The following is a 113,709-nucleotide window of genomic DNA, read 5'->3' on the forward strand; positions in this document are numbered from 1 at the left end:
CCCATCTGCTTGGCGCTGAGGGCTGCGAACACGCCGCCGTCCTTCAGGTCGCACTGGATGTTGTACTTGGCGATGCGCTCGCGAATGATGCGGCCGCCTTCGAAAGCCATCTGACCAAGCAGTTGAGCCTGCTTGGCGCCAACGGTGCGTTCGATGACGTCGATGTCGCGGCTATAGCTGTTGACGATCTGGCCACCGTTGCGGCCCGAAGCGCCGAAGCCGACCTTGGCGGCCTCCAATACGGTGACCTTGAAGCCGTTTTCCAGCAGGAACAGCGCGGTGGACAGGCCGGTGTAGCCTGCACCGATCACGCAGACGTCGGTTTCCACCTCGCCCTGCAGTTCAGGGCGGGCCGGGACCGGGTTGGCCGAGGCTGCGTAATAGGAAGTGGGGTAGGGAGTGTGCGGCATAATGCACCTGTGTTTGTTATTTTTTACGAGATGTGAGGATGCTACCTGAGTCGAATCTGGCCGGCTAGTGCCCGTGCAAAATAATTTACGGACGGTCGAACATAAAAAAATTCACTTTTTCAGTGAGTTAGCGAAAAAAGTTCTTGACGCTCCAAAACGATCGCGTAGAATGCGCCCCACACGACAGGCACATAGCTCAGTTGGTTAGAGCACCACCTTGACATGGTGGGGGTCGTTGGTTCGAGTCCAATTGTGCCTACCAAACATAGCCGCTCCGGCGGCTGCAAAAAGGGTGATCCGAAAGGGTCGCCCTTTTTGTTTGTCCGCAGAAAAGTCGGTGCGCCTGTTATGGTGTCCTCTGGGGTGTGGTCGGAGGTGGTAATGAGCGGTCTACGATCCTGTTTGGTGCTTGGCGCGCTGCTGGCGCCGGTGCCGGCGCTGGCGGAGATGCAGGTGGTCTGGCCGGAGGGCTGGAGTGTCTCGCGCTCGCCGGAAGAGGTGGTGGCTGATGCTCCACTGATTCGCCAGCGTGGCGTGCGCCTGGCGGAGGATGGCTCCCAGGAGCTGATCATGGAGGTGACGCGCAGTCGCTTGGGTGCCGATGCCTCTATTAATGTGGAGAACGTCATCCTCGAGATGCGCAAGGCGCTGCAGAAGGACTTTCTCCGCCAGGGGCTCCAGGCCGCCTGTAGTAGGCCTCAGGCGGTGACGCTGGGTGGTCTGGAGGGATTGGAGGTGCGTTGCGGCATCAGTCGGAACGGCACTGAAGTGCTGAAGCAGACCCTGCAAGTGGCTCTGGGTGATGGTGCTGCCTACTCGCTGACCTACGCGGCGCAGGCGGAGCGCTATGCGGCGCTGGCGGGGGAAATCGAATCGGTTAAGGCGGGGATCAGTCTGCGCTGACGTTCATGCAGGTTGCTGCCTTTATATGGGTGGCAGAAAGCAAAAAGCCCCGCTTTGGCGGGGCTTTTCATTTTCAGGCTCAGGCGGCGAGGGTGGCTTGCACGCGCTCGATGACCGCTTGCAGTGGCGCTTCGGCCTGGTACTGCTGGGGGTACAGGCGCTCGGTGTGCTTGGCGATGCCATGCTCGTTCACCAGTGTGAAGCTGAAGCCGTGCTTGCGCTTGGCCTGGATGACGCAGTTCAGAGGGGCGAAGGCTACCGAAAGGGTGCGAATCGCCTCCTGGATATGCGGGGAGGTTTTCATTGTCTTGTCTTTCCAAATAGGTAACGGTCTTATGACCGTTGAAATCGTAAAAAGCTCCGGGTGCAATCTGAGGATGCAGAAAGCGTGTGACCGGAATATGGCAGCGAATGGAAACTTGAGGGTCGGTTCGCGTCAGTCTGCGGTGTTGGGTAAAGGCAGTTGAACTGACGTAGGCGCTATCGCTCGGGCAAACTTTCCTGGCGCGGCTTGACGTGCTCTGGAATCGATGCGGAGGGGGCGCTGGCCGTGGCCCTGTAGTGCCCAGCTTCAACCCTGGATCATGGTAGGGGAGTGCTGGGAGGGGCGACCTTGGGTTTGGTACTCGCGTTCGGAATTATATGGATTTCTGTCGGCAATAGCCAGTTGATGCTGTGCCGCTGGTCAGAATCATTGCGAGTCGGTAAAGAAAGCCGCAGGGCGGGAGCGCGCTGCGGCTTTTTTCTTACTTCTGCAGCCAGGATTCGACGGTTTCAGCGCCGAACTGTTGTTTCCAGGCTTTCAGGGTTTTGTGATTGCCACCCTTGGTCTCGATGACTTCGCCGGAGTTGGGGTTTTTGTAGACTTTCAGCTGGCGGCTGCGGCGCTGCTGGGTCGGTGCCGGTTCGCCGGTAGTCTGCGGGTCGAGAATGTTGATCACATTCCGCAGGTTCATGCCGTACTGGTCCATCAGGGCTTGCAGTTGGTCCTTGAACTCCAGTTCCTTTTTCAGGCTGCTGTCATTCTTGAGTTTTTCCAGCAGGGCGAGTTGTTCTTTGAGCTGGCGTTCGGCTTCACGGAACTCCGCAAGTTTGGACATCATATGCTCCCGTCGGCAGGGGTGAATTGTGGCGGCGATTTTCTGTTCTTGTCGTTATCGGCGTCAACTGTAGATATGAATTGTTGCGATTCGGAAAGTACAGCTTAAATCCATCGAGTGGTTATCCGGGGCGCGGATTAGTTGTTTCTTGAGGGATAATGCACGGAGTAAAGGGGGCGGCTCCTGCCAAGTCCCTCTGAATATTGTGTGCTTTATTGTGGTGCGTTGAGTGTGAGTGCTGGATGAATAGTGAGATTGTGCGGTATCGGGTCAATGATTATGAGCTTGCGTGCCAGGCGGCGGGGCAGGGGGTGCCGCTTGTGCTGGTTCATGGATCGCTCTGCGATTATCGCTATTGGCAGGGGCAGTTCGCCGCCTTGTCGGCTCACCACCATGTGGTGGCGCCCAGCCTGCGCCACTATTTTCCTGAGCAATGGGATGGCGAGGGTGCGGGATTCACGACGGAGCAACATGTGAGCGATCTGCTTGCGTTGCTGGATCAATTGCCCGGCCCTGCGCATCTGCTCGGTCATTCGCGTGGTGGCAATCTCTGTCTGCGAGTGGCATTGGCTGCGCCGCAGAAGTTGCGTTCCCTGATACTGGCCGATCCTGGCGGGGATTTTACGGAGGATGTATTCCGTATGGCGGGGTTGGTCTCGCCAGTATCCCCAGTTGAGCGCAATCAGTTTCGCCAGCAGGCACTGGCCATGATTCGTGCGGGACAGGTCGGCGAGGGATTGCAACTCTTCGTCGATACTGTGAGTGGTGTGGGGGTGTGGGAGCGTTCTTCCCGGCAATTCCGAGAAATGGCCACGGCCAATGCCATGACATTGGTGGGGCAGGTGGCGGATCATCCGCAGCCGATTTCCCATGCTCAACTCGAGCAACTACATTTGCCGGTTATGTTGATCGGTGGGGCGAAGAGTCCGGAGCCTTTCCCACGCATTATCCAGGCGCTGCAGGCGGCGTTGGCGGATGTGCGAACTTCGATGATCCCTGGTGCATCCCACGGCATGAATGTGATCCGTCCGGCGTCCTTCAATCGCACTGTGCTGGAGTTTGTCGAGCAATACTGAGCGAAGTCAGGGTGGTCGCTCGTCAGTTAGCCAAAGTTGCAGTAACATCGCACGCCTTGCCCGCTATCGATTGCGGGCGGGTTTTATCCGATTTCTTCCAGTGATCTCCGTCCGCGCGCGAAAGCGCAGGGTGCCGACAAGGCGCCTGCCACTGTGAGGCAGGCAGACCCGGCGGGCGACGCTTACTGGCACATCCCAACCCATGTGGCCTTTCGTAGGGGTCACCACTAGGAGAGGAGGCGCCATGCCCATCATTACTCTTCCCGACGGTAGTCAGCGTTCCTTCGATCATCCGGTCAGCGTGACCGAGGTGGCGCAATCCATTGGCGCGGGCCTGGCGAAAGCCACCCTGGCCGGCAAGGTCAATGGTCGTCTGGTCGATGCCTGCGACATCATCGACAGCGACGCGACCCTGCAGATCATTACCCCGAAGGATGAGGACGGGCTGGAGATTATCCGCCACTCCTGCGCTCACCTGGTGGGTCATGCGGTCAAGCAGCTGTACCCGACTGCGAAGATGGTCATCGGCCCGGTGATCGACGAAGGCTTCTATTACGACATCGCGTTCGAGCGCCCCTTCACTCCTGAAGATATGGCTGCCATCGAAAAGCGCATGGCCGAGCTGATCGACAAGGACTACGACGTCGTCAAGAAGATGACTCCGCGTGCCGAAGTCATCGAGACCTTCAAGGCTCGTGGTGAGGAGTACAAGCTGCGCCTCATCGATGACATGCCAGACGAGAAGGCCATGGGCCTGTACTTCCATGAGGAGTACGTGGACATGTGCCGCGGCCCGCACGTGCCGAACACTCGTTTCCTGAAGGCCTTCAAGCTGACCAAGATTTCCGGCGCCTACTGGCGCGGCGACTCGAAGAACGAGCAGCTGCAGCGCGTCTACGGCACCGCCTGGGCGGACAAGAAGCAGCTGGCGGCCTACGTCCAGCGCATCGAGGAAGCCGAGAAGCGCGACCACCGCCGCATCGGCAAGCAGCTCGACCTCTTCCACCTCCAGGAGGAAGCGCCGGGCATGGTCTTCTGGCACCCGAACGGCTGGACCGTCTACCAGGTGCTCGAGCAGTACATGCGCAAGGTGCAGCGCGACCACGGCTATGTGGAAGTGCGTACCCCGCAGGTCGTCGACCGCATCCTCTGGGAGCGTTCCGGTCACTGGACCAACTACGCCGAGAACATGTTCACCACTTCGTCGGAAAGCCGCGATTTCGCGGTCAAGCCGATGAACTGCCCGTGCCACGTGCAGATATTCAACCAGGGTCTGAAGTCCTACCGCGACCTGCCGCTGCGCCTCGCCGAGTTCGGCGCTTGCCACCGCAACGAGCCGTCCGGCGCGCTGCACGGCATCATGCGCGTGCGTGGCTTCACCCAGGACGACGCCCACATCTTCTGCACCGAAGAACAGGTGAAGAAGGAAGCGGCCGACTTCATCAAGCTGACCCTGCAGGTCTATTCGGACTTCGGCTTCACTGACGTTTCCATGAAGCTGTCCACTCGTCCGGCCAAGCGCGTCGGTTCCGAAGAACTGTGGGATCGCGCCGAAAGTGCGCTGGCCGATGCTCTGAACGAGTCCGGCCTGGAGTGGGAATACCAGCCGGGTGAGGGCGCCTTCTACGGTCCGAAGATCGAGTTTACCCTCAAGGACTGCCTCGGCCGTAACTGGCAGTGCGGCACCCTGCAGTACGATCCGAACCTTCCGGAGCGTCTGGATGCCAGCTATATCGCCGAAGATAACAGCCGTACCCGTCCGGTCATGCTGCACCGCGCCATCCTCGGCTCCTTCGAGCGCTTCATCGGCATGCTGATCGAGCATTACGCCGGCCTGTTCCCGGCCTGGCTCGCGCCGACCCAGGCCGTGGTGATGAATATCACTGACAAGCAGGCCGAATGGGCTGAAGAAGTGGTGCGTCAGCTCGAGCAAAGCGGATTCCGTGCCAAGTCTGACTTGAGAAACGAGAAAATTGGCTTTAAAATCCGCGAGCATACTTTGCTCAAGGTTCCCTATCTGTTGGTTATCGGTGATAGGGAAGTTGAATCGCAGGCCGTCGCCGTACGTACGCGCGAAGGGGCAGATCTCGGCTCGATGCCGATCGCCCAGTTCGCTGAGCTGCTGGCTCAGGCGGTTTCCCGGCGTGGTCGCCAAGACTCGGAGTAATCATTATTAAGCGTGAAATGAGACAGGATAAGCGGGCTCTCCCGAAACCGCCGATCAACGAGAACATCACCGCCCGTGAGGTTCGTCTGATTGGTGCTGACGGTCAGCAGATTGGTGTGGTCTCCCTCGACGAGGCCCTCCGTCAAGCCGACGAGGCCAAGCTGGACCTGGTAGAAATTTCTGCTGATGCGGTGCCCCCTGTCTGCCGCATCATGGACTACGGCAAGCACCTCTTCGAGAAGAAGAAGCAGGCCGCTGCTGCGAAGAAAAACCAGCACCAGCAACAGATCAAAGAAATCAAGTTTCGTCCAGGGACGGAAGAAGGGGATTACCAGGTAAAACTACGCAACCTGGTACGTTTCCTTAATGAAGGGGACAAGGCCAAGGTATCGCTTCGGTTCCGTGGTCGTGAGATGGCCCACCAGGAGCTGGGCATGGAGCTGTTGAAGCGGGTCGAAAACGACCTCGCCGAATTCGGCACCGTGGAACAGCATCCCAAGCTGGAAGGACGCCAGCTGATGATGGTCATCGCTCCCAAGAAGCGTAAATAACCTCCCGGGCACTGGCAGGCCTGATGGTTATCAGTTGTTAACGAATGCGGAGTACTAAACATGCCAAAGATGAAAACCAAGAGTGGCGCCAAGAAGCGCTTCAAAGTGACTGCTGGTGGCATCAAGCACAAGCACGCTTTCAAGAGCCACATCCTGACCAAAATGACCACCAAGCGTAAGCGTCAGCTGCGCGGCACTTCGCTGCTCGCTGCTTCCGACGTTCGCCGTGTAGAACGCTCCCTGCGTCTGCGTTGATTTCTGGTAGAGGATAGATAAATGGCTCGTGTTAAGCGTGGCGTGATTGCCCGTCGTCGTCACAAGAAGATCCTGAAGCTCGCAAAAGGCTACTACGGCGCGCGTTCGCGCGTGTTCCGCGTTGCCAAGCAGGCGGTAATCAAGGCTGGCCAATACGCCTACCGTGACCGTCGTCAGCGCAAGCGTCAGTTCCGCGCCCTGTGGATCGCCCGTATCAACGCTGGTGCTCGTCAGAACGGTCTGTCCTACAGCCGTCTGATCGCTGGCCTGAAGAAGGCGGCCATCGAGATCGACCGTAAGGTACTGGCCGATCTGGCTGTGAACGAAAAAGCGGCGTTTACCGCGATTGTCGAGAAAGCGAAGGCCAGCCTGGCTTAAGCCCCACGACAGTTACCGGATCTCGGTCCGGACGTAACGTCACCGATAGGGGAAGAGCCTTACCGCTCTTCCCCTATTTTGTATCTGGAGTTGGTACATGGAAAACCTGGACGCGCTGGTTTCGCAGGCCCTGGACGCCGTGCGAAACACCGAAGACGTCAACGCCCTGGAGCAGATCCGGGTTCACTACCTCGGCAAGAAAGGCGAGCTGACCCAGGTCATGAAGACCCTGGGCGACCTGCCGGCCGAAGAGCGCCCCAAGGTCGGCGCGCTGATCAACGTCGCCAAGGAAAAGGTTCAGGATGTGCTGAACGCCCGCAAGGCCGAGCTGGAGGGCGCCGCCCTCGCCGCCAAGCTGGCTGCCGAGCGCATCGACGTGACCCTGCCAGGCCGTGGCCAGTCCTCCGGCGGCCTGCATCCAGTCACCCGCACCAAGGAACGCATCGAGCAGTGCTTCACCCGCATCGGCTATGAAGTGGCCGAGGGGCCGGAAGTCGAAGACGACTACCACAACTTCGAAGCGCTCAACATTCCGGGCCACCACCCGGCTCGTGCCATGCACGACACCTTCTACTTCAATGCGAACATGCTGCTGCGCACCCATACCTCGCCGGTACAGGTCCGCACCATGGAGAGCCAGAAGCCGCCGATTCGTATTGTCTGCCCGGGCCGCGTGTACCGCTGCGACTCCGACCTGACCCACTCGCCCATGTTCCACCAGGTCGAAGGTCTGCTGGTCGATGAAGACGTCAGCTTCGCCGACCTCAAGGGCACCATCGAAGAATTCCTCCGCGCCTTCTTCGAGAAAGAATTCTCCGTCCGCTTCCGTCCGTCCTTCTTCCCCTTCACCGAGCCTTCGGCGGAAGTCGACATCCAGTGCGTGCTCTGCAGCGGCAAGGGTTGCCGCGTCTGCAAGCAGACCGGCTGGCTGGAAGTCATGGGTTGCGGCATGGTCCACCCCGACGTACTGCGTATGTCCGGCATCGACCCTGAGAAGTACCAGGGCTTCGCCTTCGGCATGGGTATCGAGCGTCTGGCCATGCTGCGCTATGGCGTGAACGACTTGCGCCTGTTCTTCGACAACGATCTGCGGTTCCTCGGCCAGTTCCGCTAGCCCGCACGACCGTCAACGCATTTAGGAGAACAGGATGAAATTCAGTGAACAGTGGCTGCGGAGCTGGGTAAATCCGCAGGTTTCCCGTGACGAGCTGGTGGCTCGTCTGTCCATGGCGGGCCTCGAGGTTGACGCCGTGATCCCGGTCGCCGGCCAGTTCAGCGGCGTGGTCGTGGGCGAAGTGCTGTCGACCGAACAGCACCCGGACGCCGACAAGCTGCGCGTCTGCCAGGTCAGCAACGGTTCGGAGACCTTCCAGGTCGTCTGCGGCGCGCCCAACGTGCGCCCGGGCCTGAAGATCCCCTTCGCCATGATCGGCGCCGAACTGCCGGGCGACTTCAAGATCAAGAAGGCCAAGCTGCGCGGCGTTGAGTCCAACGGCATGCTCTGCTCGGCCAAAGAGCTGGAAATCAGCGAAGAGAACGCCGGCCTGATGGAGCTCGCCGCGGATGCGCCGGTGGGCGCCAATATCCGTGACTACCTCGAACTGGACGATGCCTCCATCGAGATCGGCCTGACCCCCAACCGTGGCGATTGCCTGTCTCTGACCGGTCTCGGTCGCGAAGTCGGCGCGTTGTACAGCGCCGAGGTCAAGCCGGTGGTGGTCAACGCCGTTGCCCCGCAGATCGACGAAGTGCGCAGCGTTGAGCTGCTGGCGCCCAAGTCTTGCCCGCGCTACCTCGGTCGCGTCGTTCGCAACGTCGATCTGAGCAAGCCGACTCCCCTGTGGATGGTCGAGCGCCTGCGCCGTTCCGACATCCGCAGCATCGACGCCGCCGTCGACATCACCAACTACGTGATGATCGAGCTGGGTCAGCCGATGCACGCCTTCGATCTCGACGAGATCAAGGGCGGCGTACGCGTGCGCATGGCGGAGGAGGGCGAGAAGCTCGTCCTGCTCGACGGCCAGGAAGTCACCCTGCGTGCCGACACCCTGGTGATCGCCGACCACGAACGCGCCCTGGCCATTGCCGGCGTGATGGGCGGCGAGCACAGCGGCGTCAGCGCCAAGACCCGCGACCTGTTCCTCGAAAGCGCCTTCTTCGACAATATTGCCGTCGCCGGCAAGGCCCGCTCCTACGGCCTGCACACCGATGCCTCGCACCGCTTCGAGCGTGGCGTGGACTCGCAGCTGGCTCGTCGCGCCATGGAGCGCGCCACCGAACTGCTGCTGCAGATCGTTGGCGGCGAAGCTGGCCCAATCGTGGAAGCAGTCAACGAAGCCGATCTGCCCAAGGTCGCTCCGGTCACCCTGCGCGCTGAGCGCGTCACCCAGATGCTGGGCATGACGCTGGAAAACGCCGAAATCGAGCGTCTGCTCACCGCCCTGGAATTCGATGTCCAGAAAGCCGGTGCTGATGCCTGGACCGTGGGGGTGCCGAGCCATCGCTTCGACGTGTCCATCGAAGTCGACCTGATCGAAGAGTTGGGCCGCCTGTACGGCTACAACCGTCTGCCGGTTCGCTACCCGCAGGCACGCCTGGCGCCGAACACCAAGTCCGAGTCCCAGGCGGAACTGCCGGCGCTGCGTCGTCTCCTGGTCGCCCGCGACTACCAGGAAGCCATCACCTATAGCTTCATCGATCCCAAGCTGTTCCAGCTGTTCCACCCCGGTGTCGAGCCGCTGATGCTGGCCAACCCGATCTCCGCCGACATGGCCGCGATGCGCGCCTCGCTCTGGCCGGGTCTGGTTAAGTCCCTGCAGCACAACCTCAACCGCCAGCAGAACCGCGTGCGCCTGTTCGAAAGCGGCCTGCGCTTTGTTGGTCAGCTGGAAGGGTTGGTTCAGGAAAACATGCTGGCCGGCGTCGTCTGCGGTGCTCGTCAGCCAGAAGGTTGGGCCAATGGCCGCGAGAGCGTCGACTTCTTCGACGTGAAAGCCGACGTCGAAGCGCTGCTGGGTAACGCCGGCGCCATCGATGCCTTCACCTTCTCCCCGGCAGAACACCCGGCGCTGCACCCGGGCCAGACCGCCAAGATCGAGCGCGACGGCGTGCTGGTCGGCTACCTGGGCGCCCTGCACCCGGAACTGGCCAAGGCGCTGGACCTGGATCGCCCGGTCTATGTCTTCGAACTAGTACTGGCCGAAGTGGCCAAGGGTCGCCTGCCGAAATTCAGCGAACTGTCGCGCTTCCCCGAAGTGCGCCGTGACCTGGCCCTGATCGTCGATCTGGATACTCCGGCCGAATTCGTGCTGGCAAATATCCGTGAAACGGCGGGCGAATGGCTGACGGATCTCAGGTTGTTTGACGTCTACCACGGTAAAGGCATTGATCCGCTTAGAAAAAGCTTGGCCGTTGGCTTGACCTGGCAGCATCCATCACGCACTCTTAACGATGACGAGGTGAACGCGACTACGCAGAATATCGTCGCCTCGCTGGAACAAAGGTTCAACGCCACGTTAAGGAAGTAGCGTATGGGGGCTCTGACGAAAGCTGAAATTGCTGAACGTCTGTACGAAGAGCTGGGCCTGAATAAGCGGGAAGCCAAGGAACTGGTGGAGCTCTTCTTCGAAGAGATCCGCCAGGCGCTGGAGCATAACGAACAGGTGAAGTTGTCGGGTTTCGGCAACTTCGACCTGCGCGACAAGCGCCAGCGTCCCGGACGCAACCCGAAGACGGGAGAGGAAATCCCGATCACAGCCCGGCGCGTCGTCACCTTTCGTCCAGGGCAGAAACTGAAGGCCAGGGTTGAGGCTTATGCTGGAACCAAGTCATAACGACGAACTGCCCCCCATTCCGGGCAAGCGCTACTTCACCATCGGTGAAGTGAGTGATCTTTGCGCGGTGAAGCCGCACGTGCTGCGGTACTGGGAACAGGAGTTCCCGCAACTCAACCCGGTCAAGCGAAGGGGCAACCGGCGCTACTACCAGCGCCAGGACGTGCTCATGATTCGCCAGATCCGCGCGCTGCTCTACGACCAGGGCTTCACCATCGGCGGCGCCCGTCAGCGCCTCACCGGTGACGAAGCACGCGAGGACGCCACTCAGTACAAGCAACTGATCCGGCAAATGATTGCCGAATTGGAGGACGTGCTGCACGTCCTGCGCAAGTAACTGAAAAAAATGAAAAAAGTACTTCTCCGAAGCAAACGCTTGGGGTATAGTGCGATCCGCTTCCAGGGTAACCTGGTCGCAACGTCGGGGCGTAGCGCAGCCTGGTAGCGCACTTGCATGGGGTGCAAGGGGTCGAGTGTTCGAATCACTCCGTCCCGACCAAATTTGAAAAGGCCGGTTCAGCAATGAACCGGCCTTTTTGCATTTCTCTTCCCGCAAAAAATACCTATATAGACCGCCAGCTCGGCGTATCCCTTGGTTCCCGGTCGTCCTGCGTCGTCAGAAATATCGGCTGGTCCCGTCAATCCAGATTTCGCCTTGCTATTTGATGACGCTGATGCATTGGTTGGCTCAGATCATGAAGGCGTGGCGGGGGTTGGTGTCTGGGACGTGCTGGGAGTCTTGGCGGGAGGGGAGGGCTTCGTCGCTGAGCCATTTGGTGATGCTGCGGTGTTCGGGGTGCCGGAAGCGGTAGAAGGCTTTGTAGGCGCCAGACTTGCTGATGACTTCCACTTCTTCGCCTGGCCACGGGATTGACCGCGACGATCGGAGGGGGCTTTCCGAGGAGGCAACCTGCAACGCTCGTAGGAATCTAGGGCGCGCATTGAAGTGCGAGGTCCTGGTGGGGCGTCTCTATATAGAAGAGGCAACTGAGAGGGGCACCGGCTTGGGGCTGTCCGCTGACGATGCTCGTGGCGGCGTGCGGTCGCAGGAAGGGTTTGCTTCTATTATATAGGAGAGGGAGGGGGCAGGTATTTGTCATCTTTCTGCAAAAAGTCGTTGACGGGTCTTTTTAAGTCCCTATAATGCGCACCACTCCCAGCGACGAAGCGCTGAAAGAGCTTGAAAATCAAGCACTTACAAAGATTCGAAGCTGAGAGTGGTGGTCCGGCAGGTGAATCACTTGCCACTGTTCATTCGCTGCTCCGGCAGTGAGTCGAAAAGAAGATCATCGAGGTGCTTGACAGTGAGTTTGATCACTGTAGAATGCGCCTCCCGCTGGTGAGAAGGTTTCCTTCTCCGAAGCGCAAGCGGTTGAGTAGAAAAGAAAATTTTCGAAAACAACGCTTGACAAGATGAGGTGCTGCTGTAGAATGCGCGCCTCGGTTGAGACGAAAGCCTTGACCAACTGCTCTTTAACAAGTCGAATCAAGCAATTCGTGTGGGTGCTTGTGATGTAAGACTGATGATCGACTGATTATCAGCAACGCAAGTAACACTCGTGAATTCGAGAGTTTTAGCTCTTTAAATAGAGCGTGCGATTGCTGAGCCAAGTTTAGGGTTTTCGCAAAACCCAAGCAGTATTGAACTGAAGAGTTTGATCATGGCTCAGATTGAACGCTGGCGGCAGGCCTAACACATGCAAGTCGAGCGGATGAGTGGAGCTTGCTCCATGATTCAGCGGCGGACGGGTGAGTAATGCCTAGGAATCTGCCTGGTAGTGGGGGACAACGTTTCGAAAGGAACGCTAATACCGCATACGTCCTACGGGAGAAAGCAGGGGACCTTCGGGCCTTGCGCTATCAGATGAGCCTAGGTCGGATTAGCTAGTTGGTGGGGTAAAGGCCTACCAAGGCGACGATCCGTAACTGGTCTGAGAGGATGATCAGTCACACTGGAACTGAGACACGGTCCAGACTCCTACGGGAGGCAGCAGTGGGGAATATTGGACAATGGGCGAAAGCCTGATCCAGCCATGCCGCGTGTGTGAAGAAGGTCTTCGGATTGTAAAGCACTTTAAGTTGGGAGGAAGGGCAGTAAGTTAATACCTTGCTGTTTTGACGTTACCAACAGAATAAGCACCGGCTAACTTCGTGCCAGCAGCCGCGGTAATACGAAGGGTGCAAGCGTTAATCGGAATTACTGGGCGTAAAGCGCGCGTAGGTGGTTTGGTAAGATGGATGTGAAATCCCCGGGCTCAACCTGGGAACTGCATCCATAACTGCCTGACTAGAGTACGGTAGAGGGTGGTGGAATTTCCTGTGTAGCGGTGAAATGCGTAGATATAGGAAGGAACACCAGTGGCGAAGGCGACCACCTGGACTGATACTGACACTGAGGTGCGAAAGCGTGGGGAGCAAACAGGATTAGATACCCTGGTAGTCCACGCCGTAAACGATGTCGACTAGCCGTTGGAATCCTTGAGATTTTAGTGGCGCAGCTAACGCGATAAGTCGACCGCCTGGGGAGTACGGCCGCAAGGTTAAAACTCAAATGAATTGACGGGGGCCCGCACAAGCGGTGGAGCATGTGGTTTAATTCGAAGCAACGCGAAGAACCTTACCTGGCCTTGACATGTCCGGAACCTTGCAGAGATGCGAGGGTGCCTTCGGGAATCGGAACACAGGTGCTGCATGGCTGTCGTCAGCTCGTGTCGTGAGATGTTGGGTTAAGTCCCGTAACGAGCGCAACCCTTGTCCTTAGTTACCAGCACCTCGGGTGGGCACTCTAAGGAGACTGCCGGTGACAAACCGGAGGAAGGTGGGGATGACGTCAAGTCATCATGGCCCTTACGGCCAGGGCTACACACGTGCTACAATGGTCGGTACAGAGGGTTGCCAAGCCGCGAGGTGGAGCTAATCCCACAAAACCGATCGTAGTCCGGATCGCAGTCTGCAACTCGACTGCGTGAAGTCGGAATCGCTAGTAATCGTGAATCAGAATGTCACGGTGAATACGTTCCCGGGCCTTGTACACACCGCCCGTCACACCATGGGAGTGGGTTGCTCCAGAAGTAGCTAGTCTAACCGCAAGGGGGACGGTTACCACGGAGTGATTCATGACTGGGGTGAAGTCGTAACAAGGTAGCCGTAGGGGAACCTGCGGCTGGATCACCTCCTTAATCGAAGATCGCAGCTTCTTCATAAGCTCCCACACGAATTGCTTGATTCACTGGTTAGACGATTGGGTCTGTAGCTCAGTTGGTTAGAGCGCACCCCTGATAAGGGTGAGGTCGGCAGTTCGAATCTGCCCAGACCCACCAATTGTTGTGGTGTGCTGCTGATCCGATGGGGCCATAGCTCAGCTGGGAGAGCGCCTGCTTTGCACGCAGGAGGTCAGGAGTTCGATCCTCCTTGGCTCCACCATCTCTAAATCGTCGAAAGCTCAGACAGGAATGTTCGGTGTAACGAACCTTGCTGTCTGGACTTTGTGCCAGAACTGTTCTTTAAAAATTTGGGTATGTGATAGAAGTAGACTGAATAATCTCTTTCACTGGTGATTATTCAAGTCAAGGTAAAATTTGCGAGTTCAAGCGCGAATTTTCGGCGAATGTCGTCTTCACGTTCGAGACAATAACCAGATTGCTTGGGGTTATATGGTCAAGTGAAGAAGCGCATACGGTGGATGCCTTGGCAGTCAGAGGCGATGAAAGACGTGGTAGCCTGCGATAAGCTTCGGGGAGTCGGCAAACAGACTTTGATCCGGAGATCTCTGAATGGGGGAACCCACCTAGGATAACCTAGGTATCTTGTACTGAATCCATAGGTGCAAGAGGCGAACCAGGGGAACTGAAACATCTAAGTACCCTGAGGAAAAGAAATCAACCGAGATTCCCTTAGTAGTGGCGAGCGAACGGGGACTAGCCCTTAAGCTTCTTTGAATCTAACAGAACGCTCTGGAAAGTGCGGCCATAGTGGGTGATAGCCCCGTATGTGAAAGGTTCTTTGAAGTGAAATCGAGTAGGACGGAGCACGAGAAACTTTGTCTGAATATGGGGGGACCATCCTCCAAGGCTAAATACTACTGACTGACCGATAGTGAACCAGTACCGTGAGGGAAAGGCGAAAAGAACCCCGGAGAGGGGAGTGAAATAGAACCTGAAACCGTATGCGTACAAGCAGTGGGAGCCTACTTTGTTAGGTGACTGCGTACCTTTTGTATAATGGGTCAGCGACTTATATTCAGTGGCGAGCTTAACCGTATAGGGAAGGCGTAGCGAAAGCGAGTCTTAATAGGGCGATTTAGTCGCTGGGTATAGACCCGAAACCGGGCGATCTATCCATGAGCAGGTTGAAGGTTAGGTAACACTGACTGGAGGACCGAACCCACTCCCGTTGAAAAGGTAGGGGATGACTTGTGGATCGGAGTGAAAGGCTAATCAAGCTCGGAGATAGCTGGTTCTCCTCGAAAGCTATTTAGGTAGCGCCTCACGTATCACTCCAGGGGGTAGAGCACTGTTTCGGCTAGGGGGTCATCCCGACTTACCAAACCGATGCAAACTCCGAATACCTGGAAGTGTCAGCGTGGGAGACACACGGCGGGTGCTAACGTCCGTCGTGAAAAGGGAAACAACCCAGACCGTCAGCTAAGGTCCCAAAGTTGTGGTTAAGTGGTAAACGATGTGGGAAGGCTTAGACAGCTAGGAGGTTGGCTTAGAAGCAGCCACCCTTTAAAGAAAGCGTAATAGCTCACTAGTCGAGTCGGCCTGCGCGGAAGATGTAACGGGGCTCAAACCACACACCGAAGCTACGGGTGCATCGCAAGATGCGCGGTAGAGGAGCGTTCTGTAAGCCTGTGAAGGTGAGTTGAGAAGCTTGCTGGAGGTATCAGAAGTGCGAATGCTGACATGAGTAACGACAATGGGTGTGAAAAACATCCACGCCGAAAGACCAAGGGTTCCTGCGCAACGTTAATCGACGCAGGGTTAGTCGGTCCCTAAGGCGAGGCTGAAGAGCGTAGTCGATGGGAAACAGGTTAATATTCCTGTACTTCTAGTTACTGCGATGGAGGGACGGAGAAGGCTAGGCCAGCTTGGCGTTGGTTGTCCAAGTTTAAGGTGGTAGGCCGAACACTTAGGCAAATCCGGGTGTTCAAGGCCGAGAGCTGATGACGAGTCGTCTTTTAGATGATGAAGTGGTTGATGCCATGCTTCCAGGAAAAGCTTCTAAGCTTCAGGTAACTAGGAACCGTACCCCAAACCGACACAGGTGGTCGGGTAGAGAATACCAAGGCGCTTGAGAGAACTCGGGTGAAGGAACTAGGCAAAATGGCACCGTAACTTCGGGAGAAGGTGCGCCGATGAGGGTGAAGCATTTACTGCGTAAGCCCATGTCGGTCGAAGATACCAGGCCGCTGCGACTGTTTATTAAAAACACAGCACTCTGCAAACACGAAAGTGGACGTATAGGGTGTGACGCCTGCCCGGTGCCGGAAGGTTAATTGATGGGGTTAGCGAAAGCGAAGCTCTTGATCGAAGCCCCGGTAAACGGCGGCCGTAACTATAACGGTCCTAAGGTAGCGAAATTCCTTGTCGGGTAAGTTCCGACCTGCACGAATGGCGTAACGATGGCGGCGCTGTCTCCACCCGAGACTCAGTGAAATTGAAATCGCTGTGAAGATGCAGTGTATCCGCGGCTAGACGGAAAGACCCCGTGAACCTTTACTGTAGCTTTGCACTGGACTTTGAGCCTGCTTGTGTAGGATAGGTGGGAGGCTTTGAAGCGTGGACGCCAGTCTGCGTGGAGCCAACCTTGAAATACCACCCTGGCATGCTTGAGGTTCTAACTCTGGTCCGTCATCCGGATCGAGGACAGTGTATGGTGGGCAGTTTGACTGGGGCGGTCTCCTCCTAAAGAGTAACGGAGGAGTACGAAGGTGCGCTCAGACCGGTCGGAAATCGGTCGCAGAGTATAAAGGCAAAAGCGCGCTTGACTGCGAGACAGACACGTCGAGCAGGTACGAAAGTAGGTCTTAGTGATCCGGTGGTTCTGTATGGAAGGGCCATCGCTCAACGGATAAAAGGTACTCCGGGGATAACAGGCTGATACCGCCCAAGAGTTCATATCGACGGCGGTGTTTGGCACCTCGATGTCGGCTCATCACATCCTGGGGCTGAAGCCGGTCCCAAGGGTATGGCTGTTCGCCATTTAAAGTGGTACGCGAGCTGGGTTTAGAACGTCGTGAGACAGTTCGGTCCCTATCTGCCGTGGACGTTTGAGATTTGAGAGGGGCTGCTCCTAGTACGAGAGGACCGGAGTGGACGAACCTCTGGTGTTCCGGTTGTCACGCCAGTGGCATTGCCGGGTAGCTATGTTCGGAATAGATAACCGCTGAAAGCATCTAAGCGGGAAACTAGCCTCAAGATGAGATCTCACTGGGAACTTGATTCCCCTGAAGGGCCGTCGAAGACTACGACGTTGATAGGTCGGGTGTGTAAGCGCTGTGAGGCGTTGAGCTAACCGATACTAATTGCCCGTGAGGCTTGACCATATAACACCCAAACAATTTGTGTGTTCGATGGTGAAGTCGACGAACCGAAAGTTCGTGTGAACCGCAAATGACTGTCACATACCCGAATCTGGATGAGCGTGTGCGAATGCCACGAGCGTCCTAAAGAATTGCTTGACGACCATAGAGCGTTGGAACCACCTGATCCCATCCCGAACTCAGCAGTGAAACGACGCATCGCCGATGGTAGTGTGGGGTTTCCCCATGTGAGAGTAGGTCATCGTCAAGCTCCTATCCCAAAGCCCCTGGTTAGCGAAAGCTGGCCGGGGGCTTTGCTTATTAGTGTAAGCAACCCGATTTCGGATGAGCGCCACGGCGAGCATCCCGCCGAATTGCTTGACGACCATAGAGCATTGGAACCACCTGATCCCATCCCGAACTCAGCAGTGAAACGATGCATCGCCGATGGTAGTGTGGGGTTTCCCCATGTGAGAGTAGGTCATCGTCAAGCTTCTAATTCCAAAGCCCCTGATCAGCGAGAGCTGGTCGGGGGCTTTGTTTTTTGGGGAGCAAAAAAGCTGCTGCACGGGCATTGGTGGTAACCGGAGATCCTGGCGTGCGCCGTGTGCAAGGCTTTCGCGGACAAGGTCCGCTCCTACGAGAGCTGTAAGCGGTCATGGCGGAGCGACGCGGTTCGCGAGCAAGCTCGCTCCTACAAGAGCATGAGTGACTTGGTCATGATGATCGTGCGTTCTTCTCCGTAGAGCTGTTCGCGTACGACGCTGTAGCCCAGGCGGGCGTAGAAGGATTGGGCGGTGAGGGAGGAGGGGATCAGCAAGGCCTCCACGCCACGCTCCAGTGCGGTTTCTTCGATTTGGGCCATCAGGGCCTGGCCGATGCCTTTGTTCTGCTGTCGCGGCGCTATGAAGAGGCTGCGCACGACGTTGCCGTCCAGGGCGCCTGTGCCGACGATCTCGTCGCCCAGCAGCGCGACGAAGACCAGACGCTGCTCCAGCAGCTCGATCAAACGTTCGGGCGAGAAGTTCGCCGCTACTGACTCGATGACATTCGCCGGGTAGTCCTGGTCATTGCTCTCCCTGACAGTCGTCACAATCACCTGGCTGATGGCTGCAGCATCTTCGCTGCGGGCCTTTCGAATCATCAGCGCCATCTGCATGCTCTCTGTTATCCAGCTTTCCCAATCCTGACCTGATTGGGGATGCGAGGCAAAGCTGAAGGGCAGGTGGCCAGGAACTGCAGGCAACAAAAAAGGCGCCCTGGGGCGCCTTTCTTGCCTGGATCACTGATCAGCCATTGTGGCGTTTCAGGACCAGGGTGGCGTTGGTGCCGCCGAAGCCGAAGCTGTTGCTCATGACGGTGTCGAGCTTCGCGTTCTCGCGAGTCTCGCGCAGGATCGGCATGTCGGCGACTTCCGGGTCCAGCTCGTCGATGTTGGCCGAGCCGGCGATGAAGTTGCCTTCCATCATCAGCAGGCAGTAGATGGCCTCGTGAACGCCGGCGGCGCCCAGGGAGTGGCCGGACAGGCTCTTGGTGGAGCTGATGGCCGGGGCGTTGGTGCCGAACACTTCGCGGATACCACGGATTTCAGCAACGTCGCCGACCGGGGTGGAGGTGCCGTGAGTGTTCAGGTAGTCGATCGGGGTGTTCACGGTCGACAGGGCCTGCTGCATGCAGCGGATGGCGCCTTCGCCGCTCGGGGCGACCATGTCGTAACCATCGGAGGTCGCGCCGTAGCCGACGATTTCGGCGTAGATCTTGGCGCCACGCTTCAGGGCGTGTTCCAGCTCTTCGACAACGACCATGCCGCCGCCGCCGGCGATGACGAAACCGTCACGCTTGGCGTCGTAGGCGCGGGAGGCCTTTTCCGGGGTCTCGTTGTACTGGGTGGAGAGGGCGCCCATGGCGTCGAACAGGCAGCTCTGGCTCCAGTGCTCTTCTTCACCGCCACCGGCGAAGACGACGTCCTGCTTGCCCATCTGGATCTGTTCCATGGCCTGGCCGATGCAATGCGCGCTGGTGGCGCAGGCCGAGGAGATGGAGTAGTTCACGCCCTTGATCTGGAAGGGAGTGGCCAGGCAGGCGGAAACGGTGCTGCCCATGGTGCGGGTGACGCGGTATGGGCCGATGCGCTTGACGCCCTTCTCGCGCAGGGTGTCGATGGCTTCCATCTGGTTCAGGGTGGAAGCGCCACCGGAACCGGCGATCAGGCCGGTGCGCGGGTTGGAGATCTGCTCGGGGCTGAGGCCGGAGTCCTTGATCGCCTGTTCCATCGCGAGGTACGCGTAGGCAGCGGCGTCGCCCATGAAGCGGAAGACCTTGCGGTCGATCAGCTCTTCCAGGTTCAGGTTGACCGAACCGGAAACGTGGCTGCGCAGGCCCATCTCGGCGTAGCTGGGGTTGTGGCGGATGCCAGCACGGCCTGCACGCAGGTTGGCGGAGACGGTGTCTTTGTCATTGCCCAGGCAGGAAACGATGCCCAGACCGGTGATCACGACGCGACGCATGCGGATACCCTTAGAAGCTGTCAGTGGAAGTGAACAGGCCGACGCGGAGGCCTTCGGCGCTGTAGATTTCGCGGCCATCGACGCTGACGCTGCCGTCGGCGATAGCCAGAACGAGCGATCGATTGATCGTACGCTTGATGTGGATGTTGTAGGTGACTTTCTTGGCGGTCGGCAGGACCTGGCCGAAGAACTTCACTTCGCCCGAACCCAGGGCACGGCCACGGCCGGGGTTGCCCTGCCAGCCGAGGTAGAAGCCGACCAGCTGCCACATGGCGTCGAGGCCCAGGCAGCCCGGCATCACCGGATCGCCTTCGAAGTGGCAGGCGAAGAACCACAGGTCGGGGTTGATATCCAGCTCGGCGACCAGTTCGCCCTTGCCATACTTGCCGCCGGTTTCGCTGATGTGGGTGATGCGGTCGATCATCAGCATGTTGGGGGCGGGCAGTTGCGCATTACCCGGGCCGAAGAGCTCGCCGCGGCTGCAACGCAGCAGGTCTTCTCGGGTGAAGGCGTGTTGTTTGGTCATGCGAGCTCCTCAAAAATCTTGGATGGCAGGCGGTGTTGGCTTCTGCCTGCGGCGCCGCGTTCCGTTGTTATTGTCACGGTACTCACGCGGCAGCCTAGTCATAGACTATTGCCTTTAAGTGAAAGTCACAGCGTCCGGCGAACGCTTGTTCACTTTTCGTCGGCGCCGGTTTTTTGTCAGGGGCAGATGCCCGTGGTCGGTCCGCAGTTTGGTGCATGCCAGCGCGCGGATCAACGGCCTGGAGCAACCCAACGCTGCAGAATCCGCTGCAGTTCGGCCCGCTTGAACGGCTTGGCCAGGTAGTCGTTCATCCCTGCCTCCAGGCAGGTTTCCCGGTCGCCCTGCAGGGCGTTGGCGGTCAGCGCGATGATTGGCACCTGTTCGCCGCCGGGTCTTGAGCGGATCTGCCGGGTGGCCTCGTAGCCGTTGAGCACCGGCAGCCGGCAATCCATGAGGATGACCGCGAACTCGCCGCGCTCGGAGGTACGGACCGCCTGGACGCCGTCACCCACCAGCGTGACGCGATACCCCAGGCTGCGCAACATAGCTTCTATGACCGTTTGATTCACCGGGTTGTCCTCGACGAGCAGAACGGACTGACCAGCGGCAAGCAAATCGGTACCCGCTTCGTCTTCCTCCGAGGCGGCTTGGCGCTCGCGGAAGGGCAGGGGGATTTCCAGGGTGAAGGTCGAGCCGCAGCCTTCCTCGCTGCTGGCTCGGAGGGTGCCGCCCATGCGCTCGGCCAGCGTCCGGGCGATGGTCAGGCCCAGGCCGGTGCCGCCGTAGCGGCGCGAGGTGGAGGAGTCGGCCTGTTGGAAGGCATCGAACATGTGTTCCAGGCGCTCGCGGGAGATACCGATGCCGCTGTCCTGTACCGAGCAGCTGAGCCACAGGACTTCATCGTCCAGCGCCTGCCAGGTGGCTTCCAGGCGCACGCCGCCTTCTTCGGTGAACTTCAGGGCATTGCCCAGCAGGTTCACGAGAATCTGTCGGATCCGGGTCGGATCGCCCTGTACTTCGAGCGCATTCAGGCCGTCCTGCACCGCCAGGTCCAGCGTCAGGCCGCGCTGGTGCGCGCTGTGCTGGAAGACCTGCACGGAGCTCTGGATCAGCTCCAGCAGGTTGAACGGGATGCGCTCCAGCTCCAGCGCGCCGCGCTCGATGCGGGAGAAATCGAGGATGTCGTTGATCACCTTGAGCAGGTGCTCGGTGGATTCGGTCGCCAGCGCGCTGTACTCCGCCTGCTCCTGGTTCAGCTCGGTGGTTTCCAACAGCTGGAGCATGCCCAGTACGCCATTCATCGGCGTCCGCAGTTCGTGGCTCATCATTGCCAGGAAGTCGGACTTCGCGCGGTTTGCCTCTTCGGCCTCTTCGCGGGCGGCCACCAGTTGGGCGATGCTGCGTTCCTGCTCCAGGGCTGCCTGCTGCAGGCCGCGGGCCAGGTTGTTGATGTGCCGGGCGAGGTCGCCGACTTCGCCGTCATCGGGTACCGGCAGGGTGGTGTGGTAGTCGCCGCTCTGGATCGCCTGGACTGCGCGGCCCATGGTGCTGATCGGCGCGGCCAGTCGTTGCGCCAGGCGCCGGGCGAGAAGATAGGTCAGTACCAGCGCGAAGAGCGCCAGCAGGCTGGCCTTGAAGAGAATTTCCTGTTGGCGTTCGCTGAAGGCGTCGCTGGCCATGCCGACGACTACCCGGCCCAGGTAGTCGTTGCTGGAGACAGAGGTTGCGGCGTTATCGAGGGCAACCCCCAGGTTACCGTCGTTGAGCTGGATGTTCTCGCGCTGGATCGCGGCGTGGAAGATTTCCACCTTGGTGCTTGCCTGGGCTGGATCGGCGGGGTGTTCGACGTAGACCAGGATGTTGTCGCTGCGGTCGCGTACTTCGATGAAGCGCACGTGGGCGGTGCCCAGGGTGGCTCGCAGCAGGCTTTGCAGCACCGGAAGGTTGCCGGAGATGACGCCGTACTCGGCGGCCGGCGCCAGCTGGTTGGCGATCAACTGGCCGGTGTGGTTGGACTCCTGCCGCAGGTCCTGCAGGCGCGAGTAGGTGAAATAGCCGGTGAGCAGCAGTGTCAGCAATAACGCCGGACCGAGGCTGATGGCCAGCATGCGCGTCTGGATATTCCAGCTCTTGCGGGCGCTCATGGGGATTCTCCTTCGGCAAGACGATGCGCGAGCGAGGCGTCGTCCGGCAGATCGATGCCCAGCGAACGCGCCACCTGGCGGTTGCTTTGCACCTTGAAGCGTTCAGGGTAGAGGCTCTGCGGCCATTGCGACGGCGGTTGGTCGAGCAGCGGATCGAGAGCGTCCAGCCAATCGCTCTGGTCGCTGTAAGTGCTGGCCAGGCTGCCGGCCCTGACGAACGCCACGGTGGGGCCGATCAGGGCGTGATTCTCGGCGTAGGCGCTGAGCAGGATGCCTTTGACGGTACGCGGGTTGTAAAGCAGTTTGTCGTCCAGCCCGAGCAGCAGGTCACTGCTGTCGAGCAATTCACGCAGTGGGCGGGGATCGTCGCTGCGGTCCTGCTCTTGGGGGACCAGCTCGACGCCGAGCCGCTGGGCGTGTTCCGACAACTCGCTCAGCAGGAATTGGCTAGCGGGGCTGAAGAGTACGCCGATGCGTTGTGGCTTGGGGCGCAGTTGCAGAGCCAATTGCAGCTGCCGGGCGGGCGGTGGATCGCTCCAGAGCAGGCTGATGCCTTCGGGATGGCGACCGTCGAGTAGCTGCTGCGCTTCCACACGGCTGACCAGCAGCGTCAGCGCCGGCGGGCCTTGGTCGCTGGCCAGGCGCCAGTTCAGCGCAGCGGTCCCCAGCAGCAACAAATGGGTTTCAGGGGAGAGCGCCGAGGCAGGAGGCAGTTGCGCGGGCGATTCCAGGCGGATCTGGTCTTCCGGACGGCGTTCGGCGAGCGCCTGGCTGAATGCCTGCACGGCCGCGCCCTGTTCACTGCTGACCAGCAGCAGCTCGCGTGCCTGTGCTGGTAGCGCCAGCAGGCAGATCAGGCTGAGCAGCAAGGACCTGACCTGATGTCCGAGGCTCATCCCTGAGCGGCGGGCCACCATGCTAGAAATCCACCTCGGCGCTGAAATACAACAGATGACGGTCGTCGTAGCGGTTTTCCGGCCAGGTCAGCGGTTCGTCGTCCAGGCGCTGCTGCAGCACGCCCGCCAGTTCCAATGCGGCGGTGCCCAGGGGAATGCGCTTGGCTACGCGCAGGTCCACGCGTTCGAAGCGGTGTTCGTTCAGCGCGTCATCGCCGTAATAGAACACCGCGCTCGACCAGCCTCGTCCCCAGTCGCGCATCCAGCCCGCCGAGCCGCTGTTGCGGGCGGTAAGGCGCTGGTCATAGCGGCTGCTGGCGTCATAGTCGACATAGGCGTAGGTGAAGCGCAGGCGATCCCGGAGGCTGACGCGCCAGTCCAGTTGGGTCTCGGCGCCGCTGAAGCGGATTTCGTTGTCGTTGGTGGGCTCGAAGTCGGTCAGCTTCAGCGGATCGCTGATCAGGTCGTGGATCTCGTCGTGGTACGCCTTCACGTCCAGCGCCAGGCCGATCTCGTCGAACTGCCCGTTGTAGCCGACTTCCCGCGAGCGCATGCGCTCCTGATCCAGGTCCCCGGGCCCATGGGCGCGGGCGAAATAGTAGCCTGTGCTCTGGCCATAGGGGGCCGGGGTGAGGCGGCGCGCGCGATAGCTCCAGTTCACGTCGTTCTCGTACATATCCGGCGAGCGTACGGCTTCGGAGTACACCGCTCGCAGGCTGTGTCGTGGCGTGATCAGGTAGTTCAGGGCGATACGCGGGCTGACGGAGCTGCCGGAAGTCTGGTCGTCTTCCAGCATGGCGCCGCCCTGCAGCAGCCAGTGGGGCGTCAGGTGCCATTCCAGCTGGCTGAACAGCCGCCAGATTTCGTTGTTCACCGTGCCGTTGAAGTAGGTCTCGGAGGTCGCTTGATCGTGGCGGTAGCTCATGCCGGTGAGCAGCCGCACGCCGTCGGTCAGGCTCAGCGTGTCCTGCATTTCCAGGTCGTAGCGGGTCTCCCGGATGTTCTGGTTCACCCAGCCGCAGGCCGGTGCACCGGCTCCGCCGACGATCTGCTGCAGCACCTGGTTCGCCAGGGCCTGCTCCTGGGCGGTGCCCTTGGGGATACGCGGCAACGCATCGCCCAGCCTGTTCACATATCTCGGGTTGAGTGCCCAGAGTTGCGCCAACTGCGGGCTGAACACGATCTGTGCCTCGCAGGCGCGGAAGTCCTGAAGGCGCTCCCAGTGCTCGGCATAACCCTGGACGTAGAAGCTGTGCTGCGGATTGGCGTCGAAGGTCCAGCGCAAGGAGCCTGCGTAGTCACGGGCGGTCAGGTCGGAGTCGCTGTCGCCGGCGGGGATGCCGTCGAACACCGGGCGGTAGTTGTAGGGGCGCTGGTTGCTGCCTTCCTTCGCGGCGATCTGCCAATCCAGGCTGTTGCGCAGGTCGAGGCTGTGGTTGGCCACCAGGTTGAAACGGGACAGGCGGCGGCCGTCGCGGTAGTCGCGGCCGAACTGGTCGTGGTCGAAGCCATCGTCCGCCTGGCCGGAGAGCGACAGGCGATAGTCGCTGGACTCGCCCCGCAGCCCCTGGCTGGCGTACCAGTCGCGGATGCCGTTCTGCCCGGCGGTGTACTTCAGGCGTGTGCCTTGGCTGTCGGCGGGGTGGCGGGTGAGGATGTTGATCACGCCCATCAGCGCGTTGGCGCCGTAGCTCACGGCGTTCGGCCCACGGAAGACCTCGATGCGGTCGATGTCCTCGATGGCCACCGGAATGTCGCTCCAGTCCACCGTGGCCAGGCCCGGGCGGTACACCGAGCGGCCATCCACCAGTACCTGCAGGCGGCGCGCCTCGGTGACGTTGGTGCCGTGGTAGTTGACCGTGGCCTGGTTGCCGGACAGGTAGCCGACCATCATGCCCGGCACCAGGCGCATCAGCTCGGGGATGTCGCGGGCGCCGGAGGCGCGGATCAGGTCGCGGTCGAGTACCGTCATGCTGCCCGGCACCTCGGCGGGCGACTGCTTCAGCCGGCTGGCGGTGAGTACGTCCGGCACCTCCACGCGATCGACGAAGAGATCGCCGGCTACTGCCTGGCCCGCCAGTAGCGCGGCAAGCAGAGAGAGCGGCAGGGGAGCGCGGGGGGAAATCTGCACGGAACGGCCTTGTTCTCGATTTCTTCTTCAATAGACGGATGTTAAACGAGGCGCCGTTGTTTGCCAGTCCTGCGATCCGGACTGGCCGCAAGGCGACGGGGCCTTATAATGCCTCAATCGCCGCCCCGAGGCGGCCCGTGATGGAAAAGACATGACTGAGCAGCAACCGATCGCCGTTCTCGGCGGTGGCAGTTTCGGTACCGCGTTCGCCAATCTGCTGGCGGAGAACGGCCAGCGCGTTCGCCAGTGGATGCGCGACGAGGAACAGGCCGAAGCGATCCGCACCCTGCGGGAGAACCCCCGTTATCTGAAGGGCGTGAAGATTCACGCGGGTGTCGAGCCGACCACCGACCTGCCGGCGACTCTGGCCGCGTGCGAAATGATCTTCGTCGCCGTGCCGTCCAGCGCGCTGCGCAAGGTGCTGGAAGGGCGCAGCGAGGAGCTGGCGGGCAAGATGCTGGTCAGCCTGACCAAGGGCATCGAGGCGCAGACCTTCAAGCTGATGAGCCAGATCCTCGAGGAGATCGCGCCGAAATCCCGCATCGCGGTGATCTCCGGCCCGAACCTGGCGCGCGAGATCGCCGAGCATGAACTGACCGCCACCGTGGTCGCCAGCGAGGACGAGGAGGTCTGCGAGCGCGTGCAGGAAGCGCTGCACGGCCGCACTTTCCGTGTCTACGCCAGTAGCGACCGCTTCGGCGTCGAACTGGGCGGCGCGCTGAAGAACGTCTACGCCATCATCGCCGGCATGGCCGCCGCGCTGGGCATGGGCGAGAACACCAAGGGCATGCTGATCACCCGTGCCCTGGCGGAGATGACCCGCTTCGCCGTCAAGCTGGGCGCCAACCCCATGACCTTCCTCGGCCTGGCCGGGGTGGGCGACCTGATCGTCACCTGTTCGTCACCCAAGAGCCGTAACTATCAGGTGGGCTTCGCCCTGGGCGAAGGCCTCAGCCTGGACGACGCCGTGGCGCGCATGGGCGAGACTGCCGAGGGCGTGAACACGCTGCGGGTACTCAAGGCCAAGGCCGACGAGCTGCAGGTCTACATGCCGCTGGTGGCGGGCCTGAACGCCATCCTGTTCGGCGGCCGCACCCTGGCGCAGGTCATCGAGGCGCTGATGAATGGCGAACCGAAGACCGACGTCGACTTCATTCCCACCACCGGTTTCTGAGAGAGGCAACCCATGTCCGCTGAACGTATGGAAAAAGAGTCCCTCGTCCTGCGAGTCGTCTGGATGCTGGTGTTCGCCCTGGTCTGGTTCGTCGCTGAGATCATTCTCGGCGTCGTGGTCGTGGTCCAGCTGATCTATCGGATCATCTACGGCGCCCCGAGCGGCAGCCTGATGGCCTTTGGCGACAGCCTGAGTCAGTACTTCGCGCAGATCGGCCGCTTCGGCACCTTCCAGACCGAGGAAAAGCCCTGGCCGTTCGCCGACTGGCCGGCCGCCCGCGGGCCCGAGGGCGAGCAGCCGCACAGCGTGCCGCCAGCCGAGCATCCGGCGCGCGACGAAGAGCCGAAGCTGTGAAGCTCTGGCTGTTGCGCCACGGTGAGGCCGAACCGCAAGCCCGCCGCGACTCGGAACGACGCCTGACCGCCCACGGCCGCAAGGAAGTGCTCAAGAGTGCAGCCCAGCTCGCCGGCCAGCCGATCGACGGCATCCTCGCCAGCCCCTATGTGCGGGCCCAGGAAACTGCCGAGCTGATTCGCGAGGCGCTGGGCTTCGATGGCTCCGTCGGGACCGCGCCCTGGCTGACCCCGGACGACGACCCCAAGGACGTCCTGCGTTTCCTGGACGGCCGCACCGAGCGCAATCTGCTGCTGGTCAGCCACCAGCCGCTGATTGGTTCCCTGGCCGGTCTGCTGGTCCACGGCAGCCGCAACGACGCGGTGCCCTTCAGCACCGCCTCGCTGGCGGAACTTGAGGGCGAGTGCCCGGTGGCGGGGTTGATGGAACTGGTTTCGCTGCACCATCCACGGCACAACTGAACGCACTGACTGCTCCGTGAACAAGGCCCCGAAAGGGGCCTTGTTCATTTCTGCGGATCATCGTCGTCGGTCAGGGTGGGTGGCGGTTTGCGGAAGCGGGCGTCGATATGGTGTTCCAGCCAGCTGCCGAGGCTGAGGATCAGCAGCGTCAGGATCACGCCGAACGCGGCGGTGATGGCGTGGCCGCTGCCACAGGCGATGCCGATCATGGAGGACACCCAGATGGTGGCGGCGGTGGTCAGGCCTTCTACGCGGTAGCGGTGTTCGTGGTGGACGATGACACCGGCGCCGATGAAACCGATACCGGTCAGCACGCCCTGGACCACCCGGCTGGCGGCATCGGGACTGGTCGGGTGCAGCTGCAGGATGACGCCCACCGCCAGCGCGGCGGCCAGAGAGGTCAGGGCGTGGGTGCGCAGGCCGGCGGGGCGGTTGTGCAGTTCGCGGTTGAGGCCGACCAGGCCGCCGCAGATGGTGGCGATCAGCAGGTTCAGCAACAGGTCGAGCTGGCCTGGGTGAATCTGGAAAGCTTCCGGCATGGCGGATATCCGTCGGGGTGTTCCCGAAAGGGTAGTGCGCCTTCGCTCGCCAGGTACTGTCGCCGAGCAAATCGTCGCCGGATGTTTCGCCACAAACCACCGTGATAGAGCGACTGCGCGCAGTCTGAAGGGTGCCCCCTACAAAAGTTCACACGATCAGCCTTGTCTGACGTGTCCGTGCATGGAATATTCGACCAAGCAAGTGCTTGGTTGATCTATCGCTATACCCCTGAGCTACACCTCTGAAAAAGAACAAGAAAGGAGGGGCACGTGGTTAAAGCAGTCCGATTACCGCTTGATCTGTTCTATCAGCGCGAGGCCAGTCACCCGAACAAGCCTTATCTCGTCCAGCCGCTGGGCAGCGGCGAGGTGGAAACCCTCACCTGGGGCGAAGTGGGCGATCAGGCGCGCCGCGCCGCCGCCTGGTTGCGCAGTCTGCAGCTACCCGCAGGGAGCCGGGTGGCGATCATTTCCAAGAACTGCGCGCACTGGGTCGTCGCCGATATCGCCATCTGGATGGCCGGCCACGTGTCCGTGCCGCTGTATCCCAACCTTACCGCCGACTCCGTGCGCCAGGTGATGACCCATTCCGAGGCGGCGGTGGCCTTCGTCGGCAAGCTGGACGACTGGCCGTCGATGGTCGATGGCATTCCGCCGAGCGTGCCGACCGTGGCACTGCCGCTGCATCCGCCAGGGCGCTTCGACCATCAGTGGGCCGACCTTCTGAAGCAGCCGCCGCTGCGCGACGATTCGCGTCCGGACGCCGCCACCCTGGCGACCCTCATCTACACCTCCGGCACCACGGGCACGCCCAAGGGTGTGATGCACACCTTCGGCAACTTTGCCTTCGCCGCCAGCCACGCCATCGAGCTGTTCGGCGTGGGGGAGCAGGACCGCCTGCTGTCTTACCTGCCGCTGTGCCACGTGGCCGAGCGCATGTTCGTGGAAATGGCGTCGATCTACGCCGGCCAGACGATCTTCTTCGCCGAGAGCCTGGACACCTTCGTCGCCGACATGCGCCGTGCGCGGCCCACGGTGTTCTTCGGCGTACCGCGTATCTGGACCAAGTTCCAGATGGGCGTTTATGCGCAGATGCCGGCGCAGAAGCTGGACCGCCTGCTGCGCCTGCCCATCGTCGGTCGTCTGGTCGGCCGCAAGGTGCTCGCCGGCCTTGGCCTGGATGCCGTGCGCTACGCCCTGTGCGGTGCCGCGCCGGTGCCTGAAGCCCTGCTCGACTGGTACAAGCGCCTTGGCCTGAACGTGCTGGAGGTCTATGGCATGACCGAGAACTGCGGTTATTCCCACGTCTGCCGCCCCGGCGAGCAGAAGAAGGGCTGGATCGGCCGTAACAGCCCCGGCGTGGAAGTCCGCATCAGCGATGAGGGCGAGGTGCAGGTGCGCAGCGGCGCGACCATGCTCGGCTACTACAAGGACCCGGAACGCACTGACGAGGCGATCACCCGGGACGGCTTCCTGCGCACCGGTGACAAGGGCGAACAGGACGCTGAGGGCAACCTGCGCCTGACCGGGCGGATCAAGGAAATCTTCAAGACCGCCAAGGGCAAGTACGTGGCGCCGGCGCCCATCGAGAATCGTCTGGCGGTGCACTCGCGCATCGAGCAGATCTGCGTGGTCGGTGATGGCCTGATCGCGCCCCTGGGGCTCTGCGTGCTGTCGGAGATCGGCCGGCAGGAGGCGGCCAATGGCGCCCGTGGCGAGCTGGAGCAGAGCCTGAAGGCGCTGTTGGATGAGGTGAACGACGCCTTGGACAAGCACGAGCGGTTGGCCGGGCTGGTGCTGGTCAAGGATGTCTGGACGGTGGACAACGGCTTCCTCACGCCAACCCTGAAGATCAAGCGCAATGTGGTGGAAGGCACCTACGGCCAGCGCTTCAATGAATGGGCGGAGCGCCGCGAGGCGGTGCAGTGGCATGACTGAACAGGGGGGACAGCAATGATCTGGCGTAACACGCCCAATCTGGAAAAGCTCAATGCGAACCTGAAGAACACCATCGGTGAAGTGCTCGACATCCGTTTCGAGGCCTTCGACGACGACTCGATCACCGCCAGCATGGTGGTGGATTCGCGCACCCATCAGCCCTACGGCCTGCTGCATGGCGGCGCTTCGGTGGTGCTGGCGGAGACCGTCGGCTCCACTGCCAGCTACCAGTGCCTGGATACCAGCCAGTACTACTGCGTTGGCCTGGAGGTGAACGCCAACCATCTGCGCGGCCTGCGCAGCGGGCGGGTGACGGCGGTGGCGAAGGCGGTGCACATCGGTCGCTCGACCCATGTCTGGGAAATCCGCCTGCATGGGGATGACGGCAAGCCGAGCTGCATTTCGCGATTGACCATGGCCATCGTGCCGCTGGAGCGCTGAGTGGTTTGCTTTTTGTAGGAGCGAGCTTGCTCGCGAACAATGCCGGGCACCAAGGCATCAGGCGGTTCGCGAGCAAGCTCGCTCCTACAGGTCCGGCGCCGCTTGGCACCCCTCGCAATTTTGTCCAAGACCCAGGGTTCCCGCGTCGGTAAAGTGGGCCCATGGAACGCATCGAACATCACAGCAGCGGCTTGCCCGGCGTCCGCTTCATCGACGCCGAGTACCGCCGTTTTGCCTTTCCCCGGCATTTTCATCTCGACTATCACGTCGGGCTGATGCTGGACGGTTGCCAGCGCTACACCCATCGCGGTGAGCGCTCGCTGGCCGGGAACGGCGACATCCTGTTGATGACTCCCGAGAGCATTCATGACGGCGCCAGCGAGGGTGACGACGGCTATCGCATCCGCGTGCTCTCCATCGACCCGCAATGGCTGGATGACGCCTGCCGCGCCTTCAGCGATGGCCGCCAGGGCGCGCCGCGCCTGACCGCCGCGCAGCTGCGTGATCCGTCGTTGCAGGCCGAACTGCAGCGCGCCCACTCCCTGATGCTGGGCGGCGAGCGCCTGGCGCAGGAAGGACAGCTCTGGCAGGCGCTCGCCGCGCTGCTGGAGCGTGCTTCCAGTTTGCGCATCCGCGAGCCGGGGCAGGGCTTCGATGGCCTGACCTGGGCGCGCATTCGCGAATGGCTGGAGTCGCGTCTGGAGACGCCGCCGACGCTGGAGGAGATTGCCGGGTTCTGCGACCTCAGCCCCTGGCAGGTGCTGCGTCGCTTCCGCCACCAGTGCGGATTGCCGCCGCACCAGTGGCTGACCCAACTGCGCCTTGAGCGCGCCTTGCCACGGGTGATCAAGGGCCAGCCGTTATCGGAAATCGCCTTGGACCTGGGCTTCTACGACCAGGCCCACTTCAGCCGCTTGTTCCGCCGCACCTACGGATTGCCGCCCGCGCGACTACGCCAGCGCTGATCGATTCCACTCCCGCTTCCTTTCCCACTGGAGAATCCCGCCATGCAGGAGGTTCACGTCTTGCTCATGCTCACCGCCGTGTTCGCCGTCGCCCTCGTCAGCCCCGGGCCGGACGTCGCGCTGGTGGTACGCACCGCCCTTCACCGGGGCCGCCGCGCCGGCGTGCTCAGCGCGTTGGGGCTGGCCTGCGGCATCCTGGTTCACGGCACGCTGGTGTTGACCGGCGTGTCGCTGCTGCTCAGCCGTTCGCCGCTGCTGTTCAGTGCGCTGCAACTGGTGGGCGCGGCCTATCTCGGTTGGTTGGGGATCGGCGCGCTGCGCGCCTTGCGCCAACCCGGCGGGGCAGGTCGGATCGATGGCGAACTGGCGGATTCGAAACTCGGGCCCTGGCTGCGCGGGCTGGCTACCAACCTGTTCAATCCCAAGGCGCTGGTGTTCTTCCTGGCGTTGCTCAGCAGTCTGATCCCGGCGGATATGTCGGCAGCGGGCAAGGTTGCGGTGGCGGTGATGCTGTTCGGCACCGGTTTCGCCTGGTTCAGCCTGCTCAGTGTGCTCCTCACCCAGCCGCTGTGGCAGCAGCGACTGCTGCGCGCCGTGCCGGTGATCGATGGCGCCTGCGCGCTGGTGTTCCTGTTGGTGGCGGGAGGGATTCTGTTCAGCGTGGTCAATCACGCGGTGCAGTGGGTTTGAGGTGGAACGGCGGATAACGTGTTCCGCGTTATGCGCCCTGCGAAAAGCTCCATGTAGGGCGGATAACCGTTGACAGTTATCCGCCGAAGTCGTGCTGCACGAGGCGCAGAGCAGGGCAAATCCGCCGGAGCGCCATGGACTTTGGCCGTAGTGCCGTCATTCGCGGCAGCGCGGGTCATTGCCGCGCTTTCTGTGCTGTCGGAAAATTCAGACTGTTATTCGCCAGAGTTCGCCGGCATGTCGCAATCGGTCTTCTTCGCCCACGCCAACGGGTTTCCATCGGGCACCTACAGCAAGCTGTTCGACGCCCTGGAGCCGGACTACCGGGTTCATCGGCTGGACATGCACGGCCACGACCCGCGCTTCCCGGTGAACGCCAACTGGGAAAACCTGGTGGAGGAGTTGCTGCATCACCTGGACACCCTGGACGAGCCGGTCTGGGGCGTTGGCCACTCCCTGGGCGGCGTGCTGCATTACCATGCCGCGCTGCGCCGTCCGGAGCTGTACCGGGGCGTGGTGATGCTCGATTCGCCGTTGCTGACCGTCGCCGATCAACTGGTGATCCGCGTCGCCAAGCGTTTCGGCTTCATCGACCGACTGACACCCGCCGGGCGCACCCTGGGCCGGCGCGAGGACTTCAACGATTTCGCCGAGGCCCTGGAGTATTTCGCCGGCAAGCCACTGTTCAAGCGCTTCGACCGCGACTGCCTGGAAGCCTACGTGCGCCACGGGTTGGCGCAGTCGGCGGCGCAAGGGCTGCGGCTGAAGTTCGACCCGGCCACCGAGATCAGTATTTACCGCAACGTCCCGCACACCAGCCCCGGCCGGCCGAAGCAACTGGCCGTGCCGCTGACCCTGGTGCGCGGCCGCCACAGCCGCGTGGTGCTTCCGCATCATGCACGGTTGGTGAGCCACATTCCGCAGGGGGAGAGCCTGTCGCTGCCGGGCGGGCACATGTTCCCGCTGGAGCGCCCACAGGACACCGCCGCATTGCTCAAGACCGTATTCGCCCGCTGGCAACAGCGCGAAAATCATAAGGAATCGCCATGACCGCCCACGTCCAGGAAATCCGCCTGAACCTGCCGCACATCGAACTGGCTGCGCACCTGTTCGGCCCGGAAGACGGCCGCCCGGTGATCGCGCTGCACGGCTGGCTGGACAACGCCATGAGCTTCGCCCGCCTGGCGCCGAAACTGCCCGGCCTGCGCATCCTCGCCCTGGACTTTGCCGGCCATGGCCTCTCGGCGCACCGCGCGCCGGGCGCCAGCTACCTGTTGTGGGACTACGCCTTGGACGTGCTGATGGTGGCCGACCAGATGGGCTGGGAGCGCTTCACCCTGCTCGGGCACTCCATGGGCGCCATCGTCTCGGTGCTGTTGGCCGGCGCCATGCCCGAGCGCATCGAGCGTCTGGCGCTGATCGACGGCCTGGTGCCCTATACCGGCGAGGCGGAGACCTCGCCGCAGAAGCTGGGCGAGGCGCTGCGCGCGCAGATCGCACTGTCGAACAAGCGCAAGCCGGTGTACGAGGCGATCGACCGCGCCGTGGAGGCGCGCATGAAGGGCGTTGGCGCGGTCAGCCGCGAGGCGGCGGAGCTGCTGGCTTCCCGTGGCTTGATGCCGGTGCCCGGCGGCTACACCTGGCGCAGCGATGCGCGTCTGACCCTGCCATCACCGCTGCGCCTGACGCGCGCCCATGCGCGGCAGTTCGTCCAGGCCATCCAGTGCCCGACCAGCCTGGTGCTGGCGCAACAGGGGTTGCTGATGGCGGAGCCGGCGACCCACGAGCTGCTCAAGGATCGCCCCATCGAGGTCCACGCACTGCCCGGTCAGCACCACCTGCACCTGGATGACGAGGCCGGCGCCGAAGCAGTGGCGGCTCTGTTCCGGCCCTTCCTGCTGGGGTAAGCGTCTGTTCTAGGTCTCCGCCGAGCGTAGGGCAGGCATTGAGCAGATGCTAAGGGAAACACCCCGTAGTGCCCTTTGGCTTGACTAAACCGGGGCCTGCCGCGAGTCTGCACGGATCGCTTCAGGGAGATTGTGCATGCTCGACATCCAAACCGCCGCGCGCCCGTGCTGCAAAGGGACTTTCCAGGCCGACGCGCAGAGCACCCGGATGCCACGGCTGTTGTACTCCCTGTTGTTTGGCGGTCTGCTCGCCGCCAGCACTGGCGGTTTCGCCGCCGACCTGCCTGACAGCCATGACCTTGAAATCCTGCCGCGCTTCCCGCGCTCGGAAATCGTCGATTTCAACCAGGCGGCCAGCCAGGAGCGGACCTACCCACAGGGTTCGATCAGCCGCATCAGCGGACGCCTGCGCATGGAAGGGGAGGTGCGCGCCATCGGCAGCCTGACCTCCGTGACCTATCGCCTGCCCGACGAGGACTCCAGCCAGAGCGCTTTCGCCGCCGCGCGCAAGGACCTGCTCAAGGCCGATGCCACGCCGCTGTTCTGGTGCGAAAGCCGTGACTGCGGCTCCAGCAACCTGCTGGCCAACGCGGTGTTCGGCAACTCCAAGCTCTACGGCCCGGACGATCAGCAGGCCTACCTGCTGGTGCGCCTCGCGGCGCCCCACGAGAACAGCCTGCTGGCCGTCTACACCATCACCCGCGGCAACCGCCGCGCCTACCTGCACGCCGAACAGCTGGACAGCGGCGTCGCCCTCGGCGAACTGCTGCCCAGCCCGTCCACCTTGATGCGTCTGCTCAAGGCCAACGGCGAGCTGACCCTGAGCCATGTCCCCGAGCAACCCGGCGGCGCCTGGCTCGACCTGCTGGTGCGCACCCTGCGCCTGGACACCGGCGTGCGCGTCGAGCTGGCCGGCAAGCACGCCGGCGACTGGCGCACCGCGCTGACCGCCCAGGGCGTGCTCGACGCGCGCCTGGAGCAGGGTAAGGATGACAGCGACGGCCTGCACCTGACCTGGCTGCGCTGATTCGCCTACGCTGAATTCTGGCGCTCTGGAAAGGGCGTCTCACCGTTCCCGATATCCCGGAGTCTCGATGTTCGACAATGATCGCCTGCTGCTGCGCCTGCTGCTCCTGGTCCTGCTCGCCGCCAGCGTCTGGGTGCTGCTGCCGTTCTGGTCGGCGCTGGTCTGGGCGGCCGTGCTGGCCTTCGCCAGTTGGCCGCTGATGCGTCTGCTCACCCAGTTGCTGCGCGGCCGGGAAGCCGCCGCCGCCGGCCTGCTCACCTTCTGCTGGATCGTGCTGGTGGCGCTGCCGCTGGTGTGGCTGGGCTTCGGCCTGGTGGACCGGGTGCGCGAGGGCGTCGAACTGGTGAAGAACCTACAGGTTTCCGGCCTGCCGCCGCCGCCGGCCTGGATGGCGCGCGTTCCCCTGGTCGGCGATCGTCTGATCGGCTGGTGGTACCAGGCCGACCAGCAGGGCGTGGCGATGTTCTCCGCGCTCAAGCCGTACATGGGCGAGGTGGGCAACTGGGTGCTGGCGCGCAGCGCCAAGCTCGGCACGGGGATCTTCGAGCTGGTGCTGAGCCTGGTGCTGATCTTCTTCTTCTACCGCGACGGCCTGCGCCTGCAAGCCTTTGCCCACGCCATGCTGCAACGCCTGATCGGCAATACGGCTTCGCAGTACATGGAGATCATCGCCGGCACAGTGCAGCGCGTGGTCAACGGCGTCATCGGTACCGCCGCCGCGCAGGCGGTGCTGGCTACCATCGGCTTCCTTATCGCCGGCGTGCCGGGGGCCTTCGTACTGGGGCTGTTGACCTTCGTCTGCAGCCTGCTGATGGTCCCGCCGCTGATCTGGGGGCCGGCGACGATCTGGCTGTTCTACCAGGAGAGCTACGGCTACGCCCTGTTCATGGCGATCTGGGGGTTCTTCGTGATCAGCGGGGTGGACAACATTCTCAAGCCGTACCTCATCAGCCGTGGCGGCAACCTGCCGCTGGTGGTGGTGCTGCTGGGGGTGCTGGGTGGGTTGCTCAGCTTCGGCTTCATCGGACTGTTCCTCGGGCCGGTGCTGTTGGCGGTGATGTACAACCTGATCAGTGCCTGGATCGACAGTTCGAGTCGGTTGCCGCCGGCGGCTTGAGGGGCGGTGCGGCGCCCTGTGCGGGGCGCTGTCTTGCAGTGCTACCTCGTAGGAGCGGACTTTGTCCGCGATGCCTTTCGTTCGGGTGTTCAGCGTCGCTTCAGTGCGCTCGGATGTTTCTTGTTTCGCCCCCTCGGGCGAGTCACTTCTTCCAAACGCCGAAGAAGTAACCAAGAAGGCTTGCCCCTGCATCCGGTTTTTCGCTTAGGCGAAAAATTCCCTCGTTCCATCGAAGTTTCAGGGGCCCGCGTCGACGGGCCATCCATGGCCCGACGACGCTCTCGCGGCATCCATGCCGCTCAACCCCTGAAACTCCGATTCCACTCGGCCTCCTGAAGGGGCGCTCCGGAGTGTGCGGATATTTCTCTGGAAGCCTTTGAGGGCCAAAGCCAAAGCCAAAGCAGAAGCTGCGCTCCCGTAGGAGCGGACCTTGTCCGCGAAATCCATCGCGGCGGAATGCGTTCCTGCCGGAAAAACACCTTGGCATGACGCTAGAACCCGCAGGACCGAGGGGGACGCCCAGTCCTTGCTCGCGAACCAAGGCTGATCGCGGACGGAGTCCGCCCCTACAGGGAAACTCCATGCGCAGGAGCAGACTCCGGCGCGATCAGCCAAGGTTCACGAGCGAAGCGCCAGCCACCTCAGACATGCTCGCTCTTCACCCGCACCAACCGGTCACGCCCGGCCCCCAGGCCGAAGCCGATGGCCGCGATCGAGACCACCACGAAGATAACCCCGGACGCACTCCAGCCGCCGGTGACGTCATGCACCACGCCAACCAGGAAGGGCCCGCAGGCCGCCAGGGTGTAGCCCACGCCCTGGGCCATGCCGGAGAGGCTGGAGGCGACGTGGGAGTCCGGCGAGCGCAGTACGATCAGCGCCAGGGCGATGGCGAAGGTGGCGCCCTGGCCGAGGCCGAGCACCACCGCACAGCCCCAGATGCCCGACAGCGGCGCGTAGAGCAGGCCGAGCAGGCCCGCCAGGGTCAGGCTCATGACGATCACCACCGCCAGGCGCTGGTCCTTGCCACGGGTGGCAAGCCAGGGGCCGGCCAGGGCGCTGAACAGTTGCACCATCACCGAGCCGGACAGCACCAGACCGGCTTCCGTGGGGCTCAGGCCGCGGTCGATGAGGATCGACGGCACCCAGCCGAAGACGATGTAGGCCAGGGACGACTGCAGCCCCATGTACAGGGTGACTTGCCAGGCCAGCGGATCGCGCCACAGGCCTTTCACCTTGTACACCGCACGGTGGGCGTGGTGGTTCTGCCGGGTCTGCGGCAGCCACACCAGCGCGGCAAGGATCGCCGGCAGCGCCCAGAAGGCCAGCGCCAGTTGCCAGCTGTCGCCCATCAGTCCGGCCAGCGGAACGGTGGCGCCGGCGGCGGTGGCGGCGCCCAGGCACAGCGCCATGGTGTAGACGCCGGTCATGGTCCCGGCGATGTGTGGGAAGTCGCGTTTGACGATGCCCGGCAACAGCACGCCGATGATGCCGATGCTGGCGCCGGCCACCAGACTGCCGAGGAACAGCCCGGCCACCGGGAACAGGCTGCGCAGCACGATGCCGGCGGCCAGGCTGAGCAGGATCAGCAGCACCGTGCGCTCGGCGCCGAGGCGGCGGGCGAGCATTGGCGCCAGCGGCGCGAACAGGCCCAGGCAGAGCACCGGCAGGGTGGTCAGCAGGCCGGCGGAGGCCGCCGACAGGCCGGTGCCGTCGCGTACGGTGTTGAGCAGCGGGGCGAGGCTGGACAGCGCCGGACGCAGGTTCAGCGCCACCAGCACCAGGCCCAGGAGCAGCAGCCAGGGGCGCGCTGGGTGTGCCGGGGGCGTCGGTTCGTCATTGGCTTCGGCGTCGACCAGCAATTCCTCCGGGGGGCAGGAGCGCTTGTGTTCGGCGTCGCGTGGATCGTGGGGCAGGGACATGGTGGGCATTCCGGCAAAAGACAAAAAGTCAGATCAGCAGGGCGCGATTGGCGCGGGCGGCGGCCTCGGCATCGCCGCGCTCGATGGCGTCGAGCAGCTCGCGGTGTAGTTCGAAGCTCGGCTGCGGTCGGCTGGGGTCGCTGATGGTGCGTTCCAGGCCGGCGCGGATCACCTGTGAGAAGTAGCGGTACAGCTCGCTGAGCACCGGGTTGTGGGCGCTGTCCACCACGCGCTGGTGGAAGATCAGGTCATGGGCGATGTAGTCGTCCAGGGCGCCGCCATGGCGAATGGCGGAGGCCTCCAGGGCCTCGCGCAGGGCCAGGATGTCCGTCTCGGTGCGGCGCTCGGCGGCCAGCCGGCTGGCTTCCACCTCGATGATGCCGCGCGCTTCCAGGGCCTGCTCCACCGAGCTGCGTGCCAGCACCAGCATGGTGTCCAGCGGATTGGCGCAGGCGCGCACGTAGGTGCCGTCGCCCTGGCGCACTTCCAGCACGCCGGAGAAGGTCAGCACCCGCACCGCTTCGCGCACGGTGTTGCGGCTGATGCCGAGGGATTCGGCCAGTTCGGGTTCCGGCGGCAGGCGCTGGCCCAGGGGCCAGGTGCCGTCATCGATACGCAGGCGGATCTGCTCGAGGGCGATATCCACCAGCGAGCGCTTCTGAATGGGGCTGGGCACGGAAACATCCAATCATCGGATGAATTTACAAGTGCCAAGCCTAGGGCATGAGCGGGGCGGCTTGCAAACCTGGGGAGACCGCTGGGATGTGTGCCCCGGCGGCCGGTTTCGCCGCGCGGATCAGGCGGCGATGTTCACCACAAAGGGCCTCTCCAGCAGTTTTTACGGTTTCTTTATGCCCTGCCGGCACCTCGGGAATCGCTCCTTTACGCCTTCCATGCGGAAAATTTCCGTCAAGCGGCAAAAGCCGCGCAAAGCGATGGAGTCGCCCGCGTGAGGAGAGAGAAATCATGAGCGTGCTCGACGGTGTGTCCCTGGTCCTGGCCACGGCACTGTTCATTTATCTGCTGGTGGCGCTGTTGCGCGCCGACCGTTCCTAGGAGACGTCATGAACAGTCATGACATTCTGCTGATTGTCGCCTTCCTGGCGCTGGTGCTGGTGCCGGCACCCTTCCTCGGGCGTTTCTACTACAAGGTGATGGAAGGGCAGCGTACCTTCCTGAGCCCCGTCTTCCTGCCGGTGGAGCGGGCTATTTATCGCGCTTGCGGCATCCATCCCGAGGACGAGCAGGACTGGAAGAGCTACACCGTCGCGCTGCTGGCGTTCAACCTGGCCGGGCTGGCGCTGCTATTCGCCATCCTCATGCTGCAGGGCACGCTGCCGCTCAATCCGCAGCACCTGCCGGGCCTGGAGTGGACCCTGGCGTTCAACACCGCCGTGAGCTTCGTTACCAACACCAACTGGCAGGCCTACAGCGGCGAAGCGTCGCTCAGCTACCTGAGCCAGATGCTCGGCCTGACCGTGCAGAACTTCGTCAGCGCCGCCGTCGGTCTGGCCGTGCTGGTGGCGTTGGCCCGTGGCATCTCGCGCAAGTCGACGAACAACCTGGGCAACTTCTGGGTCGATCTGACCCGCGCCACCCTCTACGGGCTGATCCCACTGTGCCTGCTGCTGGCGCTGCTGCTGGTCTGGCAGGGCGTGCCGCAGACCTTCCTCGACTATGCCCACGCGCTGACACTGCAGGGCGCCGACCAGTCGATCCCGCTGGGACCTGCGGCCAGCCAGATCGCCATCAAGCAGCTGGGCACCAACGGCGGCGGTTTCTTCGGCGTGAACTCGGCGCACCCGTTCGAGAACCCGACCATCTGGAGCAACCTGTTCGAGGTCGCCTCGATCATCCTGATCCCCGCCGCGCTGGTGTTCACCTTCGGCCACTACGTGAAGGACCTGCGTCAGAGCCGCGCCATCCTCGCCTGCATGCTGGTGCTGTTCACCCTGGGCCTGGGGGTGTCGCTGTGGGCCGAGTACCAGCCCAACCCGGCGCTCAGCGCGCTGCCGGTGGAGCAGGTTGCTCCGCTGGAGGGCAAGGAAAGCCGCTTCGGCACCACCGCCAGCGTGCTCTGGGCGGTCACCACCACCTCGGCCTCCAACGGCTCGGTGAACGCCATGCATGACAGCCTCAACCCGCTGTCGGGCATGATGGCGATGATCAACATGATGCTTGGCGAAGTGATCTTCGGCGGTGTCGGCGCGGGCCTCTACGGCATGCTGCTGTTCGTCCTGATCGCGGTGTTCCTTGCCGGGCTGATGGTCGGCCGCACGCCGGAATACCTGGGCAAGAAGCTCGAAGCCCGCGAAGTCCGCCTGCTGGTGGCAACTCTGCTGGTGATGCCGGTGGGCGTGCTGGTGCTCGGCGCCATCGCTGCCAGCCTGCCGGGGCCGGCTGCCGCGGTGACCAACCCGGGGCCGCACGGCTTCAGCCAGCTGCTCTACGCCTATACCTCGGGCACCGCGAACAACGGCTCGGCCTTCGCCGGCTTTGGCGCCAACACGCCGTTCCACAACCTGATGATTGCCCTGGCCATGCTGATCGGCCGCTTCGGCTACATCCTGCCGGTGCTGGCGATCGCCGGCAGCCTGGCGGCGAAGAAGGCCACCCCGGTCGGCCCCAACAGCTTCCCGACCCACGGCCTGCTGTTCGTCAGCCTGCTGACCGCGACCATCCTGCTGGTCGGCGGCCTGAACTTCCTGCCGACCCTGGTGCTTGGCCCGGTGGCCGATCACCTGACGCTCGGTTTCTGAGGAGCTTTCGCAATGAATGCGCAAACCCAGGATCTCGCCCTGAAGAACTCGTCGAGAGCCGCTGACAAACGCCCGACCACCACCTTCGCCGCGCTGTGGAAGCCGGCCCTGGTGCAGTCCTTCTTCAAGCTCGACCCGCGCCAGCTGCAACGCTCGCCGGTGATGCTGGTGGTGGCCCTGACGGCCGTGCTGACCACCGTGCTCTGCGTGGTCGGCGGCGAGGCGGTGCCGACCTTCGTGGCCGTGCAGATTGCCGTATGGCTGTGGTTCACCGTGCTCTTCGCCAACTTCGCCGAAGCCCTCGCCGAGGGCCGCGGCAAGGCCCGCGCCGACAGCCTCAAGGCCGGCACCCAGGGCCTGCAGGCGATGCGTCGCAGCGCCAGCGGCAACTTCGAGAAAGTGGCTGCCAGCACCCTGCGTAAAGGTGACGTGGTACGCGTCGAAGCCGGCGAGCTGATCCCCGGCGATGGCGAGGTGATCGAAGGCGTGGCGGCGGTCAACGAGGCCGCCATCACCGGCGAATCCGCGCCGGTGATCCGCGAATCCGGCGGTGATCGCTCGGCGGTGACCGGCAACACCCGGCTGGTGTCCGACTGGCTGCTGGTGAAGATCACCGCCAACCCCGGCGAATCCACCCTTGACCGCATGATCGCCCTGGTGGAAGGCGCCAAGCGCCAGAAGACCCCCAACGAAGTGGCGCTGGACATCCTGCTGATCGGCCTGACCCTGATCTTCCTGCTGGTGGTCGTGACCCTGAAACCCTTCGCCCTGTTCGCCGGCGGCAACCTGCCGCTGGTGTTCCTGGTGGCGCTGCTGGTGACCCTGATCCCCACCACCATCGGCGGCCTGCTCTCGGCCATCGGCATCGCCGGCATGGATCGCCTGGTGCGCCTGAACGTCATCGCCAAGTCCGGCCGCGCCGTGGAAGCCGCCGGTGACGTGCATGTGCTGATGCTCGACAAGACCGGCACCATCACCTTCGGCAACCGTCGCTGCAGCGCCCTGCATGCCGCGCCTGGCGTACAGCAGCTGGAGCTGGCCGAGGGCGCGTTCCTCGCCTCGCTGGCGGATGACACGCCCGAGGGCAAGTCCATCATCGAGTTCCTCCGCGCGCAGGTCATCCTGCCGGAGCCCGAGCGCAGCCGCGTGACGCCGATTGCTTTTAGCGCCGAGACGCGCCTGTCGGGCATCGACTTCGACGGCCACGTGTACCGCAAGGGCGCGGTGGACGCCGCGCTGGCCTTCATCGGCCTGGACCGTGCGCAGATGCCGGAAAGCCTGGCCAAGGAAATCGAGCGCATTGCCCAGAGCGGCGGCACGCCCCTGCTGGTGGTGGCCGACGGCAAGCTGCTGGGGGCGATCCACCTGAAGGACGTGGTCAAGCCGGGCATCCGCGAGCGCTTCGCCGAGCTGCGTCGCATGGGCATCCGCACCGTGATGGTAACCGGCGACAACCCGCTGACCGCCGCCGCCATCGCCGCCGAGGCGGGCGTGGACGACGTGATCGCCGAAGCCACGCCGGAGAAGAAGCTGGCGCGCATCCGCCAGGAGCAGGGCGAGGGCCGCATGGTCGCCATGTGCGGCGACGGCGCCAACGACGCCCCCGCGCTGGCCCAGGCGGACGTCGGCATGGCCATGAACGACGGCACCCAGGCCGCTCGCGAAGCCGCCAACCTGGTGGACCTGGACAGCGACCCGACCAAGCTGCTGGATGTGGTGCAGGTGGGCAAGGAACTGCTGGTGACCCGCGGCGCGCTGACCACCTTCTCGGTGGCCAACGACGTGGCCAAGTACTTCGCCATCCTCCCAGCGCTGTTCGCCGGCATCTACCCGCAACTGGGCGTACTTAATGTGATGAAGCTGGCCAGCCCGCAAAGCGCCATCCTCTCGGCCATCGTGTTCAACGCGCTGATCATCGTCGCGCTGATTCCCCTGGCCCTGCGCGGCGTGCGCGTACAGGCCAGCGACGCCTCGCACCTGCTGCGGCGCAACCTGCTGATCTACGGCGTGGGCGGGCTGGTCGCGCCGTTCGTGGGAATCAAGGTGATCGATATGGTTTTGGTCGCCGTGGGCCTGGCTTGACGGGCTTCTTTGATCGACTGACGGGAGGCGTTGGTGCCGTGCGCCCTCTCCCTAACCCTCTCCCTGAAGGGAGAGGGGACCGTCCGGTGGTATCGGGAAATGTGGAGCTCGCCGGATGCTCCGAACAACTCCCTCTCCCTTCAGGGAGAGGGCGGGGGAGAGGGTAGACAGCCCCGCTCCTAACCCAACAGAGGAACACGAACATGCTCAACCAACTCCGCCCCGCCATCGCCTCGCTGGCCCTGCTCAGCGTCGTCACCGGCGTTGCCTACCCGCTGGCCGTCACCGCCGTCGCCCAGGTGGCTTTCCACGACCAGGCCAACGGCAGCCTGGTGCGTGACGACCAGGGCAATGTGCGCGGCTCTGCCCTGATCGCGCAGAAGTTCGACGGCGCCCAGTGGTTCCAGTCGCGCCCTTCGGCCGGTGACTTCGCTACCGTCTCCAGCAGCGCCAGCAACCTCGCGCCCGGCAACCCGGCGTTGGCCGAACGCATCGCCAAGGACGCTGCCGCCCAGCAGGTTGGCGGCCAGCCGGTGCCGCTGGCGCTGGTCACCACCTCCGGCAGCGGCCTCGACCCGCAACTGCCGCCGGCCGCCGCGCTATACCAGGTGCCGCGCATCGCTCTGGAACGCGGTGTGCCGACGGCCAGCCTGGAACGACTGGTGGAGGCCAACACCGAGCGCCCGCTGATCGGCCCCGCGGTGGTCAACGTACTGGCGCTGAACATGGCCCTGGCCAGTCTGCCTCGTTAGACTCCAGCGCCAGTACCGGGGTCTGCCACGGTATGAGGAAAAGATGCCGTGTCGTCCATTGGCAGAGGACGGCTCCCTCTCCCTTCAGGGAGAGGGCTGGGGAGAGGGGCCTTTGGCCTCGCTCTCGTGTTGAAACGAGCGCCGCGAGCGCTCCGAGGATAACGCCATGACCGACTCCAACCGCGCCGACGCCCTGCTTGCCGAATTGCCACGCATGGGCCGTGGCCGCCTGAAGGTCTTCCTCGGTGCCGCGCCGGGGGTCGGCAAGACCTACGCCATGCTGCTGGCCGCGCAGAGCCAGCTGCGTCAGGGCGTGAACCTGCGCGTGGGCATCGTCGAGACTCACGGCCGCGCCGAAACCGAAGCGCTGCTCGCGGGCCTGCCGCAGCAGGCACTCAAGCGCACCGAATACCGTGGCATCAAGCTGGTGGAAATGGATCTCGACGGCCTGCTGGCCGATCCGCCGCAGCTCGCCCTGGTGGATGAACTGGCCCACAGCAACGCCCCCGGCAGCCGCCACGCCAAGCGCTGGCAGGACATCGAGGAGCTGCTGTCGGCCGGCATCGACGTCTACACCACGGTCAACGTGCAGCACCTGGAAAGCCTCAATGACCAGGTGCGCGACATCACCGGCGTGCAGGTGCGCGAAACCGTGCCCGACTGGGTGCTGCAGGAAGCCTATGAACTGCTGCTGGTGGACCTGCCGCCGCGCGAACTGCTGGAGCGCCTGCGCGAAGGCAAGGTCTACGTGCCCGAGCAGGCGCGGGCCGCCATCGACGCCTTCTTCAGCCAGACCAACCTGACCGCCTTGCGCGAGCTGGCCATGCAGACGGCAGCGGCGCGGGTCGACGCCGACCTGGCCCATCGCTACCGGCAGCAGGGCAGCGAAGCGCCGGCGTTGCGCGGGCGCCTGCTGGTCGGGGTGGACGGCGAGCGGAACGCTGAACGCCTGGTGCGCCACGCCAGCCGCGTGGCCGAGCGGCGTCATCTGCCCTGGAGCCTGGTGCATGTCGATACGGCGGAGCCGCGCAGTGAAGAGTCGCGCATGCAACTGCAGAGTGCCCAGCAACTGGCCGAGCGCCTGGGCGGCGACGTGGTCGAGCTGCGCGGCGGTGAAGTGGCGATGACCCTGATCGAGCACGCCAAGGAGCGCCGCGCCAGCCTCGTGCTGGTGGGCCGCTCGCGGCAGCGCTGGTATCGCCGGCTGTTCGGCGGCGGCCTGGCGGCGCGCCTGCTGCGCCTGGGCGACGGGCTGGAGATCAGCGTACTCGACAGCGAGGCTGACCTGGCGCCGCCGAAGGGGCGTCCGCAAAGCCCCTGGCCGTGGGGCGACTACCTGCTGTCGGCAGTCGCGGCGGCAGTGGCCAGCGCTGTGGCCTGGGGGGTCGCCAGCGTGCTGGAGCTGCCCAACATCTCCCTGGTGTTCCTCGCCGCCGTATTGCTGGTCGCGGTGCGCAGCAGCCTGGGGCCGGCGCTGGCCTGCGCGGTGCTGTCGTTCCTGGCCTACGACTTCCTGTTCATTCCGCCGCATTTCTCCTTCGCCATCCAGCGCGAAGAGGACGTGCTGACCCTGCTGTTCTTCCTGCTCATGGCCGGCCTCACCGGTAACCTCGCCGCGCGCCAGCGCCGGCAATTGCAGGCCCTGAGCGACACCCAGGAGGAAACCAGCCAGATGCTCGACCTGTCGCGCAAGCTCACCGCCGCCACCGACCGCCAGGCGGTGATGGCCGCCGCCGCGCAGCAGCTGGGCGGCTGGGAGGGGCTGGATATCTGCCTGCTCGGCCAACGGAACCGCGAGTGGAAGGTCGAAGGCGGCCTGAACCGTCCCTTCGACGATCAGGAGCGCGCCGCCGCCGATTGGGCCTGGCAACACGACCAGCCCGCCGGCCTGGGCACCGGCACCTTGCCGGGGGGGGGCTGGTGGTGGTGGCCGCTGTCCGGCGAGGACGGCCCGCTGGCGCTGCTGGGCGTCAGCCCGCGCGATGGCCAGCCGTTGCCGGGTTCGCGCCGCCGCCTGCTCGCCGCCCTCGGCCAGCCGCTGGGCCAGGCGCTGGCCCGCGCGCGTCTGGCCGAAGACCTGGAAGCCGCGCGCCTGCACGGCGAAACCGAACAGCTGCGCAGTGCGCTGCTGGCCTCGGTCAGCCACGATTTGCGCACGCCGCTGACCTCCATGCGCGGCGCCATCGACAGCCTGCTGGCCCTCGGCGATGCGATTCCACCCGACGACCGTCGCGAACTGCTGGAAAGTACCCGCGACGAGGCCGAGCGCCTGGACCGCTACATCCAGAACCTGCTGGACATGACCCGTCTGGGTCACGGCGGCCTGAAGCTGTCGCGCGACTGGGTCTCGCCTGGCGACATCGTCGGCAGCGCGCTCAACCGCCTGCGTGCGGTGGTCGCCCCGTATCGTGTGGAAACCCGCGTGCCGCCCGAGTTGCCGCTGCTTTACGTGCACGCCGCGCTGATCGAGCAGGCGCTGGTCAACGTGCTGGAGAACGCCGCGCGCTTCTCGCCGCCGCAAGGCCGCCTGCGCGTGGCGGTGGAGCAGGGTGAAGAGGAGCTGCGCTTCCTGGTCAGCGACGAAGGGCCGGGCATTCCGCAAGCCGAGCGGGAGAAGATTTTCGACATGTTCTACACCGCCGCTCGTGGCGATCGCGGAGGGCAGGGTACCGGGCTGGGTCTGGCGATCTGCCAGGGCATGGTCGGCGCCCATGGCGGACGGATCACCGTCGAGGACGGCATCGATGGGCGCGGCACGACCCTGGTATTGCACCTGCCGTTGCAGCAGCAGCCGGACATGGAGCAGCTTGATGCCGCTGTCTGAAAGGCTCAAGCTGGACGGCCCCGCCAGCCAACCCAGTTCCCCGATGAACGCCAGCGCCGCCACCATCCTGGTCGTCGACGACGAACCGCAGATCCGCAAGTTCCTCCGCATCAGCCTCAGCGCTGGTGGCTACAAGGTGCTGGAGGCCGGTACCGGCGAGGAAGGCCTGGCCCAGGCCGCGCTGGGCCGCCCGGACCTGGTGGTGCTCGATCTCGGCCTGCCGGACAAGGACGGCCAGGACGTGCTGCGGGAACTGCGCGAGTGGTCGCAGGTGCCGGTGCTGGTGCTGTCGGTGCGCGCCAGCGAGAGCGAGAAGGTGCTGGCGCTGGACGGCGGCGCCAACGACTACGTGACCAAGCCCTTCGGCATCCAGGAGTTCCTCGCCCGCATCCGTGTGCTGCTGCGTCAGGGCGCTGGCGGCGAGACGCAGGAAGCGGTGGTCGCGGTGGGGCCGCTGAGTGTGGATTTCTCCTACCGCCGGGTGCTGCTGGACGGCGCCGAAGTCTCGCTGACCCGCAAGGAATATGCGGTGCTCTCGACCCTGGCGCGGCACCTTGGGCGGGTGGTGACCCAGCAGCAGTTGCTCAAGGATATCTGGGGGCCGACGCATACCGAGGACACCCACTACCTGCGTGTCGTCGTAGGCCACCTGAGGCAGAAGCTCGCGGACGATCCGACCAGTCCGCGATTCATCGTCACCGAGGCGGGGGTCGGCTATCGCTTGCGCGAAGCCTGACCACCTGGCGGGCACTTGTAGGAGCGGACTCTGTCCGCGATGCTTTTTGTTCTGGGTGTTCTGCGCCGCTTCGGCGTACGCGCGAACTTCTCGTTTCGCCCCCTCGGGCGACCTACTTTGGCAAACGACCCAAAGTAGGCAAAGGTCTTGCCCCAGGCATCCGGTTTTTCGCTTGGGGCGAAAAATTCCCTCGTCGAATCGAAGTTTCAGGGGCCCGCCGCGAAGGGCCATCCTTGGCCCATCGCGGCTCTCGCGACATCCATGTTGCTCAACCCCTGAAACTCCGCTTCAACGAGGCCTCCTGAACGGGGCGGTTCGGAGTGTGCCGATATTTCTCTGGAAGTCTTTAAGAGCCAGAGCGGAGCACCCTTCCGTAGCGGACCTTGTCCGCGAAATCCATCGCGACGAAATCCGCGCTAACAGGGATACGCCTGGGTATGTCGCCGACCTGTAGGACCGAGGGGGACGCCCAGTCCTTGCTCGCGAACCACACAACACTGGCGGTCAATACCGATTCTCTTCCTCATACCGATCCAGCGTATCGCTGGCGATCTGCCGGCCGAGGGCGATGAGTTCCGGGGCCTTGTAGAACTCGAAGAAGCGGCACACGCGCTTGGGTACGTTGATCAGGATGTCCGGCGGGTAGCCGGCGATCTTGTACTGCGCCAGCGACGTCTGCATCACTTCGAAGCTCTGGTTCACCAGTTCCAGCAGGGACGCCGGGCTGCTGCTCTCGATCACCCGGCTGCCGGTGGCCGAGCGCGGCGAGCCCTTGCCCCGTGGGGCGGCGGCGGGCTGCTGCATCTCCGGTTCGGCGGGTTCCTCGGCGGTGGCCGGTATCGGGTTGAGCAGGGCGTCGGGCAGCAGTTCCGGCGGTGCCTCGCTGTCGCCGCGGCGGAAGAAGCTCAGCTTGTTGGACAGGCCGGAAATCACCGCGTCGAAACGGCCCATGATGGCGGCCGGCCGCTCGATCACCGGCAGCGAATACTGGCGCTGGTTGGTGGCGTTGAGGTTGACCGCGACGATCAGGTCGGCGTGGGTCGAGACCACCGGGACGATCGGCAGCGGGTTGAGCAGGCCGCCGTCCACCAGCATGCGGCTGCCCTGCATGACCGGGGTGAACAGACTGGGGATCGCCGCCGAAGCGCGCATGGCCTGGTGCAGGCAACCTTCCTGGAACCAGATTTCCTGCTGGTTGGTGAGGTCGGTGGCCACGGCGGTGTAGGGGATCGGCAGGTCTTCGATGTCGATCTCGCCGAGCATTTCATGGATCTTGCCGAACACCCGTTCGCCACGGATGGCGCCGAGGCGGAAGCTCACGTCGAGCAGGCGCAGCACGTCCAGATAATCCAGGCTTTCCACCCACTCGCGGTACTCTTCCAGCTTGCCGGCGGCGTAGATGCCGCCGATCACCGAGCCCATCGAGCAGCCGGCGATGCAGACGATCTCGTAGCCGCGCCGTTCGATCTCCTCGATCACGCCGATATGCGCGTAGCCGCGCGCGCCACCGGAACCGAGCACCAGCGCAATCTGTTTGGACATCGGGAATTCCCCCTTGCGAAACCTTTCGACGATACGCCCGGGGGCAAGCGCCGCCAAGGTCGGCTTTGCTAGAATCGTCGTCTGTTTTTCTTTCGCCGGAGTCCGCGATGAGCGAACCGATCCGCCTGACCCAGTACAGCCATGGTGCCGGCTGTGGTTGCAAGATTTCTCCCAAGGTCCTGGAGGTCATCCTCGCCGGCAGCGGCGCGCAGAACCTCGACCCGAACCTGTGGGTCGGCAACGCCTCGCGCGATGACGCCGCTGTCTATGCTATCGACGCCGAGCGTGGCGTGGTGTCCACCACCGACTTTTTCATGCCGATCGTCGACGATCCCTTCGACTTCGGTCGCATCGCCGCCACCAACGCCATCAGCGACATCTATGCGATGGGTGGCGACCCGCTGATGGCGATCGCCATCCTCGGCTGGCCGGTGAACGTGCTGGCGCCGGAAATCGCCCGCGAGGTGATCGCCGGCGGTCGCAAGGTCTGCGATGACGCGGGCATCCCGCTGGCCGGCGGCCACTCCATCGATGCGCCCGAGCCGATCTTCGGCCTGGCGGTCACCGGCATGGTCGAGAAGCGCTTCATGAAGCGCAACGACACCGCCACTGAAGGCTGCAAGCTTTACCTGACCAAGCCTCTGGGTATCGGCATCCTCACCACCGCCGAGAAGAAGGCCAAGCTGCGCGCCGAAGACGTCGGCGTCGCCCGCGACTGGATGTGCACCCTGAACAAGCCCGGTTCGCGCTTCGGCAAGCTGGAAGGCGTGAAGGCGATGACTGATGTCACCGGCTTCGGCCTGCTCGGCCACCTGGTGGAAATGGCCGACGGAAGCGGCCTGACCGCGCGCATCCGCTACGACGCCGTGCCGCGCCTTTCCAGTGTCGAGTACTACCTGGAGGCCGGCTGCGTGCCCGGCGGCACCCTGCGCAACTTCGACAGCTACGGCGAGCGCATCGCGCCGCTGCCGGAGTTGCACAAGCTGCTGCTGTGCGACCCGCAGACCAGCGGCGGCCTGCTGGTGGCGGTGGAGCCGGAAGGCGAGGCGCAGTTCCTCGCCACCGCGAAGGAACTCGGCCTCGACCTGGCGCCCATCGGCGAACTGGTTGGCCGACAGCGTCACGCGGTCGAGGTGGCGTGATGCGCGACAACACCCGCCACTACCGCGAGCTGTTCCTCGGTGATGTGAAAATGATGGACGTGCGCGCCCCGGTCGAGTTCGACAAGGGCGCCTTCCCGCACACCGTGAACCTGCCGCTGATGAATGACATCGAGCGGCAGAAGGTCGGCACCTGCTACAAGCAGAACGGCCAGCAGGCGGCCATCGCCCTGGGCCACGAGCTGGTCAACGGCAAGGTCAAGGCCGCGCGCATCGAAGCCTGGGCGGCCTTCGCCAAGGAAAATCCCGAAGGCTACCTGTACTGCTTCCGTGGCGGCCTGCGCTCGCAGATCACCCAGCAGTGGCTCAAGAGCGAGGCTGGTATCGATTACCCCCGCGTGGTCGGGGGGTACAAGGCGATGCGCGCCTTCCTCTTCGATACCACCCAGGCGGCGGCCGAAGAGTGCCAGTTCGTGCTGGTCGGCGGCCTGACCGGTACCGGCAAGACTGAAGTGATTGCCCAGCTGGCCAACAGCCTCGACCTCGAGGGGCACGCCAACCACCGCGGCTCCGCCTTCGGTCGCCGCGCCACGCCGCAGCCGGCGCAGATCGATTTCGAGAACCGCCTGGCCATCGACATCCTGAAGAAGCGCCACGCCGGCATGGAGCAGTTCGTGCTGGAAGACGAAGGGCGCATCGTCGGCAGCTGCTCGGTGCCGCTGGAGCTGTACCAGGGCATGCAGCACTACCCGCTGGTGTGGCTGGACGACAGCTTCGAGCAGCGCGTGGAGCGCATCCTCAAGGACTACGTGATCGACCTGTGCGCCGACCATGTCCAGGTAGTGGGTGAGGAGGGTGGTTTCGACGCCTTCGCGGCCTACCTGCGCAAGAGCCTGTCGGGCATCGTCAAGCGCCTGGGCGGCGAGCGCTACCAGCGCCTGGCCGCGATCATGGACGCGGCGCTGGACGAGCAGAAGCGCAGCGGCGCGGTGGACCTGCACCGGGGCTGGATCGAAGGGCTGCTGAGCGAATACTACGACCCGATGTACGCCTTCCAGCGCGAGAGCAAGGAATCGCGCATCGAGTTTCGCGGCACCCAGGCCGAGGTGGTCGAGTACCTGCGTTTCCGCGCGGAGCGCTGAGCGCTCAGCGTTCGATCAAGGTGCTCGCCGAGTGCAGGCAGACACTGAACAGGCTCTCAAGGGGCGCGCCACAGGCCGATCCGGCGCGCCCGTGCTTCCTGTTCTTCGAATTCGTACTGGCCTTTCTCTTCGGCCGTCTGCTCATCCGTCTGTCGCCAGCGCGCCAGGCCTACGCTCAACAGCGCGCGGCCGGCGTCCAGCGTCTGGCCGCAGCCGGGGCAATCGGCCGGCTCCACCCAGACCGCTGCACGCACTGAACCATCCGTTTCAGGTTGTACTGCGCGCAGGCTGGTGGTCTTGCCCAGCGTGAGTCGTTGCAGGGCTTCCCGAGCGCGCTCGCCGAAGGGTTGATTGGCCGTGGGGGCGTCGATGCCGCGCAGGCGAATGCCCAGGGATTTGCCGTCACGGCTCTGGCAACTGAGCCGGTCGCCGCTGTGAACGGCGGTGACCTGACACTCGTCCTGCGCCACGGAGGTGCAGGCCAGGGTCATCAACAGCAGGGTGGAAATCCGTCGCATGGGGCCTCCGTCAAGCGAACGCCAGCATAACCGCTGGCGTTCGCTCGCGGGGCGCCCATTCACTGGATCAGGCTCATCACCTCTGCGCTGTAGCGACCGCCCGCGGCGGCGCCAACGGGGAAGATGGCGTCGATCTCGGCCAGCTCCGCCGCGCTGAGTTCCAGCGTCACGGCGGCGACGTTCTCTTCCAGGTACTTGCGCTGCTTGGTGCCCGGGATCGGCACCAGGTGCTCGCCCTGCGCCAGCACCCAGGCCAGGGCCAGCTGCGAAGGTTTCACCCCACGGGCGGCGGCCAGTTCGCCGATTTTTTCCACCAGTTGCAGATTCTTCGCGAAGTTTTCCCCGGTGAAGCGCGGGCTGACGCGGCGGTAGTCATCCTCGGCGAAGTCGTCGGGGCTTTGCAGCGCGCCGGTGAGGAAGCCGCGTCCCAGCGGGCTGTAGGGAACGAAGCCGACGCCCAGGCGGCGGCAGGTTTCCAGCACGCCGTTTTCCTCCGGATCGCGGGTCCACAGGGAGTATTCGCTTTGCAGGGCGGTGATCGGGTGGACCTTGTGGGCGCGCTCCAGGGTCTCGGCGGAGGCTTCGCTCAGGCCCAGGTAGCGCACCTTGCCGGCGCGCACCAGCTCGGCCATGGCGCCGACGGTTTCCTCGATGGGCACCGTGGGGTCGACGCGGTGCTGGTAGTAGAGGTCGATATGGTCGGTGCCCAGGCGCTTGAGGCTGCCTTCCACGGCCTGCCGCACATACTCCGGACGCCCATTGGCGCCCCGGCTCGCGGGTTGGTCGGGGTTGCGCACCAGACCGAACTTGGTGGCGAGGAAAATCTGCTCGCGCTTGCCTTTCATCGCACGGCCGAGCAATTCCTCGTTGGTGTGCGGGCCGTAGACGTCGGCGGTGTCGAACAGGCTGACGCCCAGTTCCAGGGCGCGGTGCAGGGTAGCGATGGACTCCTTCTCGTCGATGCCGGTGGTGTAGAAGTCGGACATGCCCATGCAGCCGAGGCCGATGGCGGAAACGCTGGGGCCCTGCGGGCCGAGGCGGCGGGTTTTCATGCTCAGTTCTCCGGGAGGTGGGGAAGTGGATTCATTCTTGTTGTTTGGCTTGCATGGATAAACTGGCTGATTACGGTTTAACTATTTGGCTTGAATGAATAATCGGAGCGTCGCCATGGACCGCTTACAGGCCATGCAGGTCTTCATCCGCATCGTCGAACTCAAGGCCTTTGGCAAGGCGGCGGACAGCCTGCAGCTGCCGCGCGCCAGCGTGACCCAGCTGATCCAGCAACTGGAGTCGCACCTGGGCGTGCAGTTGCTGCGCCGCACCACCCGCCAGGTCAGTGTCACTGCTGACGGCGAGGCCTATTACGAGCGCTGCGTGCGGTTGCTGGAGGATCTGGAGGAGGCGGAAAGCTGTTTCTCTGAGTCGCCGGACAATCCGCGCGGCAAGCTGCGGGTCGACCTGCCCAGTTCGCTGGGGCGGCTGGTGGTGATTCCGGCGCTGCCGGCGTTCTGCCGGCGCTATCCGCAGATCGAACTGGAGCTGAGCCTCAACGACCGCCAGGTGGACCTGGTGCGCGAAGGCGTGGATTGCGTGCTGCGCGCTGGTGATTTGCCCGATTCCAGCCTGGTGGGCCGGCGCATTGCCGAACTGGAGCAGCTCACCTGCGTGAGCCGTTCGTATCTGGAGGAATATGGCCTGCCGGAGCATCCGGAGCGGCTGACCGGGCATCTGGCGGTGAATTATCAGTCGGCTTCCAGCGGACGCATCTTCGACCTGGAGTTTCGTCTCGGGGACCAGTTGCTTACCACCCGGTTGCCGAGCCGGATCACGGTGAACAACGCCGATGCCTATATCGCGGCCTGCCGTGCCGGTTTCGGAATGATCCAGGCGCCGCGTTATCACCTGTGCGACGGGCTGGCCAGCGGCGAGCTGGTGGAAGTGCTGGAGCAATGGCGGCCACCGCCGCTGGCGCTGAGCGTGCTCTATCCGGTGCGGCGGCAGATGTCGCGGAGGTTGCGGGTGTTTTCCGACTGGCTGGCGCAGCTGTTTGCGGAGCGGAGGTGGTGAGGGGGCTTCGGTCCTACAGGCGTTCATCCTGAAGCGTGGGGCAGTGGCAAGATTTCGCGGACAGGGTCCGCTTACAAGATCAAGGGCCCCTCACCCTAACCCCCTCCCGCAAGCGGGAGAGGGGACTGTTCGGTGCAGGATGAAACCGTAGTGTCAGCCGGCACGGACGGCTCCCTCTCCCTGAGGGAGAGGGCTGGGGTGAGGGGGAAGCGCAGGCAGGGATTAACCCGGTAGAAGACAGTTGCTCCTACGAAAGCATTCGCACCGCACAGCTCTGGCTCTTAAGGGTTTCCAGAGAAATATCCGCACGCACCGGAGCGCCCCTTCAGGAGGCCGAGTGGAATCGGAGTTTCAGGGGTTGAGCGGCATGGACGCCGCGAGAGCGTCGTTGGGCCATGGATGGCCCGTCAAGGGGGACGCCTAGTTCGTGCCCCTGAAACTTCGATGGAGCGAGGGAATTTTTCGCCTAAGCGAAAAACCGGATGCAGGGGCAAGGCCTTTTGGTTCCTTTTGGGCCCCAAAAGGGACTCGCCCGAGGGGGCGAAACAAAATCTCTCAGCACACGTCGATGCGGCGCAGTAACTCCGAACAAGACGGCGGATAACGCCTTAGGCGTTATTCGCCCTACGAAGAGCATCGCGGACGGAGTCCGTTCCTACGAAGAGCAAGAACTTCGCGGGCACGGCGGGCTCCTACAGGGGGCCAGGTTTCGCTGTCGATATATCCGAGGAAATCCGCCGCAGGAAGCCGCACCCGGATATCCCGAGCATTCCACTCAGACAAGTCGTGCTAGGATTTGCCCCCCGGCCCCGAATCCTCGGGCGGTGTTGGCATTCCGCCAGCGCTGCCACCCCTCACCAGAAGGACCCAAGCAATGGCTCAAGTCACCCTCAAGGGCAATCCGGTTTCCGTCGATGGCAAGCTGCCGCAGAAAGGCGAACAGGCTCCGGCCCTCAAGCTGGTCGCCGGCGACCTCTCCGACGTCACCCTGGAAACCTACGCCGGCAAGCGCAAGGTGCTGAATATCTTCCCCAGCGTCGACACCCCGACCTGCGCCACCTCCGTGCGCAAGTTCAACGCCGAGGCGAGCAAGCTGGCCAACACCGTGGTGCTGTGCGTTTCCGCCGACCTGCCGTTCGCCCAGGCGCGCTTCTGCGGCGCCGAAGGCCTGGAGAACGTGGTCAACCTGTCCACCCTGCGTGGCCGTGAGTTCCTCGCCAACTACGGCGTGGCCATCTCCAGCGGTCCGCTGGTTGGCCTGGCTGCCCGCGCCGTCGTGGTGCTGGACGAGCAGAACAAGGTGCTGCACAGCGAGCTGGTTGGCGAAATCGCCGACGAGCCGAACTACGCCGCCGCCATCGCCGCCCTGAACTGATACCCCGGCGCCGATGACACAACCGGGCCGACCCCGCAGGGTCGGTCCGGCTGGTCGGAACCCTTCCGGCCGATCCGGGTCGCAACGTCCTGGAAAATTCGTAACCTCCGGTAAATCAAAGGTAAATAGCGGGTAAAGAGACTTTGCCTGCGGCCTTGCTGTGCTTATCGTTCAGCCTCGCTATCCTCTTTTCTTTTCGCCATGACGACGACCATGACCCCAAGCAATGGAACGCCCTCCAAACTCCGCACCCTGCGCCCCTGGCTCTTCACTGCGATCATCTTCGCCGGTGTGGTGGGGCTGATCATGTGGCTGCACTCGACGTCCAGCGGGGCGCCGGCAGCCCAGGGCGGCGGACGCGGCGGGCGGCCGGGTCCGGGGCAGATGGCGGCGGGGCAGGGCGCGGCGGTGACCGTCAGCGTTGCGCCCGCGGTCAAGGGTGATCTGCCGGTGCATTACCACGCCCTCGGCACCGTCACGGCCTACAACACGGTCAACGTCCGCGCGCGGGTCAGCGGCCAGCTGGTCAAGGTGCCGTTCCAGGAAGGTCAGGAAGTGAAGGCCGGCGATGTGCTTGCGGTGATCGACCCGCGTCCGTTCCAGGCCGCGCTGGATCAGGCCCAGGGCACGCTGCTGCAGAACCAGGCGCAATTGAAGAACGCGCAGATCGACCTCGCGCGCTACAAGGGCCTGTATGCCGAGGATTCCATCGCCAAGCAGACCCTGGACACCCAGGAAGCGCTGGTGCGCCAGTATGAAGGCACCCTGAAAACCAACCAGGGCCAGGTCAGCGACGCCAAGCTCAACCTCGAATTCACCCAGGTGCGCGCGCCCATCTCCGGCCGCGTCGGCCTGCGCCAGGTGGACGTGGGCAACCTGGTCACCAGCGGCGATACCACGCCGCTGGTGGTGATCACCCAGGTCAAGCCGATCTCCGTGGTGTTCAGCCTGCCGCAGCAGCAGCTCGGCACCATCGCCCGCGAGCTGTACAGCGGCAAGCCAGTGCCGGTGCAGGCGCTGGACCGCAACCAGAACCAGACCCTCGCCAGCGGCGTGCTCAAGACCCTGGACAACCAGATCGACACCACCACCGGCACGGTCAAGCTCAAGGCCGGTTTCGATAACGACGACCACAAGCTGTTCCCCAACCAGTTCGTCAACGTACGTTTGCTCGCCGAGACCCTGCAGGGCGTGCTGACCATCCCGGCCAACGCCGTGCAGCGCGGCAACGACGGCACCTACGTCTACCTGGTCGGGGAGGAGGACAAGGCCAAGCGCCAACTGGTTACCTTGGGCACCAGCGAGAACGAGCGCGTGGTGGTGACGGAGGGCCTGAAGGAGGGCGATCGCGTGGTCGTCCAGGGCACCGACCGCCTGCGCGACGGCATGCGCATGAACATCGTCGCCTCCGACGAAAAGGCCCAGGAGGCTGCCGACCAGGCCGGCGACAAGAGCACCGCCAAGCCGTTCGGCTCGGACAATCCGGTCCAGGACAGCGGTAAGAGCGAATGAACCCGTCCCGCCTGTTCATCCTGCGGCCGGTCGCCACCACGCTGTTGATGGTGGCGATCCTGCTGTCGGGGATCATCGCCTACCGCTTCCTGCCGATCTCGGCGCTGCCGGAGGTGGACTACCCGACCATCCAGGTGGTGACCCTTTACCCCGGCGCCAGCCCGGACATCATGACCTCCTCGGTCACCGCGCCGCTGGAGAACCAGCTGGGGCAGATTCCCGGCCTCAACGAGATGTCTTCCACCAGCTCCGGCGGGGCCTCGGTGATCACCCTGCAGTTCAGCCTGCAGGTGAACCTGGACGTGGCCGAGCAGGAGGTGCAGGCGGCGATCAATACCGCGCAGAGCCTGCTGCCCAAGGACCTGCCGAACCAGCCGGTGTACAGCAAGGTGAACCCGGCGGATGCGCCGATCCTGACCCTGGCTGTGATGTCCACGGACATGCCGCTGCCGCAGATCCAGGACCTGGTGGACACCCGTCTTGCGCAGAAGATTTCGCAGATTTCCGGCGTCGGCCTGGTCAGCATCAGCGGCGGTCAGCGTCCGGCCGTGCGCATCCGCGCCAACCCCGCGGCCCTGGCGTCGGCCGGCCTGAGCCTGCAGGACCTGCAGACCACCGTCACCAACAACAACCTCAACGGCCCCAAGGGCAGCTTCGACGGCCCGACCCGTTCCTCGACCCTGGACGCCAACGACCAGCTCAAGTCCGCCGACGCCTACCGCGACCTGATCATCGCCTACAAGAATGGCTCGCCACTGCGCGTGCGTGACGTGGCGAGCGTGGAGGACGATGCCGAGAACGTGCGCCTGGCCGCCTGGGCCAATACCTCGCCGGCGGTGGTGCTGAACATCCAGCGCCAGCCGGGGGCCAACGTCATCGAGGTGGTGGACAGCATCAAGAAGATGCTCCCGCAACTGCAGGCGACCCTGCCGGGCAGCCTCGAAGTGACGGTGCTCACCGACCGCACCACGACCATCCGCGCCTCGGTGGCGGACGTGCAGTTCGAACTGCTGCTCGCCGTCTGCCTGGTGGTGATGGTCACCTTCCTGTTCCTGCGCAACATTTCCGCGACGCTGATCCCCAGCTTCGCCGTACCGCTGTCGCTGATCGGCACCTTCGGCGTGATGTACCTGGCCGGTTTCTCGATCAACAACCTGACGCTGATGGCGCTGACCATCGCCACCGGTTTCGTGGTGGACGATGCCATCGTCATGGTGGAGAACATCGCGCGCTACCTGGAGCAGGGCGACCCGCCGCTGGAGGCTGCGCTCAAGGGCTCGAAACAGATCGGCTTCACCATCATCTCGCTGACCTTCTCGCTGATCGCCGTGCTGATCCCGCTGCTGTTCATGGGCGACGTGGCGGGGCGACTGTTCCGCGAGTTCGCCATCACCCTGGCGGTGGCTATCCTGATTTCCGGCTTCGTTTCCCTGACCCTGACACCGATGCTCAGCGCCAAGCTGCTGCGCCACGTCGAGCCGGAGAAGGAAGGGCGTTTCGCCCGCGCCGCCGGGCGCTTCATCGAGCACATGATCGAGCGCTACGCGGCCGCCCTGCGCGTGGTCCTGCGCCATCAGGGACTGACCCTGCTGGTGGCCGTCGGCACCCTGGCGTTCACCGCGCTGCTCTATGTGGTCATGCCCAAGGGCTTCTTCCCGGTACAGGACACCGGGGTGATCCAGGGCATCGCCGAGGCGCCGCAGTCGATTTCCTTCCAGGCCATGGCGGGCCGCCAGCAGGACCTGGCCAAGGTAGTGCTGCAGGACCCGGCCGTGGAAAGCCTGTCGTCCTTCATCGGTGTCGACGGCAGCAACGCCACCCTCAATACCGGGCGCCTGCTGATCAACCTCAAGCCTCATGCCGAGCGTGACGTCACCGCCAGCGAAGTGATCCAGCGTCTGCAGCCGGAGCTGGACAAGGTCCCCGGCATCCGCCTGTACCTGCAGCCGGTGCAGGACCTGACCATCGAAGACCGTGTCGCCCGCACCCAGTACCAGTTCACCCTGCAGGATGCCGACCCCGAGGTGCTCGCCGAGTGGGTGCCGAAACTGGTGGATCGCCTGGAACAACTGCCGGAGCTGGCCGACGTTGCCAGCGACTGGCAGGACAAGGGCCTGCAGGCCTACATCAACATCGACCGTGACACCGCCTCGCGCCTGGGTGTGAGCCTGTCGAGCATCGACAGCGTGCTGTACAACGCCTTCGGCCAGCGGCTGATCTCCACCATTTTCACCCAGGCCACCCAGTACCGCGTGGTGCTGGAAGTGGCGCCGCAATTCCAGATCGGCCCGCAGTCGCTGGACAACCTCTACGTACCCGCCAGCGACGGCACCCAGGTGCGCCTGTCGAGCCTGGCGAAGGTCGAGGAGCGCCACACTCTGCTGGCGGTCAACCACATCGCCCAGTTCCCGGCCGCGACCATCTCCTTCAACCTGGCCAAGGGCGTCGCCCTGGGCGAGGCGGTGCAGGCGATCCGCGACGTCGAGGCGCAGATGGAGCTGCCGGTGAGCCTGCAAGGCAGCTTCCGTGGCGCGGCGCAGGCGTTCGAGTCGTCGCTGTCGAACACCCTGCTGCTGGTGCTGGCGTCCATCGTCACCATGTACATCGTGCTGGGCATCCTCTACGAGAGCTTCATCCACCCGGTGACCATCCTTTCCACGCTGCCCTCGGCGGGCGTGGGCGCGTTGCTGGCGCTGATGCTGGCGGGGCAGGACATTGGCATCGTGGCGATCATCGGCATCATCCTGCTGATCGGCATCGTGAAGAAGAACGCGATCATGATGATCGACTTCGCCCTGGACGCCGAACGCAACGAGGGTAAGCCGCCCCATGAGGCCATCTACCAGGCCTGCCTGTTGCGCTTCCGTCCGATCCTGATGACCACGATGGCCGCGCTGCTCGGTGCGCTGCCGCTGATGCTCGCCGGCGGCGCCGGCGCCGAACTGCGCCAGCCGCTGGGTGTAACCATGGTTGGCGGGCTGCTGCTGAGCCAGTTGCTGACCCTGTTCACCACCCCGGTGATCTACCTGTACTTCGACCGCCTCGCCGCGCGCTGGGCGGACTGGCGCGGCCGCCATGGCCTTGACGTGAACAGCATCGACCCGGCGGAGCGCGGGTGATGAATCTGTCGCGCCCGTTCATCCTGCGCCCGGTCGCCACCAGCCTGCTGACCCTGGCGCTGATGCTGGCCGGCATCCTGTCCTTCGGCCTGCTGCCGGTGGCGCCGCTGCCCAACGTGGATTTCCCCACCATCCTGGTGCAGGCGGCGATGCCCGGCGCCAGTCCGGAAACCATGGCCTCCACCGTGGCAACGCCGCTGGAACGCGCGCTCGGACGCATCGCCGGGGTCACCGACATGACCTCCAGCAGCTCCCTGGGCAACACCACCATCATCGTGCAGTTCGACCTGTCCAAGGACATCGACGGCGCCGCGCGCGAGGTGCAGTCGGCGATCAACGCGGCGGCGAGCCTTTTGCCCACCGGCATGCCGAACAACCCGACGTACCGCAAGGCGAACCCGTCGGACATGCCGATCATGATTCTCACCCTGACCTCGGATACCTACACCCGTGGGCAGATGTACGACCTCGCCTCGACCATCGTGTCGCCCAAGCTGGCGCAGGTGAAGGGCGTGGGGCAGGTGAGCATTGGCGGCTCCTCGCTGCCGGCGGTGCGGGTCGACGTCAACCCGGACCAGCTCAGCCAGTACGGCATTTCCCTGGACAGCGTGCGCACCGCCATCGACAACACCAATGCCGACGGGCCGAAAGGCGCGCTGGAATTCGGCGAGCGGCACTGGCAGGTGGACTCCAACGACCAGCTGCGCAAGGCCAGCGAATATGCACCGCTGATCGTCCACTACAACGCCGAGACCGGCGCGGCGGTGCGCCTGAAGGACGTGGCGAAGGTGTCCGACTCGGTGGAGGACGTGCGCAACGCCGGCTTCTCAGACAACCTGCCGGCGGTGCTGCTGATCATCACCCGCCAGCCGGGCGCCAACATCATCGAGGCCACCGACGCCATCCACGAGCAGTTGCCGGTGATCCAGGACGTGCTCGGCCCGCAGGTGAAGCTGTCGGTGATGGATGACCGCAGCCCGTCGATCCGCTCCTCACTGGATGAGGCTGAACTGACCCTGATCATCTCGGTGATGCTGGTGATCCTGGTGGTCTACCTGTTCCTGCGCAACGGCCGCGCCACGCTGATCCCCAGCCTCGCGGTGCCGGTATCGCTGGTGGGCACCTTCGCGGTCATGTACCTGTGCGGCTTCTCGCTGAACAACCTGTCGCTGATGGCGCTGATCATTGCCACCGGCTTCGTGGTGGACGACGCCATCGTCGTGGTAGAGAACATCGCCCGGCGCATCGAGGAGGGCGACCCGCCGCTCAAGGCAGCCATTCGCGGTGCGCGCGAGGTGAGCTTCACCGTGCTGTCGATGACCCTGTCGCTGGTGGCGGTGTTTATCCCGCTGCTGCTGATGGGCGGCATCACCGGGCGGCTGTTCCGCGAGTTCTCGGTGACCCTGGCAGCGGCGATCCTGGTGTCGCTGGTGGTGTCCCTGACCCTCACGCCGATGCTCTGCGCGCGGCTGCTCAAGCCCATCGAACGACCGCAGAAGGCCTCGGTGGCACGCCAGAGCAACCGTTACTTCGTCGCCTTCATGCTGCGCTATCGCGCCAGCCTCAGCTGGGCGCTGGAGCATTCGCGGCTGATGGTGGTGATCATGCTCGGCTGCATCGCGCTGAACGTTTACCTGTTCGTGGTGGTGCCCAAGGGTTTCCTGCCGCAGCAGGACTCCGGACGGCTGCGTGGCTTTGCAGTGGCCGACCAGAGCATCTCGTTCCAGGCGCTGGACCAGAAGATGGCCGAGTTCCGCAAGATTCTCTCCGCCGATCCGGGGGTGGAGAACGTGGTGGGCTTCGTCGGCGGCGGCAAGTGGCAGTCGAGCAACACCGGCTCCTTCTTCGTCACCCTGAAGGACATCGGCGAGCGCGACTCGGCGGAGGTCATCGTCAACCGCCTGCGCAAGCAGCTGGCGAAGATTCCCGGCGCCACGCTCTACCTGCAGGCCGGCCAGGACGTGCGCATCGGCGGCCGGCAGAGCAACGCCCAGTACGAATTCACCCTGCGCAGCGACGACCTGGCCCTGCTGCGCGAGTGGGGGCCCAAGGTCGAGGCGGTGCTGAACAAGGTGCCGCAGTTGGTGGACGTCAACAGCGACGCCCAGGACAAGGGCGTGCAGAGCCGCCTGGTGATCGACCGCGACCGTGCCGCCAGCCTCGGGGTCAACGTCGCCGAGGTGGATGCGGTGCTGAACAACTCCTACGGCCAGCGCCAGGTTTCGACCATCTTCAACCCGCTGAACCAGTACCACGTGGTGATGGAGGTGGATCAGCCCTATCAGGAGTCGCCCGAGGAGCTTCGCCAGGTCTACGTGATCGGCAGCGATGGCCAGCGCGTGCCGCTGTCGGCCTTCGCTCATGTGGAGCCGAGCCGCGCGCCGCTGACGGTCAACCACCAGGGACAGTTCGCCGCGACCACCTTCTCCTTCAACCTGGCACCCGGCGCGCTGATCGGCCCGGCCCGCGACGCGGTGATGGCGGCGCTGGAGCCGCTGCACCTGCCCATCGACATCCAGGCCACCTTCGAAGGCAACGCCGGCGCGGTGCAGGACACCCAGAACAACATGCCCTGGCTGATCCTGCTGGCGCTGGTGTCGGTGTACATCGTGCTCGGCATCCTCTACGAGAGCTACGTGCACCCGCTGACCATCCTCTCGACGCTGCCTTCCGCCGGCGTCGGCGCGCTGCTCACGCTGATGCTGTTCCGCACCGAGCTGTCGCTGATCGCGCTGATCGGGGTAATCCTGCTGATCGGCATCGTGAAGAAGAACGCGATCATGATGATCGACTTCGCCCTCGACGCCGAACGTACTCTCGGGCTGTCGCCGCGCGACGCGATCCTGGAAGCCTGCATGAAGCGCTTCCGGCCGATCATGATGACCACCCTGGCCGCCATCCTGGGCGCGCTGCCGCTGATCTTCGGCGTCGGCGGCGATGCCGCGCTGCGCCGCCCGTTGGGCATGACCATCGTCGGCGGCCTGATCGGCAGCCAGTTGCTGACCCTGTACACCACCCCCGTCGTCTACCTCTACCTCGACCGTCTGCGCCATTGGGTCAACAAGAAGCGCGGCGTGCGTACCGACGGCGCCCTGGAGACACCCGTATGATCCGCTCCCGTTCCCTGCTTCCTTTGGTGCTGGCCGTGGCCCTGGCCGGTTGCGCCATCGGTCCGGACTACCAGCGCCCCGAGCTGACGGTCCCCGCCAGCTTCAAGGAGGGTGAGGGCTGGCAACTGGCCAAGCCCCAGGACGGCTTCAACCATGGTGCCTGGTGGGAACTGTATGGCGACGCCACGCTGAACGACCTGCAGACCCGCCTGGTCGCCGCCAACCAGACCCTGGCGCAGTCGGTGGCGTCCTACCGCCAGGCCCGCGCGCTGGCCAAGGGCGCGCGCGCCTCGTTCTTCCCCACCATCAGCGCCGATGCCGGCAAGACGCGTTCGGGCCAGGGCACCGGCAGCGGCGGCAGCGTGCGCCTGCCCGACGGCTCCACCGTGGCCAGCGGTGGCGGCGGTGGTATTTCCAACAGCTACGACGCCAGCCTCGGCGTGAGCTGGGAGCTGGACCTGTGGGGCAAGCTGCGCCGCCAGCTGGAAGCCGACACCGCGAGCATGGACGCCAGCGCCGCGGACCTGGCCGCCTCGCGCCTGTCCTTGCAGTCGGAGCTGACCCAGGACTACCTGCAACTGCGGGTGATGGACCGACAGATCAAGCTGCTCAACGACACCGTGGTCGCCTACCAGCGCTCGCTGAAGCTCACCGAGAACCAGTACAACGCCGGCATCGTCACCAAGGCCGACGTGGCCCAGGCGCGCACCCAACTGAAAAGCACCGAGGCCCAGGCCATCGACCTGAAATACCAGCGCGCCCAGCTGGAGCACGCCATCGCCGTGCTGGTCGGGGTGCCGCCGGCGCAGTTCTCCCTGGCCGCCGTGGACGCCGTCCCTGCGCTGCCGCAGGTACCGGCGCTGCTGCCGTCGGAGCTGTTGCAGCGTCGCCCGGACGTGGCCTCGGCCGAGCGCAAGGTGATCGCCGCCAATGCGCAGATTGGCGTGGCCAAGGCCGCCTGGTTCCCCGACCTGACCCTCACTGCCGCCGGCGGCTACCGCAGCGGCAGCTTCCAGAACTGGATCGAGACGCCCAACCGCTACTGGTCCATCGGCCCGCAGTTCGCCATGACCCTGTTCGACGGCGGCCTGATCGCCTCGCAGGTGGAGCAGGCCGAGGCCAGCTACGACCAGACCGTGGCCAGCTACCGGCAGACCGTGCTCGACAGCTTCCGCGAAGTGGAGGACTACATGGTCCAGCTCAAGGTGCTGGAAGAGGAGAGCGGCGTGCAGCAGGAAGCGCTGGACGCCGCCCGCGAGGCGCTGCGCCTGACCGTCAACCAGTACAAGGCCGGCACCATCGACTACAGCAACGTGGTCACCACCCAGACCAGCGCGCTGTCCAACGAGCGCACCCTGCTCACCCTGCAGGGCAGCCGGCTGACCGCCAGCGTGCAACTGATCGCCGCCCTGGGCGGTGGCTGGGATGCGGCGAAGATTGCCGAGGAAGGCCAGGCGGTACGGGACTGACCCGTCATCAGTCGTCGATCAGCGCGCTCAGCGGGACACCCGACGGGTGTCCCGATGGCTCAGCCGCGGAAGCGGCGAGCGGTGGTGTAGCTGCGCTCCCAGTAGCTGTTGTCCAGGGAGTCCTGGCGGATGCGTTCGCCGGAGCTGGGCGCGTGGATGAACTGGTTGTTACCGATGTACAACCCGACGTGGCTGGTGCGGCCGCGACCGTTGCGATTGAAGAAGACGGCATCGCCCGGCTTGAGTTCGTCACGGCCGATGCGCGTGCCGCCAGCCTGGATCATTTCTCCGGTCGTACGCGGCAGCTTCGTGCCGGCCTCGGTACGGAACAGGTAGACCAGCAGCCCGCTGCAGTCGAAACCGCCCGCCACCGAGGTGCCGCCACTGCGGTAGGGCACGCCGATCAACTGCCGGGCACGGGCGACCACGCGGGAATTGCTGGTGCGCTGGCTGTCGTGCACCCCGGCCTGAAGAGGGCGTGCGGTCGCACGGTGCAGGCGAGGGACATTACGCTTGTCCACCTTGGCGTGGGAGGTGCGCGACAGGCTGGCGGCAGCCTTGTAGCCATGGGGGGCTATTACAGGTTCCCTGGCTTCGCATAGCGGAGCGGCGAGGGCGACCATCAAGGTCATGTTCAGGAGAAGGAGCGGGCGCATCGTTCGTACATCGTGTGGCTGGGCTGAAACGGAGCGCTATCTTAGGAACCTCCCGGAGGACGGGGATGAGGCGATATACTTGGTCCGTGTAGGTCTTTTCTGATTTGAAAATCCCGAGTGACTCGGGTTCATTTCTTTGCCGGTTCACCCGCTGAACCGCCGTGCCGTGGTGTAGCTGCGCTGCCAGTAACCGTTGTCCAGCGAATCGATGCGAATGGTCTTGCCAGTGCTCGGCGCATGGATGAATCGGTTGTCGCCGATGTACAGGCCGACGTGGCTGGTCCGCCCACTGCCGTTGTGGTTGAAGAACACCGCATCGCCTGGACGCAGCTCCTCACGACCGACTGCATTGCCGCGCTGGGCGATCATTGACGCGGTGGTGCGCGGCAGCTTGCGGTTGGCGATGCTGCCGTACAGGTAGACCAGCAGACCGCTGCAATCGAAACCTTCCTCCAGGCTCTTGCCACCCCAGCGATAGGGTTCGCCGATCAGTTCATGGGCGCGGGCGACGATGCGGTGTGTGTCGACGGTGCGCCGGACGTCGCCAGGGATACGCCCGGTCGCCGGTCGCGGCGGGCTCCGGCGGAAGGCTGGACGGATCAGTTGTTGCTCCAGCGTATCGAGCTCATAGCGTCGCCAGGACGGCGCATCGAAGTCATCGGCCAGCGTAAGGCCGGGGGAGCAGGTGGCGCATAACAAGAGTACGGGAAGCCAGTGAGCGGGACGCACGTCGATTCCTCGCGGGGAGTGATCAGGACGGGCGTCATCCTAGGAATGGGCAGGGAAATCGAATGTAGGATTTCTCCAATGCCCGTGAAGGCGTTTTCCATGGGAGACCAGTGGTCGTTCAGCGTTCGAAGCCATAGGCGCGTTCCACCCGGCAGACCCGTACCTGGAAGGCGTCGTACCAGTCCCGCCGCCCTCGCTGCTGGGCGCTGCGGTGCTCGCATAGGTTTCGCCAGCGGCCGATGGCGGCTTCATCGCGCCAGTAGGACACCGTGATGCCGAGTCCATCGCTGCCCCGAGCGGATTCGACGCCGAGGAAACCCTCCTGCTCGGCGGCCAGTTCCAGCATGTGTGTGGCGGTGTCGGCGTAGCCGTCGTCCTGCTCGCTGCGCAGGGAGGTGAAGACCACGGCGTAATAGGGCGGTTGGGGTGTCTTGGCGATCATGCGGGGCTCCCGACAGCGGTGGCTGCGTATTCGAAGGCGGCGGCCAGGAAGGCCTGCGCCAGCGGTACGCCGACGCCGGCGAGCGCCTTGCGCTCGGGCTGGAACAGGGTGGCGAGGAAGAACGGGTGGTCCGTGGCTTCCAGCGCGCGGATGCTGCCGTCCTCACCGAGGGCGCTGGCCCGCAGCGAGTCGCCGAACAGAGCGTCCTGGAACTCGGGGTTCACCCCGTAGCTACAGCGATAGCCTTCGCGGATGCTCGGCAGGCCGTAGATCGCCGCCAGGCGCGAGCCTGGACGCAGCGTGATGGTTTCGCTGACTTCCACCAGCGAGCAGGGCAGGGCATGGATCACCGGGCGCTCGGCGTTCGGGGCGGTCTCGCCGTGGGCGGCATCCTGCCAGCCGAGTACCTGGCGGGCACGCTCCAGCAGCGCGTGCTGGAAGCCGCCGCAGGTGCCGAGGAACGGAACGTCGTGTGTACGGGCATAGGTGATGGCGCGCAGCGCTCCCTCGGTATCGAGATAGGGACTGCCGGGGATGCACCAGAACCCGGAGTAGGCGTGCAGCGGCAAACCGGCCGCCAGGCGCGGGGTATCCAGCCAGTCGACGCGCAGGGTGCCGCTGTGGGGCAGCAGCGACTGCTGCAGCGCCAGGGGAATCGCCCAGTGCGCGATGACGCGACTGTCACGGTCGCCGATCAAGCCGATGCGCAGACCCTTGCGTTGCCGCCTCATGTTTCGCTCCCCTTTGCGCCGAGGCCCATTGGCGGGCCGATGGGAGCAATTTATAGTTGCGCTGGTGCAACCAAAATTGGCGGTTGTGCAATGCCGGAGTGCGTCTATGCAATATCGTCTCGAGTACGCCGATCTTGCCCTGGTACTGGCGCTGGTGCGCGGCGGTAGCCTGGCCCGTGCGGCGGAGTTGCTGGACGTGGATGTCTCCACGGTATTCCGCGCCGTGCGGCGCCTGGAGAAGGCGCTGGGCACCGCGTTGTTCGAAAAGGGCCGCCACGGCTACCTGCCGACCGCCACCGCGCAACAGGTCGCCAGCCAGGCGGAGCTGGCCGAGCAGGCGCTGGAGGCTGCGCGGCTGAGCCTGGAACAGGGGCACGACGTGCTCAGCGGCACCGTGCGCCTGACCTGCTCCGACACCGTGCTGCAAGGTCTGCTGCTGCCGGCGCTGGCGCGCTTCATGAAGCGTTACCCGGCACTAAACCTGGAACTGACCACCTCCAACGCCTTCGCCAACCTCAGCCGCCGTGACGCCGACATCGCCCTGCGCCTGACCAGCTCGCCACCGGAGCACCTGGTCGGGCGCAACCTGGGCGATGTGCACTACGTCCTTTGCGCCCACCGCGACTACCTCGCCGAGCAAGGCAAGCGGCCCTGGCAGGACATGAGCTGGATCGCCCCGGACGACTTCCTGCCCGATCACTCCAGCGTCGCGTGGCGCCGCCAGGCGTTCCCGGCGGTGGTCCCAGCGTACCGCTGCAACAGCATGCTCTCGGTGCTCGACCTGTGCCGCGCGGGCCTGGGGCTGGCGGCGCTGCCCGCCTTCCTGCTGCGCCCCGGCGACGGCCTGCGGGTACTGGAGGGCGAGTTGCCGGGGTGTAGCACCCACCTGTGGCTGCTGACTCGTCCGGACTGCCGCGCACTGCGCGCGGTGGTGACGCTGTTCGAGGAGTTGGCCGGCAATCTGTCCATGACTCCACGGACCGGGGGCGGCGGCCAGGGCTAGCGTTTTTGTCGGCACCTTTGCCGAGGTAGCTGAAACGAAAGGCCCCGCTCGAAGCGGGGCCAGTGCGAATTACCAGTGGCGATAGTGCCCCGGCGGACCGTAGTAAGCCGGCCCGTAGTAGCGGGGCGCATAGTAGCGTGGGCCGTAGTAGCGGGGCCCCGGCACCACCACGACGGGACGGTAGACCGGCACCGGCTGGTAGTACACCGGGGGCGGTGGCGGTGGATAGTAGGCCACTGGGGGCGGTGCGTAGTACGGCGCCGGAGGTGGCGCGTAGTAGGGGGCTGGAGACGACCCGGCGACGATCGCCCCGCCGACCACGGCGCCGACTACCGCGCCGATGGCGGCGGCATCGCTGTTGCTGTTGGCCGCTGCCTGTCCGGCGAGGGCCAGGCAACCGCAGAGTACGGCGAACTGGGGAAGGCGGCGAAGCATGATGTACCTCCTGGGGGACCCGGCATGGAGCCCGATATCCATGAGACATCCGCCCGCGGAGATTGGTAAGGCCAGCCAGTGTAAAGGTTGTGTAAAAGGCGCCGTGCCGCTCTGTGGCGAGCACTCTCGTGCAGCAGGTTGCAATACTTCAATGCCCCATTCGGGGTTTCAGGCTGGTAAGGTGAGCGCCCTCACGCATTTTTCAAACTCAACCTCAGGGAGGCTTTCCATGCCCTTGAACCGAGTGACCCTGCTGTCGCTTTTCGCCGTGGCCGCGCTGGCTGGTTGCAGCGCCAAGGACACCTCGTCCGACACCGCCTCGCAGGCTGCGCAAACGCCGTCGACGCCGTCCGCGAGCTGTGACGCCAAGGCCGTGCAGACGCTGGTCGGCAAGACTATCGACCCGACCCTGACCGAGCAGGCCCGCCGCGACGCCGGCGCCAGCGTGGCGCGTGTGCTGCGCCCGCACCAGCCGGTCACCATGGAGTACAACTCCCAGCGCCTGAATATCGACGTGGACGATCATCAGGTGGTGCAGCAGGTGAACTGCGGCTGATCCGCTGTTCTTGAGAAAAGCCCCGCACTGGCGGGGTTTTTGCTTACGTGATGAATCAGATGTAGGGCGGATAACGCCTCAAGCGTTATCCGCCGTCTTGTTCGGTGTTTCTGCGCCGCTCGGTGTGGGCTGAGAGATTTTGTTTCGCCCCCTCGGGCGACCTCCTTTGGCAAACTACGGATGGCCGCCCCACCCAAAGGAGGCAAAGGTCTTGCCCCATCATCCGGCCCCGGCTCCATCGAAGTTTCAGGGGCCCGCGTCGACGGGCCATCCCTGGCCCGACGACGCTCTCGCGGCATCCATGCCGCTCAACCCCTGAAACTCCGATTCCACTCGGCCTCCTGAAGGGGCGTTCCGGTGCGTGCGGAGATTTCTCTGGAAGTCCTCGTGAGCAAAACAGAGCGCCTTGCTCCTCACCGGCTTTGCTCCCGTAGGAGCGGCCTTGTCCGCGAAATCCATCGCGGATGAATCCGCTCCTACAAGATCAAGTGCCCCTCACCCTAACCCTCTCCCGCAAGCGGGAGAGGGGACTGTTCGGTGCAGGATGAAACCGTAGTGTCAGCCGGCACGGACGGCTCCCTCTCCCTGAGGGAGAGGGCTGGGGTGAGGGAGGGGGAAGCGCAGGCAGGGATTAACCCGGTAGAAGACAGTTGCTCCTACAGGGAAATACATAGCTTTGCGCCCGCGTAGGAGCTGACTCCGTCCGCGAAATGAAAAGCCCCCGCACTGGCGGGGGCTTTCTTCATGCGCGTGTCCGCGAGCAAGGGCTAGGCGTTCCCCTCGGAATCCTGCCCGCCTCAGACCGCCGAGAAGCGCTGCTCCAGGCCGGACTCGCGGAAGTGCTCGACGACGTACTCGACGAATACCCGGGTCTTGGCCGGCAGCAGCTTCTGCGCGGCGTAGTAGATGGCAGTGTTGCCGGCATCCACGTACCACTCCGGCAGCACCCGGACCAGCCGGCCATCGTCCAGGTAGGGCAATGCGTGCTGCATGCTGACCAGGGTGATGCCCAGCCCCTTGAGGGCGGCGAAGCAGGCCGCTTCCGGGTCGCTCAGGGTCATGCGCTCTTTCAGGGCGATGGGCGCCTGGGCGTGCTGGCGGTTGACCAGCGGCCAGGGGCGCACCCGACCGGTCTGCGGCGAGCGGATGCGAATGCCGTCATGGCTGGGCAGGTCGCTCGGATAGCGGATTGGCGGATGGGCGTCGAGATAGGCCGGTGAGGCCAGCAGCACCAGGTGCGCCGGCGACAGCTTGCGCGCCACGACGCCGGGCGGCAGTTCGAATCCGCCGCCGATGGCCGCGTCGAAGCCCTCGGCGATCAGGTCCACCTGGCGGTTGTCGAAGTGCCAGTCCGGGCGGATCGCCGGGTAGCGCCCGAGGAAGTCCGGTAGCAGCGGCAGGATGTAGTCGCGGCCGAACACCAGCCCCATGCTCACTTTCAACACGCCGCTGGGCTGGCCATCGGCGCTGGCCAGGTTGGCGATGGCGCTCTGCAGGCTCGCCAGGCCGCCGCTGGCCTCGAGGAGGAAGCGCTCGCCGGCTTCGGTCAGCGTCAGGCTGCGGGTGCTGCGCTGGAACAGCCGCACCCCCAGGTTGGTTTCCAGCCGGGCGACGCTCTTGCTCACCCCCGCCGGCGTCAGGCCCATGCGCCGCGCGGCGGCGGCGAAGCTGCCGGCCTCGGCGCTGCGCACGAAGCATTCGATACTGATCAGGCTTTCCATGAAGCGATTCCGGACATTCTGTATCGACTGAATATAGCGATTACTGGCTACTGCGGAAGTGTCTGGGGGAGGAGACTGGCCCTGTCGAATTTCTCCCACCCCAGCAAACGGAGTCCCACATGAGCACTAACCAACCCCTCGCCGGCAAAGTCGCTTTCGTTCAAGGCGGTTCCCGTGGCATCGGCGCCGCCATCGTGCAACGCCTGGCCAATGAAGGCGCCAGCGTCGCCTTCACCTACGTCAGCTCGGCGCAGAAGGCCGAAGACCTCGCCGCCAGCATCGAAGCCAGCGGCGGTCGCGCCCTGGCGATCAAGGCCGACAGCGCCGACGCCGCGTCCGTGCAGGCCGCCATCGACAGTGCCGCCCAGCGTTTCGGCCGTATCGACATCCTGGTGAACAACGCCGGCGTGCTGGCCATCGCCCCGCTGGAAGACTTCAACCTGGACGACTTCGACCGCACCCTGGCGGTGAACGTGCGTAGCGTTTTCGTCGCCACCCAAGCCGCCGCGCGGCACATGGGCGAGGGCGGCCGGATCATCACCATCGGCAGCACCAACGCCGATCGGATGCCCTTCGGCGGTGGCGCCGTGTATGCCATGAGCAAGTCGGCCATTGTCGGCCTGACCAAGGGCCTCGCCCGTGACCTCGGTCCGCGCGGCATCACTGTGAACAACGTGCAGCCCGGCCCGGTGGACACCGACATGAACCCGGCTGACAGCGACTTCGCGGCATCCCTGATGGACCTGATGGCGGTCGGCCGTTACGGCCGTGCGGAAGAAATCGCCGCTTTCGTCGCCTACCTGGCGGGCCCGGAAGCCGGCTATATCACCGGCGCCAGCCTGACCATCGACGGCGGCTTTGCGGCCTGATCGGTTGACCAGGCGTTGAACACCGGCCCGGAGCGTAAGCTGCCGGGCCGGTTTCATTGCTGGATCAAGTGCGGTCGCGGCTCTGGATGTTCCAGTGCGGCGCCGTGGCGGCGAGTTTCTCCGAGAGCATCTCCACCTGTTCGTACAGGCGCAGCGTCAGCCAGTAGAAGCCTTGCTTCTCGAAGGAGTCGGTGAGGTTCTGCGGGCGTGCGGGGAGGTGCTCCAGGCCCTGGCAGGCCTGCACCAGCTTGCTGGTGCGGCTGAACTTCAGGGCGTGGGCCGATTGCAGCAGCAGGCGGCCGATCAGTTGCCGGTGATGGTCCAGGCTCGACGGCACCGGTTCGATCTCACCGGCCTGGGCGGCGAACTGGCGCGAGGCGATCAGCGATTCGAGGGTGCCCATCACGGCGCGGTGGATGCGCTGGATGATCTCCAGGTCGCGCAGCGGCATCCCGGTCTCCCGCGCCACCGGCCCCAGGTGGGCACGCGAGGCCACCAGGCGATGATCCAGTTCTTCCAGCTGGCGGGCGAAATGCTCCGGGGTGAAATCGTGGTTGGACGACAACTGCCCATACATCCGCGCGCAGGCCCGCAGGTTGTCCGAGAGCAGGTAGCGCCAGACGTAGACCGCTCGCAGCGGGTAGATCTGCGAGAAGAGCAGGGCGATGGCGACCCCGATCAATACGTTGGCCGAGCGCCACAGACCCTCAGTGAAGCCGGTCTCCCCCGGCCCCGCGACGATGCACAGGGTGATCCCCGCGAGCAGCGCCACGTAGCCGGGGCGGCGGATGGCGAAGAAGGCCGAGGCGGCGCCGAATACCGACATCAACACGTAGGCCAGGAGTTGGGAGCGGGTCTGGTCGTAGACGGCGATCACGCACAGGCCCAGCGCTGCACCGACCAGGGTGCCGACTATCCGTTCGTAGGACTTGCCGCGAATGGTGCCCTGGTGCACCAGTCCGCCCATCACCACCAGTACCGTCACCGAGGACCAGAGACCATGGGGCAGCTTGAGTGCGCTGGTCAGCAGCATTGAGGCCAGCAGCGCCAGGCCGACCCGGATGCAGTGGATCCAGGCGGCGTAGCGGTAGCGGGTGTAGGGGTTGGCCAGGCGGCGGAAGGGCAGGCTGAGGATCGACGGGTGCTTCGCCAAGGGAAGCGGCTCCTGTGCGGGCGGTGGCGATAGGGCAAGGTTAGCCGCTCCCGCTGGCGTCGGTAGCCTGGCAGGTCAACGCCGCCTCATTCGTGCCCGACGAAGTAGTAGTCGCGCTGGCCGACCCGGAAATGCCGTAGCACGCTCAGCGGCGGCTGTGGCGTCTCCAGGCTTTCCAGCACGGCCACGCGGCCGCCGGGCTGGTTCAGTTGCGCCATCAGTTGTTCGTGGGTGTCCAGCGCCGGCAGACGGCTGCGGCTGTAGAACACCGCAGCACCGGCCAGACGCTCGCTGGGCTGGAACAACGTGACCTGCCGGCCCGCCAACTCCTGCTGGCGAATCTCCCGGGTCAGCGGCAGGAAGGATTCCTTCTGGTCCGCGCGCGGTTCGATCCACAGCGCGTAGCCCAGGTAGAAGCCGGGCACCAACAGAATCAGGGCGATCAGCGCGCTGCGGACCCATCCGGAATCCCGGACCTGCCAGCGCTGCAGCAGCTCACGGCCGTACTCGGAGCCGATCACCGCTGCTGCCGGGGCGAGCGACATCAGGTAGACCATGCGCTTGCTGGAGGCGAACGTCAGCAGGGTGAACTGCGCCGCCAGCCAGAGGCAGAAGAACAGCAGGTAGCGGTCGCTCGCCAGGCGTTTGCGGAAGTGCCAGAGCCCCAGGTAGAGCAGCAGGTTCCACGGCAGGAAGGCCTGCGGCAGGCGGATCAGGTAGTAGTAGAAGGGCTCGAAGTGGCCGGCCTCGCTGAACGAGCCGCTGAAGCGCCCGACGCTGTTGGTCCAGAGGATTTCCTGCAGGGCCGGGACGCCGCCGTCGCGGTACAGGAACATCAGCCAGATGAGCAGCGGGACCAGGCCCAGCACTGTCCAGAGCGCCGGACGGACCCAGGCGGCAATCTCCAGGCGCCGCCGGGTGATACTGTCCCAGAGCAGGCAGGCGAAGATCACCACCCCCGGCAGCGCCAGGCCCAGCACGCCTTTGCTCAGGGTGGCGAGGGTGATGCCGAGGGTGAAGGCCAGCCAGTGGCCGGGCCGACCGGGCGAGGCGAGCCAGGCCCGCAGGAAGGACAGCAGCGCCAGCGTTACGCCCAGGGTGAGCAGGGCGTCTTCACCGACCTGGCGGGCATTGCCCCAGAAGCTGGCCATGGTCATCAGCATCAGCGCGGTACACAGCGCCAGCAGCGGCGGCCGCCCGAGGCGCTTGAGCGTGCCGTAGAGCAGCAGGGCGCAGAACAGCGCGGCGAACGCCGAGGCCAGGCGCGCGGCCAGCGCGGTCGGTCCGAACAGGCGCATGGCGGTGACGTCCAGCCATAGGCTGAGCGGCGGTTTTTCCAGGAAGGGCAGGCCGTTCAGGCGTGGCGTCACCCAGTCATGGTCGAGGTACATCTCCATCGCGATGCCGGCCACCCGTGGTTCGGTGGAACCCTGCAACTGGTGATTGCCCAGTGCGGTGAAAAACAGCAGGCCGCCCAGCAGGAGCAGCAGGGCGAGGTGGCGGTAGGGGGGCATGGCGGTGTGTCCAGGGTGGATCGCTATGGCCGCCAGATATAGGCGATGACGCCTTAACTCAGAATTAACTTACTGCGTGCTCCACTGCGGCTACCCACAACCGGTAAGTCCCAGGGGCCCGCCATGTCCACCCGCTCTCCGAGTCCCGCTGCCTCCTCTTCGCCGCGCCGGCGTCGTCGGCGCACCCTGTTGCTGATCCTCGTCACACTGTTGGCGGTCGCCGGGAGCCTGGCGGGCTTCATGGTGATGGTTCCGCCGCCGCACTACACCCCGTTATCCGGCCAGCCGGCCTCGCAGGTTACCCTGCTGGCGCTGGGCGACCAGGGTAGCGGCGATCTCCAGCAATGGCGCGTGGCGCGGGGCATGGAGCAGGTCGCCGAGCGCGAGGGCGGGCTGAACATGGTGCTGCTGCTGGGCGACAACTTCTACGGCAAGCCGCTCACGGGGATCGACGATCCCGCCTGGCAACTGAAGTTCGAGCGTGTCTATCACGGCGACTGGCTGAGCCATGTGCCCTTCTATGCGGTGCTGGGCAACCATGATTACCCGAAGTCCGCTGCCGTCGAGCTGGACTATGGGCGCAAGGGCGCGGGCTCCGGCCGTTTCCAGATGCCCGATCCCTTCTATGTGCGCGATTTCGGCGAGGTCGAGGGCCGTCCGCTGCTGCGCGTCGTATTCCTCGATACCTCCCAGGATGCCGCCGGCCGCCAGCGCCAGGCGGACTTCCTGCAAGCGGCCTTCGCCAGCAGCGGCCCCGCACCGATGTGGAAGATGGTGGTGGCGCACCATGCGATTCGCAGCGGTGGTGGCAAGCATGGCGAAGACCAGGAGTTGCTGGCGCAGCTGCTGCCGGCCATGCAGCGCAGCGGGGTGGACATCTACCTGTCGGGCCATGAGCACAACCAGCAGGTACTGGTACACCCCGGTGAGCCGGCTTGGCTGATTTCCGGCGGCGGTGGGCAGACCATCGATACCTTCAAACCCGCAGCGCCGACCGATGACGTGCCGTTCGCCTTGGCCAGTCCGGGGTTCGCCCGACTGGCTTTCACGCCGGAACGGCTGCAACTGGCCTACTACAACGCGGACGGGCGCCAGGAGCAGGGCTTCCTCTGGGCGCGGGTCTGTCCGTGGATGGCGCAGGGGTGCCTGCACCGGTACGACCCATCGCAGATAGCGACGAACTGACATCTTTGCCAGTGTTTTGCCACCAGGGTTTTCGCTAAAATTCGGGCCTTTTGCGCGATCCTTAACCGCGCGCCTCGAGAGTCCCCATGCTGACTGGCAGTTATGATCCCTCCCTGGTCCTGATATCGCTCTGTGTAGCGATCCTGGCGTCCTACACCGCCCTCGACCTGGCCGGCCGGATCGCCACCGCCAGGGGCTGGCCGACGCTGCTGTGGATTGGCGGCGGCGGGGTGGCGATGGGCATCGGTATCTGGTCGATGCACTTCATCGGCATGCTTGCCTTCAGCCTGCCCATTGCTCTGGGCTATGACATACCGCTCACGCTGCTGTCGCTGGCCACCGCCGTACTCAGTTCCGGATTCGCCCTGGCGCTGGTCAGCCAGGAGCGCCTGCCGCCCTGGCAACTGGTGCTCGGCGCCCTGGCAATGGGTGCGGGGATCAGCTGCATGCACTACCTGGGGATGTACGCGATGCTCATGCAGCCGGGCATCGACTACGACCCACTGCTGTTTGGCCTGTCCCTGCTGATCGCCGTGCTCGCCTCGGGCGCGGCGCTGTACATCGCCTTCCGCCTTCGTCGCAACACGCCCTATGTGCGCCTGGTGCGTGGCGGCGCGGCGCTGGTGATGGGCGTGGCCATCGTCGGCATGCACTACACCGGCATGGCCGCGGCGCGTTTCCCCGAGGGCAGTTTCTGTGGCGCGGCGCCCAGTGGGTTGGGCAATGACTGGATGGCGGTGTTGATCATCGTCGTCACCTTGGCGGTGATCGGTATCGCCCTGCTGACCTCGGTGCTCGATGCGCGCCTGGAGTCGCGCACCGCGTTGCTCAGCTCGTCGCTGGCGCGGGCCAACCAGGAGCTCACCCAACTGGCCCTGCACGACAACCTGACGCGCCTGCCCAACCGTGTGTTGCTGGAGGACCGCATCGAGCAAATGATCAGCAAGGTGCAGCGCAACGGCGGGCATTTCGCACTGATGTTTCTCGACCTGGATGGCTTCAAGCCAGTCAACGATGCCTTCGGCCATCATGTCGGCGACCTGCTGCTCAAGGATGTCGCCCGCCGCCTGCGCGACAACCTGCGCAGCGAGGATACGGTGGCGCGCATCGGCGGCGACGAGTTCGTCCTGCTGGTGTCGCTCGCCGAGCCGGAAGACGCCGTGACCATCGCCAGCCAGCAGGTCGGCCTGCTGGCGCAGCCGTTCCAGGTCAGTGGCCAGGAGTTGCGCATCGCCGCCAGCCTCGGCATCGCGCTCTATCCCGGCGATGGCGCCAACCAGCAGGAGCTGCTGCGCAATGCCGACGCCGCGATGTACCACGCCAAGGGCAATGGCAAGAACGGCTACAGCTTCTTCGAGCAGTCGATGAACACCAACGCCCGCAACCACCTGCAACTGCTCCACGACCTGCGCGCGGCCCTGGCGCGGCGCGAGTTCGTCCTGCATTACCAGCCCAAGTTCTCCGCCAGCGGCGAGCCGATGGGTGCCGAGGCGCTGCTGCGCTGGCTGCATCCGCAGCGCGGCCTGCTGATGCCCGATACCTTCATCAGCCTGGCCGAACGCACCGGCCTGATCATCGGTATTGGCGACTGGGTGCTGGACGAGGCCTGCCGGCAGATGAGCCTGTGGTATGCGCAGGGCTACCGCGACTGGCGCGTGGCGGTGAACCTCTCGGCGCTGCAGTTCTGCCACGCCGGGCTGGTGGACTCGGTGGCCGGCGCGCTGCGCCGCTACCAGCTGCCGGCCAACTGCCTGACCCTGGAAATCACCGAGACCACGGCGATGCGCGACGCCGATGCGAGCCTGGAAATCCTCGGCCGCCTGGCGGAGATGGGGGTGGACCTGTCCATCGACGACTTCGGCACTGGCTATTCCAGCCTGCTGTACTTGAAGCGCCTGCCGGCCAACGAGCTGAAGATCGACGGTGGCTTCGTCCGCGATCTGGAGCAGGACAGCGACGACGCGGCGATCGTCTCGGCCATCGTTGCTCTGGGCCAGGCGCTGGAGCTGCGGATCGTCGCCGAAGGGGTGGAAACGCCGCGCCAGCAGGACTTCCTCACCCGTCTGGGCTGCGATTCGCTGCAGGGCTTCCTGTTCGGCAAGCCGGTGCCCGCCGAACAGTTCATCGACCACATCAGCGCGACGGCGTGACCTCGGCGAGCTGCGCGCACAGGTTGCGCAGCTGTTCGCACAGGCTACGCCCGACGCTGTCCAGCTCGGGGCGGGCGTAGAGCGCCAGTTCCAGCCCGTCGATCGGGGCGAAGCCTTGCGTGGCGTCCAGCAGCCGATGTCCGGCGTGGCGGCCGCGCAACGGCAACAGGCTGACACCCATCCCCGCGGCCACCGCCGCCGACAGGCTGGCCAGGCTGCCGCTGCTGTAGCTGATGCGCCAGCGCCGCCCGCTGGCTTCCAGGGCGTGGATCATCTCCTGGCGGTACAGCGCGCCGAGCGGGAACACCACCAGCGGCAGCGGATCGCGGGCGGCGGCGGGGTTGTCGGCGCTGTCCAGCCAGGCCAGCGGCTCCGGCCAGTGCGCCAGGCAGTCGCTGTCGGCGCCCCATTGCTTGACCAGCGCCAGATCCAGCTCGCCGCTGCGGTACTGGCGCAACAGCTCCTGGCTGAGACCGCTGGAGACCTCCAGGCGCAGGCGCGGACGCTCCACGCTGAAGGCCGCCAGCAGCGGCATCATGCGTTCGCCGGCGAAGTCCTCGGGCATCCCCAGGCGTAGCACGCCTTCGCTGTGCTCGCTGCTCAGCGCCTCGCGCGCCTCGCCGCCCAGCTGGAGGATGCGCCGGGCGTAGCCGAGCAGGCGTTCACCCTGTTCGGTGGGCAGCACCTGGCGCTGGCTGCGGTCCAGCAGGCGGCAGTCCAGGCTCTGCTCCAGCCGCAGGATCTGCTGGCTGACGGTGGACTGGGTCAGGTGCAGCAGTTCGGCGGCACGGGTGAAGTTGCCGGCGTCCACCACCATCACGAAGCTGCGCAGGAGGTTGGGGTCTAGCATTACGTTTACCACTGAATGGCATGTTTCTATTTAATTTCAACATAGAATGCCCCTTCGTCATACTAGCGACATTCTTTTCGAGGCTGTTGCCGCTTCGCCGCGCCTGCCACGGGCTGCACCGCGTCTGGCGACGCTACGGGTATCGTCACTCCCCACAGCCTCTGGTGATGACAGAGGAGCGCCAATGGACACGCCGACCGTTCAGACCGAGGACGTGCACAGCCGCGCGGCGGCAGAGGCCCTGCTGAGCGCCGCCAGCGCCGGGCGCGACGGGGACGTGGCCGCGTTGCTGGGGCGTGGCGTGCCGGTGGACGTCACCGACAGCCAGGGCAACACGCCGTTGCTCCTGGCCACCGCCCAGGACCGCGTCGCTGTCGCCCGCCTGCTGATCGCCGCCGGCGCCGACGTCAACCGGAAGAACCGTATCCACGACAGTGCCTACCTGCTGGCTGGGGCAGCGGGGCGCCTGGAGATTCTCAAGCTGACCCTGGCCAACGGGGCGGACCTGCGCAGCACCAACCGCTATGGCGGTACCGCGCTGATCCCGGCCTGCGAGCGCGGTCATGTCGAGGTGGTGGACACCCTGCTGCGCGCGGGCGTCGACCCGGACCACGTGAACAAGCTCGGCTGGACCGGGCTGCTCGAAGCCATCCTGCTCAGCGATGGCGGTCCGCGTCACCAGGCCATCGTGCAACGACTGATCAGCGCCGGGGCGAACCTGAACCTGGCCGACAACGACGGCATCACGCCGCTGCAACACGCCCGCCAGCGCAACCAGACCACCATCGCCAGGATGCTGGAAGCCGCCGGCGCGCATTGAGCCCATGCCGATTTTGAAGAGAACTGCCATGCAACACGAAGACTTCATGCGCGAAGCCCTGCAACTGGCTCGTGACAATATCGACGCCGGCGGCCGCCCATTCGGCGCCGTGCTGGTCAAGGACGGCCTGGTGATCGCCCGCGCCGCCAATTCCATTCACCTGGACTGCGATCCGACCGCCCACGCCGAACTGCTGACCATCCGCCGCGCCGCCTCCGTACTTGGTACGCCGCGCCTGGAGGGCTGCGTGATCTACGCCAGCGGCCACCCATGCCCGATGTGCCTGGCGGCCATGCACCTGTGTGGCGTCGAGGCGGCGTACTTCGCCTATTCGAACGATGACGGCGAGCCGTTTGGCCTGTCCACCGCCAGGGTCTACCAGCAGATGACCCTGCCGCCGCAACAGCAGGCATTGCCGCTGCGGCCATTGCGGCCGCTCGGGGAAGAGGGGCTCTACGTGCGCTGGCAGGCGCACGGCAAATGAGTCGCAGCATCGCCGTACCGGCGGAAGAAACGGCCCGCGCCAGCTGGATCGGCCTGCTGGTGATCGTCGCGCTGGGCATCAACCTGCGACCGATCCTCACCTCCATCGGCCCCTTGCTCACCGATATCCGTGACGCCACCGGCCTGGGCTTCCAGGGCGCCTCGATGCTCACCGTGTTGCCGGTGCTGTGCATGGGCCTGTTCGCCCTGGCCCTGCCCTGGGTCGGCCCGCGCCTGGGGGAAAGCCGAGGTGTCGTCGCCGGCCTGCTGGCCATCGGCGCCGCCTGCTTCTGGCGCCTGCTGCTGGACAGCGGCATGGCCCTGATCGCCAGCGCCGTGCTGGCCGGTACCGGGGTGGCGATCATCCAGGCGTTCGTACCGGGGGTGATCAAGCGCTGGTTCCCGCACAAGGTGCCCTCGGCCATGGGGCTGTATTCGGCCTCGCTGATGGCTGGTGGCGGCAGCGCCGCGGTGCTGGCGCCGGTGCTGTCGGAGCACTTCCACCGCTGGCAGGACGGTCTCGGCGCCTGGCTGCTGTTGGCGATCATCGGGCTGCTGCTGTGGGCGGTCGCCCGTCCGCGCGAGACGCCGCTGGCCACGCCGCCACGGCAGGCGGTGCAGCACTATTTCGGCAGCCGCCGTGCCTGGTTGCTGGCGCTGTACTTCGGGGTGATCAACGGCGGCTACACCAGCATGGTCGCCTGGCTGCCGGTGTATTACCGCCAACTGGGCTGGAGCGCCCAGGCCAGCGGCGGGCTGATCGGCCTGATGACCATCTTCCAGGTGATCGCCGCGCTGACCATTCCGCTGCTGAGCCGTGGCTCGTCGGATCGTCGCGGCTGGCTGAGCCTGTGCCTGCTGATCCAGCTCGCCGGCTTCGTTGGGCTGATCATGTCGCCGCTACATCTCTCCGGCCTCTGGGTGGCATTGATCGGCTACGGCTTGGGTTCGTGCTTCGCCCTGAGCCTGACGCTGACTCTGGATCATCTGTCCGATCCCGGCGCGGCGGGGCGCCTGGCGGCATTCGTGCAGGGCATCGGCTTCATCGTCACCGGGATCATTCCCTACGTGACCGGCGCGCTGCGCGACAGCACCGGTACCTTCCAGGCATCCTGGATACTGCTGGCGGTGTCGGTGGTGGCGATGCTGGGGGTGACGCTGCGCTTCTCGCCCAAGGGCTATGCGCGGGCGATGGGCCGGTAGGGCAGCGGCGGATCGCCAAGGGCGCCCGTGGCGTCGGCACGGTTCTGTAGGAGCGGACTTCGTCCGCGATGTTTTTCGTTTTGTTTGGGGGTGCATGCGCCGCTTCGGCGTGTGCTGGGATTTCTTGTTTCGCCCCCTCGGGCGAGTCCCTTTTGTCAAACGCCACAAAAGGAACCAAAAGGGCTCGTCCCGGCATCCGGGTCTTCGCTTCGCGAAGACTTCCCTCCTTCCGGTATTGCTCCGAGGGTCGGCGTAGAAGGGCCATCCATGGCCCTCTACGCCTCTCGCGGCATCCATGCCGCTCGCCCCTCTGCGCAATACCTCCACTCGGCCTCCTGACGGGACTCTGCGCGCGCCTGCGACTTTGGCTGCTTCATGCTGGATTGCTTTTCGTAGGATGGCGTGGAGCGAAGCGATACCCATCTGTAGGGCGATGCTCTTGTAGGAGCGGAGCTTCTCCGCGATTCGACGGCAAGGCCGGCGTTACAGATCAAGGTGTTCAGCCGGTTGCGTTGGGGACGGTGGCGGACCTTCGCGGACAAGGTCCGCTCCTACGGGAGCAGAGCCACCTCGGAGCAGGACGCTCTGCTTTGGCTGTGAGGACTTCCAGAGAAATATCCGCGCGCACCGGAGCGCCCCTTCAGGAGGCCGAGTGGAGTCGGAGTTTCAGGGGTTGAGCGGCATGGATGCCGCGAGAGCGTCGTTGGGCCATGGATGGCCCGTCGACGCGGGCCCCTGAAACTCCGATGGAGCGAGGGAAGTCCCGCGAAGCGGGACCCGGATGATGGGGCAAGACCTTTGCCTCCTTTGGGTCGTTTGCCAAAGGAGGTCGCCCGAGGGGGCGAAACAAGAGACATCCGAGCACGCCGAAGCGGCGCAGAAACACCCAAACCTCAGAAACGGCGGATAACGCGTCAGGCGTTATGCGCCCTACGAAGAGCGAAAGCATCGCGGACGGAGTCCGCTCCTACGGTATGGGCTGCATTCGCTCGAACTGGACCAACCACGGTCGGTCCATGCGCACATCGCGGAGCGGGCCGCTGCCCGCTGCTACACCGATGTCGCCAGGTAGATCCGATAGGTGATGACCGACAGCATGCTCAGCACGCCGATCCACATCAGCAGTACGCCAACGCCCCGCTCGCGGATGGTGAAGCCGATCCCCAGCATGAACATGCCGAAGACGATGATGGCGATGGTGACGAGGATGGAGTCCATGGCATGTCCTTGTCGCAGTGTTCCGATAGATGAAGTTTAGGCCAGCGGCTGCTCGAATTGCCTTGATCCGTGAAAGCCGGGCGGGCGGATGATAGCCGCCTGGGATCGATTGCCCAAGCCGTAATGCCGCTCAGGCCGCCTGGGTATGCTGCGGAGCAGCCGATAGGCCTTGAGTGTCAGGTGCAGGCTGCAGGAGCCGCGTTCGAGATAGCCCAGGTGGATGAGCAGGTCACTCAGGCGCGGATGGATCGCTGCGCCACGGCGTACATCCGCAAGGACCTTGCGTAACGCGGCATCGGAATGGGAGGGCGGGCCTTTTCTGCCTCTTCCTCTTTCGTTGCTCATGGAGGCCTGTTCTCTGTTCCTCTTTTCAGCAGTCTGCGGCCAAGGACTGGTCGGCGCTTTTTCTATTGCCATTGGAAAACACTGATCAACGCACCGGCATCTGACAGATTCCGGAACCTCGGCATGTCCTGTTTGTGGGAGCGCCCATAAAAAAGCCCCACGGTCAGGAGCGCAGACCGCAGGGCAGGAAGGGTCGAGGTCGTCTCGACCGGGAGAGGAACTATCAGGCCGAGGGCTGCCAGCCGCCGCCCAAGGCCTTGTAGATGGCGACGATGCCGCGATAGACGTCCACTTCCGCCAACGCCTGGGCGTCCTCGGCGGCCAGTTGCTCGCGTTCGGCGTCCAGCAGGTTGAGGAAGTCCACGGTGCCTTCGCGGTACTGCTGGCCGGCCTGCTGCGCCGCGTTGCGGCTGGCCTCGGACTGGCGCACCAGGGAGACCAGGCGCTGCTGGCGCTTGCCGTAGTCGCTGAAAGCGTTGGACGACTCTTCCAGTGCCAGCAGGACCTGCTGCTCGTAGGTCGCCAGGGCCGCGTCGGCGTCGGCCTTGGAGGCCCGCAGGCGAGCCCGCACGCTGCCCAGGTCGAAGGCTGCCCAGGTGATGCTCGGGGCGACGCCCCAGGCATTGGCGGCAGACGAGCCGATCTGTGAGCCACGGCCGGCGGTGAACCCGAGGAAGCCGCCAAGGCTGACTTTCGGGAACAGGTCAGCGGTGGCCACGCCCACGTCCGCGGTGGCGGAGGCCAGGCGGCGTTCGGCGGCGGCGATGTCCGGGCGGCGGCGCAGCAACTCGCCGGGGTCGCCGATCGGCAAGGCCTTGGCGATGGCCGGCAGCTTCTTCGGCGACAGGTCCACAGAGAGCGCGTCCGGACGTTGGCCGAGGAGGGTGGCGATGCGGTTCTGCTGCCGGACTTCCTCGGCCTGCAGTTGCGGCACGCTGGCTTCGGTGGCGGCCAGGCGCGCTTCGGCACGCTGTACGTCCAGTTCGTTGCCCACGCCGGCATCGCGCAGCTGGATGGTCAGGTCGCGGGACTCGCGCTGGTTCTCCAGGTTGCTCCGGGCGATGCTTTCGCGCAGCTGCGCGCCGCGCAGTTGCCCGTAGGCATCGGCCAGCTCGGCGATCAGGCTGACCTGCAGTTGCTGCAGGTCGGCCACCGTGGCGTCGCTCAGGGCATCGCTGGATTCCAGCTCGCGGCGCACGCGGCCGAACAGGTCGACTTCCCAGATCATGTCCAGGCCCAGGTCGTAACGCTCCTGGTTGACCCGGTCCTCGGTCTGCCCCGGCACCTGGCCCTTGCCGATCTGCGCGGAGGCGCGGCTGGTGACGGTGGGGAAGCGGTCGTTGGCAACGTCGTCGCGGATCGCCCGCGAGGCCAGCACGCGGGCATAGGCCACGCGCAGCTCGCGGTTTTCCTTCAGGGCCTGGTCCACCAGCTGGCTCAGCACCGGGTCGTCGAACTGCTTCCACCAGGCGTCTTCATAACGCGTACGGTCGTAGTCCTTGGCCTGGGCGTTGCTGTCCAGTTGAGCCGGCGCGGTGTCCGGCTTCTGGTAGTCGGGGCCGACCATGCAGGCGCTTAAGGCCAGCGCGAGCAGGGCGGGGGCGAAGAGTTTCACGTTCATACCGAATGCGCCTCGTGGTTCAGGGTGGCTCGCGCTTGTTTCTTCGCTTCACGGGCTTCCATGACGCGGCGGATCAGCACATAGAAGACCGGGGTCAGCAGCAGGCCGAAGAAGGTCACGCCGAGCATCCCGGAGAACACTGCGACACCCATGGCATGGCGCATTTCGGCGCCGGCGCCGGACGACAGCACCAGGGGCACCACGCCCATGATGAAGGCGATGGAAGTCATCAGGATCGGGCGCAGACGCAGGCGGCAGGCTTCCAGTACCGCACTCAGGCGGTCCATGCCTTCGTCCTGCTTGTCCTTGGCGAACTCGACGATCAGGATCGCGTTCTTGCACGCCAGGCCCACCAGTACGATCAGGCCGATCTGGGTGAAGATGTTGTTGTCGCCACCGGACAGGATCACCCCCGTGATGGCTGACAGCAGGGTCATCGGCACGATCAGGATCACCGCCAGCGGCAGGCCCCAGCTCTCGTACAGCGCGGCCAGCACCAGGAAGGCGAGCAGCACGCAGAGCGGGAAGACGAACACCGCGGTGTTGCCGGCGAGGATCTGCTGGTAGGTCAGGTCGGTCCACTCGTAGGTCATGCCGTTGGGCAGTTCCTGCTTCAGCAGCCGCTCGATCGCCGCCTCCGCCTGGCCGGAGCTGTAGCCCGGTGCGGCGGCGCCGTTGATCTCGGCGGTGATGAAGCCGTTGTAGTGCATCACCCGGTCGGGGCCGGAGGTGTCGCTGATCTTGATGAAGGTGGCCAGCGGGACCATCTCGCCCAGGTTGTTGCGCACCTTCAGCTGACCGATCTGCTCGGGCTCCAGGCGGAACTTCTGGTCCGCCTGGACGTTCACCTGGTAGGTGCGACCGAAGCGGTTGAAGTCGTTGGTGTACAGCGAGCCCAGGTAGACCTGCAGGGTGTCGAAGATGTCGCTGATCGCAACCCCGTGGGTCTTGGCCTTCTCGCGGTCGATGGCGGCATCCACCTGCGGCACGTTCACCTGGTAGCTGGTGAACACCGACATGGGGTTGAGCTCCGGCAGCGCGCGGGCCTTGTTGAGGATGTTCTGGGTCTGGCTGTAGAGCTCCTCGTAGCCCAGGTTGCCACGGTCCTCCACCTGCAGGCGGAAGCCGCCGATGGTGCCCAGCCCCTGTACCGGCGGCGGCGGGAAGATGGCGATGTAGGCGTCCTGGATATCGGCGAACTGCTTGTTCAGCTCGGCGGCGATCTCATTGGCCGACATGCCCGGCCCCTTGCGCTCATCGAAGTCCTTCAGGGTGGTGAAGACGATGCCGCTGTTGGGGCTGTTGGTGAAGCCGTTGATCGACAGGCCCGGGAAGGCCACGGTGCTCTGGATGCCCGGGTGCTTGCCGGCGATGTCCGACATGCGCTTGATCACGTCTTCGGTGCGGTCCAGCGTGGCGGCGTCGGGCAGTTGCGCGAAGGCCACCAGATACTGCTTGTCCTGTTGCGGCACGAAGCCGGTCGGGGTGCTGGAGAAGCCCAGATAGGTCAGGCCGATCAGCCCCGCATAGAGGATCAGCGCGATGGAGCTGCCGCGCAGCACGCGGGTGACGGTACCGACATAGCCGTGGCTGGCGCGGTCGAAGAAGCGGTTGAACGGACGGAATAGCCAGCTGCCCAGCAGCGTGTCGAGCAGTACCGAGAAACGGTCCTTCGGCTCGTGGTGCCCCTTGAGCAGGACGGCAGCCAGCGCCGGCGACAGGGTCAGCGAGTTGAACGCGGAGATCACCGTGGAGATCGCGATGGTCAGCGCGAACTGCCGGTAGAACTGCCCGGTGAGGCCGGAAATGAACGCGGTCGGCACGAACACGGCGCACAGCACCAGGGCGGTGGCGATGATCGGCCCGGTCACCTCGCGCATGGCACGCTTGGTCGCCTCGATCGGGGTGAGGCCCAGCCCGATGTTCCGTTCGACGTTCTCCACCACCACGATGGCGTCGTCCACCACGATACCGATGGCCAGCACCAGGCCGAACAGCGATAGCGCGTTGAGCGAGAAGCCGAAGGCGTGCATTACCGCAAAGGTACCGATCAACGACACCGGCACCGCGGCCAGCGGGATGATCGAGGCGCGCCAGGTCTGCAGGAACAGCACGACCACCAGTACCACCAGGATCAGGGCTTCGAACAGGGTGTGCACCACCGCTTCGATGGAGCCGCGAACGAAGATGGTCGGGTCATAGACGATGGAGTAGTCCACGCCCTGGGGGAAGTTCTTCTTCAACTCGGCCATCTTCTCGCGCACCTCGTTGGAGATGGCGATGGCGTTGGAACCGGGACGCTGGAAGATCGGCAGGGCCACGGCCGGCTGGTTGTTCAGCAGCGAACGCAGGGCGTACTGGTTGGAGCCGAGTTCGACGCGGGCGATGTCCTTCAGGCGGGTGATCTCGCCGTCCGGGCCGCTGCGGATGATGATGTTCTCGAACTCTTCTTCGTTGACCAGGCGGCCCTGGGTGTTGATCGACAGCTGGAAGCTGGTGGCGCTGGGCGCGGGCGGCGCGCCGAGGGAGCCGGCGGCGACCTGGCGGTTCTGTTCGCGGATGGCCTGCACCACGTCGCTGGCGGTGAGGTTGCGCGAGGCGACCTTGTTCGGGTCCAGCCACACGCGCAGGGAGTAGTCGCCCATGCCGAACAGCTGCACGTCACCCACACCGTCCAGGCGCGCCAGCTCGTCCTTGATGTTGAGGATGGCGTAGTTGGACAGGTAGAGCATGTCGTAGCGGTTATCCGGCGAGGTCAGGTGCACGACCATGGTCAGGTCGGGCGAGGCCTTGTCGACGGTGATGCCGATGCGGGTGACTTCCTCCGGCAGCTTGGGCTCGGTGCGGGTCACACGGTTCTGCACCTGCACCTGCGCGTTGTCCAGGTTGGTGCCCAGGGCGAAGGTGATGGTCAGGGTCATCTTGCCGTCGGCGGTGGACTGCGAGGACATGTAGAGCATGTTCTCGACGCCGGTGATGGCCTGTTCCAGGGGCGCGGCGACGGTCTCGCCGATCACCTTGGGGTTGGCGCCGGGGAAGTTGGCGCGCACCACCACGGTGGGCGGCACCACTTCGGGGTATTCGCTGATCGGAAGCTGGAACAGCGAGATGGCTCCGCCGATCAGGATGATCAGCGAAAGCACGGCAGCGAAGATCGGCCGCTGGATGAAGAATTGCGAAAAGTTCATGGCTGGTTCCTGTCGCGAACGTATGGTTCGCCAAACCCGGGACAAAGGTCACCCGAGGCCCTGGTGGGACAGGGCCTGGTACATCAGTTCATGGATTGCGGGTTGTGATCAGCCGCGCGGCGCGCTCGGCCTGGCGGATTTCTCGGCGACCTTCGGCGCTTCGCTCTGGGCCAGGGCCTGGCGCTGTCGGGCGAGGGTGGCGAGGGTGGCCTGGCTGGCCATCTCGACACTCTGCGCGTCGACCTGGGCGCCGGGGCGGACCCGCTGCAGGCCGTTGACCACGATGCGGTCGCCCTTGGCCAGGCCGTTGCGGACGATGCGCAGGCCTTCCAGCTTCGGGCCCAGCTCGATGCTGCGGTACTGCACCTTGCTGTCCTTGTCGATCACCAGCACGAACTTCTTGCCCAGGTCGGTGCCGACCGCGTCGTCCTTGATCAGTGCGGCGGGGTAGGTGCCGCTGCCGACCAGCTTGATGCGGGCGTACAGGCCGGGGGTGAACTGGTTGCCGTCGTTGTCGAACACCGCGCGGCCACGGATGGTGCCGGTCTTGGGGTTCACCTGGTTGTCCAGGAAGTCCAGCTTGCCTTCGTGGGGGAAGCCGTCCTCGCCGGTCAGGCCCAGGTACACCGGGCTGCTGCCACGGGCGTCGGGGCCACCCTTGCGGGCCAGGTCCATGTACTTCAGGTAGACGCGCTCGTCGGCGTCGAAGTAGGCGTAGACCTTGTCGGTAGAGACCAGGGTGGTAAGCAGGGTCTGGCCGCTGTTCACCAGGTTGCCGGCGGTCACTTCGGCTCGCGAGACGCGGCCGTCGATGGGCGCGGTGATCTGGGTGAACGACAGGTTCAGGCGGGCGTTGTCCAGTTCCGCCTGGGTCGCCGCGACCACGGCCTTGGCCTCGGTGGCGGCGGCGCTACGGGCGTCGGCCAGCTCCGCGGAAATGGCGTTGGTGGCGCGCAGGCGCTCGCCACGGGCGGCTTCGTTGACGGTGCGGGTCTGGTTGGCGCGGGCCTGTTGCAGCTGCGCTTCCAGGCGATGGACCTCGGCCTCGAACGGGCGCGGGTCGATCTGGAACAGCAGGTCGCCTTTCTTCACCAGCGCGCCTTCGCGGAAGGCCACGCGGTCGATGTAGCCGGAGACGCGCGGACGCAGTTCGACGGATTCCGGAGCCTCCAGGCGGCCGGTGAACTCGTCCCATTCGTTGATCGACTGTTCGATGACTTCCGCCACGCTGACCTTGGGAGCGGGCATGTTCTGCGCCGCATCCTGGCCTTTACCGCACGCGCTGAGCACCAGCGCGGCGGCGAGCGCCAACGGAATACGCAAGGTTTTGAGATTTCGCTCCATGGAAAAGACTCCGGCGTTCTAATTGGTTTTGGGACTTCTGATGGAGCGGAGTCTGCGTTCGGGGACGCCCGGGAACTAATCGAACGAGCAAATTTTGATTATCACGTGGAGTGATAAATGCCTTTGCACTATGCGCACGAATAGATGGAAGAAGTGGGCATGGGATTTGCCCGAATGCGCTTTTTTGTAGGAGCGAGCTTGCTCGCGAACCCGCATTGCACGGTATGTCGGGTGACAAGAGCTTCGCGAGCAAGCTCGCTCCTACAGGTAGAGTTACGCCTACTGGACGTCAGAGACTGTCAGGGTCGCCCACGAACATGGTGATGCGCGAGCGCAGCCAGCGTTCGGCCGGGTCGTTGTCCTGGGCGCCACGCCAGACCATCGACAGGTCGGCTAGCCGGGTGGGGAAGGGCGGTTCGTCGGCGCGCAGGCCGCCGCTGGCGGTCAGTGCCTGCGCCACGTACTCGGGCACGGTGGCAATGATGTCGGTGCCGGCCAGCAGCTGGGCGAGACCGACGAACTGCGGCACCGCCAGCACCACCTGGCGCTTGCGGTCCATCTCGGCCAGGGTCTGGTCGACGAAACCGTCCAGATCGCCCGCATAGGACACCAGCGCGTGCGGGCGCGCGCAGTAATCGTCGAGGGTCAGGGCGCCGGGGATCGAGTCGGCGCGCAGGACCTTCCAGGTGCTGCGGCGCAGGGTCTTGCGCTTGGCGTTGGCCGGCAGCTCATCGGTGTAGCTCACGCCCACGGAGATTTCCCCGGAGGCCAGCAGCTGCGGCATCAGCAGGTAGTTGGCGCGGCGCACCACCAGGGTGATGCCCGGCGCTTCGGAGCGCAGGCGGCGCAGCAGCGGCGGCAGCAGGCCGAATTCCACGTCATCGGACAGGCCGATGCGGAACACCGCCTTGCTGGTGGCCGGGTCGAAGTCGGCGGCGCGGCTCAGGGCGGTGGAGATGGAGTCCAGCGCTGGGGAAAGGTGGCCGAAGATTTCCTGGGCCCGCGCGGTGGGTTCCATACTGCGCCCGGTGCGGACGAACAGTGGGTCGTCGAACAGACTGCGCAGGCGTGCCAGGGCCGCGCTGATCGCCGGCTGGCCGAGGAACAGCTTCTCGGCCGCGCGGGTCACGCTGCGCTCGTGCATCAACGTCTCGAAAACGATCAACAGGTTGAGGTCAACCTTGCGGAGGTCGTTGCGGTTCATGGGGACTCCCTGACGATGGGGGAAAAGTGAAGCCCGACGCGACCTGCGTCAAGTCTGACAGATAAGTCCTTGATCAATTTCCACTTTTTTATCGAGAATCGTACACCTGTCGTGTACTCCCGATCGAGCCGCAAATGTGCCCGGCATATCCCGGAAAACACCCGTCGCAGAGCCTCCGGGCCGCGTCGGGCCAGGGTTTTCGCCGGTGCCGAATCATCGCTGTTTATGTCAATTATCAACGGTGAACGGTGGTGTCGCCCCCAAAGCCCGGATAGAGTCCGTGGCTATAGAGATATTAAAAGGCGAGGTATGTGATGTCCCGCATGATCCGTTTCCACCAGTTCGGTGACGCCTCGGTCCTGAAGATCGAGGAAATGCCGACCCCGCAACCGGGGCCGGGTGAAGTGCTGATCCGTACCCAGGCACTGGGCGTCAGTTGGCGCGACGTGCTCTGGCGGCAGAACCTCGCCCCGGATCAGGCCAAGCTGCCGGCGGGCATCGGTTATGAACTCTCCGGCGTCGTCGAGGCCGTGGGCGAAGGGGTCGACGACCTCGAACCCGGCACCCCAGTGGCCAGCTTCCCGGCCAACTCGCCGAACCTCTACCCGGCCTGGGGCGACCACGTCGTCCTGCCGCGCACGTCGCTGACGCGCTATCCCGAGGTACTGAGCCCGGTCGAAGCCGCCGTGCACTACACCGGCCTGCTGTATTCCTACTTCGCGCTGGTGGAACTGGCGCAGATCAAGCCCGGCCAGCGCGTGCTGATCACCGAGGCTGGCCACTGCCTGGCTCCGCAGGCCGTGCAACTGGCCAAGGCGCTCGGTGCCCAGGTGATCGCCACCACCAGCCACGAGGACAGCCGTGCGTTCCTCAAGGAGCTGGGTGCGGACAAGGTCATCTACACCGAGGAGCAGGACCTGGTGCTGGAAGTCGAGCGCTTCACCAAGGGTGAGGGCGTGGAGATCGTCCTCGACCAGTGCGCCGGCCCGCAGATGAAGCTGCTGGGTGACGTGGCCGCGCAGCGCGGCAAGCTGATCCTCTATGGCATCAACGGCGGCAACGACGCAGCCTTCCCGGCCTGTGCGGCGTTCAAGAAGCACCTGCAGTTCTACCGTCACTGCGTGCTGGACTTCACCGGGCAACCGGAGATCGGCCTGACCCGCAACGACGACGCCGTGCAGCGGGCGCTGACCGCGATCAACCAGATGACCGCCGACCAGCTGCTCAAGCCGAGCATCGACCGGGTGTTCGACTTCGCCCAGTACCGCGACGCCAACTACTACATGGAAACCTGCCCGGGCGGTGGCCGTGTGGTGATGAAGATGCCGGAGTGATCCGTCATCGGTCGCTGAAAAAGCCACTCTTCGGAGTGGCTTTTTTGTGCCTATTGCTTTTCTGCGGCGAGGGCGACGGGCTTGCGCCCGTGATCGCGGACAAGATCCGCTCCTACGAGAACTGCCTCGGTGCTAACCGGCAAACCGTAGGAGCGGACTCCGTCCGCGATGCTCTTGCTTTCCGTAGGGTGAATAACGCCTAAGGCGTTATCCGCCGATATTGGGGTTGGGTGTTTCTGCGCCGCTTCGGCGTGTGCTGAGAGATTTTGTTTCGCCCCCTCGGGCGAGTCCCTTTTGTCAAACGACGCAAAAGGAACCAAAAGGTCTTGCCCCATCATCCGGCCCCGGCTTCGCCGGGGTTCCCTCGCTCCATCGAAGTTTCAGGGGCACGCGTCGATGGGCCATCCATGGCCCAACGACGCTCTCGCGGCATCCATGCCGCTCAACCCCTGAAACTCCGATTCCACTCGGCCTCCTGAAGGGGCATTCCGGCGCGTGCGGATACTTCTCTGGAAGTCCTCAAAGGCAAGGGCAAAAACAAAGCGTCTCTGTGCGCGCTAACTCTGCTCCCGTAGGAGCGGAGCTTCTCCGCGATAAGCGCCTGCAAGGCGCTCCTCATGTCCTGCCCGCTACACACTCTTGCCATCGTACTCGCGAACCTTCAGCCCACTCACATCCACGTCCGGCAGGCAACGCACGTTGACCGCCGCGATCGGGCTGCCGTCGGGCATCGCTCCGAACGCCAGCGGCGCGCAGCCGCAGGTGGGGCAGAAATGATGCTTGATACGGTGGGTGTTGAAGGTGTAGGTGCTCATGGCGCTTTCCGGCGTGGTCAGGCGCAGCTTGTCCCGGGGCACGAACCACAGCAGCGAACCGCGCCGACTGCAGATCGAACAGTTGCACTGGGTGACTTCGCCGATATCGCCTTCGACGTCAAAGGCGATGCCGCCGCAGTGGCAGCTTCCGTGATACAGCATGATCATGCTCCTCGTGGAATGGACGAACAGCCAGTGTAGTCCGGCGCGAGCGGCCAGGGCCGTCTAAGCTGGAAGGCGCCTGCACAACCAAGGAGGTCGTCATGAAGGCACTTTATGCTGCACTCGCCGCCAGCCTGCTGCTGGTCGGCTGCTCGGGCACCACGGTCGACCGCGACAGCTGCGCCAGCGAACTCAACGCGGCCTGGAAGGAGCTGGACCTGGCCAAGGCCGAGGGTTTCGCTGGAACCGTCAGCTATTCCAAGGCGCTGACCCTGATCACCGCCGCCAAGACCGAGCAACAGGTCGAGTCCTACGGTGGTTGCCTCGACAAGGCCAGCAAGGCGCGTTTCTACATCAAGGAGTCGCGCGCCGGACGTTAACGCTGGCGTGTAGGGAGCCTCTGGCGCGGGCATAATCGCCGGGCGGACGGACGTACCGATCCGCCCGGCAGTCAGGGGACCCTTGCATGCAACTCGATTTCACCACCCTCGCGCCCGCCGACGCCTACCGTTGGCTGGCTTCCACCGTCACTCCGCGCCCGATCGCCTGGGTTTCCACGCTGTCCGCAGAGGGCAAGAGCAACCTCGCGCCGTTCAGCTTTTTCCAGGTCATCAGTGACGAGCCGCCGACCCTGATGGTCAACACCAGCGTGCGTGGCGATGGCAGCGTGAAGGACACCCTGCACAACGTTCGCGAAACCGGCGAGCTGGTGATCCACCTGGTCAGCGCCGCCCAGGCCGAGATGATGAACGCTACCGCAGCCTGGCTGCCCCACGGCGTCAGCGAGATCGAGCATGCCGGCATCGCGACCGTGCCCAGCGAGCGTGTGGCGCCGCCGCGCGTGGTCGGTGCGCCGGTGGCTTTCGAGTGCCAGTTGGCCGAGATCATTCCCTATCCGGCGGACAAGCCCAGCGCCTACCTGATCTTCGCCCGCGTGCTGCTGGCGCATGTCGATGACGGCGTGATGCGCGACGAGCGCCATGTCGACCCGGCGAAGCTGGACCTGGTGGGACGCCTGGGTGGAACCCAGTACAGCTACACCCGCGACACCTTCAGCATGATTCGCCCCAAGTAAGCCGTCAGGCGAAATCCAATGAAAGGCCCAGGCGCCAGCGGTTGTCGCTGAAGCGTGCCGCGTCCAGCCGCTCGCCCAGGGCGAACAGCTCCCGCAACAGGGCGGGGCGGTCGGCGAATTCCAGCGTCTGTTGCCGGAGCAGATCGAGGATGGCCTGCACCAGGCGCCGGCCGCTGTCGGCGTCGAACCAGCAGTCGAGCAACTCGCCTGCGGCCTCGTCGTACTCGAAGGGGCAGAGAAAGCGTGCGATCGACGGCAATCTGCGCTTTTTCAGCCAGGGATCGATCCGCTGCTGTTCGCGGTACAGCTCCGGCATTTGCAGCTCGGCGGCGAATCCGGCAAGCGGACGCTGCAGGATCAGTCGATAGCTGGCATTCATTCGCGCACCCCGGTTCAAGACAGAGGTGTCGGAATTTGCCCGGGGTCCAAGGCTGGCGCTGTCGGCGTTATCTGCAGGTTGGGTCTGAAAACTCCTATCAATGTTCTGGATACGACCTGCACGTATCCATCAGCAGCATCACGGTGCCATCACCGTCTCGGACTCTATCCAGCGTCCGACGACGCTCCTAATGTTCCCCGAAAAAACGACGACAACGAACAGGAGACCTTCGTCCCGAAGGATCGCCTGCATGCTGGGGGGAGATGCCATGGTTGCGTTCGTGCAGCGACGTCTGGCCGATATGGGAACGGCGAAGAAACTGGCCATCGGATTCGGCCTGGTGCTGCTGTTGACGGCGCTGGTGGCGGTGATCGGCGTCGCCTCGCTGTGCTCGATCTCCCAGCGCTTCGAGCTGCTCAACGACCTGTCGACGATCAATCGCTCGGTACTGGAGATGCGCCTGCGCGAGAAGGACTTCGTGCTCGATGGCAACCCCACGGCCGCGGATGACCTGCGCAAGCACGCGGCGCAGCTGGGCGAACGGGTGGCACGGCTCAAGACGCTGCCCGAGCAGGCGGCGACCATGACGCAGGTGGAGCAGGGCATCGCGGACTACCTGGCGGCCTTCGATCGCTTCGAGCAGTCCAGCAAGAGCCGGCGCCTGTCGCTGGATGCCGCGAGCTGGTCGGTGAGCGGTGCGTCCAACAGCCTGGATATCCTGCAATCGAGCCTCGCCGATGATGGCGCCTATGAGCTGAAGGAATCCCAGGGGCAGAAAGGCGAAGAACTGTTGCAGCAGGCCAGCCAGGTCAGCCAGTTGTCCCGCCTGGTGTTGCAGGGGCTCAACGAAGCCCGCTCGCGCCTGGAATCGGGTGGCGAGGAGAAACCCACGGATGGTCGTATCAAGTCCGCCGCCGAGGCTCTGGAGCTTTCCAGCAAATTGCAGGCGAGCATCACCGATCCGACCTATGTGACGGTGCTCAAGGACGTGGTCACCAATATCAACGCCTTCGTCGAGAAACTCGACGAGTACACCGCCGCCCTGGAGCAGGAAAAACAGGTGCACGCGCAGATGCGTGAGCGTGCGGACCAGGTCATGCAGCGCGTGGACGACGCCTACGCTGCGCAGCAGTCGGCCATGCTCGCCGGGCTGCGCACCAACGCCGGGTTGATCCTCGGTTCGGCGGCGCTGGCGCTGCTGGTGGGGGCGCTGGCAGCGCTGCTGATCACCTGGATGATCGTGCGCCCGCTGCGCCAGGTGATCGGCATGGCCAGTCGCATCGCCGAGGGCGACCTGAGCGCGACCATCGAGGTGCGGCGCAAGGATGAGGTGGGGCAACTGATGCTGGCCGTGGCGAGCATGGCCGACAGCCTGCGCGGTATCGTCAGCCGCCTGCGCGACGGCGTCGGGCAGATCACTGCGTCGGCGCAGGCGCTGTCCGGCGTTACCGAGCGCACCCAGCTCGGGGTGAACACGCAGAAGGCCGAGACCGAACAGGTGGCCACCGCGATGAACCAGATGGCGGCCACGGTGCACGACGTGGCGCGCAACGCCGAGGAGGCCGCCAGCTCCGCCGAGCAGGCCGACGGCAAGGTGGCCAGCGGGCAGGAAGTGGTACGCCAGACTCTCGGCCGCATCGAACAACTGGCCGAGGCGGTGCGTACCGCCACCCAGAGCATCGAACAGCTCGGCCGCGAGAGCCAGAATATCGGCAGCGTGCTCGACGTGATCAAGAGCGTCGCCGAGCAGACCAACCTGCTGGCCCTCAACGCTGCCATCGAGGCGGCGCGAGCGGGCGAGCAGGGTCGCGGCTTCGCCGTGGTCGCCGATGAGGTGCGAGCCCTGGCGCGGCGCACCCAGCAATCCACCGCCGAGATCGAAAGCCTGATCACGTCCTTGCAGAGCGACGCCGCCACCTCGGTGCAGCGCATGCAGCGCAGCCATGCGCTGGTGGAAATGACCGTTGGCGATGCGGTGCAGACCGAGGCGGCGCTGGGCACCATCGCTTCGGCGGTAGCGGTGATCCACCAGATGAACCAGCAGATCGCCGCCGCGTCCGAGCAGCAGAGCGCGGTGGCCGAGGAGATCAGTCGCAGCGTCACCAGCATCCGAGGCATCGCCGACGAATCGGCTCAGGCCATGGAGTCCACCGCTTCCTCCAGCGTCGAGCTGGCGCAGCTCAGCCGCGAACTACAGGGGCTGGTCGGGCAGTTTCGGCTCTGAGGGCTGATTCCAGGTGTCCTGCGCCTTGCGCTGACGATGCCAGCGCTTGTAGGCGTTGACCCCGGCGCGCACCGAGCTGAACACCAGCGGCGGCTTCACCTCGCCCAGCGCCCCGGAGCGCTTGAGCATCGCCAGCGTCTCGCCGGTGACCCGCGCCAGGGACAGGTGCACGCCCTGGGCATCGAGGGTCTGCTGCACTTCGCGCAAGGTCGTCAGGCCGCTGATGTCCAGGTTGAGGATGCCCTCGGCATTGAGCAGCACCGCACGTGGTTGGTGCGCCTGGGCCACCACTTCCAGCAGGCGCTGCTTGAAGTAGTCGGCGTTGAAGAACAGCAGCGGCGCATCGAAGCGGTAGATCACCAGCCCCGGCAGGGTGTGTGCGTTGGGGTACTGCTCCAGCTCCACCTGGCCGTCGATGCCGTGCACCCAGCCCATCACCGCGTCGTGGGGCCGATAGGTGAGGTAGAGCAGGCGCAGCAGGGCGAGCATGATGGCGACGAAGATGCCCGGCAGTACGCCGACACTGAGCACGCCCACTGTGGTCAGCACGCACAGGGCGAGCTCGAACCGACTCAGGTTCCAGAAGCCGCGCAGGGCGCGGAAATCGATCAGGCCCCAGCCGGCCATCAGCAACACTGCGCCCAGCGCCGGCACCGGCACCCAGCCCAGCGGCTTGCTGAACAGCAGCAGGATCAGGCCGATCACCAGGGCGGCGACGACCCCGACCATCTGGCTCTTGCCGCCGAGCATGTCGTTCACCGCGGTGCGCGAGTCGGCACCGCTGATCACGAAGCCCTGGGAAATCCCGGCGCCGATATTGGCCATGCCCAGCGCCATGAACTCATGGTTGGCATCGATGCTGTAGCCGTGGCGGGCGGCGAAACTGCGCGCGGTGAGCATGGCGCTGCAGAAACTGATGATGGTGATGCCCATGGCATCGCGGAACAGGCTGCCCATCTCCTCGATAGTGGTGTGCGGCAGGGTCAGCGTGGGCAGGCCCTGGGGCACTTCGCCGAGCAGCTTGATGCCGTACTGGTCGAGCCCCAGCAGCGCCGCCGCCAGGGTGGCGAACAGCACGCCGACCAGGGCACCGGGGATCTTCGGGTAGAAGCGCGGCAGGACGATCATCAGCAGCAGCGTGGACGAGCCCAGGGCGAGCGTCGGCAGGTGGGTGGCCTCCAGGTTGCGCAGCAGGGCGACCAGGCCGCGGATGAAACCGCTGGTTTCGCTGTGGTAGCCCAGCAGCTTGCCGAGCTGGCCGGCGATCAGGCTCAGGCCGATGCCGTTGAGATAGCCGACCAGCGTGGGCCGCGAGAGGAAACTGGCGACGAAGCCGGCGCGGGCGAAACCGGCGGCGATGGACAGCGCGCCGACCATCACCGCGACGATCATCGACAACTGCAACAGGCGTTGCGGGTCACCGGCCGCCAGCGGAGTGATCGCAGCGGCGACCATGGCGGCGGTCGCGGCGTCCGGGCCGACCATCAACTGCCGCGAGCTGCCCACCAGGGCGTAGATCAGCATCGGCAGGATGCAGGCGTAGAGCCCGACCTGGGCGGGGAAACCAATGATCTGCGCGTAGGCGATGGCGGTGGGAATCTGCACAGCGGCGACCGAGAGGCCGGCCTGGATATCGCGGGTCAGCCAGTCACGGCGATAGTGCAACAGGCTGTGCAGACCGGGCAGCCATTGGGCGAGGGGCATCGGTGAATCTTCCTTGGGGGCGACCAAGGAGCAAGCTTAGATGGAATAGGGGGGCGAGGCTTGTCGAAAATCAGTGAGATAGAGGGATCGGGACTCGTCGTAGGGCGTACAACCGTTCGCGGTTGTACGCCGATACGCCGGGCATGGACATGGGCTTCGTGGCTGAACCCGGAGCGCGGTGAAACCAAGGTGAGTCGGCGGATAACGTCCAACGTTATTCGCCCTGCATTGCTGTCCGTCAGACCTTCAAGACCAGCTTGCCGAAGTTCTCCCCACTGAAGAGTTTCGCCAGGGTCTCGGGAAAGGTTTCCAGTCCCTCGACGATGTCTTCCTTCGACTTGAGCTTGCCCTCGGCGATCCAGGTCGCCATGTCCTTGAAGCCTTCCGGGAAGCGGTTGGCGTAGTCCATTACCACCATGCCTTCCATACGCGCGCGGTTGACCAGCAGCGACAGGTAGTTGGCCGGGCCGCGCACCGCTTCCTTGTTGTTGTACTGGCTGATGGCGCCGCAGATCACCACCCGCGCCTTGGGCGCCAGGCGGGCCAGCACGGCGTCGAGGATGTCGCCACCGACGTTGTCGAAGAACACGTTCACGCCCTTGGGGCACTCGCGCTTGAGGCCGGCGTTGACGTCCTCGGCCTTGTAGTCGATGGCGCCGTCGAAGCCCAGCTCCTCCACCAGGTAGCGGCATTTGTCCGCGCCACCGGCGATGCCCACCACCCGGCAGCCCTTGATCTTCGCAATCTGCCCGACCACGCTGCCCACTGCGCCGGCGGCGCCGGAGACCACCACGGTATCGCCTGCCTGCGGCTGACCCACGTCGAGGAAGCCGAAGTAGGCGGTCATGCCGGTCATGCCCAGTGCCGAGAGGTACAGCGGCAGCGGTGCGCGCTGGCTGTCGACCTTGTAGAAACCCTTGGGCTCGCCGTGGAAGTAGTCCTGCACGCCGAGGGCGCCGTTCACTTCGTCGCCGACCTTGAAGTCCGGGTGCTGCGAGGCGATCACCTTGCCCACGCCCAGGGCGCGCATCACGTCGCCGATGGCCACCGGGGCGATGTAGGACTTGGCGTCGTTCATCCAGCCGCGCATGGCCGGGTCCAGCGAGAGGTACTGGTTCTGTACCAGGATCTGGCCGGGGCCGGGCTCGCCGACCGCGGTTTCCACGTAGGCGAAGGTGTCGCGGGTGGCGGCGCCGACCGGGCGCTGGGCGAGCTGGAACTGGCGATTGATCTGGGCGGTCATGGCAGTGAACTCATGAGGGGAAAGCCATAGGTGATAGTCCTCGCAGCCAGTGGCGGCAAGCTCCGTCCGCCGGAGGAATGATCGCTTATCGGTCTGAGTGATCTGGCATCGAAGGCATCATCATCGATATGGATGCATCGCCCATGCGCCGCCTGATAGTGCTTCGCCTCCTCGGGTGGCTGGCTAGACTGCGACGGTTATTCCCACACCGCTTCGAGGTTCGCTCATGAGTCAGCTGCTTTCCGGCCAGGTCGCCCTGGTCACCGGCGCCGGTAACGGCATCGGCCGCGCCACCGCCCAGGCCTTTGCCCAGCAGGGCGTGAAGGTCGTGGTTTCCGACGTCGATACCAAGGGCGGCGAGGCCACCGTCGAGCTGATCCGCGCGGCGGGCGGCGACGCCACCTTCATCCGTTGCGACGTGACCCGCGACGCCGAGGTCAAGGCGCTGGTGGAAGGCACCGTGGCCGCATACGGTCGCCTGGACTACGCCTTCAACAACGCCGGTATCGAGATCGAGAAGGGCCGGCTGGCCGAGGGCGAGGAAAGCGAGTTCGACGCCATCATGGGGGTAAACGTGAAGGGTGTCTGGCTGTGCATGAAGCACCAGATTCCGGTGATGCTCGCCCAGGGTGGCGGCGCCATCGTCAACACCGCCTCGGTGGCCGGCCTGGGCGCCGCGCCGAAGATGAGCATCTACGCCGCCTCCAAGCATGCGGTGATCGGCCTGACCAAGTCCGCCGCCATCGAATACGCGAAGAAGAAGGTGCGCATCAATGCGGTATGCCCGGCGGTGATCGACACCGACATGTTCCGCCGCGCCTACGAGGCCGATCCGAAGAAGGCCGAGTTCGCCGCCGCCATGCACCCGGTGGGACGTGTCGGCCGTGTCGAGGAGATTGCCGCTGCCGTGCTGTACCTGTGCAGCGACAATGCCGGCTTCACCACCGGTATCGCGCTGCCGGTGGATGGCGGGGCGACGGCGATCTGATGTTTCGGGCTGGGTGGTCCGGCGCTCGGGCTGCCCTCACCCTAACCCTCTCCCAGTGGGAGAGGGGACCGTTCGGCAGGCTCGGAAAGTCTGGAGCTTCCATCCGGCACTCAGGTTTGCCGTCACTTCGGACGACTCCCTCTCCTCGGGGAGAGGGTTGGGGTGAGGGGATAACCCCCCCCCCCCGCGCCACTACTGCCATGAGACACCTGTAGGAGCGGGCTTGCTCGCTCCTACAACATCACCCACACGATTCCGCTCCGTTCGTCACAAATCTCCGCATTCTGTTACAGGAAGAAATGGTTATCGCCCTCAAGGCCGGCTACAAACGCAGTAACGGTCGAAGGAATCGGCCGACTTCAGTTGGAGAATAACGACAATGACCGACAGCCCCTTGCTGACCCTCTTCTTGCCCATTTCCCTGGGCATCATCATGCTCGGCCTCGGTCTGTCCCTGACGATCGCCGATTTCGTCCGCGTCGTGCGCTATCCCAAACCGGTCATCATCGGGCTGGTCTGCCAGATCATCCTGCTGCCGCTGGCCTGTTTCCTGATCACCCTCGGCTTCGCCCTGGAGGCGGCGCTGGCGGTGGGCATGATGCTGCTCGCCTCGGCGCCCGGCGGCACTACCGCCAACCTCTACAGCCACCTGGCCCATGGTGACGTGGCGCTGAACATCACGCTGACCGCGGTGAACTCGGTGATCGCCATCCTCACCATGCCGCTGATCGTCAACCTGTCGCTGCTCTACTTCATGAACGACGGCCAGACCATCCCGCTGCAGTTCGGCAAGGTGGTGCAGGTGTTTATTATCGTCCTGGGGCCGGTGGCCATCGGCATGCTCATCCGCCGCCAGTTGCCGAGACTGGCGGCCGCGTTGCAGAAGCCGGTGAAGATCCTCTCCGCGCTGTTGCTGCTGGTGATCATCGTCCTGGCGGTGGCCAAGGACTGGCCGACCTTCGTCGCCTATGCCCCGGTCGTCGGCGCGGCGGCGCTGTGCTTCAACCTGCTCAGCCTCGCCGTCGGCTACTGGGTGCCGCGCCTGCTCAAATTGCCCAAGCCGCAGGCGGTGGCCATTGGCATGGAGATCGGCATCCACAACGGCACCCTCGCCATCGCCCTGGCGCTCAGTCCCATGCTGCTGAACAACAAGACCATGGCGATCCCGGCGGCGATCTACGGCGTATTGATGTTCTTCACCGCCGCCATCTTCGGCTGGTGGGTGAGCCGGGGCGTGGCCAAGGCCGCAGCGGATCAGGTGGCTGCCTGAGTCGCAGGCGTTTCGCTTCCCGGTGGTTCCGGTGCTGGGCGCTTCGCGAGCAGGCTCGCTCCTGCGGGGCGGCGCGTTTCTGGGTTAAGCGATTCGCTCAATCCGCCCAATGCCACGCCGGCGCGTCGAACATGCCCTGGTCGCGGATGCGTGTCTGGCCCAGTTCCTTGTCCAGGTGCAGGCAATTGCAGTCCGGGTGCTCCTCCAGAGTGGCGATCAACCGGCTGGCGTGGGAGACGACCCACACCTGGGTGTGCTTCGACGCCTGGATGATCAGCCGCCCCAGCGCCGGCAACAGGTCCGGGTGCAGGCTGGTTTCCGGTTCGTTGAGCACCATCAGCGACGGCGGGCGTGGGGTGAGCAGGGCGGCTACCAGCAGTAGGTAGCGCAGGGTGCCGTCCGACAGTTCCGCTGCGCTCAGTGGCCGCAGCAGGCCGTATTGCTTCAGGGCGACGGCGAAGCGCCCGCCCGGTTGACAGTCGATCTGTAGCTCGGCGCCGGGGAAGGCGTCGCTGATGGCGGTTTCCAGGGCGCGAGCGTCGCCGATTTCACGAATGGTTTGCAGCGCGGCGGCGAGGTCGCGGCCGTCGTGGTGCAGCACCGGCGTGCGCGTGCCCAGTTGCGGCTGGCGCGCGGGAGCGTCGGCGTCGGTGCGGAAGTGGTCATAGAAGCGCCAGCCGCGAATCTGGTCGCGCAGTAGTAGCGCTTCGGGGCAGTCGGAGCCGCTGCCGATCTGGGTGAACAGGCTGTCGAAGGTCGGGATGTGCTGTTCCAGCACTTGCCAGCTGCGGCCTTCGCGGGCGCGCAGCATCGGGCCGTTGCGCTCCACCAGTTGTGACGCGGGGCGATACCAGGGGCCAGCCCAGATGCTTTCGTGCTTGATCTCCGGGTCCAGGCCAAAGGCGCTGACCACCGGCGGCGGTGGCAGGCCGAGGGCGATGGCGTAACCGAAGTCTTCGCCAGCAAAGCCCAGGCGCAGGCGCTTTACGTCGTTGCGTGGGCCGCCCTGGACTTCCACCTCGCCCGTGCGCATGCGCCGTGAATGGGTTTCCGGCCCGGCCCAGAAGGTGGATTCCAGTCCGCCTTCGCGGGCCAGCGCATTGACCACGCCGCCTTGTGCCGTCTCGGCGAGCAGGCGCAGGGCGCGATAGAGGTTGGACTTGCCGCTGCCGTTGGCGCCGGTGATCAGGTTCAGCCGGCCCAGCGGCAGCACCAGCGAGTTGATCGAGCGGTAGTTGGCGACGGCCAGGGTGTGCAGCATGCGGGCGATCCGGTTCAGGCAATCGCCCGCATGCTAGCAGAAGGGGTGTCCCCTTACGGGGCGCGGCGCCAGTTCAGTACCAGCTGCGTCAGCAGGCCCGCCACCAGTCCCCAGAAGGCCGAGCCCACGGAGAACAGGGTGAAGCCCGAGGCGGTGACCAGGAAGGTGACCATCGCCGCTTCGCGCTGCCGGGCTTCGGCCATGGCGTTGGTCAGGCCGTTGGTGATCGAGCCGAGCAGGGCCAGCGCCGCGATGGACAGCACCAGCGCCTTGGGCAGCGCGACGAAGAGTGCCGCCAGGGTGGCGCCGAAGATGCCGGCGACGCCGTAGAACAGCCCGCACCAGAGCGCGGCGGTGTAGCGCTTGTGCGGGTTCTCGTGGGCTTCCGGGCCGGTGCAGATGGCTGCGCTGATCGCCGCCAGGTTGATGCCGTGGGAACCGAAGGGCGCCAGCAGCAGCGAGGCGATGCCGGTGGTGGAGATTAGCGGCGAGGCGGGCACCTGGTAGCCGTCCGCGCGCAACACGGCGAGGCCCGGCATGTTCTGCGAGGCCATGGCGACGATGAACAGCGGGATGCCGATGCTGATGGTGGCGGCCAGGGAGAAGCTTGGGGTGGTCCACACCGGGCGTGCGATTTCCAGCTGGAAGTGGCTGAAGTCGAGCAGACCGAGGACGCCGGCCAGGGCGATGCCCACCAGCAGCGCGGCGAACACCGCGTAGCGCGGCGACAGGCGCTTGGCGACGAGGTAGCTGAGGAACATCGCCACCACCAGCAGGGTTTGCTGTTCGGCGGCGTGGAGGATTTCCACGCAGATGCGGAACAGCACGCCAGCCAGCAGGGCGGCGGCCAGCGAGCCGGGCACCTGGCGCATCAGGCGGTCGAAGCTGCCGGTGACGCCGCACAGGGTGATCAAGGCTGCGCAGACGATGAAGGCGCCGATGGCCTCGCCATAGGGCACGCCGGGCAGGCTGCTGATCAGCAGCGCCGCGCCGGGAGTGGACCAGGCGATGACGATGGGGGTGCGGTAGCGCAGGGTCAGGCCGATGGTGGTCAGTGCCATGCCGATGGACAGCGCCCAGATCCACGAGGAAATCTGCGCGGTGGAGAGACCCGCCGCCTGGCCGGCCTGGAACATCAGCACCAGCGAGCTGGTGTAGCCGGTGAGCATGGCGACGAAGCCGGCCACCACGGCGGCGGGGGAGGAGTCGGCCAGCGGACGCAGGGGGGCGGAAGCGGGGGTGGTTTCAGTCATGCACGGATTCCATCAGGCGCTGGTGAGCAGCGGGTAGAGCGAGGCGACCAGCAGGGTGGCCATGCCCAGGTTGAACAGGCGCAGGCGCACGGGGTCCTCCAGCCAGCGCCGCAACAGGCTACCGAGGATAGTCCAGACGCCCACGCTGGGCAGGTTGACCACGGCGAACAGGGTGGCCAGGAGGATCACGTTGCTGATGAAGGCGTCGGGCGGCAGGTAGGTGGCGATGGCGCCCACCGCCATGACCCAGGCCTTGGGGTTGACCCACTGGAAGGCGGCGGCCTGGAGGAAGCTCATCGGCCTTGCGTTGTTCTCGCCGGCCGCCTCGGGGGCGCCGGCGCGGGCGATCTTCCACGCGAGGTAGACCAGGTAGGCGCCGCCGGCATAGCGCAGCGCCTGGTAGCTCGCCGGGAAGCGTTCGAACAGCTGGTGCAGGCCGGTACCGACGGCCACCACCAGCAGCAGGAAGCCGATGCTGATGCCGAGCATGTGCGGGATGGTCCGGCGAATGCCGAAGTTCACGCCCGAGGCCAGCAACATCATGTTGTTCGGGCCGGGGGTGATGGAGGTGACGAAGGCGAACAGCACGAAGGCGCCGAGGAGTTCGATGGGCATGGCGGAGTACCGGTCTTGTTGTAGGGCCAGACTAATCCCGCTGGCGCGGGGCTGTCCCGTAACAGCCAGTGGCCGAGTGGGCCGTACAGTCGCGGTGGCAAGCAGCGCCTGCGCGAAGTATGTTGCACCTGCATCGTCAGTCTGGAGCCAACGGTCCATGGACCAGAACCCTTACGCCGCCCCGAAGGTGGAACTGGTGGACGCCCGGGCGCCGGAGCCTTTCCTGCATGGGCGCTGGAGCGCCGGTGGATTGCGGCTGCTCGCGGGGTTGAGCCTGGCCATGCTGCTGACCGAGCTGGCCCTGCTGGGGATGTCGATCGTCAATCGCCTGCCGGGCGCGGCCGCCATTGGGCAGCTGGAAGTGTGGTTGAGCGTGCTCAGCGTGTTGCTCGGCTGCTTCCTGACCTGGCGCTGCACCCGCTTCCTCGAGGATCGCTTCAGCGCCCTAGGCCTGCGCTGGCCGATGGCGATCTCGATCGCGATGGCGGTACTGATGCAGCTCCACAGCATGGTGTTCGACGTCGAGTTCAACGAGATCCATGGCGGGGCGACGCTGGCGTTCCTGCTGATGTTCCTGCCCAGTGGCATCGCCCAGCTCTGGTATGGCATCCGCGTGCTGAAGATCGCGCTGCCTTATCCAACGGTGAAGGTGATGGGCTGGTTCGACGTGGTGGTTGGCGGGTGCCTGGCGACGGTCGTCCTGTTCGTGCCCGGCACCCTGCTGGCGATGGCCAGCACCATTCCCCTGGCGCTGATGTTCCTGCGCGGGGCGCGGGAGCTGGATAGCGCAGCGGGTTAATCCCGCTCCTGCGGATGGGCGATGGCCTGGTTCACCGCCATCCAGCCCCTGACCGCATCCTCGCCGGCCTCGCTGAAGGCGCGCTGCAACAGCCGGTCCTGCTCGCGGCGCAGGGCTTTCTCCAGCTTGCTGCCTTCCGGCGTCAGTTCCAGCAGGCGCTTGCGCTTGTCGCTGTCGGCCGCCTCGCTGCGGATCAGGTGCATTTCCAGCAGCTGGCGCAGCGGGGTGTTCAGGGCCTGCTTGGTCACTCCCAGGGCGCTCAGCAACTGGCTGACGCTCAGGCCCGGATTGCGCGCGATGAAGAACAGGATGCGGTGGTGGACGCGGCTGAGCCCGCGGCGGGCGAGCATTTCGTCCGGCTTCGCGGTGAAGGCCCGGTAGCTGTAGAAGAAGGCTTCGATGGCCTGGAGCTGAAGCGCGTTTTTTATTAGGTCAGGCATATTGACGTATCCGTCGTGGGCGTCGTAGCTTCGGTCAAGCAGTTTGACTCATTCTTCCGTGCTCACGCTACCGGTGACCCCCATGGCCTTCTCCGAACGCATTGCCCGTCTGAAAAGCTCCTTGATCCGTGAAATCCTTGCCGCGGCGCAGCGTCCGGAAGTGATGTCCTTCGCCGGTGGCCTGCCCGCCGAGCCGATGCTGCCGAAGGTCGAGTGGGCCGAGATGCCGGTGAGCATGGGGCAGTACGGCATGAGCGAGGGCGAGCCTGCGCTGCGCGAGGCCATCGCCACCGAAGCCCGACGCCTGGGCGTGCCCTGCGAGGCGAGCCAGGTGCTGATCGTCAGTGGCTCGCAGCAGACCCTGGACCTGGCCAGCAAGCTGTTCATCGATCCGGGCACCGAGGTGCTGCTCGAAGCGCCGACCTACCTGGCCGCGCTGCAGGCCTTCCAGCTGTTCGGCGCCAACTGCCTGACCGTGCCGCTGGGCGCCGAAGGCCCGGACGTCGCGGCCCTGCGCCAGCGCTTGGAGACCAGCAAGCCGTCCTTCGCCTACCTGATCCCGACTTTCCAGAATCCGTCCGGCGTGCGCTACAGCGAACAGCGCCGCGATGAGGTTGCCGCCGTGCTCGACGAGTTCGGCGTGACCCTGATCGAAGACGAACCCTACCGCGAGCTGGTGTTCGACGACGGCGCCGCCACCCCGCTGGTCAGCCGCCTGAAGAAGGCCAGCTGGATCTACACCGGCACCGTCTCCAAGACGCTGCTGCCGGGCCTGCGCGTCGGCTTCCTGATCGCCACCCCGGACCTGTTCCCGCACCTGCTGCGCCTGAAACAGTCCGCCGACCTGCATACCAACCGCGTCGGCCAGTGGCAGGCGCTGCAGTGGTTCGGCACCGAGGCTTATCGTGGCCACCTGGCCGAGCTGCGCGATTTCTACCGCATCCGCCGCGACGCCATGCAGGCGCAGCTGGAGGAGCACTTCGCCGAGCTGGCCGAGTGGAACGTGCCGCAGGGCGGCCTGTTCTACTGGCTGAAACTCAGGCAGCCGCTGGACACCCGTACGCTGCTGGACGCGGCCCTGGCGCAGAACGTAGCCTTCATGCCCGGCGAACCCTTCTTCACCCAACCGGATGCCAACCCCGGCTACCTGCGGCTGAACTTCAGCCATGTGGCGCCGGAGCGCGCGGGCGAAGGCCTGCGCCGCCTGGCTGCCGTGATCCGCGACGCGCAAGCCGCCAAATCCAGCTGAGGAGCGACCATGTACACCGTCTACGGCGATCAACTCTCCGGCAACTGCTACAAGGTCAAGCTGGCTCTGCACCTGCTCGGCCTGCCTTACCAGTGGCGCGATATCGATATCCTCAAGGGCGAGACCCAGACCCCCGAATTCCTCGCGAAGAACCCCAACGGCAAGGTGCCGGTACTGGAGCTGGAGGACGGCACCTGCCTGTGGGAGTCCAACGCCATCCTCAACTTCCTCGCCGACGGCAGCGAGCTGCTGCCCAGCGAACCGCGCCTGCGCACCCAGGTGCTGCAATGGCAGTTCTTCGAGCAGTACAGCCATGAGCCCTACGTGGCGGTGGCGCGCTTCATCGAGTTCTACCTCGGCCTGCCCGAGGAGCGTCGCGAGGAGTACGCCAGTTGCCACAAGGGCGGCTACAAGGCGTTGAAGGTGATGGAGAAACAGCTGGAGCAGACACCCTATCTGGTCGGTGACCGCTACTCGATCGCCGACATCACCCTGTACGCCTACACCCACGTGGCGCACCAGGGCGGCTTCGATCTGTCGAATTTTCCGGCGATCAATGCCTGGCTGGCGCGGGTGGCTGATCATCCCCGGCATGTCACCATGCAGGACTGAACGTCACGCTCCGCACCTGAAAACGCCGCTTCCCGTGAAGCGGCGTTTTGTTTTTTGTAGGAGCGAGCTTGCTCGCGAACAAATTATCCGGTCACTACGGCGCCGGGCAGTTCGCGAGCAAGCTCGCTCCTACGAAGAGATCTTTCTTCGTGCCGGGTTTCTACTCAATGCTTCCCATGCGACTTTCGTCTAAAAAGCTCAAAATATCATAGGTTTAGGCTAATTCCACTTGACCCGTATCATGGCGACGACTCGCCGTCATCCCTAACCTTGCCCGGCTGCATGCGGTCGTTCCGATGTGGCCGGGTGCGAGTCGCAGGCAGTGTCGTCGCCCGGCAGGTGAGGGGGGAAGATGGCCTATCTGGTCTGGCAGGAGGATCTCAATACCGGGATTCAGGTAATCGACACGCAGCACAAGCGCATCGTCGAGATGATCAATCAGCTGCACGACGCGCAGGCGCAGCATGACCGGGCGCTGCTGGGCAACGTGATCGAGGAACTGGTCGACTACACCCTGTCGCATTTCGCCTTCGAGGAGACCCTGCTGGAGGACTCCGGCTACCAGTTCACCCGCGCCCACAAGAAGGTGCACGAACTGTTCATCAAGCGGGTTTCCGACTACCGCCTGCGCTTCGAGTCCGGCGAGGACGTGGCCGATGAGCTCAAGGGGCTGCTGGGTCGCTGGCTGTTCAATCACATCCGCAACGACGACGCCAACTACGTGGAGGCGGTGAAGTCCAGCATGCAGGAGCTGACCCGCGACCAGAGCCAGGGCGGCTGGCTGTCGCGCTCGATGAAACGCTTCTTCGGCTGAATCATCAGGGAAATCGGCCTAGTCGCGACGCGAAACCCCCAAGGCTATCTATGCTCAGTGCTACATAACGAGACATGCCATTGGGGGTTCATCGGTATGAAAACGCTGTTGAAATCGCTGTTGCTGGTTTCCCTGCTGACTTCTTCCTTCTCCCTGTTCGCCGCCCAGGCCACCACGCCGACCGAGGCCACGCGCGCCCAGGCGCTGCTGACCAAAGCGGTGGCCTACTACAAGAAGGAGGGCGACAAGGCCTTTGCGGCGTTCAGCCGCCAGGGCGAATTCATCGATGGTGATCTCTACGTCTTCGTGGTGGACAGCAAGGGCACCATGCTGGCCAGCGGCGGGCCGTCGGTGGTGCTGATCGGCCGCGACGTGTCGACGACGCTCGATCCCTCCCTGCGCGAACAGTTCGCCAAGACGCTCGCCCAGCCCGCCACCGGCAAGGTGCAACAGGCGGACTACCGCTGGAAGAACTGGGCTGACGGCCGCACCGAACGCAAGCACGTGTACTACGAGCGGGTCGGCGACCGCTTCATCGCCACCGGCTACTACCTGCCGCGCGCCACGCCGGAGCGGGCGATGGCGATGCTGGACAAGGCGGCGAAGGCCATCGAGACCGATCCGGCTGGCACTTTCCGCAAGATCAATGCGCTCGATAGCAGCTTCATCGAAGACGATCTCTACGTGTTCGCCGTCGATCTCGATACCTCGAAGTTCGTCGCCCACGGCTTCAACAGCCGCATGGTCGGCACCGACTTCGCAACGCTGAAGGATCCGGGCGGCAACCCGGTCGGCCATGCCATGCTGGAACTCGCCCGTGGCAAGGGCGAAGGGGAGTTCGCCTACCAGTGGCGCAACCCGGTGACCACCCAGGTGGAGAACAAGCACGCCTTCCTGCGCAAGGTCGGCCACTACATGGTCGCGGTCGGCTACTACACGCGCTGATCGCGGGGATAAAACAGCAGACAGAAAAAACCGGCCCGAGGGCCGGTTTTTTCATGGCGACGGTTCGGCTCAGCGGATCAGGCTGAGGAACTCGCTGCGGGTGGCGGCGTTCTCGCGGAATTCGCCGAGCATCACCGAGGTGACCATCGAGGAGTTCTGCTTCTCCACGCCGCGCATCATCATGCACATGTGCTTGGCCTCGATCACCACGGCCACGCCTAGCGCGCCGGTGACCTGTTGCACGGCCTCGGCGATCTGCCGCGACATGTTTTCCTGGATCTGCAGGCGACGGGCGTACATGTCGACGATGCGCGCGACCTTCGACAACCCCAGCACCTTGCCATTGGGGATGTAGGCGACGTGGGCCTTGCCGATGAAGGGCAGCAGGTGGTGTTCGCACAGCGAGTAGAGCTCGATGTCCTTGACCAGCACCATTTCACTGTTGTCGGAGCTGAACAGGGCGCCGTTGACGATCTCCTCCAGCGTCTGCTGGTAGCCGCGGCAGAGGTACTGCATGGCTTTGGCGGCACGCTTGGGCGTGTCGACCAGACCTTCGCGGGTGACGTCCTCACCGAGCTGGCTGAGGATCGCGGAGTAGTTTTGTTCCAGGGACATGGATCTACCTGTGGCAATGACAAATATGAGAACCGTGGCGCAGGGTAGGGCGCGCGGCCTTGGCTGGCAAGGGCGGCGTGCCGGTTGGCGCATTATGGCGGCCGTGCTGGCGCCTATCGTTCGTCCCGGCCTTGAAGTCTGTTACTCGTCCCGGCCTTCGAGCATGGTCCGCCGCAGCATCACGTAGATGGCGCCGGCGCCGCCGTGGCGCGGCAGGCAGGAGGCGAAGCCCAGTACCTGCGGGTGCTGGCGCAGCCAGGTGTTCACGTGGCTCTTCATCATCGGGCTCTTGCCGTCGATGCGCGCGGCCTTGCCGTGGGTGACGCGCACGCAGCGAACCTCGAAGCGGGTGGCTTCGGCGATGAAGTCCCAGAGGGTCTCGCGGGCCTTCTCGATCTTCATGCCATGCAGGTCGAGGCTGCCCTCGAAGCCGATCTGGCCGGCCTTGAGCTTGCGCATCTGGCCTTCCTGGACGCCGTCACGGGCCCAGTAGAGTTCGTCTTCCGGGCCGACATCGATGACGAACTGGTCGGAGAGGCCGTCCACCCGGACATTCTCGGTGCGCACGCTCGCATTCTGCCGCAGCTCCTTGAGCTGCTGGCGGTCGGCCTTGGGCTTGCCGGTATCGGCCTGGTCCACGGTGATGCGCTTGACGCCGCGCATCTCGCGGCTGAACAGGGAAAAGTCGTCGTCTTGCATGCGCACCTCCACGAAGAGCCGCGCAGTTTAACGGATCAAGCGGAATTTGCGGAAATCCGCAGGCGGCTCAGTCGCGCTTCTTCATCAGTCTCGGCGACAGGCTCAGGCCTTCGCGGCCACGTGCCCGGCGGCGGGCGGCACGCCAGAACATCACGCCCAGCCAGAGGCAGAACAGGCCGATGACCAGCAGGACGGCGCCGGCGCCCGGCTCGATGTGCAGCACACCCACGGCGGGCTGGCGCCGCAACAGCGCGGCGACGCCGGCCATTGCGGACAGAATGCCGAAGGTGGCGATCACCGCGGCCAGGGCAGCGGCGAAGCGCCAGCGCCAGCGTCCCGGACGCTTGGGACGCAGGGACCGTGGATCGAAACTATCGGACAACTTCATCCCGACTTCCTCATCTGGTGAACGAGGCTATGACCGGTCAGGGCCGGAAGGGGTTCCAACCCCGGGGTCGGGAGGCGCGGTTGGCTCGGCTCCAGCAGGGCCATGGGCTCTGCGCCTAAGCTGAGCCTAACCGCTGACGGTTGTGACTGCCGCCCGTCGGGACGGACGGTGTCAGACCAGGGCCTGGGCCTGGGCGACCACCGCGGCGAAGTTGTCGCCCAGGGCGGCGATTTCCGCCCGGTGCAGGTCGCGTGCGGCGAGCACGCCGCCTTCCGGGGTGGGGATGTCGCGGGTGGCGCAGGCAGCGTCCACCAGGGTGCAGCGGTAGCCGTAGTCCTTGGCGGCACGCACGGTGGTACTGATGCTCGAATGGGTCATGAAGCCGCAGACGATCACATCCAGACGACCATTGGCCTGCAGGCGGTCGTGCAGGTCGGTGCCGGCGAAGGCGTTGGGCAGGCGCTTGTCCACCACCACCTCACCCGGCAGCGGGGCGAGTTCGGGGAGGAACTGGCCACGCGGGCCCTGCGGGTCGAGCACGCCGCCACGCACGCCCAGATGGTGCACATGGACAATCGGGGTGCCCATGGCGCGAGCCGACTCCAGCAGCTGGCGGATCTGCGCCACCGCCGCGTCCAGGTCCGGCAGGGCCAGCACGCCGCTGCGGTACTCCTCCTGGGCATCGATGATCAACAGAGTGCTCTGGCGCAGCGTGGCCGGCGGATACCCGCGTCCACTGATCTGCAGCATGCTGAGCGGATGGGACATGTCTCAACTCCTGATAATCCACGTGCCACCATTGTGGGCTGTAACGCGCCCCCTGTGAATCTTTGCGTACTCGCTCCAAAGTGGTATTGGCAAGATCAACGATAGCTGGTCGGAGGCGCGCCAGTGGGTCGCTGTTCCGGTAGAATGCGCCCCTTTTTGCGAGCTGCGAGGACTGCGCCGTGACTCAATCCCGTTTGCTGACCCTGCGTGACCACATCCGCTGGGCGGTCAGCCGTTTCCACGCCGAGGAGCTGTTCTTCGGTCATGGTACCGACAACGCCTGGGACGAGGCCCGTCAACTCGTGCTGGGCGCGCTGCATCTGCCGTGGGAGATGGCCGATGCCTACCTGGATTGCCGCCTCGAAGACGAGGAACGCGAGTACCTGATGCACCTGCTGCGCCGGCGCATCGAAGAGCGCGTGCCCACTGCCTACTTGCTGGGCGAGGCCTGGTTCTGCGGGCTGCCGTTCGTGATCGACGAGCGCGTGCTGGTGCCGCGCTCGCCCATCGCCGAGCTGATCGAACGCCGCTTCGAGCCATGGCTGGCGGTCGATCCGGCACGCATTCTGGACCTCTGTACCGGCTCGGGCTGCATTGGCATCGCCTGCGCCAGCGCCTTCCCCGATGCCGAGGTGGTGCTGGGCGACCTGTCCTTCGATGCCCTGGAAGTGGCCAACATCAACATCGAGCGTCACGAACTGGGCGAGCGCGTCTACACCGTGCAGGGCGACGGCTTCGCCGGCCTGCCGGGGCAGCGCTTCGACCTGATCGTGTCCAATCCGCCCTATGTCGACGCCGAAGACTTCGCCGACATGCCCGCCGAATATCACCACGAGCCGGCGCTGGGCCTGGCCTGCGGCGACGATGGCCTGGACCTGGTGCGGCGCATGCTGGCCGAGGCGGCGGACCACCTGACCGAGCGCGGCAGCCTCATCGTCGAGGTGGGCAACAGCCAGGTGCATGTGGCGGCGCTCTATCCGGAAGTGGACTTCACCTGGCTCGAGTTCGAGTACGGCGGCCATGGCGTGTTCCTGCTCTCGGCGGCGCAGTGTCGACAGCACCAGGACCTGTTCAAGGCGCGGGTGAAGGGGAATTGAGGTAGGGCGTATAACGCTCCGCGTTATACGCCGATTGGCCTGCGTCGCAGCGTGTTCGAGGTCCGGCTGGACCATGCAGTGGCTGGCGGCCGGGGCGTAACGGCGTAGAACCGCGAACGGTTGTACGCCCTACGTTCCTGGTATTTCGGTGCAGGATCACACCCGTTCGCGAGCAAGCTCGCTCCTACAGGGCCGTGTGTCGCAAGGCCTCAGCGCGTGGCGATCCAGATCAGCAACCCCGCCTGGAACACCGCGAACACCGTCAGGCAGGCGATGGTGAAGCGCAGGCTGGTGTCGTCGCGGCGGAAGGTCTCGATACGCTGCTCCAGGCGGCGGATTTCGTTGGCCTGGGTGGCGAGGTTGAGGTCGGCCTGTTCGAGCATGGCGGCGGCGTCCAGCAGCGGCAGGATCTGCACCTTTTCCTTGTGCCAGTCATCGTAGAGCTCGCTGACCCGGCCGGCGCTGTAGCGCGCCTTGAGCAGCCCCGAATCCTCGTAGATCACATCGAAGCCCTGGGCGCGCAGGAAGTGGTCCCGGCGCTGGCGGGCCTCTTCGCTGACCGCGTCCTTCATCGCCAGCGCGCCACCCTCGACGCGGTAGTGCGCCCACTTCTTCTTTGCCCAGCCCACCCCTTGCGCCAGCAGGAAGCGGCCCAGGCCGCGGTTCAGCGGTTCGGTGGCGAAGCCCGAATCGGCGCCGAAGCGGATTTCCTTGTTGCGGTGGTCCGCCCAGACCTCCAGCAGGTTCACTTCCTTGCGCAGCACTTGCCCCGGCAACTGGATGGTCAGGCGCAGCAGGCTCTGTTCGCTGCTGTGGCGTTCCACCCGACTGAACTGGACGAAGCGCAGCGGCCGCGCGCCGGTCGTGCGGTCGGTGGGCAGCGGCGCCAGGCGCAGCAGACGGTGGTGCTCCGGGGCCAGTTCCGCCCAGGGATGGGGGCGGGCAGGGCTCTGGGCGGCACTCGCGTCGAGGGCAGTGGGTTCGGCTTGGTTCATGGAGCGGTCCTCGGGCCCGGCGGGCGTAACCGGGGCAGTCCCGAAGGTTATCGACGGATCGCGGCGTTTCTTGAGACGTTCGCTCCAGATAACGCAAGGGTGGAGGCGGGCAGGGTGCGGGCGGTCTTCACGAAGGCCACGATGCGCTGCACCAGTTCCCGCGCCAGGGGCAGGTTGGGGTTGTTGTAGGAGGCCAACTGCTGCGGGCCGCCGGCCGGGACGATGCGCAGGATGTGGTTCATGCCGTCGATCAGGTACAGCTCGCTGTCGGGCTTGGCCTGCTTGAGCGCCAGGGCGTCTTCCTCGCCCACCTGGATGTCGTGGCGCCCCTGAAGGATCAGTGTTGGCACCTTCAGCGCGGCGAAGGCCTGGGCCGGGTCCTGGCGGAACAGCGAGATCAGGTAGGGCTGCACGCTGGGACGGAACAGCGCCAGCAGCGGCTGCGGCACCCTTGGCTGCAGTTGGCCGGCATTGAGACCGTCGATCAACTGGTTGGCCTCCGC

The 113,709-nt window shown here is 64.9% G+C and carries 100 protein-coding genes, 4 tRNA genes and 4 rRNA genes (2 of these 108 running past the window's edge); 63 read left to right on the top strand and 45 right to left on the bottom strand.

The features are described 5' to 3' along the window. Positions 1–410: the beginning of an FAD-binding oxidoreductase gene (locus tag SD196_RS09880; RefSeq protein WP_343577877.1), read on the bottom strand. Its footprint begins 874 nt before the window's first position; only the first 410 of its 1,284 coding nucleotides appear in the window; its start codon is at positions 408–410; its stop codon lies off the left edge, out of view. 185 nt (positions 411–595) lie between these two features. Here SD196_RS09880 and SD196_RS09885 point away from each other — a divergent pair. Beyond that, positions 596–672 (top strand) — tRNA-Val (locus SD196_RS09885). Positions 673–791: 119 nt separating this feature from the next. Beyond that, the gene (locus SD196_RS09890; protein ID WP_343577876.1) at positions 792–1,313 is read left to right on the top strand and encodes a DUF4946 domain-containing protein; all 522 of its coding nucleotides are present in this window, start codon (positions 792–794) and stop codon (positions 1,311–1,313) included. A 79-nt stretch (positions 1,314–1,392) separates the two neighbouring features. Here the strand turns inward: SD196_RS09890 and SD196_RS09895 are convergent, their stop codons facing one another. Further along, a complete protein-coding gene (locus SD196_RS09895) occupies positions 1,393–1,617 on the bottom strand; it encodes a hypothetical protein (RefSeq protein ID WP_275607839.1) in 225 nt (74 codons plus the stop codon). 442 nt (positions 1,618–2,059) lie between these two features. Then, complete coding sequence (locus SD196_RS09900) at positions 2,060–2,413, bottom strand: histone-like nucleoid-structuring protein, MvaT/MvaU family (protein WP_275607838.1); 354 nt, start codon at positions 2,411–2,413, stop codon at positions 2,060–2,062. A gap of 242 nt (positions 2,414–2,655) precedes the next feature. Between SD196_RS09900 and SD196_RS09905 the strand changes: the two genes are divergently transcribed. From SD196_RS09905 to SD196_RS09950, 10 genes are all read left to right on the top strand, one after another. Further along, positions 2,656–3,489 (top strand): alpha/beta hydrolase, encoded by an 834-nt coding sequence (locus SD196_RS09905; protein WP_343577875.1) that lies wholly within the window; start codon positions 2,656–2,658, stop codon positions 3,487–3,489. Positions 3,490–3,733: 244 nt separating this feature from the next. Continuing rightward, complete coding sequence (thrS, locus tag SD196_RS09910) at positions 3,734–5,656, top strand: threonine--tRNA ligase (protein ID WP_343577874.1); 1,923 nt, start codon at positions 3,734–3,736, stop codon at positions 5,654–5,656. Further along, positions 5,656–6,207, top strand: coding sequence for a translation initiation factor IF-3 (infC, locus tag SD196_RS09915; protein WP_275611977.1), 552 nt, complete (start codon positions 5,656–5,658; stop codon positions 6,205–6,207). The genes thrS and infC overlap by 1 nt, the downstream gene beginning before the upstream one ends. A 60-nt stretch (positions 6,208–6,267) precedes the next feature. Continuing rightward, entirely contained in the window at positions 6,268–6,462 is a 195-nt protein-coding gene (gene rpmI, locus SD196_RS09920; protein WP_205334978.1) for a 50S ribosomal protein L35, read from the top strand. A 21-nt stretch (positions 6,463–6,483) separates the two neighbouring features. Then, the gene (gene rplT / locus SD196_RS09925; protein ID WP_003099086.1) at positions 6,484–6,840 is read left to right on the top strand and encodes a 50S ribosomal protein L20; all 357 of its coding nucleotides are present in this window, start codon (positions 6,484–6,486) and stop codon (positions 6,838–6,840) included. 97 nt (positions 6,841–6,937) lie between these two features. Next, positions 6,938–7,954 carry a phenylalanine--tRNA ligase subunit alpha gene (pheS, locus tag SD196_RS09930; RefSeq protein WP_017516492.1) on the top strand — a complete coding sequence of 339 codons (1,017 nt, stop codon included), beginning with the start codon at positions 6,938–6,940 and terminating at the stop codon, positions 7,952–7,954. Positions 7,955–7,988: 34 nt separating this feature from the next. After that, on the top strand, positions 7,989–10,367 hold the full coding sequence (gene pheT, locus SD196_RS09935) for a phenylalanine--tRNA ligase subunit beta (protein ID WP_343577873.1): 2,379 nt from the start codon (positions 7,989–7,991) through the stop codon (positions 10,365–10,367). A 3-nt stretch (positions 10,368–10,370) separates the two neighbouring features. Then, complete coding sequence (ihfA, locus tag SD196_RS09940) at positions 10,371–10,673, top strand: integration host factor subunit alpha (protein ID WP_003090661.1); 303 nt, start codon at positions 10,371–10,373, stop codon at positions 10,671–10,673. Beyond that, a complete protein-coding gene (locus SD196_RS09945; RefSeq protein WP_015476661.1) occupies positions 10,654–11,010 on the top strand; it encodes a MerR family transcriptional regulator in 357 nt (118 codons plus the stop codon). Before ihfA ends, SD196_RS09945 begins: the two co-directional genes overlap by 20 nt. Before the next feature lie 85 nt (positions 11,011–11,095). Further along, a tRNA-Pro gene (locus SD196_RS09950) sits at positions 11,096–11,172 on the top strand. A gap of 189 nt (positions 11,173–11,361) precedes the next feature. Here the strand turns inward: SD196_RS09950 and SD196_RS09955 are convergent. Then, the gene (locus SD196_RS09955; RefSeq protein WP_343577767.1) at positions 11,362–11,523 is read right to left on the bottom strand and encodes a hypothetical protein; all 162 of its coding nucleotides are present in this window, start codon (positions 11,521–11,523) and stop codon (positions 11,362–11,364) included. Between the two features lie 793 nt (positions 11,524–12,316). Here SD196_RS09955 and SD196_RS09960 point away from each other — a divergent pair. The 6 genes from SD196_RS09960 to rrf (SD196_RS09985) all read left to right on the top strand — a co-directional run bounded on the left by SD196_RS09960 (position 12,317) and on the right by rrf (SD196_RS09985) (position 17,689). After that, a 16S ribosomal RNA gene (locus SD196_RS09960) occupies positions 12,317–13,852 on the top strand. A gap of 64 nt (positions 13,853–13,916) precedes the next feature. After that, positions 13,917–13,993: transfer RNA gene (locus SD196_RS09965), tRNA-Ile, on the top strand. Positions 13,994–14,020: 27 nt separating this feature from the next. Further along, positions 14,021–14,096: transfer RNA gene (locus SD196_RS09970), tRNA-Ala, on the top strand. A gap of 232 nt (positions 14,097–14,328) precedes the next feature. Next, positions 14,329–17,220, top strand: a 23S ribosomal RNA gene (locus SD196_RS09975). 131 nt (positions 17,221–17,351) lie between these two features. Then, positions 17,352–17,467, top strand: a 5S ribosomal RNA gene (gene rrf / locus SD196_RS09980). Positions 17,468–17,573: 106 nt separating this feature from the next. Beyond that, a 5S ribosomal RNA gene (rrf, locus tag SD196_RS09985) occupies positions 17,574–17,689 on the top strand. The 16S, 23S and 5S rRNA genes sit together here with 2 tRNA genes alongside, the layout of an rRNA operon. A gap of 201 nt (positions 17,690–17,890) precedes the next feature. Here the strand turns inward: rrf (SD196_RS09985) and SD196_RS09990 are convergent. From SD196_RS09990 to SD196_RS10015, 6 genes are all read right to left on the bottom strand, one after another. Continuing rightward, positions 17,891–18,349: a GNAT family N-acetyltransferase gene (locus SD196_RS09990; protein WP_370601227.1), complete on the bottom strand. Its 459-nt coding sequence runs from the start codon at positions 18,347–18,349 to the stop codon at positions 17,891–17,893. A 136-nt stretch (positions 18,350–18,485) separates the two neighbouring features. Next, a complete protein-coding gene (gene fabB / locus SD196_RS09995; RefSeq protein WP_275607833.1) occupies positions 18,486–19,703 on the bottom strand; it encodes a beta-ketoacyl-ACP synthase I in 1,218 nt (405 codons plus the stop codon). Between the two features lie 10 nt (positions 19,704–19,713). Then, complete coding sequence (gene fabA / locus SD196_RS10000) at positions 19,714–20,229, bottom strand: 3-hydroxyacyl-[acyl-carrier-protein] dehydratase FabA (protein WP_207888227.1); 516 nt, start codon at positions 20,227–20,229, stop codon at positions 19,714–19,716. Between the two features lie 230 nt (positions 20,230–20,459). Then, positions 20,460–22,373 (bottom strand): ATP-binding protein, encoded by a 1,914-nt coding sequence (locus SD196_RS10005; protein WP_275607832.1) that lies wholly within the window; start codon positions 22,371–22,373, stop codon positions 20,460–20,462. Further along, the gene (locus SD196_RS10010; RefSeq protein ID WP_416311372.1) at positions 22,370–23,269 is read right to left on the bottom strand and encodes an ABC transporter substrate-binding protein; all 900 of its coding nucleotides are present in this window, start codon (positions 23,267–23,269) and stop codon (positions 22,370–22,372) included. Before SD196_RS10010 ends, SD196_RS10005 begins: the two co-directional genes overlap by 4 nt. A 22-nt stretch (positions 23,270–23,291) precedes the next feature. Next, positions 23,292–25,400 (bottom strand): TonB-dependent receptor plug domain-containing protein, encoded by a 2,109-nt coding sequence (locus SD196_RS10015; RefSeq protein WP_416311373.1) that lies wholly within the window; start codon positions 25,398–25,400, stop codon positions 23,292–23,294. A 151-nt stretch (positions 25,401–25,551) separates the two neighbouring features. Between SD196_RS10015 and SD196_RS10020 the strand changes: the two genes are divergently transcribed. From SD196_RS10020 to sixA, 3 genes are read left to right on the top strand one after another with little or no spacing between them, the layout of a single operon-like run. After that, a complete protein-coding gene (locus tag SD196_RS10020; RefSeq protein ID WP_416311374.1) occupies positions 25,552–26,574 on the top strand; it encodes an NAD(P)H-dependent glycerol-3-phosphate dehydrogenase in 1,023 nt (340 codons plus the stop codon). Positions 26,575–26,586: 12 nt separating this feature from the next. Beyond that, complete coding sequence (locus SD196_RS10025; RefSeq protein ID WP_275607828.1) at positions 26,587–26,928, top strand: DUF4389 domain-containing protein; 342 nt, start codon at positions 26,587–26,589, stop codon at positions 26,926–26,928. Beyond that, entirely contained in the window at positions 26,925–27,389 is a 465-nt protein-coding gene (gene sixA / locus SD196_RS10030; protein WP_275607827.1) for a phosphohistidine phosphatase SixA, read from the top strand. The genes SD196_RS10025 and sixA overlap by 4 nt, the downstream gene beginning before the upstream one ends. Before the next feature lie 44 nt (positions 27,390–27,433). Here sixA and SD196_RS10035 read toward each other — a convergent pair whose 3' ends face one another. Next, a complete protein-coding gene (locus SD196_RS10035) occupies positions 27,434–27,928 on the bottom strand; it encodes an MgtC/SapB family protein (protein ID WP_416311375.1) in 495 nt (164 codons plus the stop codon). Between the two features lie 270 nt (positions 27,929–28,198). Between SD196_RS10035 and SD196_RS10040 the strand changes: the two genes are divergently transcribed. The 8 genes from SD196_RS10040 to SD196_RS10075 all read left to right on the top strand — a co-directional run bounded on the left by SD196_RS10040 (position 28,199) and on the right by SD196_RS10075 (position 36,013). Continuing rightward, a complete protein-coding gene (locus SD196_RS10040) occupies positions 28,199–29,866 on the top strand; it encodes an AMP-binding protein (protein WP_275607825.1) in 1,668 nt (555 codons plus the stop codon). 15 nt (positions 29,867–29,881) lie between these two features. Next, a complete protein-coding gene (locus SD196_RS10045; RefSeq protein ID WP_275607824.1) occupies positions 29,882–30,307 on the top strand; it encodes a hotdog fold thioesterase in 426 nt (141 codons plus the stop codon). 161 nt (positions 30,308–30,468) lie between these two features. Continuing rightward, on the top strand, positions 30,469–31,272 hold the full coding sequence (locus SD196_RS10050) for an AraC family ligand binding domain-containing protein (protein WP_416311376.1): 804 nt from the start codon (positions 30,469–30,471) through the stop codon (positions 31,270–31,272). A 42-nt stretch (positions 31,273–31,314) separates the two neighbouring features. Then, positions 31,315–31,962 carry a LysE family translocator gene (locus SD196_RS10055; protein WP_416311377.1) on the top strand — a complete coding sequence of 216 codons (648 nt, stop codon included), beginning with the start codon at positions 31,315–31,317 and terminating at the stop codon, positions 31,960–31,962. Between the two features lie 237 nt (positions 31,963–32,199). Beyond that, positions 32,200–33,012 (top strand): alpha/beta fold hydrolase, encoded by an 813-nt coding sequence (locus SD196_RS10060; protein WP_275607821.1) that lies wholly within the window; start codon positions 32,200–32,202, stop codon positions 33,010–33,012. Then, positions 33,009–33,869, top strand: a complete 861-nt coding sequence (locus SD196_RS10065; protein WP_275607820.1) for an alpha/beta fold hydrolase — start codon at positions 33,009–33,011, stop codon at positions 33,867–33,869. The genes SD196_RS10060 and SD196_RS10065 overlap by 4 nt, the downstream gene beginning before the upstream one ends. A gap of 136 nt (positions 33,870–34,005) precedes the next feature. Further along, positions 34,006–34,896 carry a DUF4892 domain-containing protein gene (locus SD196_RS10070; RefSeq protein WP_275607819.1) on the top strand — a complete coding sequence of 297 codons (891 nt, stop codon included), beginning with the start codon at positions 34,006–34,008 and terminating at the stop codon, positions 34,894–34,896. A gap of 67 nt (positions 34,897–34,963) precedes the next feature. Beyond that, positions 34,964–36,013 carry an AI-2E family transporter gene (locus SD196_RS10075; protein ID WP_275607818.1) on the top strand — a complete coding sequence of 350 codons (1,050 nt, stop codon included), beginning with the start codon at positions 34,964–34,966 and terminating at the stop codon, positions 36,011–36,013. A 641-nt stretch (positions 36,014–36,654) separates the two neighbouring features. Here SD196_RS10075 and SD196_RS10080 read toward each other — a convergent pair. Both SD196_RS10080 and SD196_RS10085 read right to left on the bottom strand, forming a co-directional pair. Next, the gene (locus SD196_RS10080; RefSeq protein ID WP_416311378.1) at positions 36,655–37,935 is read right to left on the bottom strand and encodes a CynX/NimT family MFS transporter; all 1,281 of its coding nucleotides are present in this window, start codon (positions 37,933–37,935) and stop codon (positions 36,655–36,657) included. Between the two features lie 28 nt (positions 37,936–37,963). Then, the gene (locus SD196_RS10085; RefSeq protein WP_331313904.1) at positions 37,964–38,611 is read right to left on the bottom strand and encodes a FadR/GntR family transcriptional regulator; all 648 of its coding nucleotides are present in this window, start codon (positions 38,609–38,611) and stop codon (positions 37,964–37,966) included. A gap of 290 nt (positions 38,612–38,901) precedes the next feature. On the opposite strand from SD196_RS10085, the gene kdpF reads away from it, so the two are divergent. The 6 genes from kdpF (at position 38,902) to SD196_RS10115 (ending at position 47,088) form a co-directional block, all read left to right on the top strand. Beyond that, complete coding sequence (gene kdpF / locus SD196_RS10090) at positions 38,902–38,991, top strand: K(+)-transporting ATPase subunit F (protein ID WP_090262021.1); 90 nt, start codon at positions 38,902–38,904, stop codon at positions 38,989–38,991. Positions 38,992–38,999: 8 nt separating this feature from the next. After that, positions 39,000–40,694, top strand: a complete 1,695-nt coding sequence (gene kdpA / locus SD196_RS10095) for a potassium-transporting ATPase subunit KdpA (protein ID WP_370601243.1) — start codon at positions 39,000–39,002, stop codon at positions 40,692–40,694. Between the two features lie 12 nt (positions 40,695–40,706). Then, complete coding sequence (gene kdpB, locus SD196_RS10100; RefSeq protein ID WP_416311379.1) at positions 40,707–42,776, top strand: potassium-transporting ATPase subunit KdpB; 2,070 nt, start codon at positions 40,707–40,709, stop codon at positions 42,774–42,776. A 203-nt stretch (positions 42,777–42,979) separates the two neighbouring features. Further along, entirely contained in the window at positions 42,980–43,528 is a 549-nt protein-coding gene (gene kdpC / locus SD196_RS10105) for a potassium-transporting ATPase subunit KdpC (protein ID WP_275607813.1), read from the top strand. A 166-nt stretch (positions 43,529–43,694) separates the two neighbouring features. Further along, positions 43,695–46,352 (top strand): ATP-binding protein, encoded by a 2,658-nt coding sequence (locus SD196_RS10110; RefSeq protein WP_416311380.1) that lies wholly within the window; start codon positions 43,695–43,697, stop codon positions 46,350–46,352. A 43-nt stretch (positions 46,353–46,395) separates the two neighbouring features. Then, the gene (locus tag SD196_RS10115) at positions 46,396–47,088 is read left to right on the top strand and encodes a response regulator (RefSeq protein WP_416311731.1); all 693 of its coding nucleotides are present in this window, start codon (positions 46,396–46,398) and stop codon (positions 47,086–47,088) included. Positions 47,089–47,592: 504 nt separating this feature from the next. Here SD196_RS10115 and SD196_RS10120 read toward each other — a convergent pair. Then, positions 47,593–48,630, bottom strand: coding sequence for a patatin-like phospholipase family protein (locus tag SD196_RS10120; RefSeq protein ID WP_275607811.1), 1,038 nt, complete (start codon positions 48,628–48,630; stop codon positions 47,593–47,595). A gap of 107 nt (positions 48,631–48,737) precedes the next feature. On the opposite strand from SD196_RS10120, the gene selD reads away from it, so the two are divergent. Both selD and mnmH read left to right on the top strand, forming a co-directional pair. Further along, on the top strand, positions 48,738–49,772 hold the full coding sequence (gene selD, locus SD196_RS10125) for a selenide, water dikinase SelD (protein ID WP_275607810.1): 1,035 nt from the start codon (positions 48,738–48,740) through the stop codon (positions 49,770–49,772). Beyond that, a complete protein-coding gene (gene mnmH, locus SD196_RS10130) occupies positions 49,772–50,872 on the top strand; it encodes a tRNA 2-selenouridine(34) synthase MnmH (RefSeq protein WP_275607809.1) in 1,101 nt (366 codons plus the stop codon). Before selD ends, mnmH begins: the two co-directional genes overlap by 1 nt. A gap of 56 nt (positions 50,873–50,928) precedes the next feature. Here mnmH and SD196_RS10135 read toward each other — a convergent pair whose 3' ends face one another. After that, positions 50,929–51,390, bottom strand: a complete 462-nt coding sequence (locus SD196_RS10135; protein ID WP_416311381.1) for a thermonuclease family protein — start codon at positions 51,388–51,390, stop codon at positions 50,929–50,931. Between the two features lie 59 nt (positions 51,391–51,449). Then, the gene (locus SD196_RS10140; RefSeq protein ID WP_416311382.1) at positions 51,450–52,442 is read right to left on the bottom strand and encodes an aldo/keto reductase; all 993 of its coding nucleotides are present in this window, start codon (positions 52,440–52,442) and stop codon (positions 51,450–51,452) included. A 115-nt stretch (positions 52,443–52,557) separates the two neighbouring features. Here SD196_RS10140 and SD196_RS10145 point away from each other — a divergent pair, with 115 nt between their 5' ends. From SD196_RS10145 to SD196_RS10170, 6 genes are all read left to right on the top strand, one after another. Beyond that, positions 52,558–53,457: a LysR substrate-binding domain-containing protein gene (locus tag SD196_RS10145; protein ID WP_416311383.1), complete on the top strand. Its 900-nt coding sequence runs from the start codon at positions 52,558–52,560 to the stop codon at positions 53,455–53,457. Positions 53,458–54,331: 874 nt separating this feature from the next. After that, entirely contained in the window at positions 54,332–54,832 is a 501-nt protein-coding gene (gene tpx, locus SD196_RS10150) for a thiol peroxidase (RefSeq protein WP_275607805.1), read from the top strand. Positions 54,833–55,045: 213 nt separating this feature from the next. Continuing rightward, a complete protein-coding gene (locus SD196_RS10155; protein ID WP_275607804.1) occupies positions 55,046–56,344 on the top strand; it encodes an MdtA/MuxA family multidrug efflux RND transporter periplasmic adaptor subunit in 1,299 nt (432 codons plus the stop codon). Further along, on the top strand, positions 56,341–59,463 hold the full coding sequence (locus SD196_RS10160) for an MdtB/MuxB family multidrug efflux RND transporter permease subunit (protein WP_275607803.1): 3,123 nt from the start codon (positions 56,341–56,343) through the stop codon (positions 59,461–59,463). Before SD196_RS10155 ends, SD196_RS10160 begins: the two co-directional genes overlap by 4 nt. After that, a complete protein-coding gene (locus SD196_RS10165) occupies positions 59,463–62,573 on the top strand; it encodes a multidrug efflux RND transporter permease subunit (RefSeq protein WP_275607802.1) in 3,111 nt (1,036 codons plus the stop codon). The genes SD196_RS10160 and SD196_RS10165 overlap by 1 nt, the downstream gene beginning before the upstream one ends. Next, positions 62,570–64,042 carry an efflux transporter outer membrane subunit gene (locus SD196_RS10170; protein WP_416311384.1) on the top strand — a complete coding sequence of 491 codons (1,473 nt, stop codon included), beginning with the start codon at positions 62,570–62,572 and terminating at the stop codon, positions 64,040–64,042. The genes SD196_RS10165 and SD196_RS10170 overlap by 4 nt, the downstream gene beginning before the upstream one ends. 59 nt (positions 64,043–64,101) lie before the next feature. Here SD196_RS10170 and SD196_RS10175 read toward each other — a convergent pair whose 3' ends face one another. From SD196_RS10175 to SD196_RS10190, 4 genes are all read right to left on the bottom strand, one after another. Then, positions 64,102–64,698, bottom strand: a complete 597-nt coding sequence (locus SD196_RS10175; RefSeq protein ID WP_275607800.1) for a C40 family peptidase — start codon at positions 64,696–64,698, stop codon at positions 64,102–64,104. A 144-nt stretch (positions 64,699–64,842) separates the two neighbouring features. Continuing rightward, entirely contained in the window at positions 64,843–65,427 is a 585-nt protein-coding gene (locus SD196_RS10180) for a C40 family peptidase (RefSeq protein WP_370601254.1), read from the bottom strand. Positions 65,428–65,545: 118 nt separating this feature from the next. Beyond that, entirely contained in the window at positions 65,546–65,869 is a 324-nt protein-coding gene (locus tag SD196_RS10185; RefSeq protein ID WP_275607799.1) for an antibiotic biosynthesis monooxygenase family protein, read from the bottom strand. Beyond that, entirely contained in the window at positions 65,866–66,600 is a 735-nt protein-coding gene (locus SD196_RS10190; RefSeq protein WP_275607798.1) for a glutamine amidotransferase-related protein, read from the bottom strand. Before SD196_RS10190 ends, SD196_RS10185 begins: the two co-directional genes overlap by 4 nt. A gap of 85 nt (positions 66,601–66,685) precedes the next feature. Here SD196_RS10190 and SD196_RS10195 point away from each other — a divergent pair, with 85 nt between their 5' ends. Then, positions 66,686–67,603, top strand: a complete 918-nt coding sequence (locus SD196_RS10195) for a LysR family transcriptional regulator (RefSeq protein WP_275611974.1) — start codon at positions 66,686–66,688, stop codon at positions 67,601–67,603. A gap of 69 nt (positions 67,604–67,672) precedes the next feature. Here the strand turns inward: SD196_RS10195 and SD196_RS10200 are convergent, their stop codons facing one another. After that, on the bottom strand, positions 67,673–68,038 hold the full coding sequence (locus SD196_RS10200; RefSeq protein WP_275607797.1) for a hypothetical protein: 366 nt from the start codon (positions 68,036–68,038) through the stop codon (positions 67,673–67,675). Positions 68,039–68,267: 229 nt separating this feature from the next. On the opposite strand from SD196_RS10200, the gene SD196_RS10205 reads away from it, so the two are divergent. Continuing rightward, positions 68,268–68,594 (top strand): I78 family peptidase inhibitor, encoded by a 327-nt coding sequence (locus tag SD196_RS10205; protein WP_275607796.1) that lies wholly within the window; start codon positions 68,268–68,270, stop codon positions 68,592–68,594. A 797-nt stretch (positions 68,595–69,391) separates the two neighbouring features. Here SD196_RS10205 and SD196_RS10210 read toward each other — a convergent pair. Then, positions 69,392–70,315, bottom strand: a complete 924-nt coding sequence (locus SD196_RS10210; protein WP_416311385.1) for a LysR family transcriptional regulator — start codon at positions 70,313–70,315, stop codon at positions 69,392–69,394. 119 nt (positions 70,316–70,434) lie between these two features. Between SD196_RS10210 and SD196_RS10215 the strand changes: the two genes are divergently transcribed. Beyond that, positions 70,435–71,184, top strand: coding sequence for a 3-oxoacyl-ACP reductase family protein (locus SD196_RS10215; protein ID WP_275607794.1), 750 nt, complete (start codon positions 70,435–70,437; stop codon positions 71,182–71,184). A 64-nt stretch (positions 71,185–71,248) separates the two neighbouring features. On the opposite strand, the gene SD196_RS10220 is transcribed toward SD196_RS10215, so the two are convergent. Beyond that, entirely contained in the window at positions 71,249–72,337 is a 1,089-nt protein-coding gene (locus SD196_RS10220) for an FUSC family protein (RefSeq protein WP_275607793.1), read from the bottom strand. Positions 72,338–72,423: 86 nt separating this feature from the next. Next, on the bottom strand, positions 72,424–73,851 hold the full coding sequence (locus tag SD196_RS10225) for an ArnT family glycosyltransferase (RefSeq protein ID WP_416311386.1): 1,428 nt from the start codon (positions 73,849–73,851) through the stop codon (positions 72,424–72,426). A gap of 123 nt (positions 73,852–73,974) precedes the next feature. Here SD196_RS10225 and SD196_RS10230 point away from each other — a divergent pair, with 123 nt between their 5' ends. Beyond that, a complete protein-coding gene (locus SD196_RS10230) occupies positions 73,975–75,036 on the top strand; it encodes a metallophosphoesterase (protein WP_416311387.1) in 1,062 nt (353 codons plus the stop codon). A gap of 86 nt (positions 75,037–75,122) precedes the next feature. Beyond that, a complete protein-coding gene (locus SD196_RS10235; RefSeq protein ID WP_275607790.1) occupies positions 75,123–77,186 on the top strand; it encodes a putative bifunctional diguanylate cyclase/phosphodiesterase in 2,064 nt (687 codons plus the stop codon). Here the strand turns inward: SD196_RS10235 and SD196_RS10240 are convergent. Further along, the gene (locus tag SD196_RS10240; protein WP_331313949.1) at positions 77,170–78,036 is read right to left on the bottom strand and encodes a LysR family transcriptional regulator; all 867 of its coding nucleotides are present in this window, start codon (positions 78,034–78,036) and stop codon (positions 77,170–77,172) included. The two genes, SD196_RS10235 and SD196_RS10240, sit on opposite strands and share 17 nt — an antisense overlap. A 184-nt stretch (positions 78,037–78,220) precedes the next feature. Between SD196_RS10240 and SD196_RS10245 the strand changes: the two genes are divergently transcribed. Genes SD196_RS10245 through SD196_RS10255 form a run of 3 tightly spaced genes read left to right on the top strand, consistent with a single transcriptional unit; the run spans position 78,221 to position 80,542 of the window. Continuing rightward, positions 78,221–78,856: an ankyrin repeat domain-containing protein gene (locus SD196_RS10245; RefSeq protein WP_416311388.1), complete on the top strand. Its 636-nt coding sequence runs from the start codon at positions 78,221–78,223 to the stop codon at positions 78,854–78,856. A 28-nt stretch (positions 78,857–78,884) separates the two neighbouring features. Next, positions 78,885–79,340, top strand: a complete 456-nt coding sequence (locus tag SD196_RS10250) for a nucleoside deaminase (RefSeq protein WP_371226428.1) — start codon at positions 78,885–78,887, stop codon at positions 79,338–79,340. Beyond that, positions 79,337–80,542, top strand: a complete 1,206-nt coding sequence (locus tag SD196_RS10255) for a CynX/NimT family MFS transporter (protein ID WP_416311389.1) — start codon at positions 79,337–79,339, stop codon at positions 80,540–80,542. Before SD196_RS10250 ends, SD196_RS10255 begins: the two co-directional genes overlap by 4 nt. Positions 80,543–81,592: 1,050 nt before the next feature. On the opposite strand, the gene SD196_RS10260 is transcribed toward SD196_RS10255, so the two are convergent. The 6 genes from SD196_RS10260 to SD196_RS10285 all read right to left on the bottom strand — a co-directional run bounded on the left by SD196_RS10260 (position 81,593) and on the right by SD196_RS10285 (position 89,462). Then, on the bottom strand, positions 81,593–81,760 hold the full coding sequence (locus SD196_RS10260) for a hypothetical protein (protein WP_178119515.1): 168 nt from the start codon (positions 81,758–81,760) through the stop codon (positions 81,593–81,595). A gap of 36 nt (positions 81,761–81,796) precedes the next feature. Continuing rightward, positions 81,797–82,105 (bottom strand): hypothetical protein, encoded by a 309-nt coding sequence (locus SD196_RS10265; RefSeq protein WP_416311390.1) that lies wholly within the window; start codon positions 82,103–82,105, stop codon positions 81,797–81,799. Positions 82,106–82,328: 223 nt separating this feature from the next. Further along, positions 82,329–83,726, bottom strand: a complete 1,398-nt coding sequence (locus SD196_RS10270) for an efflux transporter outer membrane subunit (protein ID WP_331313960.1) — start codon at positions 83,724–83,726, stop codon at positions 82,329–82,331. Continuing rightward, a complete protein-coding gene (locus SD196_RS10275; RefSeq protein ID WP_275607784.1) occupies positions 83,723–86,914 on the bottom strand; it encodes an efflux RND transporter permease subunit in 3,192 nt (1,063 codons plus the stop codon). The genes SD196_RS10270 and SD196_RS10275 overlap by 4 nt, the downstream gene beginning before the upstream one ends. 108 nt (positions 86,915–87,022) lie before the next feature. Next, positions 87,023–88,258: a multidrug efflux RND transporter periplasmic adaptor subunit MexE gene (gene mexE, locus SD196_RS10280; protein ID WP_416311391.1), complete on the bottom strand. Its 1,236-nt coding sequence runs from the start codon at positions 88,256–88,258 to the stop codon at positions 87,023–87,025. A gap of 289 nt (positions 88,259–88,547) precedes the next feature. Further along, positions 88,548–89,462 carry a LysR family transcriptional regulator gene (locus tag SD196_RS10285; RefSeq protein WP_275607782.1) on the bottom strand — a complete coding sequence of 305 codons (915 nt, stop codon included), beginning with the start codon at positions 89,460–89,462 and terminating at the stop codon, positions 88,548–88,550. A 314-nt stretch (positions 89,463–89,776) separates the two neighbouring features. On the opposite strand from SD196_RS10285, the gene SD196_RS10290 reads away from it, so the two are divergent. After that, entirely contained in the window at positions 89,777–90,796 is a 1,020-nt protein-coding gene (locus SD196_RS10290) for a zinc-dependent alcohol dehydrogenase family protein (RefSeq protein WP_370601262.1), read from the top strand. A 629-nt stretch (positions 90,797–91,425) separates the two neighbouring features. On the opposite strand, the gene SD196_RS10295 is transcribed toward SD196_RS10290, so the two are convergent. Then, positions 91,426–91,773, bottom strand: coding sequence for a GFA family protein (locus SD196_RS10295; RefSeq protein WP_275607780.1), 348 nt, complete (start codon positions 91,771–91,773; stop codon positions 91,426–91,428). A 101-nt stretch (positions 91,774–91,874) separates the two neighbouring features. Here SD196_RS10295 and SD196_RS10300 point away from each other — a divergent pair, with 101 nt between their 5' ends. Further along, positions 91,875–92,153, top strand: a complete 279-nt coding sequence (locus tag SD196_RS10300) for a hypothetical protein (RefSeq protein WP_275607779.1) — start codon at positions 91,875–91,877, stop codon at positions 92,151–92,153. Positions 92,154–92,239: 86 nt separating this feature from the next. Beyond that, positions 92,240–92,848: a flavin reductase family protein gene (locus tag SD196_RS10305; protein WP_331313968.1), complete on the top strand. Its 609-nt coding sequence runs from the start codon at positions 92,240–92,242 to the stop codon at positions 92,846–92,848. 4 nt (positions 92,849–92,852) lie between these two features. On the opposite strand, the gene SD196_RS10310 is transcribed toward SD196_RS10305, so the two are convergent. Further along, positions 92,853–93,227, bottom strand: a complete 375-nt coding sequence (locus SD196_RS10310; protein WP_416311392.1) for a hypothetical protein — start codon at positions 93,225–93,227, stop codon at positions 92,853–92,855. 268 nt (positions 93,228–93,495) lie between these two features. Here SD196_RS10310 and SD196_RS10315 point away from each other — a divergent pair, with 268 nt between their 5' ends. Then, on the top strand, positions 93,496–95,451 hold the full coding sequence (locus tag SD196_RS10315; RefSeq protein ID WP_416311393.1) for a methyl-accepting chemotaxis protein: 1,956 nt from the start codon (positions 93,496–93,498) through the stop codon (positions 95,449–95,451). Here the strand turns inward: SD196_RS10315 and SD196_RS10320 are convergent. Continuing rightward, complete coding sequence (locus tag SD196_RS10320) at positions 95,419–97,155, bottom strand: SulP family inorganic anion transporter (protein WP_275607775.1); 1,737 nt, start codon at positions 97,153–97,155, stop codon at positions 95,419–95,421. The genes SD196_RS10315 and SD196_RS10320 overlap by 33 nt on opposite strands. Positions 97,156–97,393: 238 nt before the next feature. After that, a complete protein-coding gene (locus SD196_RS10325; protein ID WP_416311394.1) occupies positions 97,394–98,398 on the bottom strand; it encodes an NADP-dependent oxidoreductase in 1,005 nt (334 codons plus the stop codon). A 226-nt stretch (positions 98,399–98,624) separates the two neighbouring features. Between SD196_RS10325 and SD196_RS10330 the strand changes: the two genes are divergently transcribed. Together SD196_RS10330 and SD196_RS10335 are read left to right on the top strand one after the other, a co-directional pair. Then, positions 98,625–99,386 carry an SDR family oxidoreductase gene (locus tag SD196_RS10330; protein ID WP_416311395.1) on the top strand — a complete coding sequence of 254 codons (762 nt, stop codon included), beginning with the start codon at positions 98,625–98,627 and terminating at the stop codon, positions 99,384–99,386. A gap of 379 nt (positions 99,387–99,765) precedes the next feature. Continuing rightward, on the top strand, positions 99,766–100,656 hold the full coding sequence (locus SD196_RS10335) for a bile acid:sodium symporter family protein (RefSeq protein ID WP_331313979.1): 891 nt from the start codon (positions 99,766–99,768) through the stop codon (positions 100,654–100,656). Between the two features lie 97 nt (positions 100,657–100,753). Here SD196_RS10335 and SD196_RS10340 read toward each other — a convergent pair whose 3' ends face one another. Genes SD196_RS10340 through SD196_RS10350 form a run of 3 tightly spaced genes read right to left on the bottom strand, consistent with a single transcriptional unit; the run spans position 100,754 to position 103,785 of the window. Further along, positions 100,754–101,917, bottom strand: coding sequence for an AAA family ATPase (locus SD196_RS10340; protein ID WP_275607771.1), 1,164 nt, complete (start codon positions 101,915–101,917; stop codon positions 100,754–100,756). Between the two features lie 53 nt (positions 101,918–101,970). Next, positions 101,971–103,170, bottom strand: coding sequence for a benzoate/H(+) symporter BenE family transporter (locus SD196_RS10345; protein ID WP_275607770.1), 1,200 nt, complete (start codon positions 103,168–103,170; stop codon positions 101,971–101,973). A gap of 12 nt (positions 103,171–103,182) precedes the next feature. Further along, complete coding sequence (locus SD196_RS10350) at positions 103,183–103,785, bottom strand: LysE family translocator (protein ID WP_416311396.1); 603 nt, start codon at positions 103,783–103,785, stop codon at positions 103,183–103,185. A gap of 157 nt (positions 103,786–103,942) precedes the next feature. On the opposite strand from SD196_RS10350, the gene SD196_RS10355 reads away from it, so the two are divergent. Continuing rightward, complete coding sequence (locus tag SD196_RS10355) at positions 103,943–104,584, top strand: hypothetical protein (protein ID WP_416311397.1); 642 nt, start codon at positions 103,943–103,945, stop codon at positions 104,582–104,584. Here the strand turns inward: SD196_RS10355 and SD196_RS10360 are convergent. Further along, on the bottom strand, positions 104,581–105,024 hold the full coding sequence (locus SD196_RS10360) for a MarR family winged helix-turn-helix transcriptional regulator (protein ID WP_416311398.1): 444 nt from the start codon (positions 105,022–105,024) through the stop codon (positions 104,581–104,583). The genes SD196_RS10355 and SD196_RS10360 overlap by 4 nt on opposite strands. Before the next feature lie 82 nt (positions 105,025–105,106). On the opposite strand from SD196_RS10360, the gene SD196_RS10365 reads away from it, so the two are divergent. The 4 genes from SD196_RS10365 (at position 105,107) to SD196_RS10380 (ending at position 108,644) form a co-directional block, all read left to right on the top strand. Then, positions 105,107–106,273, top strand: coding sequence for a PLP-dependent aminotransferase family protein (locus SD196_RS10365; RefSeq protein ID WP_275607766.1), 1,167 nt, complete (start codon positions 105,107–105,109; stop codon positions 106,271–106,273). 9 nt (positions 106,274–106,282) lie between these two features. Beyond that, complete coding sequence (locus tag SD196_RS10370; RefSeq protein ID WP_275607765.1) at positions 106,283–106,885, top strand: glutathione S-transferase family protein; 603 nt, start codon at positions 106,283–106,285, stop codon at positions 106,883–106,885. 352 nt (positions 106,886–107,237) lie between these two features. Next, positions 107,238–107,699 (top strand): bacteriohemerythrin, encoded by a 462-nt coding sequence (locus SD196_RS10375; RefSeq protein WP_275607764.1) that lies wholly within the window; start codon positions 107,238–107,240, stop codon positions 107,697–107,699. A 96-nt stretch (positions 107,700–107,795) separates the two neighbouring features. Beyond that, on the top strand, positions 107,796–108,644 hold the full coding sequence (locus SD196_RS10380) for a cache domain-containing protein (RefSeq protein WP_416311399.1): 849 nt from the start codon (positions 107,796–107,798) through the stop codon (positions 108,642–108,644). Between the two features lie 69 nt (positions 108,645–108,713). On the opposite strand, the gene folE is transcribed toward SD196_RS10380, so the two are convergent. The 4 genes from folE to SD196_RS10400 form a co-directional block, all read right to left on the bottom strand. Then, positions 108,714–109,259: a GTP cyclohydrolase I FolE gene (gene folE / locus SD196_RS10385; protein ID WP_024765420.1), complete on the bottom strand. Its 546-nt coding sequence runs from the start codon at positions 109,257–109,259 to the stop codon at positions 108,714–108,716. Between the two features lie 141 nt (positions 109,260–109,400). Next, positions 109,401–109,958 (bottom strand): Smr/MutS family protein, encoded by a 558-nt coding sequence (locus SD196_RS10390; RefSeq protein WP_275607762.1) that lies wholly within the window; start codon positions 109,956–109,958, stop codon positions 109,401–109,403. A 67-nt stretch (positions 109,959–110,025) separates the two neighbouring features. Further along, positions 110,026–110,346, bottom strand: coding sequence for a hypothetical protein (locus SD196_RS10395; protein WP_275607761.1), 321 nt, complete (start codon positions 110,344–110,346; stop codon positions 110,026–110,028). 171 nt (positions 110,347–110,517) lie between these two features. Beyond that, positions 110,518–111,114 (bottom strand): cysteine hydrolase family protein, encoded by a 597-nt coding sequence (locus SD196_RS10400; protein WP_331313988.1) that lies wholly within the window; start codon positions 111,112–111,114, stop codon positions 110,518–110,520. A gap of 179 nt (positions 111,115–111,293) precedes the next feature. Here SD196_RS10400 and prmB point away from each other — a divergent pair, with 179 nt between their 5' ends. Beyond that, positions 111,294–112,211 (top strand): 50S ribosomal protein L3 N(5)-glutamine methyltransferase, encoded by a 918-nt coding sequence (gene prmB / locus SD196_RS10405; protein ID WP_275607759.1) that lies wholly within the window; start codon positions 111,294–111,296, stop codon positions 112,209–112,211. A 209-nt stretch (positions 112,212–112,420) separates the two neighbouring features. On the opposite strand, the gene SD196_RS10410 is transcribed toward prmB, so the two are convergent. Beyond that, positions 112,421–113,206, bottom strand: coding sequence for a hypothetical protein (locus SD196_RS10410; protein WP_416311400.1), 786 nt, complete (start codon positions 113,204–113,206; stop codon positions 112,421–112,423). A 47-nt stretch (positions 113,207–113,253) separates the two neighbouring features. After that, positions 113,254–113,709 carry the 3' portion of an alpha/beta hydrolase gene (locus tag SD196_RS10415; protein WP_416311401.1) on the bottom strand. Its footprint extends 588 nt past the window's final position, so 456 of the gene's 1,044 nt are visible here — the last part of the coding sequence; its start codon lies beyond the right edge, outside the window — the gene reads right to left on this strand; its stop codon occupies positions 113,254–113,256.

It is taken from the genome of Pseudomonas macauensis (assembly GCF_047902425.1).
Taxonomy (GTDB): Bacteria; Pseudomonadota; Gammaproteobacteria; order Pseudomonadales; family Pseudomonadaceae; genus Pseudomonas.

Bases quoted from the DNA above. Each gene is read 5' to 3' on its own strand.
- SD196_RS09890 (WP_343577876.1), top strand. From the start codon at position 792: ATGAGCGGTCTACGATCCTGTTTGGTGCTTGGCGCGCTGCTGGCGCCG.
- SD196_RS09895 (WP_275607839.1), bottom strand. From the start codon at position 1,617: ATGAAAACCTCCCCGCATATCCAGGAGGCGATTCGCACCCTTTCGGTA.
- SD196_RS09900 (WP_275607838.1), bottom strand. From the start codon at position 2,413: ATGTCCAAACTTGCGGAGTTCCGTGAAGCCGAACGCCAGCTCAAAGAA.
- SD196_RS09905 (WP_343577875.1), top strand. From the start codon at position 2,656: ATGAATAGTGAGATTGTGCGGTATCGGGTCAATGATTATGAGCTTGCG.
- thrS (WP_343577874.1), top strand. From the start codon at position 3,734: ATGCCCATCATTACTCTTCCCGACGGTAGTCAGCGTTCCTTCGATCAT.
- rpmI (WP_205334978.1), top strand. From the start codon at position 6,268: ATGCCAAAGATGAAAACCAAGAGTGGCGCCAAGAAGCGCTTCAAAGTG.
- rplT (WP_003099086.1), top strand. From the start codon at position 6,484: ATGGCTCGTGTTAAGCGTGGCGTGATTGCCCGTCGTCGTCACAAGAAG.
- pheS (WP_017516492.1), top strand. From the start codon at position 6,938: ATGGAAAACCTGGACGCGCTGGTTTCGCAGGCCCTGGACGCCGTGCGA.
- pheT (WP_343577873.1), top strand. From the start codon at position 7,989: ATGAAATTCAGTGAACAGTGGCTGCGGAGCTGGGTAAATCCGCAGGTT.
- ihfA (WP_003090661.1), top strand. From the start codon at position 10,371: ATGGGGGCTCTGACGAAAGCTGAAATTGCTGAACGTCTGTACGAAGAG.
- SD196_RS09945 (WP_015476661.1), top strand. From the start codon at position 10,654: ATGCTGGAACCAAGTCATAACGACGAACTGCCCCCCATTCCGGGCAAG.
- SD196_RS09990 (WP_370601227.1), bottom strand. From the start codon at position 18,349: ATGGCGCTGATGATTCGAAAGGCCCGCAGCGAAGATGCTGCAGCCATC.
- fabB (WP_275607833.1), bottom strand. From the start codon at position 19,703: ATGCGTCGCGTCGTGATCACCGGTCTGGGCATCGTTTCCTGCCTGGGC.
- fabA (WP_207888227.1), bottom strand. From the start codon at position 20,229: ATGACCAAACAACACGCCTTCACCCGAGAAGACCTGCTGCGTTGCAGC.
- SD196_RS10005 (WP_275607832.1), bottom strand. From the start codon at position 22,373: ATGAGCGCCCGCAAGAGCTGGAATATCCAGACGCGCATGCTGGCCATC.
- SD196_RS10010 (WP_416311372.1), bottom strand. From the start codon at position 23,269: ATGAGCCTCGGACATCAGGTCAGGTCCTTGCTGCTCAGCCTGATCTGC.
- SD196_RS10020 (WP_416311374.1), top strand. From the start codon at position 25,552: ATGACTGAGCAGCAACCGATCGCCGTTCTCGGCGGTGGCAGTTTCGGT.
- SD196_RS10025 (WP_275607828.1), top strand. From the start codon at position 26,587: ATGTCCGCTGAACGTATGGAAAAAGAGTCCCTCGTCCTGCGAGTCGTC.
- SD196_RS10035 (WP_416311375.1), bottom strand. From the start codon at position 27,928: ATGCCGGAAGCTTTCCAGATTCACCCAGGCCAGCTCGACCTGTTGCTG.
- SD196_RS10045 (WP_275607824.1), top strand. From the start codon at position 29,882: ATGATCTGGCGTAACACGCCCAATCTGGAAAAGCTCAATGCGAACCTG.
- SD196_RS10050 (WP_416311376.1), top strand. From the start codon at position 30,469: ATGGAACGCATCGAACATCACAGCAGCGGCTTGCCCGGCGTCCGCTTC.
- SD196_RS10055 (WP_416311377.1), top strand. From the start codon at position 31,315: ATGCAGGAGGTTCACGTCTTGCTCATGCTCACCGCCGTGTTCGCCGTC.
- SD196_RS10060 (WP_275607821.1), top strand. From the start codon at position 32,200: ATGTCGCAATCGGTCTTCTTCGCCCACGCCAACGGGTTTCCATCGGGC.
- SD196_RS10065 (WP_275607820.1), top strand. From the start codon at position 33,009: ATGACCGCCCACGTCCAGGAAATCCGCCTGAACCTGCCGCACATCGAA.
- SD196_RS10070 (WP_275607819.1), top strand. From the start codon at position 34,006: ATGCTCGACATCCAAACCGCCGCGCGCCCGTGCTGCAAAGGGACTTTC.
- SD196_RS10075 (WP_275607818.1), top strand. From the start codon at position 34,964: ATGTTCGACAATGATCGCCTGCTGCTGCGCCTGCTGCTCCTGGTCCTG.
- SD196_RS10080 (WP_416311378.1), bottom strand. From the start codon at position 37,935: ATGTCCCTGCCCCACGATCCACGCGACGCCGAACACAAGCGCTCCTGC.
- kdpF (WP_090262021.1), top strand. From the start codon at position 38,902: ATGAGCGTGCTCGACGGTGTGTCCCTGGTCCTGGCCACGGCACTGTTC.
- kdpA (WP_370601243.1), top strand. From the start codon at position 39,000: ATGAACAGTCATGACATTCTGCTGATTGTCGCCTTCCTGGCGCTGGTG.
- kdpB (WP_416311379.1), top strand. From the start codon at position 40,707: ATGAATGCGCAAACCCAGGATCTCGCCCTGAAGAACTCGTCGAGAGCC.
- kdpC (WP_275607813.1), top strand. From the start codon at position 42,980: ATGCTCAACCAACTCCGCCCCGCCATCGCCTCGCTGGCCCTGCTCAGC.
- SD196_RS10110 (WP_416311380.1), top strand. From the start codon at position 43,695: ATGACCGACTCCAACCGCGCCGACGCCCTGCTTGCCGAATTGCCACGC.
- SD196_RS10115 (WP_416311731.1), top strand. From the start codon at position 46,396: ATGAACGCCAGCGCCGCCACCATCCTGGTCGTCGACGACGAACCGCAG.
- SD196_RS10120 (WP_275607811.1), bottom strand. From the start codon at position 48,630: ATGTCCAAACAGATTGCGCTGGTGCTCGGTTCCGGTGGCGCGCGCGGC.
- selD (WP_275607810.1), top strand. From the start codon at position 48,738: ATGAGCGAACCGATCCGCCTGACCCAGTACAGCCATGGTGCCGGCTGT.
- mnmH (WP_275607809.1), top strand. From the start codon at position 49,772: ATGCGCGACAACACCCGCCACTACCGCGAGCTGTTCCTCGGTGATGTG.
- SD196_RS10135 (WP_416311381.1), bottom strand. From the start codon at position 51,390: ATGCGACGGATTTCCACCCTGCTGTTGATGACCCTGGCCTGCACCTCC.
- SD196_RS10140 (WP_416311382.1), bottom strand. From the start codon at position 52,442: ATGAAAACCCGCCGCCTCGGCCCGCAGGGCCCCAGCGTTTCCGCCATC.
- SD196_RS10145 (WP_416311383.1), top strand. From the start codon at position 52,558: ATGGACCGCTTACAGGCCATGCAGGTCTTCATCCGCATCGTCGAACTC.
- tpx (WP_275607805.1), top strand. From the start codon at position 54,332: ATGGCTCAAGTCACCCTCAAGGGCAATCCGGTTTCCGTCGATGGCAAG.
- SD196_RS10155 (WP_275607804.1), top strand. From the start codon at position 55,046: ATGACCCCAAGCAATGGAACGCCCTCCAAACTCCGCACCCTGCGCCCC.
- SD196_RS10160 (WP_275607803.1), top strand. From the start codon at position 56,341: ATGAACCCGTCCCGCCTGTTCATCCTGCGGCCGGTCGCCACCACGCTG.
- SD196_RS10165 (WP_275607802.1), top strand. From the start codon at position 59,463: ATGAATCTGTCGCGCCCGTTCATCCTGCGCCCGGTCGCCACCAGCCTG.
- SD196_RS10170 (WP_416311384.1), top strand. From the start codon at position 62,570: ATGATCCGCTCCCGTTCCCTGCTTCCTTTGGTGCTGGCCGTGGCCCTG.
- SD196_RS10175 (WP_275607800.1), bottom strand. From the start codon at position 64,698: ATGCGCCCGCTCCTTCTCCTGAACATGACCTTGATGGTCGCCCTCGCC.
- SD196_RS10185 (WP_275607799.1), bottom strand. From the start codon at position 65,869: ATGATCGCCAAGACACCCCAACCGCCCTATTACGCCGTGGTCTTCACC.
- SD196_RS10190 (WP_275607798.1), bottom strand. From the start codon at position 66,600: ATGAGGCGGCAACGCAAGGGTCTGCGCATCGGCTTGATCGGCGACCGT.
- SD196_RS10200 (WP_275607797.1), bottom strand. From the start codon at position 68,038: ATGCTTCGCCGCCTTCCCCAGTTCGCCGTACTCTGCGGTTGCCTGGCC.
- SD196_RS10205 (WP_275607796.1), top strand. From the start codon at position 68,268: ATGCCCTTGAACCGAGTGACCCTGCTGTCGCTTTTCGCCGTGGCCGCG.
- SD196_RS10210 (WP_416311385.1), bottom strand. From the start codon at position 70,315: ATGGAAAGCCTGATCAGTATCGAATGCTTCGTGCGCAGCGCCGAGGCC.
- SD196_RS10215 (WP_275607794.1), top strand. From the start codon at position 70,435: ATGAGCACTAACCAACCCCTCGCCGGCAAAGTCGCTTTCGTTCAAGGC.
- SD196_RS10225 (WP_416311386.1), bottom strand. From the start codon at position 73,851: ATGCCCCCCTACCGCCACCTCGCCCTGCTGCTCCTGCTGGGCGGCCTG.
- SD196_RS10230 (WP_416311387.1), top strand. From the start codon at position 73,975: ATGTCCACCCGCTCTCCGAGTCCCGCTGCCTCCTCTTCGCCGCGCCGG.
- SD196_RS10235 (WP_275607790.1), top strand. From the start codon at position 75,123: ATGCTGACTGGCAGTTATGATCCCTCCCTGGTCCTGATATCGCTCTGT.
- SD196_RS10240 (WP_331313949.1), bottom strand. From the start codon at position 78,036: ATGCTAGACCCCAACCTCCTGCGCAGCTTCGTGATGGTGGTGGACGCC.
- SD196_RS10245 (WP_416311388.1), top strand. From the start codon at position 78,221: ATGGACACGCCGACCGTTCAGACCGAGGACGTGCACAGCCGCGCGGCG.
- SD196_RS10250 (WP_371226428.1), top strand. From the start codon at position 78,885: ATGCAACACGAAGACTTCATGCGCGAAGCCCTGCAACTGGCTCGTGAC.
- SD196_RS10255 (WP_416311389.1), top strand. From the start codon at position 79,337: ATGAGTCGCAGCATCGCCGTACCGGCGGAAGAAACGGCCCGCGCCAGC.
- SD196_RS10260 (WP_178119515.1), bottom strand. From the start codon at position 81,760: ATGGACTCCATCCTCGTCACCATCGCCATCATCGTCTTCGGCATGTTC.
- SD196_RS10265 (WP_416311390.1), bottom strand. From the start codon at position 82,105: ATGAGCAACGAAAGAGGAAGAGGCAGAAAAGGCCCGCCCTCCCATTCC.
- SD196_RS10270 (WP_331313960.1), bottom strand. From the start codon at position 83,726: ATGAACGTGAAACTCTTCGCCCCCGCCCTGCTCGCGCTGGCCTTAAGC.
- SD196_RS10275 (WP_275607784.1), bottom strand. From the start codon at position 86,914: ATGAACTTTTCGCAATTCTTCATCCAGCGGCCGATCTTCGCTGCCGTG.
- mexE (WP_416311391.1), bottom strand. From the start codon at position 88,258: ATGGAGCGAAATCTCAAAACCTTGCGTATTCCGTTGGCGCTCGCCGCC.
- SD196_RS10285 (WP_275607782.1), bottom strand. From the start codon at position 89,462: ATGAACCGCAACGACCTCCGCAAGGTTGACCTCAACCTGTTGATCGTT.
- SD196_RS10290 (WP_370601262.1), top strand. From the start codon at position 89,777: ATGTCCCGCATGATCCGTTTCCACCAGTTCGGTGACGCCTCGGTCCTG.
- SD196_RS10295 (WP_275607780.1), bottom strand. From the start codon at position 91,773: ATGCTGTATCACGGAAGCTGCCACTGCGGCGGCATCGCCTTTGACGTC.
- SD196_RS10300 (WP_275607779.1), top strand. From the start codon at position 91,875: ATGAAGGCACTTTATGCTGCACTCGCCGCCAGCCTGCTGCTGGTCGGC.
- SD196_RS10305 (WP_331313968.1), top strand. From the start codon at position 92,240: ATGCAACTCGATTTCACCACCCTCGCGCCCGCCGACGCCTACCGTTGG.
- SD196_RS10310 (WP_416311392.1), bottom strand. From the start codon at position 93,227: ATGAATGCCAGCTATCGACTGATCCTGCAGCGTCCGCTTGCCGGATTC.
- SD196_RS10315 (WP_416311393.1), top strand. From the start codon at position 93,496: ATGGTTGCGTTCGTGCAGCGACGTCTGGCCGATATGGGAACGGCGAAG.
- SD196_RS10320 (WP_275607775.1), bottom strand. From the start codon at position 97,155: ATGCCCCTCGCCCAATGGCTGCCCGGTCTGCACAGCCTGTTGCACTAT.
- SD196_RS10325 (WP_416311394.1), bottom strand. From the start codon at position 98,398: ATGACCGCCCAGATCAATCGCCAGTTCCAGCTCGCCCAGCGCCCGGTC.
- SD196_RS10330 (WP_416311395.1), top strand. From the start codon at position 98,625: ATGAGTCAGCTGCTTTCCGGCCAGGTCGCCCTGGTCACCGGCGCCGGT.
- SD196_RS10335 (WP_331313979.1), top strand. From the start codon at position 99,766: ATGACCGACAGCCCCTTGCTGACCCTCTTCTTGCCCATTTCCCTGGGC.
- SD196_RS10340 (WP_275607771.1), bottom strand. From the start codon at position 101,917: ATGCTGCACACCCTGGCCGTCGCCAACTACCGCTCGATCAACTCGCTG.
- SD196_RS10345 (WP_275607770.1), bottom strand. From the start codon at position 103,170: ATGACTGAAACCACCCCCGCTTCCGCCCCCCTGCGTCCGCTGGCCGAC.
- SD196_RS10350 (WP_416311396.1), bottom strand. From the start codon at position 103,785: ATGCCCATCGAACTCCTCGGCGCCTTCGTGCTGTTCGCCTTCGTCACC.
- SD196_RS10355 (WP_416311397.1), top strand. From the start codon at position 103,943: ATGGACCAGAACCCTTACGCCGCCCCGAAGGTGGAACTGGTGGACGCC.
- SD196_RS10360 (WP_416311398.1), bottom strand. From the start codon at position 105,024: ATGCCTGACCTAATAAAAAACGCGCTTCAGCTCCAGGCCATCGAAGCC.
- SD196_RS10365 (WP_275607766.1), top strand. From the start codon at position 105,107: ATGGCCTTCTCCGAACGCATTGCCCGTCTGAAAAGCTCCTTGATCCGT.
- SD196_RS10370 (WP_275607765.1), top strand. From the start codon at position 106,283: ATGTACACCGTCTACGGCGATCAACTCTCCGGCAACTGCTACAAGGTC.
- SD196_RS10375 (WP_275607764.1), top strand. From the start codon at position 107,238: ATGGCCTATCTGGTCTGGCAGGAGGATCTCAATACCGGGATTCAGGTA.
- SD196_RS10380 (WP_416311399.1), top strand. From the start codon at position 107,796: ATGAAAACGCTGTTGAAATCGCTGTTGCTGGTTTCCCTGCTGACTTCT.
- folE (WP_024765420.1), bottom strand. From the start codon at position 109,259: ATGTCCCTGGAACAAAACTACTCCGCGATCCTCAGCCAGCTCGGTGAG.
- SD196_RS10390 (WP_275607762.1), bottom strand. From the start codon at position 109,958: ATGCAAGACGACGACTTTTCCCTGTTCAGCCGCGAGATGCGCGGCGTC.
- SD196_RS10395 (WP_275607761.1), bottom strand. From the start codon at position 110,346: ATGAAGTTGTCCGATAGTTTCGATCCACGGTCCCTGCGTCCCAAGCGT.
- SD196_RS10400 (WP_331313988.1), bottom strand. From the start codon at position 111,114: ATGTCCCATCCGCTCAGCATGCTGCAGATCAGTGGACGCGGGTATCCG.
- SD196_RS10410 (WP_416311400.1), bottom strand. From the start codon at position 113,206: ATGAACCAAGCCGAACCCACTGCCCTCGACGCGAGTGCCGCCCAGAGC.